At 37.8% G+C, this 115,343-nt stretch carries 117 protein-coding genes and 1 pseudogene (2 of these 118 running past the window's edge); 26 read left to right on the forward strand and 92 right to left on the reverse strand.

The window, feature by feature from the left end; genetic code table 11:
• The 8 genes from mraY to QNJ52_RS01180 form a co-directional block, all read right to left on the reverse strand.
• Nucleotides 1-683, reverse strand: the 5' portion of a protein-coding gene (gene mraY, locus QNJ52_RS01145) for a phospho-N-acetylmuramoyl-pentapeptide-transferase (RefSeq protein ID WP_283721652.1). It extends 286 nt beyond the left edge of the window; only the first 683 of its 969 coding nucleotides appear in the window; the start codon lies at nucleotides 681-683; the stop codon falls past the left edge of the window.
• Nucleotides 684-719: 36 nt separating this feature from the next.
• Complete coding sequence (locus QNJ52_RS01150) at nucleotides 720-2,969, reverse strand: penicillin-binding protein (protein ID WP_423245805.1); 2,250 nt, start codon at nucleotides 2,967-2,969, stop codon at nucleotides 720-722.
• Entirely contained in the window at nucleotides 2,956-3,324 is a 369-nt protein-coding gene (gene ftsL / locus QNJ52_RS01155; protein ID WP_086042285.1) for a cell division protein FtsL, read from the reverse strand. Before ftsL ends, QNJ52_RS01150 begins: the two co-directional genes overlap by 14 nt.
• Nucleotides 3,325-3,336: 12 nt before the next feature.
• Nucleotides 3,337-4,269 carry a 16S rRNA (cytosine(1402)-N(4))-methyltransferase RsmH gene (rsmH, locus tag QNJ52_RS01160; RefSeq protein WP_219494499.1) on the reverse strand — a complete coding sequence of 311 codons (933 nt, stop codon included), beginning with the start codon at nucleotides 4,267-4,269 and terminating at the stop codon, nucleotides 3,337-3,339.
• Nucleotides 4,270-4,278: 9 nt separating this feature from the next.
• Nucleotides 4,279-4,710 carry a division/cell wall cluster transcriptional repressor MraZ gene (gene mraZ, locus QNJ52_RS01165; protein ID WP_012656658.1) on the reverse strand — a complete coding sequence of 144 codons (432 nt, stop codon included), beginning with the start codon at nucleotides 4,708-4,710 and terminating at the stop codon, nucleotides 4,279-4,281.
• A gap of 138 nt (nucleotides 4,711-4,848) precedes the next feature.
• Complete coding sequence (bshC, locus tag QNJ52_RS01170) at nucleotides 4,849-6,438, reverse strand: bacillithiol biosynthesis cysteine-adding enzyme BshC (RefSeq protein ID WP_283721653.1); 1,590 nt, start codon at nucleotides 6,436-6,438, stop codon at nucleotides 4,849-4,851.
• Nucleotides 6,439-6,582: 144 nt separating this feature from the next.
• Nucleotides 6,583-6,756 (reverse strand): 50S ribosomal protein L32, encoded by a 174-nt coding sequence (gene rpmF / locus QNJ52_RS01175; protein ID WP_041635879.1) that lies wholly within the window; start codon nucleotides 6,754-6,756, stop codon nucleotides 6,583-6,585.
• Nucleotides 6,757-6,775: 19 nt separating this feature from the next.
• Entirely contained in the window at nucleotides 6,776-7,291 is a 516-nt protein-coding gene (locus tag QNJ52_RS01180) for a YceD family protein (RefSeq protein WP_219494495.1), read from the reverse strand.
• 124 nt (nucleotides 7,292-7,415) lie between these two features.
• On the opposite strand from QNJ52_RS01180, the gene QNJ52_RS01185 reads away from it, so the two are divergent.
• A complete protein-coding gene (locus QNJ52_RS01185) occupies nucleotides 7,416-8,489 on the forward strand; it encodes a tRNA(Met) cytidine acetate ligase (protein WP_283721654.1) in 1,074 nt (357 codons plus the stop codon).
• A gap of 1 nt (nucleotide 8,490) precedes the next feature.
• Here QNJ52_RS01185 and coaD read toward each other — a convergent pair whose 3' ends face one another.
• On the reverse strand, nucleotides 8,491-8,988 hold the full coding sequence (gene coaD / locus QNJ52_RS01190; protein WP_219494491.1) for a pantetheine-phosphate adenylyltransferase: 498 nt from the start codon (nucleotides 8,986-8,988) through the stop codon (nucleotides 8,491-8,493).
• Complete coding sequence (rsmD, locus tag QNJ52_RS01195; RefSeq protein ID WP_283721655.1) at nucleotides 8,985-9,521, reverse strand: 16S rRNA (guanine(966)-N(2))-methyltransferase RsmD; 537 nt, start codon at nucleotides 9,519-9,521, stop codon at nucleotides 8,985-8,987. The genes coaD and rsmD overlap by 4 nt, the downstream gene beginning before the upstream one ends.
• 71 nt (nucleotides 9,522-9,592) lie before the next feature.
• Between rsmD and QNJ52_RS01200 the strand changes: the two genes are divergently transcribed.
• Nucleotides 9,593-9,979 (forward strand): DUF7147 family protein, encoded by a 387-nt coding sequence (locus QNJ52_RS01200; protein ID WP_219494487.1) that lies wholly within the window; start codon nucleotides 9,593-9,595, stop codon nucleotides 9,977-9,979.
• Here the strand turns inward: QNJ52_RS01200 and QNJ52_RS01205 are convergent.
• Complete coding sequence (locus QNJ52_RS01205; protein ID WP_481817284.1) at nucleotides 9,960-10,208, reverse strand: DUF2129 domain-containing protein; 249 nt, start codon at nucleotides 10,206-10,208, stop codon at nucleotides 9,960-9,962. The two genes, QNJ52_RS01200 and QNJ52_RS01205, sit on opposite strands and share 20 nt — an antisense overlap.
• An 82-nt stretch (nucleotides 10,209-10,290) precedes the next feature.
• Here QNJ52_RS01205 and QNJ52_RS01210 point away from each other — a divergent pair, with 82 nt between their 5' ends.
• Nucleotides 10,291-11,202, forward strand: coding sequence for a glycerophosphodiester phosphodiesterase family protein (locus QNJ52_RS01210; protein ID WP_283721656.1), 912 nt, complete (start codon nucleotides 10,291-10,293; stop codon nucleotides 11,200-11,202).
• Nucleotides 11,203-11,245: 43 nt separating this feature from the next.
• Here QNJ52_RS01210 and QNJ52_RS01215 read toward each other — a convergent pair whose 3' ends face one another.
• Genes QNJ52_RS01215 through QNJ52_RS01225 form a run of 3 tightly spaced genes read right to left on the reverse strand, consistent with a single transcriptional unit; the run spans nucleotide 11,246 to nucleotide 13,322 of the window.
• Nucleotides 11,246-11,809 (reverse strand): class I SAM-dependent methyltransferase, encoded by a 564-nt coding sequence (locus QNJ52_RS01215; protein ID WP_283721657.1) that lies wholly within the window; start codon nucleotides 11,807-11,809, stop codon nucleotides 11,246-11,248.
• An 8-nt stretch (nucleotides 11,810-11,817) separates the two neighbouring features.
• Nucleotides 11,818-12,240, reverse strand: a complete 423-nt coding sequence (locus QNJ52_RS01220; protein WP_283721658.1) for a YlbF/YmcA family competence regulator — start codon at nucleotides 12,238-12,240, stop codon at nucleotides 11,818-11,820.
• A gap of 11 nt (nucleotides 12,241-12,251) precedes the next feature.
• A complete protein-coding gene (locus QNJ52_RS01225) occupies nucleotides 12,252-13,322 on the reverse strand; it encodes a CAP-associated domain-containing protein (RefSeq protein ID WP_219494482.1) in 1,071 nt (356 codons plus the stop codon).
• 140 nt (nucleotides 13,323-13,462) lie between these two features.
• Here QNJ52_RS01225 and QNJ52_RS01230 point away from each other — a divergent pair, with 140 nt between their 5' ends.
• Nucleotides 13,463-13,822 carry a YugN family protein gene (locus tag QNJ52_RS01230; RefSeq protein ID WP_099482113.1) on the forward strand — a complete coding sequence of 120 codons (360 nt, stop codon included), beginning with the start codon at nucleotides 13,463-13,465 and terminating at the stop codon, nucleotides 13,820-13,822.
• Nucleotides 13,823-13,892: 70 nt separating this feature from the next.
• Entirely contained in the window at nucleotides 13,893-14,942 is a 1,050-nt protein-coding gene (gene ytvI / locus QNJ52_RS01235; RefSeq protein ID WP_283721659.1) for a sporulation integral membrane protein YtvI, read from the forward strand.
• A gap of 60 nt (nucleotides 14,943-15,002) precedes the next feature.
• Here the strand turns inward: ytvI and QNJ52_RS01240 are convergent, their stop codons facing one another.
• From QNJ52_RS01240 to cyoE, 7 genes are all read right to left on the reverse strand, one after another.
• Nucleotides 15,003-15,464 (reverse strand): DUF420 domain-containing protein, encoded by a 462-nt coding sequence (locus QNJ52_RS01240; RefSeq protein WP_219494478.1) that lies wholly within the window; start codon nucleotides 15,462-15,464, stop codon nucleotides 15,003-15,005.
• A 9-nt stretch (nucleotides 15,465-15,473) separates the two neighbouring features.
• The gene (ctaG, locus tag QNJ52_RS01245) at nucleotides 15,474-16,427 is read right to left on the reverse strand and encodes a cytochrome c oxidase assembly factor CtaG (protein WP_219494476.1); all 954 of its coding nucleotides are present in this window, start codon (nucleotides 16,425-16,427) and stop codon (nucleotides 15,474-15,476) included.
• Nucleotides 16,428-16,550: 123 nt separating this feature from the next.
• Complete coding sequence (locus QNJ52_RS01250; RefSeq protein ID WP_219494474.1) at nucleotides 16,551-16,898, reverse strand: cytochrome C oxidase subunit IV family protein; 348 nt, start codon at nucleotides 16,896-16,898, stop codon at nucleotides 16,551-16,553.
• On the reverse strand, nucleotides 16,898-17,527 hold the full coding sequence (locus tag QNJ52_RS01255; RefSeq protein WP_283721660.1) for a cytochrome c oxidase subunit 3: 630 nt from the start codon (nucleotides 17,525-17,527) through the stop codon (nucleotides 16,898-16,900). The genes QNJ52_RS01250 and QNJ52_RS01255 overlap by 1 nt, the downstream gene beginning before the upstream one ends.
• A complete protein-coding gene (locus tag QNJ52_RS01260; protein WP_283721862.1) occupies nucleotides 17,527-19,389 on the reverse strand; it encodes a cytochrome c oxidase subunit I in 1,863 nt (620 codons plus the stop codon). Before QNJ52_RS01260 ends, QNJ52_RS01255 begins: the two co-directional genes overlap by 1 nt.
• A gap of 52 nt (nucleotides 19,390-19,441) precedes the next feature.
• Nucleotides 19,442-20,503 (reverse strand): cytochrome c oxidase subunit II, encoded by a 1,062-nt coding sequence (gene coxB / locus QNJ52_RS01265; RefSeq protein ID WP_219494472.1) that lies wholly within the window; start codon nucleotides 20,501-20,503, stop codon nucleotides 19,442-19,444.
• A gap of 31 nt (nucleotides 20,504-20,534) precedes the next feature.
• Nucleotides 20,535-21,455: a heme o synthase gene (cyoE, locus tag QNJ52_RS01270; RefSeq protein ID WP_283721661.1), complete on the reverse strand. Its 921-nt coding sequence runs from the start codon at nucleotides 21,453-21,455 to the stop codon at nucleotides 20,535-20,537.
• A gap of 249 nt (nucleotides 21,456-21,704) precedes the next feature.
• On the opposite strand from cyoE, the gene QNJ52_RS01275 reads away from it, so the two are divergent.
• Nucleotides 21,705-22,607, forward strand: a complete 903-nt coding sequence (locus tag QNJ52_RS01275; RefSeq protein ID WP_283721662.1) for a COX15/CtaA family protein — start codon at nucleotides 21,705-21,707, stop codon at nucleotides 22,605-22,607.
• A 58-nt stretch (nucleotides 22,608-22,665) separates the two neighbouring features.
• Here the strand turns inward: QNJ52_RS01275 and QNJ52_RS01280 are convergent, their stop codons facing one another.
• The 3 genes from QNJ52_RS01280 to QNJ52_RS01290 form a co-directional block, all read right to left on the reverse strand.
• Complete coding sequence (locus tag QNJ52_RS01280; RefSeq protein WP_283721663.1) at nucleotides 22,666-26,088, reverse strand: pyruvate carboxylase; 3,423 nt, start codon at nucleotides 26,086-26,088, stop codon at nucleotides 22,666-22,668.
• Between the two features lie 166 nt (nucleotides 26,089-26,254).
• Nucleotides 26,255-27,454: an FtsW/RodA/SpoVE family cell cycle protein gene (locus QNJ52_RS01285; protein ID WP_219494466.1), complete on the reverse strand. Its 1,200-nt coding sequence runs from the start codon at nucleotides 27,452-27,454 to the stop codon at nucleotides 26,255-26,257.
• Between the two features lie 47 nt (nucleotides 27,455-27,501).
• A complete protein-coding gene (locus QNJ52_RS01290) occupies nucleotides 27,502-27,777 on the reverse strand; it encodes an Fpa/YlaN family protein (RefSeq protein WP_133420356.1) in 276 nt (91 codons plus the stop codon).
• Nucleotides 27,778-27,897: 120 nt separating this feature from the next.
• On the opposite strand from QNJ52_RS01290, the gene QNJ52_RS01295 reads away from it, so the two are divergent.
• A complete protein-coding gene (locus tag QNJ52_RS01295; RefSeq protein WP_241427508.1) occupies nucleotides 27,898-28,374 on the forward strand; it encodes a hypothetical protein in 477 nt (158 codons plus the stop codon).
• A gap of 27 nt (nucleotides 28,375-28,401) precedes the next feature.
• Here the strand turns inward: QNJ52_RS01295 and QNJ52_RS01300 are convergent, their stop codons facing one another.
• The gene (locus QNJ52_RS01300; protein WP_219494461.1) at nucleotides 28,402-28,746 is read right to left on the reverse strand and encodes a YlaH-like family protein; all 345 of its coding nucleotides are present in this window, start codon (nucleotides 28,744-28,746) and stop codon (nucleotides 28,402-28,404) included.
• 10 nt (nucleotides 28,747-28,756) lie between these two features.
• A complete protein-coding gene (gene typA / locus QNJ52_RS01305) occupies nucleotides 28,757-30,601 on the reverse strand; it encodes a translational GTPase TypA (RefSeq protein ID WP_219494460.1) in 1,845 nt (614 codons plus the stop codon).
• A 115-nt stretch (nucleotides 30,602-30,716) separates the two neighbouring features.
• Here typA and QNJ52_RS01310 point away from each other — a divergent pair, with 115 nt between their 5' ends.
• Both QNJ52_RS01310 and QNJ52_RS01315 read left to right on the forward strand, forming a co-directional pair.
• Nucleotides 30,717-30,902, forward strand: a complete 186-nt coding sequence (locus tag QNJ52_RS01310; RefSeq protein ID WP_283721664.1) for a DUF5325 family protein — start codon at nucleotides 30,717-30,719, stop codon at nucleotides 30,900-30,902.
• Nucleotides 30,903-31,090: 188 nt separating this feature from the next.
• On the forward strand, nucleotides 31,091-31,969 hold the full coding sequence (locus tag QNJ52_RS01315) for a hypothetical protein (protein WP_283721665.1): 879 nt from the start codon (nucleotides 31,091-31,093) through the stop codon (nucleotides 31,967-31,969).
• On the opposite strand, the gene QNJ52_RS01320 is transcribed toward QNJ52_RS01315, so the two are convergent.
• Complete coding sequence (locus tag QNJ52_RS01320; protein ID WP_283721666.1) at nucleotides 31,966-32,787, reverse strand: inositol monophosphatase family protein; 822 nt, start codon at nucleotides 32,785-32,787, stop codon at nucleotides 31,966-31,968. The genes QNJ52_RS01315 and QNJ52_RS01320 overlap by 4 nt on opposite strands.
• Before the next feature lie 103 nt (nucleotides 32,788-32,890).
• On the opposite strand from QNJ52_RS01320, the gene QNJ52_RS01325 reads away from it, so the two are divergent.
• The 3 genes from QNJ52_RS01325 (at nucleotide 32,891) to QNJ52_RS01335 (ending at nucleotide 37,316) form a co-directional block, all read left to right on the forward strand.
• Nucleotides 32,891-33,502, forward strand: coding sequence for a YktB family protein (locus QNJ52_RS01325; RefSeq protein ID WP_283721667.1), 612 nt, complete (start codon nucleotides 32,891-32,893; stop codon nucleotides 33,500-33,502).
• Nucleotides 33,503-33,681: 179 nt separating this feature from the next.
• Nucleotides 33,682-36,648: a formate dehydrogenase subunit alpha gene (gene fdhF / locus QNJ52_RS01330; RefSeq protein WP_283721668.1), complete on the forward strand. Its 2,967-nt coding sequence runs from the start codon at nucleotides 33,682-33,684 to the stop codon at nucleotides 36,646-36,648.
• Nucleotides 36,648-37,316, forward strand: coding sequence for a helical membrane plugin domain-containing protein (locus tag QNJ52_RS01335; RefSeq protein WP_283721669.1), 669 nt, complete (start codon nucleotides 36,648-36,650; stop codon nucleotides 37,314-37,316). Before fdhF ends, QNJ52_RS01335 begins: the two co-directional genes overlap by 1 nt.
• 77 nt (nucleotides 37,317-37,393) lie before the next feature.
• On the opposite strand, the gene QNJ52_RS01340 is transcribed toward QNJ52_RS01335, so the two are convergent.
• From QNJ52_RS01340 to QNJ52_RS01395, 12 genes are all read right to left on the reverse strand, one after another.
• Nucleotides 37,394-38,161, reverse strand: a complete 768-nt coding sequence (locus QNJ52_RS01340) for a DUF4064 domain-containing protein (protein ID WP_219494445.1) — start codon at nucleotides 38,159-38,161, stop codon at nucleotides 37,394-37,396.
• 92 nt (nucleotides 38,162-38,253) lie between these two features.
• Entirely contained in the window at nucleotides 38,254-39,327 is a 1,074-nt protein-coding gene (locus QNJ52_RS01345; RefSeq protein WP_283721670.1) for an ABC transporter substrate-binding protein, read from the reverse strand.
• Nucleotides 39,324-40,133, reverse strand: a complete 810-nt coding sequence (locus tag QNJ52_RS01350) for an ABC transporter permease (protein WP_219494441.1) — start codon at nucleotides 40,131-40,133, stop codon at nucleotides 39,324-39,326. Before QNJ52_RS01350 ends, QNJ52_RS01345 begins: the two co-directional genes overlap by 4 nt.
• Nucleotides 40,130-40,936 (reverse strand): ABC transporter permease, encoded by an 807-nt coding sequence (locus QNJ52_RS01355; protein ID WP_219494439.1) that lies wholly within the window; start codon nucleotides 40,934-40,936, stop codon nucleotides 40,130-40,132. The genes QNJ52_RS01350 and QNJ52_RS01355 overlap by 4 nt, the downstream gene beginning before the upstream one ends.
• 1 nt (nucleotide 40,937) lies before the next feature.
• A complete protein-coding gene (locus QNJ52_RS01360) occupies nucleotides 40,938-42,020 on the reverse strand; it encodes an ABC transporter ATP-binding protein (RefSeq protein WP_219494438.1) in 1,083 nt (360 codons plus the stop codon).
• 9 nt (nucleotides 42,021-42,029) lie between these two features.
• Entirely contained in the window at nucleotides 42,030-42,572 is a 543-nt protein-coding gene (locus QNJ52_RS01365; protein WP_099482090.1) for a helix-turn-helix domain-containing protein, read from the reverse strand.
• 95 nt (nucleotides 42,573-42,667) lie between these two features.
• Nucleotides 42,668-42,946, reverse strand: a complete 279-nt coding sequence (locus QNJ52_RS01370) for a UPF0223 family protein (RefSeq protein WP_219494436.1) — start codon at nucleotides 42,944-42,946, stop codon at nucleotides 42,668-42,670.
• Nucleotides 42,947-43,013: 67 nt separating this feature from the next.
• Nucleotides 43,014-44,420 (reverse strand): dihydrolipoyl dehydrogenase, encoded by a 1,407-nt coding sequence (gene lpdA / locus QNJ52_RS01375; RefSeq protein ID WP_219494434.1) that lies wholly within the window; start codon nucleotides 44,418-44,420, stop codon nucleotides 43,014-43,016.
• Nucleotides 44,421-44,424: 4 nt separating this feature from the next.
• Nucleotides 44,425-45,711, reverse strand: coding sequence for a dihydrolipoamide acetyltransferase family protein (locus QNJ52_RS01380; protein WP_283721671.1), 1,287 nt, complete (start codon nucleotides 45,709-45,711; stop codon nucleotides 44,425-44,427).
• Nucleotides 45,712-45,804: 93 nt separating this feature from the next.
• The gene (locus QNJ52_RS01385) at nucleotides 45,805-46,782 is read right to left on the reverse strand and encodes an alpha-ketoacid dehydrogenase subunit beta (protein WP_219494430.1); all 978 of its coding nucleotides are present in this window, start codon (nucleotides 46,780-46,782) and stop codon (nucleotides 45,805-45,807) included.
• 3 nt (nucleotides 46,783-46,785) lie between these two features.
• Nucleotides 46,786-47,901: a pyruvate dehydrogenase (acetyl-transferring) E1 component subunit alpha gene (pdhA, locus tag QNJ52_RS01390; protein WP_012656618.1), complete on the reverse strand. Its 1,116-nt coding sequence runs from the start codon at nucleotides 47,899-47,901 to the stop codon at nucleotides 46,786-46,788.
• Between the two features lie 175 nt (nucleotides 47,902-48,076).
• Complete coding sequence (locus QNJ52_RS01395; RefSeq protein ID WP_283721672.1) at nucleotides 48,077-48,709, reverse strand: YkyA family protein; 633 nt, start codon at nucleotides 48,707-48,709, stop codon at nucleotides 48,077-48,079.
• A gap of 109 nt (nucleotides 48,710-48,818) precedes the next feature.
• On the opposite strand from QNJ52_RS01395, the gene def reads away from it, so the two are divergent.
• A complete protein-coding gene (def, locus tag QNJ52_RS01400) occupies nucleotides 48,819-49,373 on the forward strand; it encodes a peptide deformylase (RefSeq protein ID WP_283721673.1) in 555 nt (184 codons plus the stop codon).
• A gap of 26 nt (nucleotides 49,374-49,399) precedes the next feature.
• On the opposite strand, the gene QNJ52_RS01405 is transcribed toward def, so the two are convergent.
• On the reverse strand, nucleotides 49,400-49,657 hold the full coding sequence (locus tag QNJ52_RS01405) for a hypothetical protein (protein WP_219494425.1): 258 nt from the start codon (nucleotides 49,655-49,657) through the stop codon (nucleotides 49,400-49,402).
• 5 nt (nucleotides 49,658-49,662) lie between these two features.
• The gene (locus tag QNJ52_RS01410) at nucleotides 49,663-50,442 is read right to left on the reverse strand and encodes a Cof-type HAD-IIB family hydrolase (RefSeq protein ID WP_283721674.1); all 780 of its coding nucleotides are present in this window, start codon (nucleotides 50,440-50,442) and stop codon (nucleotides 49,663-49,665) included.
• A 207-nt stretch (nucleotides 50,443-50,649) separates the two neighbouring features.
• Here QNJ52_RS01410 and QNJ52_RS01415 point away from each other — a divergent pair, with 207 nt between their 5' ends.
• Together QNJ52_RS01415 and rnjA are read left to right on the forward strand one after the other, a co-directional pair.
• Entirely contained in the window at nucleotides 50,650-50,862 is a 213-nt protein-coding gene (locus QNJ52_RS01415) for a DNA-dependent RNA polymerase subunit epsilon (protein ID WP_219494421.1), read from the forward strand.
• Nucleotides 50,862-52,550 carry a ribonuclease J1 gene (gene rnjA / locus QNJ52_RS01420; protein ID WP_219494419.1) on the forward strand — a complete coding sequence of 563 codons (1,689 nt, stop codon included), beginning with the start codon at nucleotides 50,862-50,864 and terminating at the stop codon, nucleotides 52,548-52,550. Before QNJ52_RS01415 ends, rnjA begins: the two co-directional genes overlap by 1 nt.
• A gap of 72 nt (nucleotides 52,551-52,622) precedes the next feature.
• Here rnjA and QNJ52_RS01425 read toward each other — a convergent pair whose 3' ends face one another.
• From QNJ52_RS01425 to QNJ52_RS01435, 3 genes are read right to left on the reverse strand one after another with little or no spacing between them, the layout of a single operon-like run.
• Nucleotides 52,623-53,285 (reverse strand): potassium channel family protein, encoded by a 663-nt coding sequence (locus tag QNJ52_RS01425; RefSeq protein ID WP_219494417.1) that lies wholly within the window; start codon nucleotides 53,283-53,285, stop codon nucleotides 52,623-52,625.
• Nucleotides 53,286-53,300: 15 nt separating this feature from the next.
• Complete coding sequence (locus tag QNJ52_RS01430) at nucleotides 53,301-54,320, reverse strand: cytochrome d ubiquinol oxidase subunit II (protein ID WP_219494415.1); 1,020 nt, start codon at nucleotides 54,318-54,320, stop codon at nucleotides 53,301-53,303.
• Nucleotides 54,320-55,672: a cytochrome ubiquinol oxidase subunit I gene (locus QNJ52_RS01435; RefSeq protein WP_219494413.1), complete on the reverse strand. Its 1,353-nt coding sequence runs from the start codon at nucleotides 55,670-55,672 to the stop codon at nucleotides 54,320-54,322. The genes QNJ52_RS01430 and QNJ52_RS01435 overlap by 1 nt, the downstream gene beginning before the upstream one ends.
• Nucleotides 55,673-55,811: 139 nt before the next feature.
• On the opposite strand from QNJ52_RS01435, the gene QNJ52_RS01440 reads away from it, so the two are divergent.
• Nucleotides 55,812-56,036: a glutaredoxin family protein gene (locus tag QNJ52_RS01440; protein WP_283721675.1), complete on the forward strand. Its 225-nt coding sequence runs from the start codon at nucleotides 55,812-55,814 to the stop codon at nucleotides 56,034-56,036.
• Nucleotides 56,029-56,856, forward strand: coding sequence for a metallophosphoesterase (locus tag QNJ52_RS01445; protein WP_219494409.1), 828 nt, complete (start codon nucleotides 56,029-56,031; stop codon nucleotides 56,854-56,856). Before QNJ52_RS01440 ends, QNJ52_RS01445 begins: the two co-directional genes overlap by 8 nt.
• 88 nt (nucleotides 56,857-56,944) lie before the next feature.
• Here the strand turns inward: QNJ52_RS01445 and ptsP are convergent, their stop codons facing one another.
• The 5 genes from ptsP to auxA form a co-directional block, all read right to left on the reverse strand.
• Nucleotides 56,945-58,654: a phosphoenolpyruvate--protein phosphotransferase gene (gene ptsP / locus QNJ52_RS01450; protein ID WP_413474379.1), complete on the reverse strand. Its 1,710-nt coding sequence runs from the start codon at nucleotides 58,652-58,654 to the stop codon at nucleotides 56,945-56,947.
• Nucleotides 58,654-58,920: a phosphocarrier protein HPr gene (locus QNJ52_RS01455; RefSeq protein ID WP_099482422.1), complete on the reverse strand. Its 267-nt coding sequence runs from the start codon at nucleotides 58,918-58,920 to the stop codon at nucleotides 58,654-58,656. The genes ptsP and QNJ52_RS01455 overlap by 1 nt, the downstream gene beginning before the upstream one ends.
• Before the next feature lie 156 nt (nucleotides 58,921-59,076).
• Nucleotides 59,077-59,604: a DUF697 domain-containing protein gene (locus QNJ52_RS01460; protein WP_283721676.1), complete on the reverse strand. Its 528-nt coding sequence runs from the start codon at nucleotides 59,602-59,604 to the stop codon at nucleotides 59,077-59,079.
• A gap of 59 nt (nucleotides 59,605-59,663) precedes the next feature.
• Nucleotides 59,664-60,830, reverse strand: a complete 1,167-nt coding sequence (locus QNJ52_RS01465; RefSeq protein WP_219494406.1) for a class I SAM-dependent rRNA methyltransferase — start codon at nucleotides 60,828-60,830, stop codon at nucleotides 59,664-59,666.
• A 191-nt stretch (nucleotides 60,831-61,021) separates the two neighbouring features.
• Complete coding sequence (auxA, locus tag QNJ52_RS01470; RefSeq protein ID WP_219494404.1) at nucleotides 61,022-62,284, reverse strand: lipoteichoic acid stability factor AuxA; 1,263 nt, start codon at nucleotides 62,282-62,284, stop codon at nucleotides 61,022-61,024.
• A 139-nt stretch (nucleotides 62,285-62,423) separates the two neighbouring features.
• Between auxA and QNJ52_RS01475 the strand changes: the two genes are divergently transcribed.
• Nucleotides 62,424-62,552 (forward strand): hypothetical protein, encoded by a 129-nt coding sequence (locus QNJ52_RS01475; RefSeq protein ID WP_256447899.1) that lies wholly within the window; start codon nucleotides 62,424-62,426, stop codon nucleotides 62,550-62,552.
• Between the two features lie 78 nt (nucleotides 62,553-62,630).
• On the opposite strand, the gene purD is transcribed toward QNJ52_RS01475, so the two are convergent.
• From purD to purE, 11 genes are read right to left on the reverse strand one after another with little or no spacing between them, the layout of a single operon-like run.
• A complete protein-coding gene (gene purD / locus QNJ52_RS01480) occupies nucleotides 62,631-63,866 on the reverse strand; it encodes a phosphoribosylamine--glycine ligase (protein ID WP_283721677.1) in 1,236 nt (411 codons plus the stop codon).
• A 9-nt stretch (nucleotides 63,867-63,875) separates the two neighbouring features.
• Nucleotides 63,876-65,354 (reverse strand): bifunctional phosphoribosylaminoimidazolecarboxamide formyltransferase/IMP cyclohydrolase, encoded by a 1,479-nt coding sequence (gene purH, locus QNJ52_RS01485; protein WP_283721678.1) that lies wholly within the window; start codon nucleotides 65,352-65,354, stop codon nucleotides 63,876-63,878.
• Nucleotides 65,355-65,365: 11 nt separating this feature from the next.
• On the reverse strand, nucleotides 65,366-65,932 hold the full coding sequence (purN, locus tag QNJ52_RS01490) for a phosphoribosylglycinamide formyltransferase (protein WP_283721679.1): 567 nt from the start codon (nucleotides 65,930-65,932) through the stop codon (nucleotides 65,366-65,368).
• Entirely contained in the window at nucleotides 65,925-66,956 is a 1,032-nt protein-coding gene (gene purM / locus QNJ52_RS01495; protein WP_283721680.1) for a phosphoribosylformylglycinamidine cyclo-ligase, read from the reverse strand. The genes purN and purM overlap by 8 nt, the downstream gene beginning before the upstream one ends.
• Nucleotides 66,957-66,958: 2 nt before the next feature.
• Nucleotides 66,959-68,377 (reverse strand): amidophosphoribosyltransferase, encoded by a 1,419-nt coding sequence (purF, locus tag QNJ52_RS01500; protein WP_283721681.1) that lies wholly within the window; start codon nucleotides 68,375-68,377, stop codon nucleotides 66,959-66,961.
• Entirely contained in the window at nucleotides 68,356-70,542 is a 2,187-nt protein-coding gene (purL, locus tag QNJ52_RS01505; protein ID WP_283721682.1) for a phosphoribosylformylglycinamidine synthase subunit PurL, read from the reverse strand. Before purL ends, purF begins: the two co-directional genes overlap by 22 nt.
• 2 nt (nucleotides 70,543-70,544) lie before the next feature.
• Nucleotides 70,545-71,207, reverse strand: coding sequence for a phosphoribosylformylglycinamidine synthase subunit PurQ (gene purQ / locus QNJ52_RS01510; RefSeq protein ID WP_133421616.1), 663 nt, complete (start codon nucleotides 71,205-71,207; stop codon nucleotides 70,545-70,547).
• Nucleotides 71,207-71,467, reverse strand: a complete 261-nt coding sequence (gene purS / locus QNJ52_RS01515; RefSeq protein ID WP_120786440.1) for a phosphoribosylformylglycinamidine synthase subunit PurS — start codon at nucleotides 71,465-71,467, stop codon at nucleotides 71,207-71,209. The genes purQ and purS overlap by 1 nt, the downstream gene beginning before the upstream one ends.
• 1 nt (nucleotide 71,468) lies before the next feature.
• Nucleotides 71,469-72,170, reverse strand: coding sequence for a phosphoribosylaminoimidazolesuccinocarboxamide synthase (gene purC, locus QNJ52_RS01520; protein ID WP_283721683.1), 702 nt, complete (start codon nucleotides 72,168-72,170; stop codon nucleotides 71,469-71,471).
• A complete protein-coding gene (purK, locus tag QNJ52_RS01525; protein ID WP_283721684.1) occupies nucleotides 72,167-73,285 on the reverse strand; it encodes a 5-(carboxyamino)imidazole ribonucleotide synthase in 1,119 nt (372 codons plus the stop codon). Before purK ends, purC begins: the two co-directional genes overlap by 4 nt.
• Nucleotides 73,272-73,754: a 5-(carboxyamino)imidazole ribonucleotide mutase gene (gene purE / locus QNJ52_RS01530; RefSeq protein ID WP_283721685.1), complete on the reverse strand. Its 483-nt coding sequence runs from the start codon at nucleotides 73,752-73,754 to the stop codon at nucleotides 73,272-73,274. The genes purK and purE overlap by 14 nt, the downstream gene beginning before the upstream one ends.
• A gap of 203 nt (nucleotides 73,755-73,957) precedes the next feature.
• On the opposite strand from purE, the gene folD reads away from it, so the two are divergent.
• Nucleotides 73,958-74,806: a bifunctional methylenetetrahydrofolate dehydrogenase/methenyltetrahydrofolate cyclohydrolase FolD gene (gene folD / locus QNJ52_RS01535; RefSeq protein WP_283721686.1), complete on the forward strand. Its 849-nt coding sequence runs from the start codon at nucleotides 73,958-73,960 to the stop codon at nucleotides 74,804-74,806.
• A 180-nt stretch (nucleotides 74,807-74,986) separates the two neighbouring features.
• On the opposite strand, the gene QNJ52_RS01540 is transcribed toward folD, so the two are convergent.
• Together QNJ52_RS01540 and QNJ52_RS01545 are read right to left on the reverse strand one after the other, a co-directional pair.
• On the reverse strand, nucleotides 74,987-75,877 hold the full coding sequence (locus tag QNJ52_RS01540; RefSeq protein ID WP_283721687.1) for a nuclease-related domain-containing protein: 891 nt from the start codon (nucleotides 75,875-75,877) through the stop codon (nucleotides 74,987-74,989).
• Nucleotides 75,878-76,088: 211 nt separating this feature from the next.
• Nucleotides 76,089-77,231, reverse strand: a complete 1,143-nt coding sequence (locus QNJ52_RS01545) for a globin domain-containing protein (RefSeq protein ID WP_283721688.1) — start codon at nucleotides 77,229-77,231, stop codon at nucleotides 76,089-76,091.
• A 142-nt stretch (nucleotides 77,232-77,373) separates the two neighbouring features.
• Between QNJ52_RS01545 and QNJ52_RS01550 the strand changes: the two genes are divergently transcribed.
• Entirely contained in the window at nucleotides 77,374-77,790 is a 417-nt protein-coding gene (locus QNJ52_RS01550; RefSeq protein WP_283721689.1) for an RrF2 family transcriptional regulator, read from the forward strand.
• A 9-nt stretch (nucleotides 77,791-77,799) separates the two neighbouring features.
• Here QNJ52_RS01550 and QNJ52_RS01555 read toward each other — a convergent pair whose 3' ends face one another.
• Genes QNJ52_RS01555 through pgaC form a run of 4 tightly spaced genes read right to left on the reverse strand, consistent with a single transcriptional unit; the run spans nucleotide 77,800 to nucleotide 81,151 of the window.
• Complete coding sequence (locus QNJ52_RS01555) at nucleotides 77,800-78,831, reverse strand: acyltransferase family protein (protein ID WP_283721690.1); 1,032 nt, start codon at nucleotides 78,829-78,831, stop codon at nucleotides 77,800-77,802.
• A gap of 1 nt (nucleotide 78,832) precedes the next feature.
• Nucleotides 78,833-79,645, reverse strand: coding sequence for an intercellular adhesin biosynthesis polysaccharide N-deacetylase (gene icaB / locus QNJ52_RS01560; RefSeq protein ID WP_283721691.1), 813 nt, complete (start codon nucleotides 79,643-79,645; stop codon nucleotides 78,833-78,835).
• A complete protein-coding gene (gene icaD / locus QNJ52_RS01565) occupies nucleotides 79,632-79,943 on the reverse strand; it encodes an intracellular adhesion protein IcaD (protein WP_283721692.1) in 312 nt (103 codons plus the stop codon). Before icaD ends, icaB begins: the two co-directional genes overlap by 14 nt.
• Nucleotides 79,907-81,151 (reverse strand): poly-beta-1,6-N-acetyl-D-glucosamine synthase, encoded by a 1,245-nt coding sequence (gene pgaC / locus QNJ52_RS01570; RefSeq protein ID WP_481817285.1) that lies wholly within the window; start codon nucleotides 81,149-81,151, stop codon nucleotides 79,907-79,909. Before pgaC ends, icaD begins: the two co-directional genes overlap by 37 nt.
• 501 nt (nucleotides 81,152-81,652) lie before the next feature.
• Here pgaC and QNJ52_RS01575 point away from each other — a divergent pair.
• The 4 genes and pseudogenes from QNJ52_RS01575 to QNJ52_RS11545 all read left to right on the forward strand — a co-directional run.
• Nucleotides 81,653-82,612, forward strand: a complete 960-nt coding sequence (locus QNJ52_RS01575) for an IS30 family transposase (RefSeq protein WP_283721693.1) — start codon at nucleotides 81,653-81,655, stop codon at nucleotides 82,610-82,612.
• A 75-nt stretch (nucleotides 82,613-82,687) separates the two neighbouring features.
• Nucleotides 82,688-83,497, forward strand: coding sequence for a glycosyltransferase (locus QNJ52_RS01580; protein ID WP_283721694.1), 810 nt, complete (start codon nucleotides 82,688-82,690; stop codon nucleotides 83,495-83,497).
• Nucleotides 83,497-83,961: a glycosyltransferase gene (locus QNJ52_RS01585; RefSeq protein ID WP_283721865.1), complete on the forward strand. Its 465-nt coding sequence runs from the start codon at nucleotides 83,497-83,499 to the stop codon at nucleotides 83,959-83,961. Before QNJ52_RS01580 ends, QNJ52_RS01585 begins: the two co-directional genes overlap by 1 nt.
• Nucleotides 83,962-84,311: 350 nt before the next feature.
• Nucleotides 84,312-84,383 (forward strand): annotated as a pseudogene (locus tag QNJ52_RS11545) (IS3 family transposase); the annotation flags it as partial.
• Nucleotides 84,384-84,563: 180 nt separating this feature from the next.
• Here QNJ52_RS11545 and galE read toward each other — a convergent pair.
• The 22 genes from galE to QNJ52_RS01695 all read right to left on the reverse strand — a co-directional run bounded on the left by galE (nucleotide 84,564) and on the right by QNJ52_RS01695 (nucleotide 108,972).
• Nucleotides 84,564-85,577 (reverse strand): UDP-glucose 4-epimerase GalE, encoded by a 1,014-nt coding sequence (gene galE / locus QNJ52_RS01590; RefSeq protein WP_283721695.1) that lies wholly within the window; start codon nucleotides 85,575-85,577, stop codon nucleotides 84,564-84,566.
• Between the two features lie 4 nt (nucleotides 85,578-85,581).
• Complete coding sequence (locus QNJ52_RS01595; RefSeq protein ID WP_283721696.1) at nucleotides 85,582-87,090, reverse strand: lipopolysaccharide biosynthesis protein; 1,509 nt, start codon at nucleotides 87,088-87,090, stop codon at nucleotides 85,582-85,584.
• Nucleotides 87,077-88,504, reverse strand: a complete 1,428-nt coding sequence (locus QNJ52_RS01600) for an O-antigen polysaccharide polymerase Wzy family protein (RefSeq protein ID WP_283721697.1) — start codon at nucleotides 88,502-88,504, stop codon at nucleotides 87,077-87,079. Before QNJ52_RS01600 ends, QNJ52_RS01595 begins: the two co-directional genes overlap by 14 nt.
• Nucleotides 88,494-89,744, reverse strand: coding sequence for a glycosyltransferase (locus QNJ52_RS01605; protein ID WP_283721698.1), 1,251 nt, complete (start codon nucleotides 89,742-89,744; stop codon nucleotides 88,494-88,496). Before QNJ52_RS01605 ends, QNJ52_RS01600 begins: the two co-directional genes overlap by 11 nt.
• An 8-nt stretch (nucleotides 89,745-89,752) precedes the next feature.
• Complete coding sequence (locus QNJ52_RS01610) at nucleotides 89,753-90,337, reverse strand: sugar transferase (RefSeq protein WP_283721699.1); 585 nt, start codon at nucleotides 90,335-90,337, stop codon at nucleotides 89,753-89,755.
• Nucleotides 90,318-91,205 carry an NAD-dependent epimerase/dehydratase family protein gene (locus QNJ52_RS01615; protein WP_283721700.1) on the reverse strand — a complete coding sequence of 296 codons (888 nt, stop codon included), beginning with the start codon at nucleotides 91,203-91,205 and terminating at the stop codon, nucleotides 90,318-90,320. The genes QNJ52_RS01610 and QNJ52_RS01615 overlap by 20 nt, the downstream gene beginning before the upstream one ends.
• 1 nt (nucleotide 91,206) lies before the next feature.
• Nucleotides 91,207-92,310 carry an ATP-grasp domain-containing protein gene (locus QNJ52_RS01620; protein WP_283721701.1) on the reverse strand — a complete coding sequence of 368 codons (1,104 nt, stop codon included), beginning with the start codon at nucleotides 92,308-92,310 and terminating at the stop codon, nucleotides 91,207-91,209.
• Entirely contained in the window at nucleotides 92,303-93,508 is a 1,206-nt protein-coding gene (locus QNJ52_RS01625) for a DegT/DnrJ/EryC1/StrS family aminotransferase (RefSeq protein WP_283721702.1), read from the reverse strand. The genes QNJ52_RS01620 and QNJ52_RS01625 overlap by 8 nt, the downstream gene beginning before the upstream one ends.
• Nucleotides 93,501-95,312 (reverse strand): polysaccharide biosynthesis protein, encoded by a 1,812-nt coding sequence (locus QNJ52_RS01630; RefSeq protein ID WP_283721703.1) that lies wholly within the window; start codon nucleotides 95,310-95,312, stop codon nucleotides 93,501-93,503. The genes QNJ52_RS01625 and QNJ52_RS01630 overlap by 8 nt, the downstream gene beginning before the upstream one ends.
• A 17-nt stretch (nucleotides 95,313-95,329) precedes the next feature.
• Nucleotides 95,330-96,052 carry a CpsD/CapB family tyrosine-protein kinase gene (locus QNJ52_RS01635; protein WP_481817286.1) on the reverse strand — a complete coding sequence of 241 codons (723 nt, stop codon included), beginning with the start codon at nucleotides 96,050-96,052 and terminating at the stop codon, nucleotides 95,330-95,332.
• Nucleotides 96,053-96,060: 8 nt separating this feature from the next.
• On the reverse strand, nucleotides 96,061-96,738 hold the full coding sequence (locus tag QNJ52_RS01640) for a Wzz/FepE/Etk N-terminal domain-containing protein (protein WP_283721705.1): 678 nt from the start codon (nucleotides 96,736-96,738) through the stop codon (nucleotides 96,061-96,063).
• 144 nt (nucleotides 96,739-96,882) lie between these two features.
• A complete protein-coding gene (locus QNJ52_RS01645) occupies nucleotides 96,883-99,003 on the reverse strand; it encodes a glycosyltransferase (protein ID WP_283721706.1) in 2,121 nt (706 codons plus the stop codon).
• A complete protein-coding gene (locus QNJ52_RS01650; protein ID WP_101152469.1) occupies nucleotides 99,004-99,207 on the reverse strand; it encodes a hypothetical protein in 204 nt (67 codons plus the stop codon).
• Nucleotides 99,207-100,376: a glycosyltransferase gene (locus tag QNJ52_RS01655; protein WP_283721707.1), complete on the reverse strand. Its 1,170-nt coding sequence runs from the start codon at nucleotides 100,374-100,376 to the stop codon at nucleotides 99,207-99,209. The genes QNJ52_RS01650 and QNJ52_RS01655 overlap by 1 nt, the downstream gene beginning before the upstream one ends.
• Before the next feature lie 2 nt (nucleotides 100,377-100,378).
• Complete coding sequence (locus QNJ52_RS01660; RefSeq protein WP_283721708.1) at nucleotides 100,379-101,332, reverse strand: ABC transporter ATP-binding protein; 954 nt, start codon at nucleotides 101,330-101,332, stop codon at nucleotides 100,379-100,381.
• Nucleotides 101,304-103,484 (reverse strand): hypothetical protein, encoded by a 2,181-nt coding sequence (locus QNJ52_RS01665; RefSeq protein ID WP_283721709.1) that lies wholly within the window; start codon nucleotides 103,482-103,484, stop codon nucleotides 101,304-101,306. The genes QNJ52_RS01660 and QNJ52_RS01665 overlap by 29 nt, the downstream gene beginning before the upstream one ends.
• A gap of 9 nt (nucleotides 103,485-103,493) precedes the next feature.
• On the reverse strand, nucleotides 103,494-104,132 hold the full coding sequence (locus QNJ52_RS01670; RefSeq protein ID WP_283721710.1) for a TrbJ/VirB5 family protein: 639 nt from the start codon (nucleotides 104,130-104,132) through the stop codon (nucleotides 103,494-103,496).
• A 10-nt stretch (nucleotides 104,133-104,142) separates the two neighbouring features.
• Nucleotides 104,143-104,502: a hypothetical protein gene (locus QNJ52_RS01675; protein ID WP_101041764.1), complete on the reverse strand. Its 360-nt coding sequence runs from the start codon at nucleotides 104,500-104,502 to the stop codon at nucleotides 104,143-104,145.
• Complete coding sequence (locus QNJ52_RS01680) at nucleotides 104,499-105,632, reverse strand: glycosyltransferase family 4 protein (protein ID WP_283721711.1); 1,134 nt, start codon at nucleotides 105,630-105,632, stop codon at nucleotides 104,499-104,501. The genes QNJ52_RS01675 and QNJ52_RS01680 overlap by 4 nt, the downstream gene beginning before the upstream one ends.
• 13 nt (nucleotides 105,633-105,645) lie before the next feature.
• Nucleotides 105,646-106,452: an ABC transporter permease gene (locus tag QNJ52_RS01685; RefSeq protein WP_283721712.1), complete on the reverse strand. Its 807-nt coding sequence runs from the start codon at nucleotides 106,450-106,452 to the stop codon at nucleotides 105,646-105,648.
• Between the two features lie 22 nt (nucleotides 106,453-106,474).
• The gene (locus tag QNJ52_RS01690; protein ID WP_283721713.1) at nucleotides 106,475-107,662 is read right to left on the reverse strand and encodes a glycosyltransferase family 4 protein; all 1,188 of its coding nucleotides are present in this window, start codon (nucleotides 107,660-107,662) and stop codon (nucleotides 106,475-106,477) included.
• Between the two features lie 53 nt (nucleotides 107,663-107,715).
• Nucleotides 107,716-108,972: a nucleotide sugar dehydrogenase gene (locus QNJ52_RS01695; RefSeq protein WP_283721714.1), complete on the reverse strand. Its 1,257-nt coding sequence runs from the start codon at nucleotides 108,970-108,972 to the stop codon at nucleotides 107,716-107,718.
• 295 nt (nucleotides 108,973-109,267) lie between these two features.
• Between QNJ52_RS01695 and QNJ52_RS01700 the strand changes: the two genes are divergently transcribed.
• Nucleotides 109,268-110,302, forward strand: coding sequence for an LCP family glycopolymer transferase (locus tag QNJ52_RS01700; protein WP_283721715.1), 1,035 nt, complete (start codon nucleotides 109,268-109,270; stop codon nucleotides 110,300-110,302).
• A 228-nt stretch (nucleotides 110,303-110,530) separates the two neighbouring features.
• On the opposite strand, the gene QNJ52_RS11550 is transcribed toward QNJ52_RS01700, so the two are convergent.
• The 4 genes from QNJ52_RS11550 to QNJ52_RS01715 form a co-directional block, all read right to left on the reverse strand.
• Nucleotides 110,531-110,686, reverse strand: a complete 156-nt coding sequence (locus QNJ52_RS11550) for a glycerophosphodiester phosphodiesterase family protein (protein ID WP_481817288.1) — start codon at nucleotides 110,684-110,686, stop codon at nucleotides 110,531-110,533.
• Complete coding sequence (locus tag QNJ52_RS01705) at nucleotides 110,686-111,336, reverse strand: glycerophosphodiester phosphodiesterase family protein (RefSeq protein ID WP_283721716.1); 651 nt, start codon at nucleotides 111,334-111,336, stop codon at nucleotides 110,686-110,688. The genes QNJ52_RS11550 and QNJ52_RS01705 overlap by 1 nt, the downstream gene beginning before the upstream one ends.
• 138 nt (nucleotides 111,337-111,474) lie before the next feature.
• Complete coding sequence (gene galU / locus QNJ52_RS01710; RefSeq protein ID WP_283721717.1) at nucleotides 111,475-112,341, reverse strand: UTP--glucose-1-phosphate uridylyltransferase GalU; 867 nt, start codon at nucleotides 112,339-112,341, stop codon at nucleotides 111,475-111,477.
• Nucleotides 112,342-112,353: 12 nt separating this feature from the next.
• Nucleotides 112,354-115,116, reverse strand: a complete 2,763-nt coding sequence (locus QNJ52_RS01715) for a CDP-glycerol glycerophosphotransferase family protein (RefSeq protein WP_283721718.1) — start codon at nucleotides 115,114-115,116, stop codon at nucleotides 112,354-112,356.
• A gap of 109 nt (nucleotides 115,117-115,225) precedes the next feature.
• Between QNJ52_RS01715 and tagD the strand changes: the two genes are divergently transcribed.
• Nucleotides 115,226-115,343: the start of a glycerol-3-phosphate cytidylyltransferase gene (gene tagD, locus QNJ52_RS01720; RefSeq protein WP_101044191.1), read on the forward strand. It continues 272 nt past the right edge of the window; 118 of the gene's 390 nt are visible here — the first part of the coding sequence; its start codon is at nucleotides 115,226-115,228; its stop codon lies beyond the right edge, outside the window.

A 115,343-nucleotide genomic window follows, 5' to 3' on the forward strand; every position in this document is an offset into this window, starting at 1 on the left:
ATAAACAGCTTCGCCTTGTTCTTATTATAGATCAAGAACCCACACAGACTCCCGATTAAGATTGCTGAGAAATAAGCTATTGCTGTAGCACCCTGCACGATTGCAAGATAAAAATAACAGCTGAATGCAATGATTGATAACCCTGTTGCCAGTCCGTCAAGACCATCCGTTAAATTGACTGCATTTGAGAAGCCTACCTGCCAGAAGATGATGAAGATGACATAGAATATAGATAATGGAATCCCGATATCCGTAAATGGAATATTAATTTCGTTGCTGAGTGATAGTAATCCAAGAACATTACTTACGACATAGAAAAGAATTGCAATAATGATCTGGAATAAAAGTTTCTGTTTCGATGTCAAACCTTGATTGTTCTTTTTTACAACGATAATATAATCATCGACAAATCCAATAAGTCCGAACCCTACTGTAACAAGTATCAATAGTATCAACGGTCCATTGTCTTCAACGAAGAAGCAGGCGATCGCACTTAGTAAGATCGTACTGATTAAAAACGTCAATCCTCCCATTGTCGGTGTGCCGCTCTTTACCATATGACTTTTCGGCCCTTCTTCACGAATAGACTGACCAAACTTCATTCTTTTTAATAGAGGGATAAACAAAGGGACAAGTATTGCGGTAAGTATAAATGTAATGACTCCAAAATAAATTTCATGCATAAGTTTCACATATCAGAATTACTGATTTCCTTTCTTTTAATTGGAATTTTTTAGTTTTTTATCTTTTATCTGTTCTTTTAACACTTCTTTTTCCTGCTGCAGCTGTGCTTTAATAACATCGTTGTAGACTGGAGACTGTTTTAGAGGATCTAATGAATCAAGTTCAACTGTCAGCTTATCACCTTGCTTTATAGGATTATTTGCATCAATAGACTGGCTGATGGCATAACCGTTACCTTTAAACTGTATCTCTACTCCGGTCAACGTACTGAACATCAGAAGATCGCGTCTACTCCATCCAGTGATATCCGGCATCACTTTTGTACCTTCAGTCAGAATAAATACTTTATTATCGGCTATTAACTTCGTGTCCTTAGCAGGTAACTGGTTCATCACAGTACTGCCGCTTCCAATCTGAACAGGTTGAAGCGAAGCACTTTCAATCTCAGTAGATGCCTTATCAGGCTTACTTCCAATGACATCCGGCGTATTAAATATAAGCTTTGCATTATCCTTGTTAGGTGATCCTACATTCAAATATTTCAATGTATTTTCCATAAGGGGTGTATACCCTTTTGAAACCCCCTGTGCATATGCTTCAGCATCATTCTTCTGTGCAAGACTCATACCGTAGTAGATGATAACTTTAGGGTCTTTGGCTGGTGCATACCCCATAAAGCTGACCATATATGGATTAGCCCCTTGGACGTAGCCACCTTTTTCCGTATCCGGCACTTGTGCTGTACCGGTCTTACCAGCAACTTTATAATCTTTTAGACCATAGTTAAATGCATGCATCTCCTTACCATTTACAACATCATAGAGCTGCTGCATCGTTTTTTGTGCTGTCGATTTTGAAATCGGCTGTCCAATGATATCTTTCTGACCAGTGTAAATATCATTATTATCTTTACTCGTAATGGACTTCACAAAATAGGGCTTCAGCATCTTACCTTCATTGACGATTGCACTTTCAGCCTGTAACATCTGAGCCGGAGTTACGGTTGTAGACTGCCCGAATGAGCTTACTTTTTGACTCAGTTCATCATTCCACGAAATATGCCCGGTAGCTTCTGAATCGAAAAGGGATTGCGTCGATCTGCCAAAACCAAACTTTTCATAATATGTCTTCATCTTATCGGTGCCTACTTTGTCCTGCAGTTTCATCATCAGCACATTTGAAGACAATTGGAATCCTTTGCTCATAGTGATTGTTCCCCACCCAACGTCATTCCAGTCAGAAATCGTTATGCCATCTATTTCTCGTTCACCTGATTCGTACTTCGCTTTCGGGTCATACTGATCTTCTTCAATTGCTGCTGCAAGACCGTAAGTCTTAAAAGTAGAACCTGGCTCATACGTATTCTGATACAGATCGTTCGCCCATTTTTCTCCAAATCCTTCTCTTGTCTGAGGATTAAACGTTGGTCGCTGACTACTTCCTAATATTTCTCCCGTCTTTGCATCCATTACAACAGCAAAGATGTCTTTCGGGTTATAGCGTTTGACCATCATATCGAGTGAGTCTTCCACAAAAATCTGAATGTTCTTATCAATCGTCAGCTTAACATCATCCCCATCCTGTGCCGGCACGACATTGCCTGACTTAGGCAGTACATAGTTCCATATATCCTGTTTAAAGGTCGTTTTACCTGGTTTTCCCGATAGATAAGAATCGAATATCTTCTCACTACCAAGCATTCCGGTCATCACATTTGTATCTCCATTTTTTTCTGCAAAACCAATTAAATGAGAAGCGAAATTCCCATTTGGATAAAATCTTTTCTTCTCAGAGAAGAATGTGAGTCCAGGCATCTTCAAGTTCTGTATCTTCTGTTTCTGATCAAACGTCAGGTCTTTACCCGCCTTACCAAATTCGACCTGAAATGCTTTTTTATTGCTCAGCACTTTATAGATGTCCTTTTCTTTCATGTCGATGATGTCAGCTAAAGCTTTAGCTGTCTTCTTCTTATTAACGACATGTCGCGGTTGCTTACTTCCTTCTGAAAACCGTTTATCGAGGATTGCGACAAGCTTATAGGATTCAATATCCTCTGCAAGCACCTGTCCATTGCGATCTAGAATCTTACCACGTTCAGGCTGATTGACGATATTCCGAACATATTTCTCGCTCGCACGCATTTCAAGATCCTGGCCGCTGGACTTTCCTGTAAGCATGATCATGCTATATTTAAAAATCAATGAAAAAAAGAGCAGTCCGAATAGCATGATCAAGAGGACTGCTCCTATTTTGTTTTTCTTTAGTTTTAGTTTACTTCGTGACATCTTTTTGCACTACCTTTACGTTATCGTTTTTCAAGCTTAATCCATATGATTTCGCTTTACTATAGACACGTTCGTATGAAGACTGTTTCATCACTTCAGAATTCAGTTCTCCGTTGACACTTTGCTGGTGTACAATCTTTCCTTCGATTGCTGCAATTTGAGTGTTCGTCTGATACGCATCATATTTCAAAGATAGCATATAGATGCTTACAAACGCAATCAATGACACTAATGTTAAATAAATTAATTTTTCAAGCTTTGAAAGGGAAACAACATGTGTTTTTGAAACAGATTTAACTTTAACTTGTTCATTGACCTGATTGTAATAGTTCGGATTGATGTACTCTACTGCCATGTTGTCACCTCTTTATTTTAATATTTCTACGACTCTAAGCTTTGCGCTTCTCGCTCTATTATTATGTTCGAGCTCTTCATTTGAGGATATAATTGGTTTTCTAGTGATTTTCTTTAGTTTCGGCTGGTATTCAGGGGGAACGACCGGTAACCCACGAGGGATGTCTGGCCCTTTACTGTACTCCTGAAAGACTTGCTTACATAATCGATCCTCAAGAGAATGAAATGTAATGACTGAAATTCTTCCACCCGGCTTAACACTATCAATCGCTTGTTCTATAGAAGATTCAAAGGCACCTAATTCGTCATTGACAGCAATTCGTATCGCCTGAAAGACACGCTTAGCTGGATGCCCTCCAGTTCTTCTTGCGGGTGCCGGAATTGCTGCTTTAATAATTTCAACTAGTTCAGTCGTTGTTTCAATTGGCTGTAACTCACGTTCAGCTTCAATCTTTCTTGCAATTTGTTTAGAAAATTTCTCTTCACCATAACGGAAGAATATAGAAACAAGCTTCTCGTATGGCCAGGTATTGACCACTTCATAAGCTGATAGTGCCTGTGTCTGGTCCATACGCATATCAAGCTTAGCTTCTTGATGATAGCTGAAACCACGCTCTCCTACATCAAGCTGCGGGCTTGATACTCCTAGATCATATAAAATCCCGTCAACCTTCTGAATACCAAGCTGTGTGAGGATATCAGAAAGATTGCGAAAATTATCCTTAACAAACGTTACCTTATCGAGATAATCTTTCAGTATGATGTGCGCATTATCAATCGCAGTCTGATCCTGATCAATCGATATGAGGTGCCCTTCCTGCAATTGCTTCACAAGATATAGACTGTGTCCTGCTCCACCTAATGTACAGTCGACGTATATCCCATTTGGATCAATATTCAGCTGATCGACCGTTTCTTCTAATAATACTGTTACATGATGGAACATAGAATCCTCCTAAAAATCAAAATCAATTAATTCTTCTGCAATTGTCTCAAATTCTTCTTCTGTCTCTTCATAGAAATCAGACCATAACTTACGATCCCAAATTTCTATGCGACTAGATACACCGATAACTGTAGCTTCTTTAGATAGACCCGCATATTCCATCAGATGTTTCGGAATATTGATACGTCCTTGCTTATCCATCTCGACTTCCACCGCTCCGGAGAAGAACATACGCATAAATTTTCTAGCGTCTCTTCTTGTGAGTGGTAATGCTTTTAGTTTTTCTTCAATAGCTGCCCACTCGGTTAATGTATAACCAAAGAGACATTTGTCAAGGCCACGTGTAATCACGAAATGTTCAGTTAATTCTTCGCGAAATTTAGCAGGCACAATCATTCGGCCTTTCGCGTCAAGCTGATGCTGAAATTCACCCATAAACATTTCGATTCACCTCGCCTTAAATATAATTTACCACACCCCCCCACTTTCCTCCACTATTTATGCAATTTTTTTTATAATTAATTGTTTAAAACAGAAAAAGCCTGTTACATTGTTAAGATCAATGTAACAGGCTTCGTCTTATTCATTTGTTTTAATTATTAAATGTTTGAACTGATACGTTTCAAACGTATCGATAACATCAGAGAATACATCCAGGCCATAACGGTTCAATAATTGCGCGGGGTGCATGATACGCTCTTGCAGTCCCCCAGGTGTCAGCTCATTGCGCAGCTTGTTGAAATGCTTCATCTCAGTATTATGTCTGCGTTTAATCTGCTTGCGATATGTCTCTAAAAAATAGTTGAACTGCATATGATGGTGTTGAAGATTCTTTTGTGCCAGTTTTGCTAGCTCTACATCACTATCTAGCTGGTGAATCGCTTTAAAAGATGCATCCAGCTGCTGCTGCATCGCATTAATCTCTTGTTCAACTAGATAGTTTTCTTTTGACTTTAAGAAGTTTTGCTCAAAATATTCTATACCTTCTTGAAACAGTCCATCTATTGATATATCGTAACGCGCCATAATCTTTAAATGTTCCGGAGTAATATACGTAATACGCATACGCGGCACAACAACTGGCATGTTAATATTCGCAAGATTGAATACTTGTGTCAGTTCTCCCCAATACTTAATTTCTGAAGGTCCACCGATAAAAGCGAGCGTATTAAATACAAGTTCCTGCATCAGCGGCCTTGTCACGACATTATTTGAGAATATTTCTGGTGACGCGGCAATCATCTGCAAGATTTCTTCTTTAGTAAATGAGACCTCTGACTTTGGTAACACATACTTCCCCGCTTCATACTTCAGCAACTGACGGATACCATCATACTGCATGAACATATGAACATTCGTATCCGTAACAATCTGACGTTCACCTATAGTTTCAGCAAGTTTGTCCTGACCCTCACGGAAAGCACGATCGATCTCAAGATGGTGCTCAAACTGCCAAGTTAACAGTTCTCGCTCTAATTCCCTCAATTGACTATAATGGCTGTCAATAAACAGAACACCATAAGCCTTAAATAGCTCGTGTACAATCTTATGGAAGTGTTCCGTCCAGTTATCTGGAAGTTGAGAGAGCATTGCAAAAAGCGGTTTTGTATGTTCAGTTTCATCCAGCAATGAAATCAGTTTGTTTAACGCTGCATGGAAGGCTTCTGTTTCCATCTGAACGTGACTGACAGAATCCGTTACCTCTTGTTTTGGATAATACTTCACACGATGAATAATGCTTTCGTTGTCATAAATATTTGCGTGATTCACTTCATCAAAATCATGATCTTCTCCTGCAATCCAGAATACCGGTACGATATGCTTTCCAAGTCGCTTTGATTGTTCCTTCGCCATAACAACAATAGAGATAATCTTATGGATTGTATACATCGGGCTGACAAAGAGTCCTGCCTGCTGTCCACCGATAACGACTTGGTGACCTTCTCTTATTGCTGCAATGTTAGTGCGCTGAGCATGTGAGATGTCATCGCCCATATATTGTGCAATCACATCGCTCAGTTCTCGTTCTCTTCCATTAGGACGTACGTCACTTCTTGCCGCTAGTCCCGCCTCGCTTACTGCATAATGATAGAACGCACTCAATTCCGTATGTATGTATCGATCAATAAATGACCCTGATGACTCTTCTAAAAATTTATAATGTTCCACTATCTACACCTCGCATATAATCACTACTTAGTATAATGATTATCATCTTAAAAAACAATTTAACGGCTTATAAATAAGTAGCCTTAGTCAGCAATGACACAATAAAAGAGACCGGAATTTGTTTCCGGCCTCTTGCAATCACTATTATTTAGATACTACTTCTTTACCATTGTATGACCCACATGATGGACATACGCGGTGAGATAACTTCATTTCTCCGCATGATGGACATTCAACCATACCAGGCACTGATAATTTGAAGTGTGTACGACGTTTTCTTTTCGCTGTTTTAGATGTTCTTCTAAATGGAACTGCCATTGTTTTTGCCTCCTATCACTTATTGTTCAGACATACTGTCTTTTAAAGCTTGAAGTTTCGCTAACCTAGGATCAACCTTAGGTAATTCCTCTTCTAATTGACTTTCATCAATAACTTCCCAACCGTTACCTTTCGTTAATGTCAGATCAACATCATCCTTTACCACACGTGCAGGTTTGTTGAGCACGACTAACTCCTGGATAACAGGTTTAAGGTCAATCACACCATTTTCTAATGGATGTCTGTTATCTTCATAGTCAACTTCAAATTCACTATCATCAAAATACTCAATCGATTGGATATCAAACGGAACAACTACATCTTCAAGCGACCTTGCACACGTCATTACATAATGACCCGTAAGATGTAAGTCAGCGATAACTTCGTTAGACTTCGGTGTCAGCTTACCTTCAACATGTATCAGAGATAAATCGACTAAGTCCAGGCTTTTGATTAATTCATTTAAGTTGATTTCTGAATCAACTGACAAAGCATTATCACGATGCTTTCTTAATTCAGTTAATGACCATTTCATATGGTTTCACCTCTTACAAACACAAAATTTATTTTACACTTTATATATGTACTTTGTCAAGATATTTTCTTAACAGATAAATCTGTTACAATGTCATTATAAACGCTGAAAAGGAGAAATACTAGTGAAGGCAATAGCGATCATCGCAGAATATAACCCATTTCATAACGGACACCTATTTCATATCAACAAAATAAAAGCAGCATTTCCTGAGCATGTTATCATCGCGATTATGAGCGGGCAATTTACGCAGCGCGGTGAGCCTGCATTCGTCAGTAAATTTCAGCGTGCACAGATGGCCATTCATCATTGTGATCTTGTCGTTGAATTACCGCAATTCTATGCGATGAGCTATGCAGATGATTTCGCATATGGCGGCGTATCAGTAGCACACATGTTACAAGCTGATACATTATCATTCGGGAGCGAAAGCAATAATCTGCAAGCACTCACTCACGAAGCGATGCGACTTAATAATATAAAACCGACACGCAGAGATATCGGATACGCAGAACTTATGTCAAACGGCCTAAAGAGTAATGATATCCTTGCAGTACAATATATAAGACAAGGTGCACATACCGGACTATCGTTCTTTCCCGTACAAAGGGTCAGCAATGCGTATCTTGATGAATCATTGACCGGAGAAATTTCAAGCGCAACAGCAATCCGTAAAGCCTATTATAACGCAGCACGCTTCCAGCATGCGCTGCCTCAGTCTTCATTACAGTATATCGCACATCCGTTAAATAAAGACATGCTCTTTCAGCTGTTAAAATACCGCATCGTTTCGAGCGACTTAAGTACACTGCGCACAATATACACGATGTATGAAGGTCTGGAATATCGCATCAAGAAGTATATTCATGAGGCTCAAAGCTATGATCACCTTATAGAATGCTTAAGTACTAAGCGTTATACGAAAGCACGGATTCGAAGACTACTCACCTATATCCTGCTCAACGTACCGGAATCAAAGCCTCAGATTGAAGCAATCCGTGTACTTGCTATGAATGAACAAGGAAGAAATTATATTAAACAAGTGAAGACTCTCTGTCCTGTTCCAATTATAACGAATATTAACAAACAGAATGTGCATTATTTCTCGCTGGAAGTTAAAGCTACTGATGTATACAACATACTGACGGGTCAATCACAGACAGAATTCAACAACCCAGTAATCTACAGAAGACCTTAAACTAAGGTCTTCTGTTTATTTCTGCATATTTTTGTTTTAAAGCAAGTTCAACATTTGGGGGTACGATACTTGAAACGTCTCCACCGTACTTTGCAACATCTTTCGTCATACTTGATGAAATAAATGAATACTGATTATTCGTCATCATATATAATGTTTCAAGATCATCATTAAGCTTCTTATTCATACTTGTCAGCTGCATCTCATATTCAAAATCACTGACTGCACGTAGACCACGCACAATTTGTTTTGCACCTACTTTGTTGCAGTAGTCCACAAGTAGTCCTTGAAAATACTCAACTTCAACATTCGGAATATCTTTAACCGCTTCACTAATCATTTCGATACGTTCTTCAATCGTAAAGAACCCTTGTTTACTTGCATTGTTCAGCACTGATACATGAACCACATCGAAGAGCCCTGCACTGCGTTTAATGATATCAAGATGCCCTAAAGTAATCGGATCGAAACTGCCAGGTATAACTGCTATATTCTTCATTCTATCCCTCTTAATAAGATTAGTTTTGTAATGCCATAATTCTCATGTTTCAGCACTTCATAATCTAACGTATCGATTGTTTCGTGCTTTTCACATTCTATCATAATTAAGCCGCCTGGTTTAAGTAACTTGTTTGCGCGAATGAACGGCAGTGCATCATCAATAATCCCCTTATCATATGGAGGGTCTAAGAAGATGATATCGAACTGCATCTCTCGCTTAACAAGAGCCTTGAGCGCTCGTTTATAATCGTTCTTATAGACTTCAACCTGTTCATCAAGCTTTGAAACATTCTTCTTGATGACCTGGACCGCCTGGAAGCTGCCATCTACAAATACAACATGCGTTAGTCCCCTACTTATCCCTTCTATTCCAAGAGCACCGCTGCCAGCAAACAGATCAAGCCCGCTTCCTTCCAGTGACCCAATGATATTGAACATCGTCTCTTTTATTTTATCTGTCGTCGGACGACTTGTGACACCTTTTAACGCTTCTAAAGGAAAGCGCTTATATTTACCACCGATAACTCTCATAATACTCCCCCATATTCCATTCCATAAAAAATTTAGTATACTTAATTTATCACCTAAAAAGGAGTCGAACGATGAAACAGACATTTATACCTCTAGGAACAGGATTAAGCGACCTGTTTGAATTCGAACAGCTGATGAAATATAATCACGAACGCGTCCACTGTCTATTATTTCTGCATACGACACTTGAAGCTGAGCCGAAGACGTCCTGTATTCTGATTATGCATCCGGCACAGGATAAGTTTCAGGCAATGTACAGCATATTTGAATGCATCAAATATCCATATCATGGTCAAAGCAAGAAATATGATATGCTCAAGAATTGGGCCGATCAATATAATATCAAAGTGATAGAACACGAGATAAAAAGCAAGCAGCATTTTTATGAAGATGAACTCTACTATCAATATTTAACAGGTGTCTTACGTCTACAGCGTATTATTCCACCGATGTATTAGAATAATCTTTCTTCAGTAATTTGTATGAAGAACTTACGACGTTTGTAACAAACTTAAGTTTTTCAAGCTGTTCAAGCGTCCATTCTAGTTTATCGTTATTTATGTACATTGATAACCATTTTTCACTACGATTAATATGCACGATATGTCCGAATTTGCGTAGCTGTCTTTCGTGTTTCGGACTCTTTATATAAATTATGAGTTGTGTTCTCTCAACGATGGACATCATCATATTCCTCTCTTTCATTTCTTTAATAGTACCATGTGTTCTGTTAAAATTAAATTATCAAAATTATTCGGAGGTCAAACAGTTGAATAAATATATGAAACTACTTGCCATAGGTGGTGCTTTCTACACCGTTAGTACGGCGCTTATCAGCAGACGAAAAGCGCCAGCAGCCAAAAATGTTAAACCATACTTTAAAGGTCATGCACCTTATATATTTGCACACCGTGGCGGGCTGCAGTTACGTCCTGAACATACAATGCTTGCGTTTAAGCATGCTCAGACACTTGATGTAGATGGCTTTGAGATTGATATTCGCTTAACGCGTGATAATGAGGTCGTTGTGCTGCATGATGCTACGGTTGACCGCGTGAGTAATGGATCAGGACTTGTATATTATCACACGTTAGCAGAGTTACAGATGCTTGACTTTGGATACCGATTTACAGATATTAATGGTGAGCAGCCATTTCGTGCCCATCCAGATGCAAAGATTGTAACATTATCAGACCTTATCCGCATATTTCCAGATATTCGTATTAATATTGATATTAAAGATGGACCGGATACAGCTGCTGGCAAACGTATCATCGACGCATTATATGCAGTCATTGAAGATGCTCAAGCTTTCAATCAAGTATTAATCACAAGTTTCTATGATGAGCAGATCAGACGCTTCCGTAACCGATGTGATAAAGAGATCGCATATGGTGCCGGAGAAAAAGAAGTCGCACGTACTTTTCTGCTTTATAGTACCAACTATAAAAATATGGCTCATGTACAGGCAGATACGTTTCAGATTCCTACGCATTTTTATGGCATTTCATTGGCACAACCTCAGTTTATACAATTTCTGCAATCTCAAAATATCGCCCCCGGTTATTGGGTTATCAATAGTATCGATCAGATGAAACAATTGTTAAAGGCTGGTGCCCATACAATCGTCACCGATCGACCAGACATTGCGATGAGACTTAAACGAAATATTAGTCAATAATATGATAATAAGAAACATCGTGCGTACGCACGATGTTTCTTATTTATTTTCTTTTAAGCTCATAAATCAGCATATTTTTATATGCAGTTTCTTGTGTCACCGTTAATATAGTATTTTGTAACAATGGCTCAAGATTCAACTTTGGATGTAAAATACCTTTACGCTGAAACAGGATGATGCGCCCTTTTTTCTTTGTAACACGCTGCAGTTCTTGAATGAGCGCCTCATGTTCATAGAAACTGTCAAAAGGCTGATTGATAATCACTTTATGAAACTTACGTTCTTTAAAGGGAAGATGCTCATCAGAAATATCATAGTTGAAATGCGGATAAAGATGCATGGCATACTGGAGTTGACGTACGGACTGATCGAGTATATATCCTTTGATATTCACCGTTCTATCGATATCACTAACCCACTTTCCACCATGACAACCGATACATAGCACCTTATCATGATAGTTAAAATGAATATATTTAAGTACATAGGCACTCATCCACTGTGTGTAGAGTAAATCTGTACTTCGACTACGATAAAGCATTTCATCCGGCCGATTCAAAAATGCCTTCTTTCTTATCCATTTTTGAATCAACTTATCCTCTTTCATATATCCTCCTAACTACAGCCACACCCCGAACTGCAAACATGATCTACAAAAAACGGATTCCCTCTTTCAACCTTTACTTCATTTGAAATCGCATGTGCCACGATGGTAATAATCTCATCTAGTAACTGCTGCAATTGCGTTTCCTTCTGTTTAAACAGGACTACAAGTGGATGCATATCATATGCCTTCTTACGCTTTCTTGTCTCCATCATAATCTTCGTATAGTCTGGATGATACCTGCCAAATCGTTGAACTTCCTCATATTGTATTTTTATTTTCAGAAAATCACGTTTCAGCTGCTGCACCTCTTTATTTTTTGCAATTTCTATATAGCTATCACGGTATTCATGATAGGCGCTACTGTGCTTTAACATCGTATTGATGTGTTCAGCACTTTCAATACATTCAAATATTTCTTCTGTATATAACAAGACTTCACTTCCTAATCTTCTTTCAATGATAAATCCTCTAAAAATATAAGTGAGTTATAGCTCCCTGAAATGCCTCCACCCATCGCGTTGATGTTTTTATTCAATAGATTGTTACGATGTTCCACTGAATTCATCCAGCTATTGATAACACCTGGTACATCTTCAAAGTTATAGGCGATGTTTTGAGACAGATGATGATAATCGATTCCTTCGGCACTGAGTTTAGAGCCGATCTCGTCTTCTACCGATGTGACCTGCTGCTTCTCATTGCTGAGCTTAGCTACTTGAAACTGAGCAGTATGATTGATAATTTCATTCGTATCTAGAGGTTCAAGTGCATTCAGTTCACGCATTGTGTTTGTCAGTTCAAACATCGTCAGGACCTCATTACTGTTAATAGCAATTTCTTCTATTCGATGCACTTCATCCTTGAGCTTCTTCTCTATCGTCTTTCCATTATAACTCATTGCATAGGGCTGCATTTCTACTAAAGTATCCGGAGAAAGATATCTCACCGCCATTATTTTACCTGTAAACCTATCGATAAAGACCTGCATAAAGAGCCCTTCATATTCCACTAGTGCCTGCGTCTTTATATCAGCCTCAGATAACTGGAACTGATAATCTCCATCCTGCGTAGAAATAATAGGTTCTGATACGATATTGCTACCATCGAACATTTTGCCGGAAGGACTTAATATTTCATACGGTGCAACATCTGCATCCTTACCTGTCGCATAGATCATCTTGATGCGGTTGTCTTTCACTCCAACAATATAATAGGCATCCTTCAATTTATAAACAAAATTTCTGTAACTGAAGTTCGAACTATAGATACGATTCGGATAACCAAATTTATTCGTCATTACATCGATAGGTTTACCGATATACTGACCGATCCCCTCAGTTAAAGCAGGTTGCTTTACTGAATGCGTTATTTTTTTTTCAATTTGTTTATGCGAAACTTTATCCTTTGCTGGATTTTCTAATATATCAAACTTGCTCGACGGCGAATAGAACAGATAAAATAAAAATATCGAGCCAAGTAATATAAATAATAACTTTATCAATATACTTTTCAAAAATACACCTCAATTCCTGACAATCTTCCTTTATTCTATAACTATTTTAACATTATTTAAAATCAAATGAATATTCGATTGCAGAAAGTATGATTTTATCATAAAATTAAAAGTAGAATGACTTAGGGAGGAACTATAATATGGTATTCGCAAATTCAGGCATTGAATCAATCGTTGCTGATCAATCATTAATCCAGCACGTAATGAATAAGCATGGCTTTGTTCTTGGCGGGCATTGGGATTACGAACGTGTAACCTACGACTTAAAATACGAACTTGATGAAGGAATCTACTACCTACGTATTCCTGGTTACGCAGTTGAAGGGGATGTTGGAGCACGTGATGCCAAACTTCAGATGATGGACCCTTATTTAGGTAAACATTATTATCCAACAGGTATTGAATACGGAGAAGATGAATACTTCTCAGATAAGCTTGTGGACCATTGCAAACGAACAATCAATAAAGTATTTAATGATATCGTAGCAATTCAAAAATAATATTAAGTATAGCCGAGTGATGCATAATTTTCTATGTTTCATTCGGTTGTTTATTATATGAGGTGATGCAATGTTCAAACGACTAATAACAAAAAGAAATATCGCATTCTTAGCAGTTGCGGTCATCGCACTGCTCTTCTTCTACTTTATCGTTCCGATATCCATTCCGCTTATCGTCGCACTTATTCTGGCGCTTATGATAGAGCCCTTTGTAAAGTTGCTGGAGCAAAAGGTGAGGAGCCGAAAATGGAGCGTAACGATTGTTTATACTTCTATCCTGTCGTTTATCCTATTATTTATGTATTTATTCTTAACGAAGCTTATCCAGCATATTATTCAGTTTTCAAAAGACTTGCCAGACAAGATGAACAATATATTAGATGCATGGACACAATTTGAAGCACGACTTGCTAAGATGATTCCAGAAAGTGTTTCCAATGCATTATTTGATGAAACTCAGAAATTTCTATTTAATCTAAGAGATGCAATATTAAACTATTTTAACGCTGAACGTATCACTAATTTAGTTGCAAGCTTACCAGAAACTTTTATTTCTGGACTTGTGTTTTTAGTCGCCTTATTTTTATTTATGCTGGAAATACCGAATATGCATGCCTTTATCAGAAAGCATACGTACGATAAAACTTATGAAAAAGCGATGTATATATGGAAAAGAGTATCCTCATCCGTATTTGGTATGCTGCGTGCGGCTTTTATATTATCCGGAATCACCTGGTTCTTCACCTTTATCGGACTGTTATTTATCACACCAAAAAATGCACTCGTATTAAGCTTTATCATTTGCCTCGTCGATTTGCTGCCCATACTCGGTGCTACAGGTGTGACTATTCCATGGGCGCTCTATGCATATATAACTGGAGACTCATCACTCGCTGTCAAACTCGTTCTATTATCGGTCTTCCTGCTCATTCAAAGAAAAGTATTAGAACCGAAAGTGATGGGCAAAGGCGTTGGACTCAGTCCACTCCCTACGCTTATTGCGATGTTTATCGGATTAAAGCTTATGGGCTTTGTCGGTTTCTTCATCGGGCCGATTGTATTGATCATCATACTCATCATATTAGAGTCAGGTGCCTTTAATTTAAACTTTAAAGTGTAATCCTTTAAACCTTTATGCATATAAAAAACGATCAGACATAGTGTCTGATCGTTTTTTTATTTAGCCACCTATAATCGCTTTAATAACCGATGTTGTCTCTCCACCTTTATAAAATACATAAAGCAGTAGATAAACAGCTACACCTGTAATTGCTGTGAAGAACCAGATAATTGAGGCAATCGGTCCTATTCTACGGTGAATCTTTAAATTATTTTTAAGACCCGTAATAATATTGATTAATCCTAGCACCCCACCGGTCGTTGCAAGTGTAATATGAAAAATCAGAAAAATCGTATAGTACGGTTTGATACTATCAGGTCCGCCAAATGCTGTATTCCCAATAAAGATTGTTCTTGTAGCATAAATAATAAAGAATGTCAAGGCCGCTGCACCTGCTAGTAGCATCGTCTTCTTATGTCCTTCAATATCACGTCGTGCGATTTTAAACCATCCGATTGCTACCAGTATGGCACTGATAACGATAAATGTCGTACTGATTGTAGGTAAAATTGGTAAATTCATATTCTTCTCCTATCTGTATTGATTAAAATAAGCATCTTGCTGTAACTTTTCATCCAAACTTCTCTGTGTTATTTCCTCAGAACTCATTCTCTCTTCCCTTGACCATCTAAAGAAAACGTGGAACAGCATGAAGCCAAAGAATATTTCCTGTAGCACCTTCATGATTACGCCACCGGTCTGCTGATCTTCTTTTGGTGTCATATTTGTGAAATACTGCGGGCCACTAATACTCGAATTTTGAACGATATCCTGTAATGTCCCTGTAGGCACACAAAGGGTCATGGCACTCATCCATGCCGCTGGATCTGTATATGTCTTATACATGGCATGACTGGCAAAGATAATCAGCCCGCACGCCGGCGTCAAAAGTACGCCGATTGCGAAGATATAGCCAATCTTCACAAGACCTGACAGCTGCTTACGCTCAAGAGCTGTCCTGTTAAATATTGGATACCACATAAAAAATGCAGTAATAAACAAAAGAATTGTAAACAATGAGTGTAATGTCGCATTCTGCTTTAAACCATCCAGTATGGCTGGAATATGATAGATTGAGAACAGTCCATTAAACGTAATCAGCGCTATAATCGGACGCGTCAGAAAATTAAAGACACGTTCAATAATAGGCAGTTTAATACAATAATCAATTAGATATTCCGGTATCGCAAAGAATAACAGTGGCACGATAAGTAAGTAAAGGATGGCCATCTGTAACATATGGAAGCTAAAGATAATATGACTAAGTAGATCCACTGGCGCACCTTTCATTGCATACAGTAAAAACATACATATAATAAAAATAACTGCTTCTGAACGTTTCAACGGTCGATTGCCAGGAATTTCATGGCGCCATCTCCCTGTTATCAAGAAAAACACGATAGTCGTGAAAATAATGGCAACTAAAAAGAAAGGACTCCAGTTCGCTAAAAATCCGAATATCCTGATAGAACTAATACTACCCATAAAATCACTCCAAAAATTTATACTTCAATCATTTCTATTATAGCGTACAATTTGAAGAATAAAGCACAATATTTCAACTAATTTGTGGCAAAAATAAAAACCCGGATTACTCCGGGTTCACTCTTATTTTAATGGGTCACCTAACCAAGTTAAGTAAAGCGCCATAAAAACAAAACTACCTGCAATAAACAATCCAGTTAACATAAATAACTGAGCTGTTCCATGCCCTTTATGTTTCATATGCATAAAGTAATAGAATTGAAGAATAACTTGAATGAGTGCGAGTAATAAGACTGCTGGGATAACAAATTCTTTGCTTAGTCCAGCTGCAACCATTGCAAAAGAAACAAATGTTAAGAAGATCATAATTGCAAAAGTTGTTACCTGCATTCTCATTTCTTCTGTTCTTGAACGTTTCTCAAATTCATAGCGTTCTTGATTAAAATTCGTATGATTTAATTCATTTGACATTATCCTAACACCCCTAACAAGTAAACTACTGTAAAGATGAATACCCAGATTACGTCGATAAAGTGCCAATATAATGCTGCTGTATTAAATTTCGCTGCATTATATACGCTTAAACCACGCTTCATATTACGTACGATTAACAGAATAATCCAAGTTAATCCAATAATAACGTGGAATCCGTGTGTTCCTACTAAGAAGTAGAAAGCTGAACCAAAAGCACTTGAACGGAATGTATGACCTTTATGAACATATTCAACAAACTCATAAATTTCTAGACCTAAGAATCCTAAGCCGAGAAGTACTGTGATAATTAACCATGTAATCATCTTTTTGAAATCATAGTTCTTCATGTGATACAGTGCATACACACTTGTAAGAGACGAAGTTAAAAGTAACATCGTCATTACAAATGCAAGTGGTAAATGAAACAAATCTTTCGCTAAAAGATGATCTTCACTAGGAACATGGTCCTTAAGTGCTAAATAAGTTGCAAACAATGATGCAAATAGTGCTGTTTCTCCACCCAGGAAAATCCAGAATCCTAATAATTTGTTCTTACCTTCTAATGAAGCTGTCTCAGGATGACTTGGCCATCTCTCGACTGTCATCTGTTCTTCATGATGTGCCATTATTTAACACCTCTTTCGTACTCGATAAGCTCTTCTTTAGTAATATGATAACCGTGATCATCAACTACAGAACGTGCGATCATTGCTCCTGCTGTAATCGCTAAACCTAAAACTAATACAAATGGAGCCCATGGTTGAACCGGTAAATCTTTAACTGCATCAAGTGCCCATTTTTGTCCATCTGCTAAGTATAAAGCACCAAATGCTGCAACGAATAATCCTAATGACTGAACGAATGGTAAGATTGAGTTATTTGGCATATGAACATCACCTAATGACTCAGCTGGTAAGATTTCACCATTACCTTGTTTCTTCTCAAGATCAAATGCATCTAATCCACGCACAAGTGGTGTTTGTGCAAAGTTATAAAATGGTACTGGGATTGGTAATGACCATTCTAACGTACGGCCATCGCCCCAAGCGTCACGTCCTACTTTAGGACCTTTCACTGTAGTTAAGATAATATTTATCAATAAAATAATGACTGCTACGGCCATCGTTAAAGCACCGATAGTAGAGATTAAGTTAAATGTGTCATAACCTTGACCAGGTAAGTAAGTGAATACACGACGTGGCATACCCATTAATCCTAAGAAATGTTGTAGGAAGAATGTTAGATGGAAACCGATAAAGAATAGTGCGAAGGAAACTTTACCTAATTTCTCACTTAACATCTTACCGAACATTAATGGCCAGTAGAAATGCAAGCCTGCAAGTAACGCGAATACTACCCCACCAACGATTACGTAGTGGAAATGCGCTACGATAAAGTATGAATCATGGTACTGATAGTCAGCTGGTGCTGATGCCTGCATTACACCAGTAACACCACCCATTACGAATGTAGGGATGAACGCTAATGCATATAACATCGGCGTCGTAAATTCGATACTACCACCCCAGATAGTAAGCAACCAGTTGAAGATCTTCACACCAGTTGGTACGGCGATTGCCATTGTCGCTACTGCGAAAATCGCGTTCGCTGTTGGACCTAGACCTACAGTGAACATGTGGTGTGCCCAAACCATGAAGCCTAAGAAACCGATTAATACTGTTGCAAATACCATTGCAGAATAACCGAACAAACGTTTTCTAGAGAATGTTGCAAATATTTCAGAGAAAATACCGAATGCTGGTAATACTAAAATGTATACTTCAGGGTGACCGAAAATCCAGAATAAGTGTTCCCAGATAATTGTGTTACCCCCTTGTGATACTACAAAGAATCCTGTTCCAAACATTCTATCGAAAATAAGCAAGAATAATCCGATAGTCAGTGGAGGGAATGCGAATACGATTAAAGCTGAAGCAACTAATGTTGTCCAAGTCATTAATGGCATACGCATAAATGTCATACCAGGAGCACGCATATTAATAATGGTAACAAGGAAGTTAATCCCTGCAATTAAAGTACCAGCACCTGAAATTTGTAAACCTAATGCATAGAAGTCAATCCCATGCCCTTCTGATGCAAGTGACAATGAAGCATATGAAGTCCACCCTGCATCTGGTGCGCCACCTAAAATCCAAGATAAGTTTAAGAATACACCTCCGAAGAAGAATAACCAGAACCCTAATGCATTTAGGAATGGGAATGCAACGTCACGTGCACCAATTTGTAACGGTACTGTTGCGTTCATATATGCAAACAGTAATGGCATTGCTGCCAAGAAAATCATTGTAGTACCGTGCATCGTAATCATTTCATTGAATAATCCCGCAGAGACGAAATCATTTTCAGGAACTGCAAGCTGAATACGAATGATCATCGCTTCGATACCACCCATGGCGAAGAACAATCCACCCATGATTAAATAAAGAATTGCAATTTTTTTATGGTCTACTGTCGTTAAGTACTCCATTAGTAAACCACGCTTTTTTTGTGTAGCCAAATGTGTAACCTCCCTTTATTTACTACTTTTCAACTTTACGTTCCATTAAGTATTTAGCTAGCGCATCAATTTCACTATCTGAAACTTTGTAAGCACCTGTCATTTTGTTACCAGGTTTTACTGATTCAGGATCTTTGATCCATTTTTTAAGGTTTTCTTCATTATGATCCATAACACCAGCAACGCGGTTACGGTCACCAAATGTTGTTAAGTTTGGACCTTTAGCACCTTTACCAGTTGGTGTTACAGCATGACAACCTTGACAAGACTGCTTGAATACTTTTTCGCCCTCTTTAGCATCTGTTGTTGCTACAGGGTTTTTGATAGCTTTCATATCAGATACCCAAGTTTTGAACTGGTCTTTATCCATTGTCTTAACTTTGAAGTCCATCAATGCGTGAGACGGTCCGCATAATTCCGCACATTTTCCGTAGAACATGTTTTTCGCGTCTTGCGCTTTCTTATCATCAAACACTAAGTAGAATTTATTGATGTTTTCAACGTTTGTATCCATCTTACCACCCACTGCCGGAATCCAGAATGAGTGTTTTACGTCAGCTGAATGCAGACGGAAGTAAACTTTTGTATCTGTAGGAACAACAAGTTCCTGACTTGTTACGATACCTTCGTTAGGGTACTCAAATTCCCACCAGTACAGATTTGCAGTTACATCAACAATCATTTCTTTATTCTTACCTTTAGCATCAACCTTATCCATTGCTTTCGTATCTGCTAGTTTAAATGTTAACATAACAGTTGGTATCGCTAAGATGATAAGTAAGATGATTGGAATCGTTGTCCAGATCACTTCTAACTTATGGTTCCCATGAACATCTTTCGGTACAAAGTCTTCACCGACTTTGCCGCGACGGAATTTAAATACAGCTAAAATAAAGATAACTACAACTACAATAATAACGAAAACCATAATACCTACCGCAAGCATCATTAAATTAAATTGATCCTTTGCAACTTCCCCTGCAGGACGTAAAGCAGACAGTTCATTTTTACCACAACCCGCTAAGGTCATTAACAATAATGAAAATAAACCGATCAGCTTTACATTTTTTAAATTGTTCTTCATTAAATTCTAACCCCTCTTTCACCATTCATAATCAAATCGTTTGAATTAATGTAACTACTACTATCATAACAAAAAATATCATCAAATAGTTTAAAGAATAAACAAACATTGTCATTGCCCATTTATTTTCTTTAACATTTGATTTAAATCCAGAAATCGCTAATAACAGCCATCCTAGATTTAGTACCGAAGCAAGTACGATAAATACCGTGCCGAGTTCCTGCATAAAAAATGGTGTCGGTAACAAAAGCAGCACCCAAAACAACATGGAAAGCCTTGTACGTTTAAACCCTTTAACTGAAGGTAGCATCGGTATGCTAGCAAGTGCATATTCTTCACTACGTTTAATCGCAAGCGCATAGAAATGTGCAGGCTGCCATATAAACATAATGATGAAAAGCATCCACGCTGTGCTGCTAAGAGATGGTTCAATCGCTGCATAGCCAACAAGCGGCGGAATCGCACCTGGAAAACTTCCTATTACTGTGTTGGACACAAGATGTCGTTTAGACCAGACTGAATATAAGACAACATAGCCAAAGATGCCAAGAAATCCGATGATTCCTGTCTCGATGTTAATCATGAACAAAAGTATTTCTCCGACGACCATAAGCACAAGACTGAGCTGTAGAATCGAAGCTGTAGAAACTTTACCGGTTACAGATGGTCGATTTTGCTTACTTGGCATAATACTGTCAATATCCTGGTCATAAAAGTTATTCAGTGCACAACTTCCTGCCATAATTAGTGTAGTGCCGAAAAGCATCGTTAAAAGTTCAGGTATACTACTTAAAAATGAACGACCGCTTAACATAATTGCAATAAACGCACCTGCAAACGCCGGTATTAAATTGCCTTGTACGAGTCCAAGCTTCACAATCGCTTTTACATCTTTAAAAGTCAGACGCCGTTCAACTGGTTTAACACCTTTTAAAATGTGTTCATTCTGCATTTTCACCCTCCTTTTACAATACTAACGCATATAATAACAATAATATATGAAAACTGTCACATTTTCTATACATTTTCGAAATTAAATTGTGACATTTTTCTTTTTTACAAGTAATTTCAATTGTTCACGAATGTGACACATTTACTTATCCCTATGATTGATATACTATAACTTAAGTATATACTATTTAGAAATGAGATAAAATGACATTATTTATAGATGTTAAGAATATAGATAGAGGTGTTTTTGTTGTTAAAAGAAAAGAATTTAAAATGGTTATCATTGTTTACGACCGTGCTCATGCTATTTGTTCAGATTGGTGGTGCACTCGTAACAAAGACAGGATCTGCAGATGGCTGTGGTAGTAGCTGGCCACTTTGTCACGGAAAGTTTGTTCCGACTCATATTCCGAAAGAGACATTGATTGAACTTGCACACCGTGGCGTCTCAGGTCTCGCATTATTATCTGTGACATGGCTTGTAATACTCAGCATAAAATATATTGGACATAAGAAAGAAACAAAGTTCCTTTGCTATATGAGCATCGGATTTATCTTTGCACAGGCTTTGATCGGTGCGGCGGCAGTGATGTGGCAGCAGAATGGTTTTGTACTTGCGCTTCACTTCGGAATATCACTGATTAGCTTCAGTGCTGTATTTCTACTTACACTGCTTATCTTTGAAGTCGACCAGAAATTTGATGCAACTACACTCACATTACAGCCGAAGCTTAGACGTCATACGATCGGGCTCACAAGCTTTATCTATTTTGTTATCTATAGTGGTGCGCTCGTACGCCATGAGAAAGCAAGCCTCGCCTGCTCCAGCTGGCCGCTCTGTCGTAAGGGTGCGTTTACACTGCCTCAGAATTTCTATGAATGGGTGCAGATGAGCCATAGAACGCTTGCTTTCATTCTATTTATATGGCTGACTTATGTTGCCTTTCATGCTATGCAGAACTACGCGCAGTACCGTGTTATTAAATACGGTTATATGATTGCTTTCATATTAATCTGTTTACAAGTAACAACTGGTGCATTAACGATATTTACAGCAGTTAATCTCTACATCGCGCTACTCCACGCCTTGTTTATAACATTGCTATTTGGACTGTTATGTTACTTTATCCTACTTATTAGCAGAGCAAAATAAATGATTTCACATAAAAACAAGCGTCGGCAATGTAATCATTGCCGACGCTTATTTTATTTTATTCAAACTCGACTAACAAATCGCCTGTCTGGATAGCTGTTCCAGTTGCTACATGGATGTGTTTCACCACTGCATCTACAGGTGCCTGTACACTTGTCTCCATCTTCATCGCTTCAGTAATCATCAATGTTTGACCCGCACGAACGTGCGCTCCTGCTGACACTTTAATTTCTCCAACCGTACCTGGCATCTGCGCTCCAATATGCTTGTTATTCTTAGCATCTGCTTTAAGTAATGTATTGACACTTACTTCAGCCGCATTATCTTTCACACGTACTTGTCTTGGCATCCCGTTAAGTTCAAAATATAACGTACGATATCCATCTTCATGCACATGTCCAATGCTCAGTAGTTTCACAATCAGCGTTTTGCCGGCATCGATATCTATTTCTACAGTTTCATTTTTGCGCATACCATAGAAGAATGTCGGGGTGTCGAGCAATGAAATATTGCCATATCGCGCTTCTGTCTCTTTATATACTTCAAATACTTTCGGATATAGTGCATAACTGAGGACATCTTCCTCAGCGACATCTTGAAAACGTTCTGTAAGCGTCTGCTGCAGTTCATTGAAATCTACATGTGCTAATGCTTCCCCAGGTCGTACAGTAAGCGGTTCTTTTCCCTTTAATACGACGTTTTGCAATCTTTCAGGAAAGCCATTTGACGGTTGTCCAATCTCTCCTTTAAAGAAGGATACGACGGAATCCGGGAAGTCAAGGCTTTCTCCGCGTTCTATAACTGTCTGTTCATCAAGGTTGTTCTGCACCATGTATAATGCCATGTCCCCGACGACTTTGGAAGATGGTGTAACTTTAACAATATCACCGAACATCATATTCACTCTTTTATACATATCTTTAACCGCTTCAAACTGATCGCCAAGACCTAAGCTTTTCGCCTGCTGTTCAATGTTCGAGTATTGTCCTCCTGGCATTTCATGCTGGTATATTTCAGTGTTTGGTGACTGTATATCACTTTCGAAGTTATGATAGAACTTGCGCACCACTGACCAGTAATGTGAAAGTGCTTCAAGTCCTTCTATATCTGCACGTACCTGTCTGTCTTTTCCTTCTAAACTGTAATAGAGACTGTTCAACGAAGGCTGACTTGTCAGTCCACTCATACTGGAAATCGCTGTATCAATAATATCAACACCCGCATCGATTGCTCTATTGTACGTCATAATACCATTACCACTCGTATCGTGTGTATGCAGATGAATTGGTAATGATACTTCTGCTTTTAATGCCTGAATTAATATATAAGCTACTTCAGGTTTCAACAGGCCAGCCATATCTTTTATCGCTAGGATATGGAATCCTTCTCGTTCCATCGCTTTAGCCATCTTTAAATAATAGTCTAGCGTATAGACATCTGAACGCTTTGGATTTAATATATCGCCGGTATAACAGATGGTCCCTTCAGAAATTTTACCTGCATTCAGTACCGCTTCATTGGCTACTTTCATCTGATCGAGCCAGTTAAGCGAATCAAATATTCTAAAGACATCGATACCATTATCACTTGCCGCTCGGATGAACTGCTGCACAACGTTATCTGGATAGTTCTTATAACCGACAGCATTCGATGCTCTTAAGAGCATTTGAAATAGTATGTTTGGTACAGCCGTTCGTAACTTTCTGAGCCTCTCCCACGGATCTTCTTTCAGAAAGTTATATGCTACATCAAATGTTGCACCACCCCACATTTCTAATGAGAAGCTATCAATTAGGTGATGATTAGTCTGTGATGCGATCGCAAGCATATCTTTAGTACGCACACGCGTCGCCAGCAATGACTGATGCGCATCTCGAAATGTTGTATCAGTAATCAGTACTTCTTGTTGCGCTTTGATCCAGTCGCTGACATAAGATGGCCCATGCTCATCCAGCAGCTGCTTCGTTCCTGATAAACCAGTGGCTTTAAAGGTCTTGGTAAGCGGAAGTTCAAAGTCAGGTTTCTCGGTCTTTTTAATACCCGGAAAACCATTCACAGTAATATCAGCGATATATGCTAACGTCTTCGTTCCTCTATCTTTAGGGGCTTCTATGTCAAATAATTCAGGATAAAGTTCCAGGAAACGCGTATTGTAATTACCTGCAGTAAACATAGGGTGCTGAACTACATTCAGAAGGAACTGTAAGTTTGTCTTAATACCGCGGATCCTCATTTCTTTTAATGAACGTACCATCTTTTCTTCAGCCTGCTTGAAGGTAAGTGCATGCGTAGACAATTTAACGAGTAGTGAATCATAGTAAGGAGAGATTTCAGCGCCCTGGAAGCCATCACCTGCGTCAAGACGCACACCAAACCCGCCACTTGAGCGATACGCTGTGATACGTCCTGTGTCCGGTAAAAAGTTATTAGCAGGATCTTCTGTCGTAATTCGACATTGAATCGCATAGCCGTGTGTCACAATCTCGTGCTGCTGTGGAATAGCGATGCGTTCATCACTTAACTTTGTCCCATCAGCTATCAGTAGTTGTGCTTTAACGATATCTATACCTGTGACCATCTCTGTAATCGTATGTTCTACTTGAACACGCGGGTTTACTTCTATAAAATAAAAATTCTCTCCCTGAACTAAAAATTCTACCGTTCCGGCGTTGACATATGAAATCTGCTGCATCAGATCAACCGCAGCATTGCAGATGTTCATTCTTACGGTATCACTTAATCCGACTGATGGCGCAACTTCAACTACTTTCTGGTGTCGACGTTGTACTGAACAATCTCGTTCAAAGAGATGAACAATATTGCCGAACTTATCTCCAATGATCTGAACTTCAATATGCTTCGGCGCATCTATGTACTGTTCAATATAAATTTCGCTGCTTCCAAAGGATTTCATTGCCTCTGATTGTGCGCGTGAAATGGCTTCTTCCAGTTCTTCAGCATTGCGCACGATACGCATGCCCTTTCCACCGCCACCAGACAGTGCTTTTATCATAACCGGATACTTATCATGTGCAAACTGCACCGCTTCATCTAAACCTTTAATTGCATCCTTTGTTCCGGGTATCACCGGAAGTCCAGCCTGGATTGCTGTATTACGTGCTTTTATCTTGTCACCAAACATATCGAGATGACGGACTTCCGGACCGATGAAGATGATATTCTCTTGTGCACAGCGCACTGCAAACTGCTGATTTTCACTTAAGAAACCATACCCCGGATGAATTGCATTTGCACCACATGATTTTGCAGTCTCTATAATCGCTTCAATGTCAAGATAGCAATCAGACGGACTTGCGCCTTCAATGATATAAGCCTCATCTGCCTTATATCGGTGAAGTGCACCTTTGTCTTCTTTAGAATAGATTGCAACAGTCGGAATATGTAGTTCTGTAGCAGCCCTAAAAATACGTATTGCAATTTCACCACGGTTAGCGACAAGTAATTTCTTAATCGTTTTCATATACAGCCTCCACTCAGTTCATTTCATTTCTTATACATTATATTATAATTGTTAAGAACATTCTGCTTTTAGCCATAATTGACACGAACTCGTCATATTGTTACCGTTTTCACATGGTGGTAGAAAAAAAGAGAAAGGCATTAATCATCCAGTCTCTAATTTATTTCTATACTTTTCTTCGTTCATTATCTCGCTTAATATCCTTCGATGTCATAAGCAGTAATCCGATTGCAATAGATAAACTCATCAAACTCGATCCACCATAACTTAAAAATGGTAACGGCACTCCAGTTAAAGGAATTAATCCGGAGATCCCACCGAGATTAATAAATGTCTGGATTCCGATATAGCTGGATACGCCGACACAGATCAGCTTATGAAACATTGTACGCGCGCTTGCTGCATAGACAAACCCTTTAAAAACAATATAAAAGAGCAGACTGATGATGACAATCACACCGAGCAGCCCCAGTTCTTCAGCAATCACGGCAAAGATGAAATCGGTATGCGGCTCAGGCAGATACCCAAGCTTCATCACCCCGTTACCTAATCCTTTACCGAAGAATCCCCCATTACCGATAGCAAGCAGTGAGTTGGATAGGTGATATCCTGCCCCACTTTCATCTTTGAAGGGATTTGCAAGTACTTCAAAACGCTGTTTCTGATGGGCACCGAGAAAGTTTGTAAGGCCCGTGCCTAGAGAAAATAATGTAACGGTCGCTAGACTCACAGCGACTAATGCCCCCATCTTAAGTACCGTCTTAATAGCAATACCTGAATATAAGAAGATACTGCCAACAATCATCAGGATCAGTGCTGTGGAGCCGAAATCATTCTGCATCAGTACTAAACCAGAACAAAGTCCTACGAGAATTAATGGTGCGATGATATCCGTACTCAGTTTATCAAGATTACGTTTCTTGTTATAGATATATGCCAGGTAGATGATCACCACAATCTTCAGCAGCTCAGAAGTCTGTAGCTGCATAAATCCTAAGTTCAGCCAGCTCTTCGCACCATTGACCTCACGTCCGAAAATTCGGGTGAGAATAAGCAGCGCCATGACACCAAAGATTGCAAACTGCTGTAATCTCTTGTTGTACAACAGATTAATCGACATAAAATAAGTCATTACAAAAACGATACCGAAGCTAAGGATAATTGCAAACAACTGTCTAACATAGAAATAGTTTGCATTGACAGGTATACCACCGGTCAATGTCCCACGTGTCGCCGCAACCATACTCGCACTGTAGATCATCACAAGCCCTGTAAGCGTAAGTACAACATATGTAATCAGCAACGGAAAATCCACATATTTAGTATTGTGCTTAACATAATCAAAAAATTCTTTCAAGTAATTCATCAAATCCGCTCATTTCTAAAAAATAGTCTAAAGCATGCGCTTTAGACTTAAATATTGGTAAACGCATCATGGAGCTTAGATAATTCTTTCTCAAGCGTCACAAGTAATGCTTTCCCTTCATCGGCGTCCACAAGTCCTATCTTCACTGCAAAATCAACTTCACGGCTTAACCCGAACATCTGTGTATCTAAAACTTCCTCATAAAGTGGACATTGAGGCATCGTTAAGTTATCCATCTGGACTTTAATCAGCTGCAGAATCTTGTCTGCATCTTGATTAAGCTGGTCATATGCCTTTTGTTTGTAATCATTATTCCCCTGCATAGCATACTCCCTCATTTCATATTCTATACTTTAAAATTCTATAGCACGAGCCTTTAAAAATCAAGCATTTACTAATCGACCAATGTATATCATAATATGATTGAAAGGGTGATTGTGATGATAATTCAAATTAAGGGAAAAGTAAATTTTAATATTACACTGGATCCTTCAACTTTTATCTTTGATGATCGTAAAGTTGAGATGGATACAATCAAGAAAACGATTAAACTTGATGATGATACCATTTCATTTCAGGATAATTATGAATGGAATCGAGAGATATTAGAAGGCGGTTCAAAGCCTCCGACACTTGTTTCAGAAAAGAAATACAAGAAGCAGCAACTGCTTGAAGGGACATTCTTAATGAACCTCGAACCATTTATTAGGAATGCCGAGCCTCATCAGGATGCTACACGTATAAGGCTGACTAACGAAACTGAAAGTGCTGAGATTCAATTAGATGCGTTACCGAATTTTTATGTTCAGTTTTCTAAAGATGGTAAACGTCTATATGATGACGGGATGGTCGATGCCTATTTACTGGAAGATACACTAAATTTGAAACTTGCCCATGTAACGGGAATTGAAATTATATAGACATAAAAACAGAGATCAGGCTGCTGCCTAATCTCTGTTTTCTATTTTCTGATTACGTTCTTTATGCAGTCGATAGCGATATAATCCTAAAACGATGGCTGCGATGATCAGGCTTTCCCCTACCGGTAGAAATACCGCAAGGAAGTTAAGTATGATGCATCCTAAAAATAGCATGATATAGATCACTACATTCTGCCATAGCTTTAACTTACGTGCAAAGCCTAGATTATAGACGATTGCACTTAGTATAAAGATTGCGATAAGTAAATACCACATGCCAGCTTCTGGATTTTTATCTACTGCAAACAGTTTTGCGAGAAATGACATTCTTTGTTCAGGATCCGTGCTTACGTTCCCTATAAGAAAGTTCATTTAATCACTCCTATTCTTCTTCCTGTAATGCAGCTTTAGCTTTCTTCTGTTCTCTTTCACGTTGCGATTTATCTAATGTTTTCTTTCTTAGACGAATAGATTCTGGTGTAACTTCCACTAACTCATCATCGTTTAAGTATTCTAACGCTTCTTCAAGTGTTAAGATTCTCGGTTTCTTCATCGTTGTTGTCTGTTCTTTTGTCGCAGAACGAATGTTGTTTGCTGCTTTCACTTTCGTAATGTTAACCGTTAAGTCATTATCACGTGAGTTTTCACCAACGATCATGCCTTCATATACTTCAGTTCCTGGTTCCATGAAGTTTACACCACGGTCTTCCAGCGCTAAGATGGCATACGTACTTGCTACCCCTTTATCGATAGACACAAGAACACCGTTACGACGGCCACCGATACGTCCTTTAAGTAATGGACGATATTCATCAAAGGTATGGTTTAAAATACCGTAACCACGTGTCATCGACATAAATTCCGTACGGTATCCGATTAGTCCACGTGCAGGCACGTTAAAGATAAGACGTGTATGGCCATTACCACCATTAACCATATCCACCATTTCACCTTTACGTACTCCAAGAGATTCTATAACAGAACCTGTATGTTCTTCCGGTACATCAATTTGTACACGCTCATACGGCTCATATTTCTTACCGTCGATTTCTTTTACGATAACTTCAGGCTTTGATACTTGAAGTTCGAAACCTTCACGACGCATATTCTCGATTAAGATGGATAAATGCAGTTCCCCACGACCAGATACAGTCCAGCTATCCGGACCTACAGATTCAACGCGTAATGATACGTCTGTTTCAAGCTGTGATTCAAGACGGTCTTGAATATTACGTGCTGTAACGAATTTCCCTTCCTTACCTGCAAATGGTGAGTTATTTACAGAGAATGTCATCTGTAAAGTCGGCTCATCGATGCGTAGAACAGGTAACGCTTCAGGATTGTCAACTGGCGCCACAGTTTCTCCTACGTTAATATCTTCCATACCAGAGACTGCGATTAAGTCTCCTGCATATGCTTTTTCGATTTCAACACGTTTTAATCCGAAGAAACCGAAGATCTTCGTCACACGGAAATTCTTGATTGTACCATCTAATTTAATCAATGATACTTGTTGACCCACTTCCATCGTTCCACGGAATACGCGACCGATACCAATACGACCAACATAGTCATTGTAATCAAGTAATGCAACCTGGAACTGCAGATCCTCATCACGGTTATCAATCGGTGCAGGGACGTAATCGATAATTGTTTCGTATAAGCTCTGCATGTTCTCATCTTGTGTCGCTGCATCTAAACTTGCAGTTCCATTGATTGCTGAAGCATACACTACAGGGAAATCGAGCTGCTCATCATTTGCTTCTAATTCAATAAATAAATCATATACTTCGTCTAAAACTTCTTCAGGTCTTGCTGAAGGTTTATCTATTTTATTTACTACAACAACTGGCTTTAAGTTTTGTTCTAACGCTTTCTTTAATACGAAACGCGTCTGTGGCATTGTTCCTTCGTATGCATCAACAACAAGAATAACACCATCTACCATTTTCATGATACGTTCCACTTCTCCACCGAAATCGGCGTGTCCTGGTGTGTCCAGAATGTTGATACGCGTTCCTTTATAGTCTATCGCTGTATTCTTTGCTAAAATCGTGATACCACGTTCTCTTTCGATATCATTTGAATCCATTGCACGTTCATCAACCTGCTCGTTCTCACGGAATGTTCCCGATTGCTTTAATAATTCATCTACTAAAGTCGTTTTCCCATGGTCGACGTGGGCTATAATTGCAATATTACGTACATCTTCTCTTAATTTAGTCATGTGGTCTTTCCCTTCTTAATCAACTTACAGTTTTTATGTAACTGTGATATTATATCATATAATACGATATTAATATATCATGGAATTTATAGAAAGCAAAAAGGAGTAAATTTATATGAAGAAAAGTACAATTATACAATTCGCACTTGCTTGTTTCGCAGTACTGATGCTTATCCTCTTTAGTATCGGGCTTGCTGAAGGTAACTTATTACTTATGGGTATAGCAGTGATATTATTTATCGCCACTTTTGGCGTAGGCTTCACTTTCAAGAAGAAGTTTCGTGAAAATGGTGAACTTTAAAAAAATTTATCAATTTACCGCTTTTTAAATTTGAGACACTATTTTTTAATCTTTCATACTATTTTTAATTAATCACACTAAAATTTTTAAATTTTAGTGTGATTTTTTTGTAATTTTTTAAATATAGCAATTTGAATATCTCCAATTGAGTCGCTATATTAAAATCATCAACGTAAAGGAGAACTGATATGCACGTTAAACCATTAAGCAAACCTCATACATTAACTGCACTGGAATCGCTTGTCCATCGTACATCCAATACGCACTGCGCCGCACAGCTACATGAGCTGAATAAACGTTATCAGCTTGAGCATGCCTTTATGGCGCTTTTAAATCAGATTGACCATACACACTTTGAGTGCATATGGCAGTATCAGACGCATCACAATATCTATATCAACCTGATTATTATCACTGATAATGCAGTACATTTATTTAAGTTCAACGATTATAGCGGCTTACATCATATTGACGGTGACGGTATGCTTATAAATAGCACAACTTATACCACACACGCCGATATTTCCGAACTGCATTGTATGAAGTATTCTGTTATCAATGTGATGCCTGAAACTTCAACGCAACTGCCCGTGTATACAAAATGTGTGATGTTCAATGAGACCTTCATGCTTGATATCCATAGTCACCCGGGCGATATTCTGCTAAAGGATCAGATTTTACCCTATCTTGAGCGCATGAGTATTTGCTCAAAAAAAAAAAAAAAAAACAGCACCATTAGCACTGTCTTAGTCGATACTTCTGTAATACATGAAATCCATCTCCCCGACTACAAAAAGGGTGTCAGCTGTCCTGACTGCTTAGCGCTGAATACACTCAACCGCTTCAAATCTCTGAATTACTGCACACATTGTAATGCAATCATCGATTCAGAAAGCTTGTTCAATCATAATATTTCACAGTTTAAAGCGATATTATCCGAACAAAGACTGACGAGACGTAATTTCGCTGAATTTACAGCGCATTACTTCCCACCTTTTATACTCACGAAACTGCTGAATAAACACTTCCAGAAGTTCGGCACAACTAAAGGTGCCTATTATATTTAACGGCGATGGAACCTCTCTTGATGGATGCTATCAAGAGCAGCTGAATGTGGTTTCAAATACTGTGTATAAATTTCATCGTGGAGCGCTTTGTTTGCCACCATAATTGAATTCGCATGGAGCATATCCAGCGGTTCATTCAGCTGGTTCGTAACGACTGCCCCCACTTCCTCAGCGATGATGGCGCCACCGGCAAAGTCCCATGGATGGAGCCTGAGCGTAATATAAGCATCCACTTTGCCTGTTGCAACATAGGCGAAATCTAACGCTGCTGAACCATAGCTTCTTGCACTTCTTGCTTTGATGACGATGTCACTATAGATGTCTTTCGTATAATCTTTCGTTAACCAGTTCGGGTTCATCGAGATGATAGATTGATGCAGTTCGCTATCAATAAGTGGTGCTATCGGCTCTTCATTCTTGTATGCCCCGTGTCCTGCACGTGCGCTATACATCGTGTCACGCATGACGTCATAGATGACACCAGCATACTTCTTCCCATCAACAAATACACCGATAGAAATCGCAAAGTTTTCCTGCTGATGTACAAAGTTCAAAGTACCATCAATCGGATCGATAATCCATACCGTACCTTCCATAGAGGTAATATCTGTACCGCTTCCTTCTTCACCGATAATATGGTGCATTGGGTAAGCTTGCATTATTGCATCATACAGCAGCTGTTCGGTTTCTTTATCCATATTCGTGACAAGATCATTTGGATTTGATTTCGTTTCTATTAATAACGGCTGATTAAGTTGAGCTCTAATATTACTGCCAGCCTGATAAACAATCTGTTTCATAAATTCAAATAATTCCATAGCATCTCCTCCTAGGATCATTATACAATATCTTAAACATAAGCAAAATTGTTTCAACTTTATGTATATAATAGTATATATAAAAGAAAAAGGTGAGTGAACTATGGCAAAATATCATTTTACTTCAAAAGATTTCAATGTCTTTAACGTGGAAGGCTTAGAGCCGCGTATGGCAGCATTGATCGAAACAACGCGTCCGAAGCTAGAAGCACTTGGTGAATATTTTAGCAGCTATTTATCTCAGCATACAGATGAAACATTCTATCCACATGTAGCGAAACATCTGCGTCGAAAAACGAATCCACCGAACGATACATGGGTTGCATTTTCAACAAACAAACGCGGTTACAAGATGCTGCCCCACTTCCAGATTGGACTCTTCGATGACCACGCTTTCGTACTCTTTGGTATTATCTATGAATCCCCTGAAAAAGAGCGCATGGCGGCAAAGTGGCAGCAGCAAGTTAATGACATATTAGCACTTGATCGTGATTTTATCATTAAGGGCGATCATATGAAAAAGACATATGAAGCAGTTCATTCACTAGACGAAGATGCGCTGAAACGTTATATCGATCGTCTCATCAATGTAAAAAAAGGAGAACTATTATTCGGCAAAGTATTCTTACCTGATGATGATGCATTGATGTCAGATAAAAAGTTTTTAGCAGCGGTAGAAGATACGTTTTTTAAATTACTTCCTTTATATATTTAATACGTATGAGATGAGGGCAGATGATTACGCATCATTTGTTCTCGTCTCATATTTTTATCTGTTTTATTTCTATTCATTACTGAAATCAATTCAATAATAAAATTGCAATAATACACAGATAATTTATAATTAGGTTAGGGCATATATTTTTTAAAATAAATATGAAGTGGGGTAATTTTATGAATGATGTAACATCACAAACGGTCAGTATTACGCTGAACGGCAAACCGATGGAAGTTCCGAACAATGTAAGCATTCTCGACTACTTAAGGTTTAAGGGCATTGATGTTCCAGCACTATGCTATCACCCGGATCTTGGTGCAATCGAAACATGTGATGCATGTATCGTTGAAGTCAATGGTGAGCTCGTACGTTCATGTAGTACACAGCTTAAAGACGGGGACATTGTCAAGACAGGATCAAGTGAAGCATTTGAAGCACAGATGATTGCGATGGACAGAATATTACGTAATCATGAACTTTATTGTACAGTATGTGATTTTAACAATGGAAACTGTACAGTACATAATACCGTTAAGAATTTAAAGATAGATCATCAGGCTACTGCCCAGTCTCCTAAAGGTGCACCAAAGAATATCGGTAAGTTCTACCGTTATGATCCAGATCAATGTATACTTTGTGGTCGCTGTGTGCAAGCCTGTCAGAATGTACAGGTCAATGAAACATTGATGATTGACTGGGAATTAGAACGCCCACGTGTCATCTGGGATGGGAATACGGACTTAAATATCGATGATTCCTCTTGTGTCAACTGTGGTCACTGCTCTACCGTATGCCCATGTAATGCAATGATGGAAGTTGGCATGGTTGGTGAAGCTGGTTTCTTAACTGGTATGCTTAAGGACGCATTCCGTCCGGCTGTAGAAGTTACGAAAGCAGTAGAAACAGGGTACACACCGCTCATGGCCATCTCAGACGTTGAGGCAGAGATGCGTAAGGATAGAATCAAAAAGACTAAGACAGTTTGTACGTACTGTGGTGTCGGATGTTCTTTCGAAGTATGGACGAAAGGTCGCGAAGTGCTGAAAGTAGAACCAAGCCCTGAAGCACCGGCGAACCAGATTTCTACATGTGTTAAAGGTAAATTCGGCTGGGATTTCGTAAATTCAGGTGAACGTCTAACGAAGCCATTAATTCGTGAAGCGGATGGCTTTAGAGAAGCGACCTGGGAAGAAGCACTCGACTTAATCTCTTCTAAATTTAAAGAGACGATTGATACGCGTGGTCCTGAAAGATTAGCGTTCATCACTTCTTCTAAGTGTACAAATGAAGAATCGTACTTAATGCAGAAACTTGCCCGTCAAGTCGTAGGTACGAACAACGTAGATAACTGTTCACGTTACTGTCAGTCTCCTGCAACGATGGGATTATGGCGTACGGTTGGTTACGGAGGAGACTCAGGTTCGATTACAGATATCGCACGTGCAGAACTGATTATTGGACTCGGAACAAACACAGCTGAAGCACATCCTGTTATCGCAACGCGCGTAAAGAGTGCTCAGAAATTACACGGCTCTAAATTACTTGTAGCAGATATCCGTAAACATGAGCTGGCAGAACGTGCTGATATGTTCGTGCGTCCGAATCCAGGTAGTGACTTAGTGTGGTTAAATGCAGTAACGAAATATATTATCGACAATAACTGGCAGGACCAGGCATTCATCGATAAGCATGTGAACAACTACACTGCCCTCGTTGAAGGACTACAGAAATACACAATCGATTATGCTGCAGAACATACTGGCATGTCGAAAGAAGAAATTATCAAGATTGCAGAAATGATCCATGAAGCAAAAACGACAGCCGTTATGTGGGCGATGGGTGTGACTCAGCAACGTGGGGGTAGTGATACTTCTACTGCGATCTCTAACCTATTGCTAGTAACAGGTAACTATATGAAACCAGGTGCAGGATCTTATCCATTACGTGGTCACAACAATGTTCAAGGGGCTTCAGATATGGGAAGCATGCCAACACATCTTCCTGGTTACCAAAAGATTGCAGACAAAGCGGTGCTTGAAAAATTCAGCAAAGCATGGGGTGTAGCATTAAACCCTAATGTCGGTCAGAATAACCACCAGATGGTAGATGCAATGCATGCGGATGAGCTTGATGTATTATACTTAAAAGGTGAAGATATGGGTATCGTTGATTCGAACATCAACTACGTCCGCGAAGGATTTGAAAAGCTGAAATTCTTCGTTGTACAAGACATCTTCTTCTCAAAAACTGCTGAATATGCAGATGTTATTCTACCTGCAGCACCAAGTTTCGAAAAAGAAGGAACATTCTCGAATACAGAGCGTCGTATTCAGCGTCTCTATCAAGTAATGGAACCTTTAGAAGGTACGAAACCAGACTGGAAGATTATTCAGGAGATTACACAGCATATGGGCGCAGACTGGGATTATGCGCATCCAGGTGACGTAATGGATGAAATCGCGTCATTAACACCAATATACTCAGGTGTATCTTATGACCGACTAGAAGGGTTCAATAGCTTACAATGGCCAGTTAAAGAAGACGGCACAGATTCTCCGTTATTATTTACAGAAGGCTTCCCATTTGATGATAAGAAAGCGAACTTCTTCCCTGTTGACTGGACAGAGCCGACTGAATATGAAGCACAATATGATATTCATGTTAACAACGGACGATTGCTTGAGCATTTCCATGAAGGTAATATGACATATCGAGTTAAAGGTCTTGCAATGGAAACACCGGATGCATTCTTAGAAATTTCTCAGGAACTTGCAGACGAACGTGGTATTCAAACAGGTAACCTCGTACGCTTACAGTCACCCTACGGCAAGGTTGATGTACGCGCATTAATTACTGACCGTGTATTCGGCAAAGAAGTTTACTTACCGATGAACGATAATGGCGATGCAGCGATTAACCTGCTCTCAAGCTCTATCGCAGATAAAGACACATCAACACCAGCTTACAAAGAAACAAAGGCAAAGCTTATCATCTTAGATAAAGGCAACAAATCACCATTACCAGAAAATAACTTCCGCTTCGGGAACCGTGTACCACAAATGGGCGTTAACGTTGAAGCGAAATGGAGACGAGATGACTATGTGTATCCAGGCGATATCGTTAAAATGAGAGGTGATAGATAATGGCACAACCAACACGTGTAATTAAACCGACTGAAGTAGATATTGAAGCACTCCGACAAAAGGAATTACGTGAATTAGAAGATCAGCTGATCCAGCATAAAGATACGTTACTTAAATTATTCCGTTTACTCGAACAGCTCGATGAGCATGAAGCATTAAATGCAGCCAATGCTGCGCTCTCTCAAAGCGATCCGATATTAACGCGTGTGTTAAAGGCCATCAATGAAACTGAAAGTGACCAGGCGATTCGTAACGCACTCTTACTCGTCCAAGGATTAGGTAAGTTTAACTTCAATGATATCGAACCGATGATCTTGAAGTTCAATAAAGGTCTGAAATTATCGACTGAATATAATCAAAGCACACCACTTGGGTGGACCGGATTACTTAAAGTATTAACAAATAAAGATTTCGTTGAAGGTTCTATCGTACTGACAAAGTTTGTTAAGGGTTTCGGTACATCCTTCCAGCAGCTGAAACAGGAGCAGGGCATCGTTGACCCTGTACATACAAATACGGGTGATGTAGCGCATGCACATCACACAGAACTTCCGAGTAAATCTAAGCGTGATGAAGTGCGACACGGCACTTCAAATTCAAAGTACGTTGGGATTGCAGCGCTTGGTGGCGCAGCACTTTCAATCGGTTCATTACTCTTAAAAAAATAAAAGGACAGGTAATCCTGTCCTCATAGTAAAAACCAGAAACAATCGTTTCTGGTTTTTATATTGGTCTTAAGTTTTACTTATCTTCTATTGTTATAGTTGTCTCGACGTTCATCGACTGCATCTTTTGTTTTATCAACGTAAGTTACACGATCTGAATCACTATCGATATTGTTATCGAAATGTGTATCTACTCTGTCTTCACGAACTGTAGAACGTTCTACATCATCTACCACGACATCGTCATGCTTGTCGTCTGCATCATAAGTGAAATCCTTTTCTTCTTCGATACGAGCATCGCGTTCAACATGTGATGGTGCAGCGTGCTGTTCACGCTCAACATGTGCAGGGTCTTCATAATAGTCATTATTCTTAATTACTTTATCTTTACGCGCAAATAAAAGTATTGCTGAAATAAAGAAGAATAATGGAATAAATCCTAAGATGAATGTAAAGAAGAATGGTGTTGTAAACAATCCAGCAAGCAATAACATTATTCCTGCAAAGATTCTCTTCTTCATCTTAAGTAATCCGATTAACCCTAAAATAATTGGGATTAAAGAATAAGCTAAGAAATACCAGAAACTCTTAACAAATAATGGTACAGCTTCTTCAACTGTTAATCCCATTTGGTTAAAGGCATCTGCCATTTGGTTATTTTTCTGCATCTCTTCATTCAATCCATCTTTCATTGCCTGAATGAATTCTGGGTTGTTCCCGTTAACTAGTAATTGATAAAGACCAAATAATGAAAGTGCTAATAGTGGTAACCATGCTAACCACCCAAAGATTTTTTCAGGAACTCGACTTACGGGTTGTACTGTTTGAGTATATTCTCTACGACTCATATATCCATCTCCTTCAAACATATTTCTTATATAGTACCCTCACAAATAAATTTTATGCATAAATATTGAAATTGGCTGAAATCAACATACGCTTATCTCAAAGACATCTTAAATTTAAGGAAGAGTTCGTTATATCTTTTTATATTTTCATAACCAAGGTCCTCATATACTTCCAGCTTCTCCTGCACTGCTTTATTTGGATAGAATCGTTCATCTTCTCGTGTTTCTTTATCCAGTAATCTTAAAGCCGCATTATTTGGTGTCGCATATCCGACCCACTCCGTATTCTTTTTTGCATTTTGTGCATCAAGCAGAAAGTTAATAAATTCATGTGCCCCTTCAATATTTTGTGCCGTTTTTGGGATGACGATATTATCGAACCATAGATTCGATCCTTCTTTTGGTACAACAAAGTCCAGATTTTCATTTTCTGTCATGATATCAGCACCCATGCCACTCCATACAACCGCAACATCCGCTTCTTTTTGTACCATCATCGTATTAATTTCATCTGCTACAACACCTTTTACATTCGGTGCAAGTTTCTCAAGCTTCTGCTCAGCCTTAAGTAATTTATCAGGGTCAGTCTCATTTAAAGATTCCCCCATACTATTCAGCGCTAATCCAAGTGCTTCACGGGCACCGTCAACAATAAGAACGTCGTCTTTCAGGCGCTTATCCCATAAACTATCCCAGCTCGAAAAATCAATGTCTTTCGTTGTGTCCGGATTGTATAGAATGCCTACAGTACCCCAGAAATATGGGATAGAGTATTCATTTTTCTTATCAAAAGGGAGATCCATAAAATCTTTATTAATATTTTTTAGATTTGGTATTTTATTATGATCGATGGGCAGCAATAACTTTTCATTTTTCATCTTCTGAATCGCATATTCACTAGGGACAGCAATATCATAGCTTGTCCCCCCATTCTTAATCTTTGCGAGCATCGCTTCATTGGAATCAAACGTCTCTAGTACGACACGAATCCCTTTTTCCTTCTCAAACTTTTTAAGCAGATCAGGATCGATATATTCGCCCCAGTTATATACATAGAGGACATTCCCTTTTCCACCTGATGGCGGTGGATTGATAAAGCGGCTTGAGAATAATAATAATACGGCAACTGCAAGTGAGATGAAGATTAGCTGCATCAGTTGTTTCATGATTTTGCACCTGCCTTTAACTTCTTCTTATCTGCATTTGTTGTTACTACGTAGTAAATTGCAATGATTGTCATCACGACTAAGAACATTAATGTGCTGATCGCATTGATTTCCATTGAAATGCCTTTACGTGCCATCGAGTAGATTTCAACAGATAATACGCTAAAGCCATTTCCAGTGACGAAGAAACTGACCGTAAAGTCATCCAGACTATAAGTCAGTGCCATAAAGAATCCAGCAAGTGCACCAGGGAGTATATGCGGGATAATGACATTTTTGATCGTCTGCCATGTGCTCGCACCTAAGTCATAGCTCGCATTAATAAGAGATGTATTTAAATCATATAGTTTTGGTAATACGAGCAGCACCACGATGGGCACACAGAATGCGATATGTGATATAAGTACAGACCAGAATCCAAGCCCAAGCCCTGTAAAGTGACCAATCGCAGTAAATAAGATTAAAAACGAAGAGCCGATCACTACATCAGAACTTACCATCAATATATTGTTTAATGTCAATAGTCCGATTTTGATTTTCTTATTGCGCATATAGTGTATCGCAATAGCGCCACAGATACCAATCACTGTAGAGATGCTTGCTGCAATAAGTGCCACAGCAAGTGTATTCACGATAATAACGAGTAGGCGCTTATTCTCAAACACTGCCTTGTAATGATCTAACGTAAAGGATTCAAAATGATTCATATTGCCAGCAGAATTAAAGGAATAAAACATTAAATAGAAGATCGGGAAATATAAAATGAAAAGTGCGACCGCTAAAAATAATTTACCTCTTAGTTTCATTTTATATCCTCGCTTTCGTTTTTAGATTTCGTGATGATCATCACAAATGCCATCGCTAAAATTAAGAATACGGCAATCGTCGAACCCATTCCGTAGTTCTGTGTCACTAAAAACTGTTCTTCAATTGCTGTCCCTAAGTTGACAACCTTATTCCCTGCAATCAGACGGGTAATCATGAACAAGCTTAAAGCCGGGATAAATGTAACTTGTATCCCTGTTTTCACCCCTTCAAGCGATAAGGGCATGATGATCTTTCGAAAGGTCATCCACTCGGATGCACCGAGATCGCGTGATGCCTGGATTAAATTGTCCGGAATTTCATTCATACTATTAAAGATCGGCAGTATCATAAATGGTATATAGATATAGATAGATACAAAGATAAATGCTGTATCTGTAAACAGTAGATTTGCTGCAGGTAGATGTAAGAAGTGCAGCACATCATTGATAGTGCCTTGTTTACTGAATATACCGATGAACGCATACGTCTTTAATAACAGATTGATCCAAGTCGGTAAGATAATAATCAGCAACCATAGCTGCTTATGTTTCGCCTGCTTTAAGACGAGCGCAATCGGGTATGCAATAATTAAGCAAAATAAGGTAATAATCGATGCATAAATAAAGGAAGATAGTGTCATCTTTAAATATGTCGGCGTCAAAAAAGACTGGTAGTTCTCAAATGTAAACTGCCCATCGTGATTCGTAAACGACGTATAAAATATCATAACGAGCGGCATTACGATAAACAGAATAATCCAGAGCATGTAAGGGACTAAGAAAAAGTTTTTCGCTCTTTGCATACTACACCTCGTATGATTCAATACGACGATCGAATTCTTCTTCTGTCTCACCAGGCAGCATAATATGTATTGCTTCCTCGGTAAATGTAAGTCCTACACGTTCACCCGGTGTCGCTGGTTTCGTCGACTGAATAATCCATTCATTCCCTGCTTCGTCAATACAGCAGATTTCGTAATGCACACCACGGAACAGTGTAGAGTCAACAAGCGCATGAATTTTACCCATTTCAGGTGCAGTGATTTCGATATCTTCTGGACGTATTACAATGTCCACCTTTGCATCTGGTTTAAATCCTTTATCGACACATGCAAAGCGCTTGCCGTACATCTCAACGACGTAATCTTTGACCATGATACCGTCTACAATGTTTGATTCTCCGATAAAATCCGCCACATAACGGTTCACAGGTTCATCATAGATATCCAGTGGTGTACCACTTTGTTCAATTTTACCCTTATTCATTACAAAGATATAATCGCTCATTGCAAGCGCCTCTTCCTGGTCATGTGTAACAAAGATAAAGGTTTTACCGAGACGATTTTGAATTTCTCGCAGTTCATACTGCATCTCTGTTCTGAGTTTTAAGTCAAGGGCACTTAACGGTTCATCAAGTAATATCACTTCCGGGTCATTAACGATGGCACGTGCAATCGCGACACGCTGACGTTGTCCACCACTCATATCCTTAATATCACGGTTTTCAAAATCTGCAAGTTTTACGAGCTGTAGCGCCTCTCGGACCTTCGTTTTAATGCTGTCTTCATTTTCTTTCTTGATACGTAGACCATACGCCACATTTTCAAACACATTTAAATGCGGAAATAAGGCGTAGTCCTGAAAGACGGTATTCACTTTACGTTTATTCGGCGGTACATCATTGATACGCGCTTCATCAAAGTATATATCGCCACTTGATGCCTTCTCAAAGCCGGCAATCAGACGTAATATCGTCGTCTTCCCACAACCCGATGGTCCAAGCAGCGTATAAAACTTACCCTTTTCAATTTCAAAGCTGATATCATTAAGAATCGTATTATCTCCATATGCCTTTGTCACATGGTTAAACTGAATAAATTGTTTCATTGTTCACCTCTATAAGTAAGACTCTGTCGCCACAATCAGTACGCGTGCCACTTTGTCTGTTCGATTAAATAATTGATGGGATTCGTTCGCCTTAAAATAGAACGATTCCCCACATTGCGCATGATAATCTCTTCTACCGATATGAATACTCGCTTCACCCTGTAACACATAGATAAAACTATCTGACATGCTTGGTAAAAACTTTTTATACTTCTTACCGGGTTCAATCGTTATAATGACCGGTTCCATATCAAATTCATTAGAATCTGGAACGAGCCAGTTAATCATGTATCCATCATCATACTCATCATAGATTGTCTGTTCTGACTTTGGATAATGAATACGCTGCTCATATTGCTGTTCACTGAAGAAATCTTTTGGCTTAGAGCCTAGGACCTCCAAAATATTAAAGAATGTTTCCATTGAAGGGGAACATAGATTGCGTTCCAGCTGTGAAATATATCCTTTTGAGAGATCTGTACGTTCGCCAAGCTCTTCTTGTGTCAAATTCTTCTGGCGCCTTAAATCTTTTATCTTTTTTCCGATATCCATACATTCACACCTTAGTTTAATAATTATAAACAAATAGTTTAATAATGTATTAAATGTATCAAAAATCGATGTACATTTCAATATTCATTAAAAATTTACTTCATTGAAAATACTTTTTCGTTATTTTCTTTCGCTTGTTGTGCACGCTTAACAGTATGATAGCCAGAATACGTCGATACTTGTTCAAATGACTTTAAGATACGATTCTCCTCTGACTTCATCGGTGCCACTTGTTTAAAAGCGCGATAAAGCGTAAGAAAATCTTCAGTATTCACACTACGTTCATACGCATCTTCAATCAAGCTCAAAAAATTAACAACATCTATAATCTCATCTTGTGACCATTCTGTATCGATTGGATAACTATAGTTCATATACATTCCTCCATAAAAAAAGTACTATTCATATAATATGAATAGTACTTTGAAATTGTAAAGTTTATTACATTGTGTGAATTGGGTGACCCATTGCAACTTCTGCTGCTTCCATCGTAATTTCACCTAATGTTGGGTGAGCGTGGATTGTTAATGCAATATCTTCTGCAGTCATGCCCGTTTCAATTGCTAAACCAAGTTCCGCGATGAGGTCAGATGCACCAGCACCGGCAACTTGCGCACCGATTAATAATCCGTCTTCTTTAAGTGTGATGAGTTTTAAGAAACCATCAGTCTCACCGATTGATAATGCACGGCCATTTGCAGCGTAAGGGAATTTAGACGCTTTAAAGTCTAATCCTTCTTCTTTAGCCATTGCTTCAGTGTAACCAACTGTCGCTAATTCAGGTTCAGTGAAACATACAGCAGGAATACCTAAGTAATCTACTTCTGATTTTTCACCTGAAATAGCTTCAGCTGCAACTTTACCTTCATAAGAAGCTTTGTGTGCAAGTGGTGGTCCAGCAACGATGTCACCGATTGCGTAGATGTTCTCAACTGAAGTACGGCTTTGAGCGTCAACTTCAATGATACCACGATCAGTCATTTTAATGCCTAAACCTTCTAGACCTAACTCATCTGTATTTGGACGACGTCCTACAGTTACTAAACAGTAGTCCGCTTCGATTGTATGTGTTTCGCCTTTAGCTTCATAAGTGACTTTAACACCGTTTTCTGATTCTTCAGCTGACTTCGCCATTGCTTCAGTAACGATTTCAACACCTTTAGCTTTAAGACCTTTTTTAACAACTTGTGTCATTTGTTTTTCGAATCCGCCTAAGATATCTTTAGCGCCTTCTAAAATTGTAACTTTTGAACCGAAGTTAGCGTAAGCTGTTCCTAATTCAGAACCAATATATCCGCCACCTACAACAACTAAGTGTTCTGGTACTTCAGGAAGTGCTAATGCACCTGTTGAATCGATAACACGTTTGTTGAATTTGAAGTTTGGAATTTCGATTGGACGTGAACCTGTTGCGATAATCGCATTCTTGAATGTGTAAGTCTGAGAAGCTTTTTCAGTCATCACTTTCAAGTTGTTTTGGTCTACGAAGTAAGCTTCACCTTGAACGATTTCAACTTTGCGGCCTTTAAGTAAAGAACCAACGCCACCAGTTAAACGATTAACAACACTGTTTTTGAATTCTTGAACTTTAGAGAAATCTAAAGTTACGTTTTCAGCTTTAATTCCATATTCTTCAGAATGTTTCGCTGTTTCGTATTTATGAGAAGCTGAAAGCATTGCTTTTGAAGGAATACACCCTACGTTTAAACAAACGCCCCCTAAGTTTCCTTTTTCTACGATTGTTACTTTTTGTCCTAATTGTGCTGCACGAATTGCTGCAACATATCCACCAGGACCTGCTCCAATTACAATAGTATCTGTTTCAATAGGAAAATCTCCAACTACCATCTGTTTACCCCTCCATTAATAATAATTCTGGATTATTTAACAAGCGTTTAATATGGTTCATTGCACTTTGTCCAGTTGCGCCATCGATTTGACGGTGGTCGAAACTTAATGATAATGCAAGAACTGGTGCTGCAACAATTTCTCCATCTTTAACGATTGGTTTTTGCGCGATACGACCAATACCTAAAATTGCAACTTCAGGATGGTTAATAACTGGAGTGAACCATTGTCCACCAGCTGAACCGATATTACTTATTGTACATGAAGCACCCTTCATTTCGCTAGGAGAAAGTTTGCCATCACGTGCTTTAACTGCTAATTCATTGATTTCATCAGAAATCGCGAAGATTGATTTACGATCTGCATTTTTTACAACAGGTACTAATAGACCGCGTTCAGTATCAGCAGCGATACCAATGTTGTAATAATGTTTGTGTACAATTTCTTCAGTCGCATCATCTAATGAAGTGTTTAAAGCAGGATATGCTTTAAGTGCTGAAACTAATGCTTTTACAACGTATGGTAAGAATGTTAATTTCGTACCTTGTTCAGCTGCAACTTCTTTAAATTTCTTACGGTGATCCCATAATGCCTGTACTTCTACTTCATCCATTAATGTTACGTGTGGTGCAGTATGTTTAGAGTTCACCATTGCTTTTGCAATTGCACGACGCATTGCCGGAATTTTCTCGCGTGTTTCTGGGAAGTCACCTTCTGGTGCTGCAACTGGTTGAGGTGCTGCTTGTGCTGGTGTTTCTTGAGCTGGTGCTTCAGGTGTACTTGCAGTTGTTTGTCCACCTTCAGCATACGCTAGAACGTCGTCTTTTAAGACACGACCGTTTTTACCAGTACCTTGAACAGCTTTAATGTTAACCCCTTTATCACGGGCTAATTTACGTACTGAAGGCATTGCGATAACACGGCGATTTTCGTCAACTTCAACGTCTTGTGCAGGTGCTTGTGCTTCTGCTTTAGGCGCTTCCGTAGTTTCAGCTTGTGCTTCCTCTTTTGGTTCTTCTTTTGATTCTGAAGCATCATTTTGTGCGTGTGCGTCATCAGAATCGATTGTTACGATAACCTCACCTAGATTTGCTACTGTTCCTTCTTCAGCCACGATCGTATTGATCTTTCCTGTTACTGGAGATGGAATTTCTACTACAGATTTATCACTTTGTACTTCTAACAAAATATCGTCTTCTTGTACTTCGTCGCCAGACTTAACGAACCACTTTACGATTTCACCTTCAAATATCCCTTCACCAAGGGCAGGTAACTTAAATTCAAATGCCACAATAAATTCCTCCTAAAGAATTAAGAATTAAAATAAATGAATGAAAAGTAACATCATGATGTCACTTTTCATTTTACACGTTTATCTTCTAGATTAGAATTCTAACGTCTTTTTCGCTACTGCGATAATGTCTTCTTTGTTTGGTAACCAAACGTTTTCTGCTTGAGTAAATGGATAAGCAGTATCAGGGGCTGATACACGTCCAATAGGTGCTTCCAGGCTTAAAATCGCACGCTCTGAAATTTCAGATACGACATTCGCACCAACACCCGCTTGTCTTTGCGCTTCTTGAACAACAACAACGCGACCAGTCTTCTCAACTGAAGCAACGATTGTTTCAATATCAAGTGGTTGAACAGTACGTAAGTCGATGACCTCTACTGAATGTCCATCTTTCGCTAACGTTTCTGCTGCTTTCATAGATTCTTGAACCATTGCACCATAAGTAATGATTGATAAATCAGTACCCTCTTGTTTCACTGCTGCTTTACCGATTTCAACCGTATACTCTTCTTCAGGTACTTCTTCACGGAATGAACGGTATAATTTCATATGCTCTAAGTAAACAACAGGATCGTTATCACGAATTGCTGAAATTAATAATCCTTTAGCATCATATGGGTTTGATGGGATAACAACTTTAACACCAGGTGTTTGCGCCATTAGACCTTCTAAGTTATCTGCATGAAGTTCTGGTGTATGTACCCCACCACCAAATGGTGAACGGATAACAACTGGTGCAGTTTTTGTTCCACCTGAACGGAAGTGTTGACGAGATAATTGTGCTGCAATTGAATCGAATACTTCGAATACGAATCCGAAGAACTGAATTTCCATTACTGGACGGAAACCAGTTAATGATAAACCTACCGCTAAACCACCGATACCAGACTCAGCAAGTGGTGTATCGAATACACGATCTTCACCGAATTCTTTTTGAAGTCCTTCAGTCGCACGGAATACCCCACCGTTGACACCAACGTCTTCTCCGAAAACTAATACGTTTTCGTCATTTTTTAGTTCTGTTTGAAGCGCATTTGTAATCGCTTGAATCATTGTCATTTGTGCCATGACTTATTTCGACTCCTTCTCTTTATAAATTTCCATCTGTTCCTTAATATTTTGAGGAACGTTATCAGAGTACATAATCTCCATTAATTGCGTCACAGTTTGTTTTGGTGTCGCATCCGCTTCTTTAATCGCGTTTTTAATGTCTTCTTTCGCTCTGTCCATTACTTCATTTTCTTTCTCTTCAGACCATAATCCTTTTGCTTCTAAGAATTTACGGAAACGTACTAACGGATCTTTTTTCACCCACTCGTCATCTTCATCTGAAGTTCTGTAACGTGTAGGATCATCACCGGCCATCGTATGTGGACCATAACGGTAAGTGATTGTTTCGATTAATGTTGGACCTTCACCAGCAACTGCACGGTCACGCGCTTCTTTCGTTGCTTGATATACTGCTAAAGCATCCATACCATCAACAACGATACCAGGGATACCGACCGCTACTGCTTTTTGTGCTAATGTTTTCGCAGCTGTTTGTTTGCTACGTGGTGTTGAGATTGCATAGTTATTATTTTGGATAACGAAGATTGCAGGTGCTTTAAATGCTGATGCGAAGTTGATACCTTCATAGAAGTCACCTTGTGAAGAACCACCGTCACCTGTATAAGTAATTGCTACTGCATCTTGACCACGTTTCTTAAGACCAAGTGCTACCCCTGCAGTCTGAACATATTGTGCACCGATGATGATTTGTGGTGCTAAAGCGTTCATTCCTTCAGGCATTTGAGACCCAACAAAGTGTCCACGTGACCATAAGAAAGCTTTTGTAAGTGGTAAACCGTGCCAGATTAATTGTGGTACGTCACGGTAACCCGGTAAAATGTAATCTTGTTTCTCTAAAGCATAATGAGAAGCTAATTGAGAAGCTTCCTGACCCGCAGTCGGCGCATAGAATCCTAAACGTCCTTGGCGGTTAAGAGAGATAGAACGTTGATCTAATACACGCGTCCAGACCATTCTCTCCATTAATTCAACCAATTGTTCATCCGTTAAGTCAGGCATAAAGTCTTTATTAACGACATTGCCATCTAAATCTAATACTTGTACTACTTCAAATTTTGATTCGATCTCTTGTAGAGTCGAAACTGCATCGAATGGAGCTTGCTTTTTCGGAGCCATTCAATTCACCAAACCTTTCTAGTTTTTATACGTTACAAGTTCATAATATCACAAAATTGTATTACTGTTAAAGAAAAAGTTTGTGACAATATAAAGAGCATGAAATAAGGATTATTTCACGCTGTGTTATAGTAAACGATGAACCTGTTATATATCAAAAATGTAATAGCAGCACTTATTTACCGTTCAAGATATCTGTCATTTTCGTCTTCTCTTGTTCGACTGCTCTTAACATGTTGGCATAGGCCGTAGTATCTTTGTTGAACTGTTCATACTTCTTAGTAACATTTTCAATCTTGGCATTGACCACCTTAGATTTTGGCTGTGGCTGTTTCAAATATGTAAATACATCTTTCTCTGTTTTAAGGATGTCTTTATAGCTATTCATAAGCTGCTGGTGCTGCGTGTACTTTTTATCATTCACCTCTATAAATGATGCGACCTGCTTTTTCTGTGTTTCATCTTTGATATCTTTCGTCATCGCTTTTGCATCTTCATAAATTCCTTTTGATTTGTCCATTGCCTTTATTTCTTCTTCAATGGCGTCTCTTCTGTCGTCAGCATTTTTAAGCAGCTGGTCAGCGTAGCCTTTAATTTCACCTTGCTTCGCTTTATTGATCTGATTAAAGATTTTCACTTTATCATTCTCTAGTTTCTGTAGTTTTTCACCTGTTGTCTTAACAGGTTCTTCCGCTTTTACAGAAGTGTCGATCTGTGTGGCAAAATTGCCGAGCGCTTCTGTCTTACCTTGACAGGCAGCTAATAACAGAACCATTAACAAAGCAAATATTAATTTACTTATCTTCATATTGAACCTCCTTAATTTATGGCTTTATGTTATATCTTTTCAAAATCATTTTCAAACGATAGCACATATCTTAATAATCTGATATATTTTACTCTGAGGAGTGAAGACAATGCTAACAATGAAAGACATTATTCGGGACGGACATCCTACATTAAGAGCGAAAGCTGAGGAAGTTCCCCTCCCCCTATCAACAGAAGACAGACAGCTGATCGATGATATGCTTGAGTTTCTTAAGATGAGCCAGGATGAAGAACAAAGCAGGAAGTATCAACTAAGAAGTGGTGTCGGCATCGCCGCTCCACAGCTGAACTATAAGAAACGCATGCTCGTCATCCATTTCTACGACGAAAAAAAGGGCGATTATGTGACGCATCAGCTCATCAATCCGAAGATTATCAGCCATAGTGTCGAGAAATCCTATCTACCGACCGGTGAAGGCTGCCTGAGTGTAGATGAAGCTGTACCGGGCATCGTACATCGCTATGCGCGTATCACCGTCAAGGCGTATACCCCAGATGGCGAAGCAGTGAAGCTTAGATTGAAGGACTTCAGTGCAATCGTCGCTCAGCATGAAATCGATCATCTGAACGGTGTCATGTTCTATGATCATATCGATAAAGCAGATCCAATGAAAGTACAAAAGGATGCCATTGCAGTTGAATAAAAACCGAAGCTTAAGCTTCGGTTTTTTTAAATAAATTCATCGTTTCTAACTTGGTATGCAATCCCTTTTTCACCCAGCACCTGTGTGACTTCATCAAGCTCATCAACATGCAGAAACATCGGATCTTTCGGTCTCGGCGCCAAATGTACATCTTCTGCTTCAAACAGGTCTTCGTACAAGAATGTAGCTACGACATCATTTCCTCTGACATTAAATTCTATCATTTTAAGATGAATCGCTTTATTTTCTGACTCTCTTAACATTTCTTGTGCATGTGTATTCATTGTCATCATCCTTCAATTAAATTTAATGCTTTAACTGCATACATTATACCATCTTCATCAACTGCTTTTGTAATGAAATCTGCATACTGTTTCAACTCATCAACACCGTTGCCCATCACAACGCCAATGCCAGCACCTTGGATCATCTCGATATCATTTAATCCATCACCAAACGCAATCGTATCTTCAATATTAAATCCAAGCGAGGCTGCAAGGTGCGTTATCCCCCTCATCTTGGAGCCGTTAGCAGGCACGACATCACGACTCAGTTCATGCCATCGTATAAACTTCAGATGTTCAAATTGCCCATCATAGATTCCATCCTCACTTTGCTGATGAAATATCAGCGCCTGATAGATTTTGTGCTGCATATAGAAAGTATCAGCTTTACGTGGATGCGCCATATGCATCGTATCCAGACTTGTCTTGATATACTCGTGGAAATCAATATTCGCTACAAGGTCATCATGTGTTAAGAAGACCACGGGATGATCATGTCCATGTGCAACATGTTCAAGTGCTTTAAGGCTTTCAGTATCGAGTGGGTTTTCATAGATGACATTACCATTCGCATAGACATACTGACCATTAAATGACACATAGTTCTTAACACCTGTCTCTTCCAGAACTGGCTGCACCAAAAATGTCGCACGTCCTGTCGCAATCGCGACAGTATGCCCTTGTGTCTGCAACGCCTTTATCGCAGCCATCGTTGAATTTGGAATGTTTTTGTCGTAATCATAAAGCGTACCGTCAATATCAAATAATATTAATTTATGTTCCATCATTGTCCTCCTACTATATTTATTTATAAACTATCAGTTTTCAGTACATTTTCATATAAATATGATTATTCGCTTCATAAGGCTTTACACTTATATTAAGAATCATGTAATATAGTAGTACTCATACATTTTTAATAATGTCTTGTACGGTTATTAAGCCCTAGACTTCTAGGGCATTCTTTATGTAAATTATAGGAGGCAATAAACATGGCAATTTTTAAAGTATTATATCAAGAAGACAAAGCAGAAGTAATCATTCGTGAAAACACACAGGTTAAATTTTTCGACGCAGTGAGCGAAGAACAAGTGAGAAGATATTTAATCGATCGTCCTTACAACATCGAATTTGTTCAGAAACTTGAAGGTGCACACCTTGAGTATGAACAAAAAGCTGAAAATTACAGCGTGGAGAAAATTTAATGAAACAATTAAGCAAAAATGAAGTAGGTGTCTTCGCGCTTGGAGGTATGGGCGAAATCGGTAAGAACACCTACGCAATAGAGTATCAGGATGAGATTGTCGTCATTGATGCAGGTATTAAGTTTCCAGAGGACGAGTTACTTGGTATCGATTATGTCATTCCTGACTACACGTATCTCATTGAGAACAAAGAGAGAATTAAAGGCTTATTTATAACCCATGGACACGAAGACCATATTGGTGGCGTGCCTTTCTTACTGAAACAGCTGAATGTTCCAATTTACGGCGGACCATTAGCATTAGGCCTTATTCGTAATAAATTAGAAGAGCATGGCTTGCTTAGGACCGCAAGTTTAAATCCAATAACTGAAGACAGTATCTTTGAATTTAAACACTTGAAGGTGTCCTTCTATTTAACGACACACTCTATACCTGAAGCATACGGTGTCATTGTAGATACACCTGAAGGTAAGATTGTGCATACCGGCGACTTTAAGTTCGACTTTACACCTGTTGGTGAACCTGCCAACATCGCTAAGATGGCACGTCTTGGCGAAGAAGGTGTGCTGTGCCTATTATCAGATTCAACAAACGCTGAAATTCCGAACTTTACGATCAGTGAACGTGAGGTGGGACAGAACGTCGAACAAATTTTCCGTAAGTGTACAGGTCGTATTATCTTTGCGACGTTCGCTTCAAACATCTATCGTGTGCAGCAAGCAATTGAGGCAGCCGTGAAGTTCGACCGCAAGATTGTCATATTCGGACGCTCTATGGAGAACAATATTAAGATTGGTACAGAACTAGGCTATATTAAAGTACCCCCTGAAACATTTATCGAAGCGAATAAGATCAATACAGTACCGAAACATAAATTACTGATTCTATGTACCGGCTCTCAAGGGGAACCGATGGCAGCACTGTCACGTATCGCCAATGGCACGCATCGTCAGATTTCTATTATTCCTGAAGATACAGTAATCTTCAGTTCTTCCCCTATTCCAGGGAATACATTAAGCGTAAACCGTACGATCAACGCCCTTTACAAAGCAGGCGCTGATGTTATCCACGGTAAATTATCAAATATCCATACATCTGGACACGGTTCTCAAGAAGAACAGAAATTGATGCTGCGCCTTATGAAACCGAAGTATTTTATGCCGATTCATGGGGAGTATCGTATGCAGAGCCTGCACGGACAGCTCGGTGTCGACTGTGGTGTGAACCCAGATAATGTATTTATTCACGAAAATGGTGACGTACTGGCATTAACACATGACTCAGCACGTCATGCAGGTCGTGTACAAGCTGGGAATGTACTTGTTGATGGTAGTGGTATCGGCGATATCGGCAACGTTGTTATCAAAGACCGTAAGATGCTGTCAGAAGAAGGCTTAGTCATCGTAGTTGTCAGCGTGGATTTCGAAAAGAATCAGCTGCTTAGTGGTCCTGACATCATCTCTCGCGGCTTTGTATATATGCGCGAATCTGGACATATGATCTATGAAGCGAGCAGACTACTTAAAAAACGCGTTATCGAGAAATTAAATTCTGGCGAAGAACTTGAATGGCATCATATTAAGAATGTCATCAGCGAAACGCTTGCACCATACCTTTACGAAAAGACGAAACGTAAACCAATGATCCTTCCAATGATCATGGATGTTAATAAAGATAAGAAAGAATAATATACACCCTCGTCACTGTATATTTAAATAACAATAACCCCGAATGATTCTAGAATCATTCGGGGTTATCTTCTATTCTTTCATAATCTTCTTCTCAAAACGGTTTAGATCATTATCATGACCGATCATTATAAGAATGTCTCCATTCTCAATCGCGACAGCCGGATCAGGTGACACGATAATCTCTCTGCCACGCTTAACCGCGATAATATTGATACCATAATTTGCACGGATATCCAGGTCAAGAATAGTATGTCCCTGCAATGTTTCACCTGCACGGATCTCAACAATCGAGTGCTGATCAGAAAGTTCAAGATAATCCAGTACAGAGGAGCTCGCAACATTGTGCGCAATGCGTCGGCCCATATCTCGTTCTGGATGTACCACTGTGTCTGCACCGATTTTGTTCAGTACTTTCGCATGATAATCATTCTGCGCCTTCGCTGTAACCTTCTTAACACCAAGATCCTTTAAGATTAATGTCGTCAAGATGCTTGCCTGTATATTATCCCCAATCGCGACAATGACATGATCGAAGTTACGGATACCCAGGCTTTTCAGTACATTCTCATCCGTCGTATCTGCAATCACTGCGTGCGTCGCAATATCAGCATACTCATTGACACGCGCTTCATCTGAGTCAATCGCCATAACGTCCATATCAAGGGCACTTAATTCTTTTACGATACTACCACCAAACCGGCCAAGCCCAATGACAACAAATTCTTTTTCCATAATGACTACCCCTTATTATTTCTTTTTCCCTTTGACATAATCTGCATCAAAGATAAACAATCTCATTAATAAATATAATGAAGGGAGCAGTAAAAGTAAACCTAAAATAAATGCGACGACTAAATAAAAGGCCATCGTCTCATTCACGACTGCTTTATCCATATTCACATATGGGTATAGGATATATGGTAATTTACTGATGCCGTAACCATAGAATGCTGTCGCAAACTGCAGCACGACAAAGATAAATGCGATATCAAGTGATTTCTCTAAGTAATACAGCACCAGTGCAATTAAGAAGCATACGATACTGAGTCCGAAGAGCCACCAGTAATCACCTACTGCTGTGTTAAAGTGCAGTGCGTTCTGCTGTCTTAAACTTAAGAATGTGAACTGACAGATGACAAGCATCGGCAATGCCCATATTAAATACCATTTTCTTAAGATTCCATACGCCTTCATATCATTTGCACGCTTTGCATAGACCGTCAAGAATGCTGCAGAGATAAACAGCACGGAAATGATGCATAGAAACACTACGCTCCATGAAAATGGGCTCATCAGGAGTTCAAGCCAGTCGAGTGCGATTCCCTTCTTCGTTTCATGAATAAATCCACCTTCAGAAATCGTCAGAACTGTCGAAAATGATGCCGGAATCAGCAATCCACTGATACCATATAATGCAACCCATGCAAGTTTAGAGTCCTTACCGTATGTCTCAAACGCATAGAACGAACCTCGTATCGTCAGCAACAGGAGTGCAATACTTACAGGTATCAGTAATGTCGTTCCAAAATAGTAGGCAGTGTCCGGGAAGAATCCGACAATTCCTACAAAGAAGAACACTAAGAAGACATTCGTTACTTCCCATACCGGGTTCAAATAACGTTTGATGACGTCTCTTAAATCGTTCTCCTGATGTGTCAGCTTGGCATACAGTATAAAGAATCCTGCACCAAAATCAATGGCACCGAGAATAATATAACCGAATAAGAACGTCCACAGTACGAGTATTCCAATATGTTGATAGTCCATTATGCTCTACCCCCATTATACGTTGATTCATATGTTTCAATATCTTGTGCTGCAGACTTATCCTTGAACATTCTGATGAGTACATAACTACAGCTGAATCCGATTATGAGATAAAGTAACCCAAAGCCTACAAGCACTAAGCTGACACCTTCTGCATGCGTCACGCCTTGAGCGACTTTCATATATCCTCTGAGTAACCATGGTTGTCTGCCCATCTCAGCTAAGAACCAGCCGAACTCTATCGCAAGCATACATAACGGACCTGTAAGTGCCATTAAATAAAGCATAAAGTTGCTCGTACTCACCTTTGTACGTACTTTCTTCAAGATGACATAAAGGACACTCACAGCAAACGAGAACATCCCGAAAAATACCATCAGATCAAAGAAATAATGAATAATTAACGGCGGACGTTCATCTGCTTTAAACTCATTCAATCCTTTAACTTCTGTATTAAAGCTGTTATCTGCCAGAAAACTTAAGACACCAGGAATCTTGATCGCACCTTTAACTTCATGTGTCTTTTCATCTAGCACACCGAAGAGTACAAGATCTGCTTGCTTCTCAGATTCGAAATGCCATTCCATCGCTGCAAGCTTCTCAGGCTGTTCATTATGCAGGAACTTCGCAGAAAGGTCACCTGCAAGAATGGTCAATAAACTGAAGATTAGACCGACAATCATCGCCATATTGAGTGCTGACTTATGATACTGTCTATCTTCAGCAAACTTATTCTTCAGTAATTTCACTGCCGCGACACTTGCCACACAGAAAGCAATCGTCATCCCACCTGTTGTCACTACATGGAATGCACGTACGAAGAATGAAGGATTGAGCATCGCTGCAATCGGATCGATATTCACCAGCACCCCGTCTTTCAGATCGAAACCTTGTGGTGTATTCATAAACGAGTTCACACTTGTGATAAATAGTGCACTTAGCGTTGAACCGATGATGATCGGAATATTTAATATCCAATGTATCCATTTATTTTTGAAACGGTCCCACGTATAAAGGTAGATACTTAAAAATATTGCTTCAAAGAAAAACGCAAAAGTTTCCATAAATAATGGTAATGCAATCACCTGGCCTCCAAGCTTCATAAATGACGGCCAAAGTAACGATAATTGTAATCCGATAATTGTACCGGTTACAACGCCGACTGCGACAGTAATTGTAAATGCTTTCGCCATACGACGTGCAAGTGCAATATATTTCATATTCCCTGTCTTAATACCGATACCTTCAGCAATCATGATCATCAGTGGCATACCCACGCCAATCGTTGCGAAGATAATATGAAAACCTAAAGTCATCGCAGTTAAAATTCTACTCATAACGAGTCCATCCATTAATAAAATCCTCCTTTTGTGATAATACTCACATAACATTTATTGTATATTACTCTGTTCCTTTTTTAAAGTAATTGAACCACTTATTTATGACAAATCTGTGTTATAATCATGTCATTATAAAAAAAGGAGCACTGTTATGAATATTGAAATCTATACACAGGACGATTGTCCGCCATGTACATTTATAAAACAATATTTCACTAATAAAGGTTATACATTTACCGAAAAAAATATTTCACATATGCCCTATAAGATCGAGATGATAGACTACGATGCGATGAGCACGCCGCTTATCAAGATTGACGACGCGCTCTTCTATCAGCCGGATATCGACAAGATTGAAGCGTATCTTCATGCTTAAACAATTGATGTATGCCTTTATCGACCATTTCGGTGAGCGACTGATTCCGATGATGCCCAATCCCGTCAATCAATTGAAGCTCAGCCACATCAAACTTAAGGGACTCCATAAGAAGCATGAAAGACCCTTACGGATTGTCCATCTTTCAGATATGCATATCGGTTTTCAGTTTGATTATGAAGATCTTATCCATGTAATCAAACAGGTGAATCAGCAGAAACCTGATATCGTCTGTATCACAGGAGATGTATTTGATAACCTGGACCGTTTCAAAGAAAATTCTGACCGCTATATACCGCTCTTTAAGACGATACAGGCGCGTCACAAGTTCTTCGTATATGGCAATCACGATCAGCGCGCACATCGCACACATGACCTGGAACGCGTGATGCAGCATGCAGAAATTGAGATCCTGAACAACTACGGAAAGTATATTACATATGATAATGAATCGATCTATATGTGCGGGACTGACGATATCATCAATAGCGGCGGTAACATCGATCAGATGCTTTACAACAAGACACATGATGCCTATACCATTGCACTCATCCACGAACCTGACTTTGCACGTTTCACGAAACGGTTCGATGTCGATCTGCAGCTCTCCGGACATTCACATGGCGGACAGATCGCCCTGCCAATACTCGGTGCACCAGTGAGACCGATGCTTGGTAGAAAGTATTACCGCGGACTCTATACATTAAAGTACAGGCAGCATAAGATGCAGCTCCATACCTCAACCGGGCTCGGAACGACCCATTTTCCAGTACGCATCGGTGCGCGACCGGAGATCACCCTGATCGAGATTAATAAATAACTATACAAATAACCCGAATAATAGAGAAAATGAATTACATTTTCCCTATTATTCGGGTTTTATTGATTCAACTTAAATTTAATTCAGATTATAGATATGCATCTACGAGCTGCACAACTTCTTCTTGTGTCGCACAGTTTAAAGCCTGCTCAGCTACTTTCGCCATCTCTGGCTGACTTAAGTTCTTAATCTGGCGACGTGCACCTAAGATACTTGTCGCACTCATACTGAACTCATCAAGACCTAGACCTAGCAATAACGGAATCGCTGTCGTATCTCCTGCCATTTCTCCACACATTCCTGTCCATTTACCTTCTTTATGACTGGCATCAATGACTTGCTTGATCAGTCTTAAGATTGCTGGATTGTAAGGTTGGTAAAGATAAGAGACACGTTCGCTCATACGGTCTGCTGCCATCGTATATTGAATAAGATCATTCGTACCGATACTAAAGAAGTCAACCTCTTTCGCAAAGATATCGGCCATTGCTGCTGTAGAAGGAATCTCTACCATGATTCCAAGCTCGATATCGTCAGCAACTTTAACTTTATCTGCAGTTAAACTCGCTTTCTCTTCTTCTAAGATTGCTTTCGCCTCACGGAATTCGTTAATTGTCGCAATCATCGGGAACATGATGCTCAGTTTACCGTGGATGGATGCACGCAGTAACGCACGAAGCTGCGTTCTAAAGATATCCTGCTGATCCAGACAAAGTCGAATCGCACGGTATCCAAGGAACGGGTTCATCTCTTTCGGTAAGTTTAAGTACGGAAGCTCTTTATCTCCACCGATATCTAATGTACGCACAACAACACGTTTACCATCCATCTCAGATAGCACCTTCTTGTATGCTTCAAACTGTTCGTCTTCAGAAGGCATAGTATCGCGTCCCATATAAAGGAACTCTGTACGATAGAGTCCGATACCTTCTGCACCATTATTCTTAACGCCTTCAAGATCATTCGGTGTACCGATGTTCGCAGCAAGCTCTACGTGCTTACCTTCTTTAGTGACCGTCTTATCGTTAACCAGCTGCTTTAATTCTTCTTTCTCTTGCAAGAAAGCAGATTGTCGTGCTTTATACCCCGTAATCGTCTGCTCATCTGGATTGATGATGACTTCTCCTGAAATACCGTCAACAATTACAAAATCTCCTTGCTGCACAGCACCGGTAATATTTTTAGTACCAACAACCGCTGGAATTTCTAATGAACGGCTCATAATCGCTGAATGGCTTGTACGCCCACCGATATTTGTCGCAAATCCTTGAACAAACTTCTTGTTCAGCTGCGCCGTATCAGAAGGTGTTAAGTCTTCTGCAATGATGACAACAGGCTCATCAATCATCGTTGGATTTGGTAGTGACACACCAAGAATATGCGACAATACGCGTTTAGATACATCTTTAATATCTGCTGCACGTTCTTTCATATATTCATTATCCATCGATTCAAATATTGTGATAAAGTTCGTTGAAACTTCAGAGAGGCTTGTTGCTGCATTCATCTGATTATTTCGAATGTTATCTTCAATCGGATTAATAAGTTCAGGGTCTTCAAGTACAAGCAGATGTGCATCAAAGATTGCTGCCTTATCTGGCCCAAGCGCTACTTCTGCATTGTTACGAATCTGTGTCAACTCTACCTTTGATTGATTGATAGCAGCTTTGAATTTCTCAACTTCTGCATCTACATCTGTTACTTTTTCATTGTTAAAGGACAGATCAGGTTCAACCAGAAGGTATGCTTTGGCAATTGCAATGCCATCTGATGCACCGATACCTTTTAAAGTTGTCATTATTTGCTTAAACCTTCTTTAACTAATACTTCACTGATTGCATCGATTGCTTCTTTCTCATCGCTACCTTCAGCATAGATTGTAATTTCTGCGTCTTTACCCACACCTAGACTCATAACACCCATGATTGATTTTAAGTTTACTTTCTTCGCATTATATTCTAATTGAATATCAGATTCAAATTTACTTGCAGTTTGAACTAACATTGTTGCTGGACGTGCATGGATTCCTGTTTCGTCAATAATTACATAAGATTTTTGTTCCATAATAATAATCTCCTTTTGGCTGCATTATGCATTAATTTAATATATAAACTACTTGTCTATACGCTTTCAATATACCAAATTTTTTGACGAAACTCAATCATTTGGATACAGAGCAACAAGCTGTAAAATATTTCTGTTAAAATGTTCACAAAGCATTTAAACGATAAGGTCACGTGCGACACGTTCGCATTTGTCGATATGCTGCTCACCGAGCTTCTTCATCATATAATAGCTGATTGTACCGCTGACCGCCTGGCCGATAACTGGCACCCATTTTGACTGTTTCAGTGCTTCACGACGTAGCATCATCTTGAATACCACAGCAACAAAGCCTTTTGTAACTTTCTTGCCGATGAAGTCACTTCCAGACTTCGCAGCTGAAAAGACGATCTTCTGTTTAATATGATCTGCATAACCGCTAACCTGCTTATGACTTAAGCCATACTCTTTATTGATGTTCTCGATAATATCAGTCATCAGCTTTAAATCTGCTGTCACATCAAGCCCTGGTATTGGCACGACGGCTGCAGCAGACGACATAAGTGATTTATTGTGTAGCATACTTTCTGCGCGTTTACGGCGTTCTATAATATCCGCTTCACTTTGCGGTAAGCTGAGGGTCTTCACTTCTTTATTCTTAAATTGTTTTGCCGCCATATTAATGGCAGTATCTAATAATCCCATAATAGATTCCTCCTAAAATAAATATCTAAAGCTTTATTCCCAGAATAGCTATTGTTTAATCATCCTTTAATCTTTACAAACACGACCTTCAAATATTTAGATGCCTTATACTTGTCTGTCGTCTTGAAGTCTTTTGGTAGACCCATGATCTGCTCAATCTCATAATCGGCACGGTCTGTCAGCGTCTCTTCTATCATTGCTCTGAACTGTTTGAGTGATACATTCGACGCATTTGTCGACAGTACCAGATATCCGCCGTAATTGACGAGCGGCAGCGCCTGTGTAATCAGTTCATGATAGTTATCCTTAACTGTAAATACCTTCTTCTTATGACGTGAGAAGCTCGGCGGGTCGATTACGATGATATCAAATGTCTTTAGGTGACGTGTAAAATAAGCGAGCGCATCAAATGCGTCCATCGTGATAAATGTCTGGTCATCCAGATTCATCTCGTTTAATGCAAAGTTCTGCTGCATCAGTTCAATCGAACGTTTCGCAATATCTACATTGGTTGTCTTGTAGCCATTACTGCCCACTGCTACAGAGAAACCACCTGAGTACGCAAACAGATTGAGCATATCACGATGCTTCGTATCCATATGGAGCAGCTTCTTTCTTACATCGCGCTGATCTAAGAACAGACCGGTCATCGCACCGTCCGTCAGATCGATCATATAATGCAGATTGTTCTCTTTAATTATGATTGGAAATTCCGTACCTTCATCGCTTACCTGATTGGTCGGCACATTCTTATCATAGCGTAGCTTCTCATAGATTGTCTTATACTGAAATACAGCTTTCACCGCTTCAATTATGTCCTGCTTAAAATGATAGATACCCTTTGAATACCACGTGATCAACAGGTGTCCATCGTATGAATCAATCGTAAAGCCCCCAAGTCCGTCGCCTTCACCATTATACAATCTGAAGGCGTTCGTATCTGTACTATTATATAGAGAGGCACGTTCTGCATTCGCGGTTTCAAAGAGGTTAATAAAATATGAAGCATCGATAAACTGTAAATATGCATCACTTACCTTCCATCCAAGACCTTTATGCTGCAACCCTGAATAGAATGTACCGATAAGTTCACCTTGCTCTGTCTTAACAGTGAACAGCTCCCCTTCTTCAATCTGGTCTGTCTGATACACATCATCTGTCTCCAGCAGGACATAACCATGGGTAAATTTCTGCTGCTTACTACGTTTAATCGTTACATTTTTCATACATTTCTCCTTAAAATTTAATACATTAACTATACCATAAAAAATAGACATCTCTATCAGATGTCTATTCCACGTTCATTATTTGATTCACGGAAATTTCTCCCATCCCCATGGTAACGTTTCCATAACGATTATATCGTGAATCCCAGTTTTCCACAATAGAATTTCAGAAAAACATTCAGTTGAAATTATCAGTACCTTTTCTGCAAATGGATTATATACAGCGGTAACTGTATTAACAGCAGTAATATAAGTATCGGAGGGATGAATAGGGATAAGTTGATTCCTTTAAATAGCATCAAGTAGAAACTAACAATCACTTTAATCATTAAAAATGAGATTGTAAATAACTGCCCGAAGTAACCGCGAGATCTAAAATGAATCATCAATGTAAAATAGATGTACATAATTATGATTAAAAGCATTCCGAATAAATTAATCCATTCGTAGAAATACTGCATCTTCACAACATTGAACTTCGTCGCTTCAAACAGCATGTTGCGGTTATTCAGTTCGATTACTGTAATGATAAACAGCAGACTACTCAGTAGCAGTTCGATATGAAATGCTTTGATCCAGCGCGGATACTTAAACCACGACGGGATATCCTCATCCTGTAGGTTGATGAGCTTTCTTAGAGAGCATCTCTGCATCATAAGGACGACCTTTTCATCTAATTTCAGCGACTCTTCAGATAACCTATTGATCGTCATGTTCGTATTCTCACGGATCATTCGGCTGATCTTAGAATCCCGCTTCTTCTCAGTACGTTTCATGTGATCGGATGCTTTAACGAGCGTACGCTTCAAGAATACATAGTTAACAAGACATAATGTTGCTAAAAGCACAAGCAGGATAAAGAAGAAGTTGAGGGTCATCACATCGAGCGGTGTCACCTTCTCTTCATTCAAATTATCATAGACCGCAAGCTGTGTCATAAAATATGCAAGCGCATAGATGAATATAAGAATATTGATATGCAGCTTTCTAAAATGCGTATTCAGACGCTTTCTGTTCAAAGTATAGTAGACGACGCTGATGAAGAAAAGCAGATATAACAGTGCGTAGAAGCCATACATCTCAAAAATAAGAATCGATGTGATGATATACAGTAATCCACCGAACAAAAGGTAGACTTGAGCAATCACCTTATCATAAAGTGTCGTCTGTCTGAGCTTACGTGATACATAGAAGAATGCACCTCCAATGACAATAAATAGCACACCAGATAAGAGTGTAAACTGATTAATATAATGACTCAGCAGCTTGATCAGCTCAAACGAATAAATATTGATAAAATCAAAGAAACTATACATATGCATCTTATTGATATCGACATCTTTAAAATGTGAAATCTGTTTGTGATTCACAATGACAAATATTCCAAGAATCATATTCATGGTACCTAATAGATATCCAATCAGAATCTCGAAATGTTTTTTAATCCAGTTCATAATTCCACCTCATTCCATATTATAATGTGTTTTATGAGAAATGTCCTAGCATTTCAATAAAATCATGCTTAAGACTGAGATGTTTAATGATCGAGAAGAGGGGTAAACTAAACTATAACAACTTTTAGGAGGAATTATCATGACAGAAAAATACGAAGAGTTAAAGAATAATGCAGAAGAAGCTAAAGAACAAGAAGAGAAAAAACAAGATAGTAATTCAGAAGGTCAGGAACAGACTAAAGAAGACGTACAAAAAACATTTGAATAAATAGAGGCTGGGACAAAAGTGTTCCGCCGTTTAATACAATAGAGGCTGGGACAAATGTCCCAGCCTCTATTGTGTATTTTATTTCAGACCCTTATTTCCAATATCTGTTCTGTAGAATAGACCGTCACTCTTAATTTTCTTAACATTTTCATATGCTGCTTGCTGTGCCTGTTGAAGATTATCACCTTCACCCAATGCAAGCATCACACGTCCTCCACTCGTTACCCACGTGTCATCAACGCGTTTCAACGCACTCACAATATAGTCATCCTGATAATCATAGCCTTCTACGACTGCACCTTTATCGTAACTGCCCGGATAACCATTCGATGCCAGCACGACACCACATATCGCCTTGTTACGCCATACTAAGTCCAGTTCAGTCTTATTATGAGCAGCTTCAATCAACGCTACGAGATCTGTCTCTAAACGTCTTAATAGCACTTGCGCTTCTGGATCCCCGAAACGTGCGTTAAATTCAATAACTTTCGGTCCCTCATCTGTAAGGATTGCACCGACATAGAGTACGCCGAAGTAGTTCAGCCCTTCTTCATGCATTCCGCGCACTGTCGGATAGACGATTGTATCATATGTTGTCTTAAGGACATCTTGAGAGATATGATTTACTGGACAATATGCACCCATACCACCAGTGTTCGGACCTTCATCATTGTCAAAAGCACGTTTATGGTCTTGTGCGATCGTATCAAACGGGATACAGAAATCATCATTAACGATTACCATAAGTGAATATTCTTCCCCTTCAAGATACTCTTCAAAGACCACTTTAGCCCCTGCTTCAGCATAGAAATCATTGATGGCATCAACCGCCATATCACGGTTCATTGCAACGACGACACCTTTACCAGCAGCAAGCCCGTCGTATTTAATGACGATCGGTGTCCCTTTCTCATCTAAGTATTTTAGTGCATCTGCTTTATTATCAATCGTTTCATAGCTTGCAGTCGGGATGTCGTATTTTTTCATCAATGCTTTCGCAAAGTCTTTAGAGCCTTCCACCTGGGCAGCCTTCTTGTTCGGACCAAACACTTTAATGCCTGCTTCACTTAATCGATCGCTTAAGCCATCGATCAATGGTTGCTCTGGGCCGACAACGACAAGTTCAACCGTGTTATCTTGCGCAAACTGTACGATAGCACCATGATCATCTTCAGCGATATCCACAAGCGTTGCCACGCGGGCCATCGCATCATTGCCTTTAATAACGAACACTTCCGTGACACGTGGTGACTGTGCGAGCTTTCTCGCCAATGCATGCTCACGACCCCCACTACCGATTACTAATATATTCATAGCTGCCTCCTAATGTTTAAAGTGTCTGACATCTGTCATCACCATTGCGATGCCGCATTCATTCGCTTTGTCGATTGAATCCTGATCCTTAATAGAGCCCCCTGGCTGAACGATACATTTAATACCTGCGGCATATGCAGTTTCAACCGTATCAGACATCGGGAAGAAGCCATCACTTGCAAGGATGACATCATCATTCATTTCAATGGCACGTTCGATGGCAATCTTCGCTGCACCGACACGATTCATCTGACCTGCACCGATTCCTACTGTCTGCTTATCGTTTGCAAGGACGATGGCGTTACTCTTCACGCTTTTAACGACTTTCCAGCCAAGCTCAATTGCTTTCCATTGTGCTTCTGTCGGTTCTGTCTCTGTTACGACACGCATATCCTCACGCGTTACGTTCAGCAGATCTTTATCCTGAACGAGATAGCCCCCAGAAACAGATACGAACTCTTCTTCATCTTTATCTGTATCCATATCAATTTCAAGCAGTCGAATGTTTTTCTTCGCCGTCAAGATTTCAAGTGCCTCGTCGCTGAACTTCGGCGCGATGATCACTTCCAGGAAGATGGCGTGCATCTTTTCAGCTGTTGCTTTATCCACTTCACGGTTTAATGCGACGATTCCTCCGAAGATACTCTGGCTGTCAGCATCATATGCATTCTGGAATGCTTCGCTGACGACTTCGCCTGTTCCGACACCACAAGGATTCATATGCTTCACAGCAACTGCAGCAGGCATATCAAACTGCTTCACTAAGAACAGTGTTGCATCTGCATCTTTAATATTGTTAAAGCTCAGCGGCTTGCCGTGCAGAATGCGTGCACCAGCTAAAGTGTTCGGTTTTGTATCTGTCTTGATGAAACGCGCCTTCTGATGCGGATTTTCACCGTAACGCAGCGTTGATGTATTATCGCTGAAGAAGTTAACAATTGCTGAATCGTATTTATTTGTGTGTGTGAACACCTTGATCATCAGCTGTTTACGGAATGTCTCGTCTAAAGTATCGGCTTTTAATTTTTCGATGACTTCCTCGTAATCTGCCGGGTCTACAACAGTGATGACATGCTTGAAGTTCTTTGCTGATGAACGTAACATTGTCGGCCCACCGATATCGATATTCTCGATGGCATCCATTTCAGTAACGTCTGGATTTGCAACTGTCGCTTCAAACGGATAGAGATTCACGACCACTAAATCTAACGGCTGAATACCGTGAGTCTCCATTGCTTTTACGTGCTCAGGGTTGCTGCGGTCCGCTAATATCCCACCGTGAATGTTCGGGTGTAATGTCTTCACACGTCCGTCCATAATTTCAGGAAAGTTTGTTAGTTCACTGACTGACTTTACCGCAATATTGTTATCTTCTAATGCCTTTTTCGTACCACCCGTTGAATAAAGTTCAAAGTTAAGTTCTGTTAACTGCTGTGCAAATGGAATGATCCCCGTTTTATCTGACACACTTAGTAATGCTTTTCTCATAAGTAGACTCCTTATCGAATAATTTTCTTGATGACGCGTGGATAGAGTTCGTACTCTAGATTCTGAATACGTAATTGCAATGTCTCCTCTGTATCTTCTTCGTAGATCGGACAGCTCATCTGGTCGATGATCTTACCTGTATCCATACCGCTATCAACGTAATGGACAGTAGCGCCACTGACACGGCAGCCATAATCCAGCGCCTGTCCGACAGCGTTAACACCAGGAAAGCTCGGTAATATCGATGGATGGATGTTGATCATCTTTCCTTCATATGCATCAAGTAACGTACTGCCAACAAGCTTCATATAGCCGGCAAGAATGACCCATTCCACACCATCACGCTTTAGCTGTTCCAGTATCGCTGTCTCATATGCCGCTTTATCGTCGAATGCTCTCAGTTCATAGACATGTACAGGCGTATCAAAACGACGTGCGCGCTCAATTGCGAACGCGCTACGTTTATCTGTATAGAGGCCTGTCACTTCAATATGATCCAGGAATCCTGCCTGAATATGCTCCATAATCTTCTCGTAATTCGAACCATTACCTGAAGCAAAGATCGCGACCTTAGTCATATTCCACACCTTTGATGTCGATTGCTTTATCCCCACGTACGGCGCGTCCGATTTCAAACACTTCTTCGTTAACGGCTGCACGCACATTCTCTACCTCTTCTCTCGGTACGATAAAGATAAAACCGATACCCATATTGAAGATATTGTACATCTCCATCTTGTCGATGCTGCCTTTTTCCTGTAATAAGTCAAAGATCTTCTGACGTGGAATGTTTGTAACATCGATCTCCGGATATAGTCCTTCAGTCACAAAGATACGCGGAACGTTCTCAATAAAGCCACCACCGGTCACGTGACACATACCGTGTACGTCCGCTGCATCCAATATTGCCTTTGCATGCTTGACATAGAGACGTGTCGGTTCTAACACGACATCCAGTAACGTCTTACCATTATCAAATTCAGCATCTAGATCGAGATTGTTATCTTTAATGATCTTACGTACTAAGCTGTAACCGTTTGAGTGAATACCGCTTGAAGCAAGTCCTAATATCACGTCACCTTCAGCGATACGTTCACCTGTAATATATGCATCCTTCTCAACAGCACCGACAGCAAATCCAGCGATATCATAATCACCTGTATGATACATATCGCCCATCTCTGCAGTTTCTCCGCCGATCAGTGCACATTCACTTTCAGCACAGCCCTCAGCAACACCTTTAACGATCTGTTCGACGATTACAGGGTCTACTTTATTTAATGCTAAGTAATCAAGGAAGTATAACGGCATCGCACCTGTCGTTAAAATATCGTTCACACACATTGCCACTGCATCGATTCCAATTGTGTCATGACGATCACTATCGATTGCAAGACGTAATTTCGTACCTACCCCATCAGTACCTGAAACGAGAACAGGTGCTTTCATGTTCAGCTGTGATAAGTCGAATGCCGCACCGAAACTGCCGAGCCCTCCAAGCACTTCTTTACGCATCGTCTTATTCACATGCTTTTTCATGCGTTCAACCGCTTCATATCCTGCATGGATATCAACGCCTGATTGTTTATAACTTTCAGCCATAATTATACTCCCTTCTTCTTCTTCTCTTTTTCTTCCGGTAATACATGATCCACGATTTCAATCGGGTAGTTCCCTGTAAAGCAGGCATTACATTCACCTTTTGAGTCAAATGAACGGAATACTTCGTGCATACCATCCACCGATAAATACGTAAGTGAATCTACTTCCAGCTCTGCTTCGATTTCAGCAATGCTCTTATTTGCCGCGATGAGTTCTGCGTGCGTTGATACGTCGATACCGTAATAACACGGATGAATGAGCGGTGGACTAGAAATTGCCATATGCACTTCTTTCGCACCTGCCTGCTTCAATGTCTTCACGATAAACTTGCTCGTCGTACCACGTACGATCGAATCATCGATAACGACGACACGTTTACCTTCAATGACGTCACGAATCGGTGAATGTTTCATACGGACCGCACGTTCGCGCATCTTCTGATCCGGCGAGATAAATGTTCTGCCGATGTAGCGGTTCTTGAGCAGACCTTGTTCGTTCGGAATCCCACTTGCAAGAGAGAAACCTTTCGCTGCCTGTAATGAAGAGTCCGGAACACCGATTACAACGTCCGCTGCGATATTCATCTCCTCATAGAGTTTACGCCCTAAAGCTTTACGTATTTCATATAATGAATGCTTACGGAATTCTGAATCCGGACGTGCGAAGTAGACATATTCCATAGAACACATATTGGACTGTGTATTCATCGTATAGGCATCTTCTGCCAGACCCTCATGGGATAGGGTAAGCACTTCACCAGGTTCGATATCACGAATATATTCTGCACCGACCGCTGTAAACGCACACGTTTCACTTGCCACACAGTATGCACCGTCAACCTTACCGAGCATCAGCGGACGTACACCGTGTGCATCACGTGCTACGAAGAGCTTTTCAGGATGTAACACGAGAAATGAGAATGCACCTTTAATCTGATTTAATGATGCTTTCAAGTTATTCAGCTTATTATCTGATTTCGCCTTTAACAGCAGATGTCCTAACACTTCTGAGTCGCTGGACGTCTGGAAGATTGCACCTTCAGATTCCAGTGCAAGCCTAATCTGCTCAGCGTTCGTCAAATTTCCGTTATGTGCAAGACCAATGTCGCCCTTAGAATGCTTGAAGATAAATGGCTGAACGTTAGACAGTTCAGATGCACCCGTCGTTGCATAGCGTACATGACCGATTGCGTGATGAAAGTGGCTTAATGACTCGAGTTTCACCTCACTGATCGCTTCAGGTAATAATCCCATGCCGCGCGCACCATAAATATTCTTCTCGTCAGAACATACGATACCTGCACCTTCCTGACCACGATGCTGTAATGAATGCAGTGCCATATAAGTGAGTTCCGCGGCATTTGGGTGACCCCAGATACCGAATACACCGCACTCTTCGTTTAGACCTCTGATGTCATACATGCGTGAACTGCCCCTTTCCAAGCCTCCGTCATACGATTCACGTCTAATGTAACTTCCCCTTGGTTCGTAGATAATTTAAATGATTCTGTACCGAATGTACCGACTGCTTGCGCACCGTCAATATTAATTTCCATACCTTGTTTCGCAATAATAATGTAGTTCCCCTGTGTTTCAGCAAACAGTTCTGCATCATTCACATCAAGCTGCGCTTCAAGACCTGTATTGAAGTATGCTGCAATCTGTGCAAGTTTCACACCGACCCCACCTTTACCGACCGCTTGAACATGACCAAGCTTACCGTCGATAATATGCTGACGAATCGCTTCACCGCGTGCTACTTCCTGCTCGAGGTCGATCGTTACATCAGTATGTGCGACTTCATTGAATAATAGCTTCTCTATCTGGCTGCCACCGAAGTCTGCCTTAATATCACCAACGAAATAGATTGTATCTCCTTTAGAAGGTTTGAAATCTACTAGGTAATCAACATCTTCAATCAATCCAACCATACCCACTACTGGTGTCGGGAAGATTGCGTCACCTTTCGTTTCATTGTATAGGCTGACGTTACCTGAAACAACAGGTGTATTCAGTGCACCACACGCTTCAGCCATACCACGTGTAGAGTCTGCTAACTGCTGATAGATTTCAGGTTTTTCAGGGTTACCGTAGTTTAAGCAGTCCGTCATCGCAAGGGGTAAACTGCCGACAGCTACTAGGTTACGGTATGCTTCTGCAACGACCATCTTACCGCCTTCGTACGGGTTGTTATATACGTAACGTGCTTCACCGTCTAAGGTTGCAGCGATGGCTTTTTTCGTACCTTCAACACGTGTTACACCGGCTGATAGTCCTGGTTTAATGATTGTGTTTGCACCGACCTGCTGATCGTACTGTGAATATGCCCAGTTCTTAGAAGCCATCGTCGGGTGAGATAATAACTTCATCAATGTATCCTGTGCATCGATATTAGAGTAGTCGTGATGAACATCATCAAACTGCGCTGCACGACCTTCTAGTACGTACACCGGCGCTTCGTCAGATAATGGCTGAACCGGAATATCTGCAAATACTTCACCTTCATACGTCAATACGAAGCGATCTGTATTTGTTACTTCACCGATCACTGCATTATCCAATTCGTAATGGTCGAATAACTCTAAGAATTTCTGTTCCGTCCCTCTTTCAACAACAAGTAGCATGCGTTCCTGTGTTTCAGATAACATCATCTCATATGGTGAGATACCCGCTTCACGCGTTGGTACTTTCTCGAGTTCAAGATGGATACCGCTGCCACCTTTCGCCGCCATTTCAGAACTTGATGATGTCAGACCTGCCGCACCCATATCCTGGATACCGACTAATTCAGGGAAGGTGATGGCTTTAAGTGTCGCTTCCATCAGCTTCTTACCGACAAACGGGTCGCCGATCTGCACTGATGGACGTTTAGATTCGCTTTCTTCACTTAACTCCTCAGAAGCGAATGTTGCACCGTGAATCCCGTCACGACCCGTCTTAAGTCCCACGTAGATAACAGGATTGCCTTCGCCTTTCGCTGTTCCCTTTTGGATCTTGTCATGGTCGATAATACCGACGCACATCGCATTGACAAGGGGGTTGCCTTCGTACTGACGGTCAAACTCGATTTCACCTGCAACTGTCGGAATACCGATACAGTTACCGTAGCCGCCGATACCTGCAACGACCCCTTTGAATAGACGCTGGTTCTGCTTCTCTGTTAGTTCACCGAAACGTAAGCTGTTAAGTAACTGGATTGGACGTGCACCGATGGATACGATATCACGGACGATACCGCCGACACCTGTCGCTGCACCTTGGTACGGTTCAATGGCAGACGGATGGTTATGGGATTCAACCTTGAATACAACGGCCTGGTTATCACCGATATCCACGACACCTGCGCCTTCACCCGGTCCCATCAATACACGTTCACCTGTCGTCGGGAACTGCTTTAAGAAAGGTTTAGAATGTTTGTATGAACAGTGTTCACTCCACATTACTGAGAAGATTCCGATTTCAGTATAGTTTGGCATACGTCCTAGAATATCGACAACTTTGTCATACTCTTTATCTGAAAGCCCCATATCCTGGTATAATTTATTCTCTTTAATTTCATTTGCAGTTGGTTCTAGAAACTTGACCATGATTATTTCCCCCAGCTTTCTAAAATGGATTCGAATAATTTCACACCGTCATCCGTACCAAGCAATGCTTCCATCGCACGTTCCGGGTGAGGCATCATACCACATACGTTGCCTGCTTGATTCACGATTCCTGCGATATCTTCGATCGAGCCGTTCGGATTGTCATGATACGTTAAGATAATCTGATTGTTTGCTTTCAGTTCAGCTAACGTTTCATCTGAGCAGTAGTAATTTCCTTCGCCGTGCGCAATCGGATAGATCACTGTTTCATCTTTATCATACTTATGTGTAAACTTCGTGTCGTTATTGACGATCTTAAGTGGCGCATTCTGACAGATAAACTGATGCTTCGTATTATGCATTAGCGCACCTGGTAATAACCCGATCTCCGTCAGGATCTGGAATCCATTACATACACCAAGCACCGGCTTACCTTCAGCAGCTAAACGCTTTACTTCAGGAACGATTGGCGCAACACGTGCCATCGCACCACAGCGCAAGTAGTCACCAAATGAGAATCCTCCTGGAATTAACACACCATCAAAACCTTCAAGTGACGTCTTACGATAATCTACATATTCCGCTTCAAAGCCAGTATTCAAAGCTGCATTGAACATATCGCGATCACAGTTTGAACCTGGAAATTCAATCACAGCAAACTTCATTATTTCGTCTCCTCATCTTCAACAATTTTGTAGCTGTATTCTTCGATTACAGTATTCGCAAATAATTTCTCACTTAATGTATTGACTATGTTCGCAACGGCCTGTTCGCTCGCTTCGTCAACCGTCATATATAGCACTTTACCTACGCGAATATCGTTGACTTGAGTGTAGCCCAGGTCATGTACCGCACGTGTTAACGTTTGTCCTTGTGTGTCTAATACCTGTGGTTGTAATGTGATGTATAGTTCGATTTTAGTCATTTTATAACGCCTCCAGTTTATTATAGAATTGAGTATAAGTATCAATCAGTGAACCTGTGTCTTCTCTGTATACGTCTTTATCAAAGTTTTCTTTCGTGTCCTTATCCCAGATGCGGCAAGTATCCGGTGAAATTTCGTCTGCAAGCAGGATATTACCGTCCTGATCCTTACCAAACTCAATCTTGAAATCAATGAGCTGTAAGTTCATCTCATCCATCATCTTAACGAGCATGTCATTGATGATTAACGCCTGATGTTTCAGTTCAGCGATGTCTTGATCATCTGCGATACCCAGTAACTTCACATGGTCATCTGTAATAATCGGATCATTCAGTGCATCTTCTTTATAATAGAACTCAACAAGCGGTGATTTGAACTGCGTGCCTTTATCAAAGCCGAGACGCCTAACAATTGAACCTGCAGCATAGTTTCTGACAACAACTTCAAGCGGAATAATCGTAACTGCTTTAACCAGCTGTTCAGTGTCGCTTAACTTCTTGATAAAGTGAGACTCCAGCCCTTCTCGTGCAAGGCGCTCGAAGAAATAGCTTGTAATCAAGTTGTTCAGCCGACCTTTACCAGCCATACTATCTTTCTTTGCACCGTTCCCCGCTGTTACTTCATCTTTATATTCGATGCGGAACACATGGTCCTCATCCGTACTGTATACACGCTTTGCTTTTCCTTCATAAACTAAAGTCATTTCATCAGCTCCTTATATATAGGATAATAAGTATCCGTATCATCGCCTAACAATAGGGTAATATGTCCCATCTTCCTATTTTCTTTCCTTGTCTCTTTACCATATACATGGACATGCCATTCTGGATGTTCTGGGAAGAGATGTTCCATCAAGTCCAGATCCTGGCCGAGCAGATTATACATCACAGCAGAACTGTGGAGCTTGATTTCCTTCGGTAATCTGTAGCCAAGCACCGACAGAATATGCGTATCAAATTGCGAATAATCACACGCTTCAATAGAGTAATGTCCGGAGTTATGAGGACGCGGTGCGATCTCGTTGACATAGAGCTTACCCTCTTTATCAATAAAGAATTCCACAGTAAACGTACCCACGAAATGAATCTTATGAATGATCTTCTCCACTTCAGCAATCGCAGCTTCTGTATACTCATGCGCATGCTTCACCGTCGTACTGAACAGGATCTGGTTACGATGGACATTCTCCTGTACAGGGAAGTAGACGACCTCTCCCTGAAGATTACGTGACGCTGTAATCGATATCTCACGGTCCAGCGCAATACGCTTCTCTGCAACGAGAATAGTACCATCAGCCATGTTATATGCTTCTTCTAGCTGTGCTTTCTCCGCTACAACAAGCTGTCCTTTCCCATCATAACCGCCGAACACAGTCTTCAGTACGAGTGGCAGACCGATTTCACGCACAGCATCATCGACATCCGCTGGACCTTCGATACGCTTATATGGAACAACCGTAGCGCCACTTCTTGCGATGGCTTCCTTTTCACTGAGACGATTCTGCAGTATGTTTACCGTCTCAAAACCTTGAGGTACATGATTTTCTTTCGCAATGACTTCTAGTGCCTCTGCATTAATATTCTCAAATTCATATGTGATGACGTCGCTATAGCGGCTTAACGTTTTCAATCCTGCAATATCATTGTACGGTGCATGCACGAAATGATGTGCCACGAAGCGTGCAGGACAGCGCTCATCAGGATCAAGCACAGCAACTTTAAATCCCATACGCTGTGCAGACTGTGCCATCATCTTACCTAGCTGACCCCCGCCAATGATACCAATCGTGTCACCGAGCGCAAATTTATTTAAGGTCATGCTGCATCGCCTCCACCTTCTTGACTAAAGATGCTTCATAATCATCCAGCTGTGCTACTAATGCAGTATCTTTCAGACTGAGCATACGTGCAGCAAGTATACCGGCATTCTTAGCACCCGCCTTACCGATAGCAGTCGTAGCTACCGGAATTCCACCAGGCATCTGTACAATTGATAATAAGGAATCCATCCCCTTCAAAGCCTTCGATTCAATCGGTACACCGATCACCGGAAGTGTCGTCATCGAAGCGACCATTCCCGGTAAGTGCGCCGCACCACCAGCACCCGCGATAATAATCTCAATGCCCTTACTACGAGCAGACTTCGCAAAATCAATCATCGCGAGCGGTGTACGATGCGCAGATACAACACTCGCCTCGTAGTCGATGCCGAAAGCTTCAAGCATTGTAACCGCTTCTTTCATCGTCTCCCAGTCAGAAGAAGACCCCATTATTACTGCTACTGTCACAACTATCACCCTTTATAATTATTTGAAAACCGTCTTCATTTATGTGTATATTACTTATATAGCATAACAATGACACGTACAGATTTCAACGTAAAAACGAACAATTATTGTTTTTTTTATTAATTTTTATTTTTTTGTTCGTATTTTTAGATTGTTTACTGCTATAATGATATTAAATGTTCGAATAAATGGAGGGAATTGGAATGTCAGCAAAAGTATTAGACGGAAAGAAAATTGCAGCGGATTATCGTGCGAACCTTGCACAGGAAGTCGAACAGTTAAAGGCACAAGGGGTTACGCCAAATCTAACTGTGATCCTCGTAGGAAATGACGGTGCAAGCCAGAGCTATGTGAACAATAAGAAGAAATCTGCTGAGAAGATCGGTATGAGCTCAAGTATCATCCATCTTGATGAAAGTACGACTGAAGCGGCATTATTAGAAGAAATCGACAATTTGAATAAGGATGATAATGTACATGGAATCCTTGTACAAGTCCCACTACCGAAACAAATCGATGAAACGAAAGTGCTAGAGAAGATTGCACCAGAAAAAGACGTTGACGGCTTCAATCCGATCAACATCGGCCGACTCTATGCAGGGGTTGAAACATATATCCCTTGTACACCACTGGGCATCATGGAAATCTTAAAGCATGCAGATATAGACCTGGAAGGAAAGGATGTTGCGGTCATCGGGAGAAGCCATATCGTAGGACAACCCGTTGCGAAACTATTAACAGATGCGAATGCAACGGTAACATTACTGCACTCTCGCAGTAAAGATATGGATGCAGTATTAAAACGCTCTGATGTTATCGTATCTGCTGTAGGTAAACCAGGATTAGTGACGAAGGATGTCGTGAAACAAGGCGCAGTAATCGTAGACGTAGGAAATACAGTCGTTGACGGAAAGTTAACAGGAGACGTTGTATATGATGAAGTTTCTGAAGTTGCAGGCGCAATCACGCCCGTACCAGGAGGCGTAGGACCTTTAACGATTACAATGGTATTAAATAATACATTACTTGCAGCGAAACGTGCGCAGAAATAATAGGTGAGACACTCAACTGTAGTTGGGTGTCTTTTTTGTGCGTGCAGGTACATTATCGGGCCAATATTTAATATGCTATTATTTTGGTACATTTTTGAGTGCCAATATTTCTTAAATAACCTGATTTGGCGCTGAAAATGGCACTCAAATCATTTTTCAGCGCCATTTTCAGTGCCATTTTTACTTCTTTTCATAGTAAATACCTCGATTAATCCCTTTTTTTATATAATGTTTGCTCAAAATTCTCTGTAATGTACGGTTCGGCATTTCTAGGTGACGATTCAGATCACATTTACGAATCTTATCCACGCGAAACAGCTCTAACATACGGTACACGATATCGACCGCTTCACGATTACTCACCCTATGCCCGCATCGACATTGATACTTATGACCCTTAACATCTCGAATCATACCAACACGACGACACTTCGGACATCGTATACCTGGCTTTATATCATCCATATCATAATCATCAGTATTATAAAACTTGGAGTCATCCCCGTGATGGGCGATCAGCGCCTCACTCAGCCTCATCATATCCTCACAGATGTCAGCGTTCCCCTTTAAATAGTCCACGACACGTCCAAGATCATAATAAAACAAAATATATTTATCTGTATCCCCGATTAATTGAAACGATTCGTTCATAAATACAACACGACTTGTCACTTTGTAATGAAAGCCGTGCTTCAGTAAAAACTGCTTTAGCCCTGCTTCACTAGCAGTAAGCTGCATCATCAAACGCTTATTCACACGACCATTCGCACTTTTAAACAACCCATCCCTATACGCATAAACCCCACTATAATGCTTAACGTCAAAATGGAACACATACTGTCCAGCTAACACTAAAAAATCAAACTGCACACTATAATCCTCCAGATAAATATCCCAGAGGATCACAACACCATCGATTTCACCCATAACATCCAGAAACTTGCGTTCACCCTCAAGTCCAGACAAATAACGCCTCAATAAATCATAGTCTGATTTAGATAAATCTAATCGACCATATAACTCGTGAAGCAGCAATAATTTATCATTCGTTTCATGAAGTTTCGCTATCATATGTCACCTCACAAAAAACATACCCGTAACCACCAAATCTGTCAAAAACCTATTTTTCAAAAAATACACATCAAAATAACCTTAAGTAAGGCAAAAAATAAAAAATTTCAAGAAATCATTAAAAAACTGCTTAAAATTCATGCAGAAATTAAAATATCATAATAAAAAAGCACAGCTAGCGCTGTGCTTTAATAATTCTATTAACCAGATATTATACTGTAATACTCATCTTCGGACCAAATGGCTCGAAGTGTACGCGGCTTCTATCGATGCCCATATCACTGAAGATCTCAAGCATGCCTTCCATAAATCCAACGGAACCACACATATAGATTTCTTCGTTACCGTTCATAATTCGTGATAGCTTCTCTTTCGTTAAGCGCCCCGCACTTTCTGAATAGTTAAAGTAGAACGCAACATTGCTGTTATTATGAAGCTTCGTAATCTCATCTTTAAATGGAACAGCATCACGGTTATAAGCTGAATGAATAAATTTAATGCTGCGTTTATCCACCTCATCCTCTAACATACTCATGAGCGGCGTCATACCTACGCCCCCACTTATAAACACGAGGTCCTTATTATCAGTCTCAACTAGGAACTCACCCGCCGGCGCAGATAACAGAATCTCATCTCCTACTTTCACATGATCATGTAGATAGTTAGAGACCATCCCTCTCTCTTCGCCTGCAACGTCACGCTTAACCGCAAACTTAAGTCCACGAGATGTATCAACAGAACAGATTGAATAATGACGTAATGCATCATTTGCTTCATCTTCAGGATGCACCTTCACTGTAATATACTGACCCGCTTTCACAGGTTTCAATTGAACCGCATCACTCTGCACCGTGAATGACTTAATTTCAGGAGACTCCTCCTTAACCGCTACAACCTTGAACGGTACAAATCCTTGCCAGTCCGCTTCATCATACAGTGCTGCCTCCATCTGAATAAATACATCAGCAATCACTCCATATGTCTCTGTCCAGGCCTCCACAATCTCAGGCGTCGCCGCATCACCTAGTACATGCTGAATCGCCCAGATCAAATTCTCACCCACAATCGGATAATGCTCCGGTTTAATCTCTAGCGCTCTATGCTTATGCGCGATTTGGTTGACATTCGGAACAATCGCCTCCAGACGATCAATATGCTTCGCCGCAGCGATAACTGTCTGTGCTAATGCTGTCTGCTGACGCCCTAACTTCTGGTTCGTCTTATTGAAGACATTGAGTAACTCAGGATGCGCTTCAAACATATGCTGATAGAATGCTGAAGTAATCTCCGTACCATGCTCCTCCAGTACCGGAATCGTCGCTTTGATGATATTCTTAGTTTCTTCTGTTAACACATTAACTCCCCCTATTTAAAGATATATTATAAATACATCTTTAATATACACTTCATCCACACAAATTACAATCATTTATATAATATATGAACAAAAAATTCACAGTCTAATGCTATAATATGGATGATAAGGAGAGATGACCATGAAACTAACACTTTACTCAGATTACTCATTACGTGTGCTGATGTATATCGCACGTCAGGAGCACCGTGTTCAAATAGATGAAATTGCAAATTTTTACGGGATTTCTAAGAATCACCTGACGAAGGTTGTGAATAACCTCGCTACGCTCGGTTATATTGAAACGACGCGCGGACGCGGTGGCGGCATACGCATCAAGATGGCACCTGAAGAAATTAATATCGGTGCTTTAATAAGAAAGACCGAGGAACATTTCAACTTAGTCGAATGTTTTGATCGTGAGACAAACACATGCCCGATTGCAGGAATATGTGGGCTGCAAGGTGTACTCGGTGAAGCGCTAGTCGCTTATCTTGCGGTACTGGACGGCTATACACTTAATGATATACTGCATAACAAAGGGACTCAAAATGCTTGAGTCCCTTTGTTATCTATAAGGTTGTGTCCCCATCACGTACTTGAATATGTTGAACGTTCTCAGCAGAATACCGACACCGATGCATGCGCCGAACGTCAGCAGTACAGAGAACAGCATGAACAGCAGCGTGCTCCCTTCAAAGCGTTCTGTGTAGGCATACACATACTGCAGTATTATCGGATGGAACAGGTAGATAAAGAACGAATACGTACTGATAAGCGTCACGGCTTCCAGCAGCATCCCCTGAACCTTGATACTGAAGTGGATGATGTAGAAGAATGCACTGATACAATACAGCATGATGTATTCGTTATTGCTCGTCACATCGGTAAAGTTATGGTCTCCTGTCATCACGAACAGGATAAACGCAAGCACAGTGATACCGATAAAGAATAATCCGTAATCTTCAAAGTAAGCTTTCAATCGCTCATAATGACTGCCAAGATATGAACCGACGAAATAATAGCCGATCCAGCCGAACAGCACCGTGTTTGCTTCAAAGAAATATGAATTATCGATCCAGTCGCCCACCATAGCATTATGATGATAGGCATACAGATAGACGATATTGATGAGGATGGCGATAACGACTGCAGTACGCGATGAAAGCAGCTTCGGCCACAGTTTCATAATCACTACGTTCAGGATGAAGAACTTCAGGATGATCAGGATAAAGTAGCCGTACCACTGTCCTCTCAATACGTTCTGGACAAACTGCGTGATAAACGGCGTGCGCAGATACACAGACTCACTATAGCTGTAGAAGGCTCCCATCACGATATACGGGATGAAGACATATTGCAGACGGCGTCTCAAGTAGTTGTCTGGTAAGCCTTGCAGGTTCAAGGTGAATATAAGCTGCGTAAGCATCAGAAACCCTGGTGTTCCGAAGATGACCAGCATCCTGATCCAGTACAGCGTCTCAAGCTGTGCCGCATTGTTAATATGGGCGTTCGTGTACTCCGTCAGGACATGTGTGACGACGATCATCACGCACAGGAGCACCCTTACATAGTTCAGTTCCAGTCTATATTTTTTCATATCAATTAAAACCTTTCCAGTTTTTTACGACTTTCTCAAATGAATCTCTGCTCACCAGGATACGTGGCAGCGTGTAATCATCATCATCGACATGGATCGGCGTCTCCTTCAGCACATAGGCATGACGGATTGCCGAGTGCTCCAACGTATCGATGACTGCATCGTCATACTGCCCGTATGGATAGGCAAGAGAAGTGGCCTTCTTATTAAAGTGCTGATCGAGATACTTGACGCTCCTGTCGATATCCGCACCGGCCTTGCTGGAATGCTTCACTAGATCTGACGTCGAACGCTTCAAGTTATGTAGATCATGTGTATGTGAATTGAACTGCCATATACCGGATGCTTCCATCTCCTTAAGCCCCTTCAGATCGATCATGTTAAGGTTATGGAACGAGGTATCACCGACGTGACCCGTAATCACGAAACCTGTGGCCGGAATCCCACGTTCCTCGAGGATTGGATGTGCCAGTTTTAGAGCTGACTGATCCATATCGTCGAAGTTCACCCATACACAGCGCTCTGGAAACTTACCGCGCTGCTTGTCCTGAATCAACGTCTCTTCTGTAACAAAAGTCGCGTCATGTGTAATCAGCCAGTCCATCTGTGCCTCAAACTCACTATCCTTAATAGAATAGAAGTTCAGCTCCTTATTCGAAGTGAGCAGACTGATGACATTGGTAAACAGATCATCTTTGATCAGACGGTGATAGTTAAGCGCAAGACACTGCTTTGACACATCACTGCCCTTCGCCTCTGCCGGCTGTCCATTCAGCAATAGCAAAGCAATGAGCAACAGACTAATCCATCTCATAACGGCGCTTCCTCCACTTCGATAGACTGAACGTACTCAGCAGATAGATGTTGATGACACTAACCGCTACCAAAAGACCTATCATCGTACGCACTAGCTCACGCTTCTCCAGATTGAAGATGATTCTGAAGAACTGAGCCATCTCAAAATCCTGTAATGAGAACAAAGCAAACAGGATGAACACAGATACCAGACAATATAACCATAACGTGCCTGAGAGTATAAAGAGTACACACTCATTGAAGAAGTTCAATGTAGACTTTACCGTTGGATGTTGCCTCTGTCCGGACTTGACCATGTCGCAAACTCTCCTTTCTTACGGCGCAGCGCTTTAGGAAAGGCAAACACTGCAACACACGCATTAATCAGCCAGTAGAAGGTCGGATACCAGCATAAGAAGAACAGATAGACGATGTTCTTGCGCTCATATCTGCTATCTATCACAAGCGACACCGTAAACTGAATGACGTTCACCGTCGTCAGAATGATAGACGCAAGGATCAGCAAATTCACATTGTAAGCATAGAAGTAATAATCCAGAACGTCGATGTTGATGATAGTAAAAACCAGTAGGAATAAGACGGAGTAGACCCAAATGATAGAAATAAGCTGTTCCAGATATAATAACCATAACGGCAGGTTCGGTTGCTTGAGCATCGATTTAAACTCTCTCAGTACAACCTCGTGTCCCCCTTGCGCCCATCTCAAACGCTGTTTCCATATGCCAGTGAACGTCTCAGGAACGAGCATCCAGCATAACGCACGGGGTTCATAGCGGATTTCATAGTGATGCATGTGGAATTTCCAGGACACCGCAATATCTTCTGTGATCATATCCTCATCCCAGTACCCTACCGCTTCAAGGGCTGACTTTCTGAACAGCGTGAACACACCTGAAATCGTATTGACGTAGCCATTCAACGTCTGTGCACGCTTGATACTCCCGATGATACTTGCATATTCAACTGTCTGGATCTTACCTAGGATAGACGACTTGTTTCTGATGCGCGGATTGCCAGTCACAGCACCGAGATTTGGCGCATGTCTAAAGTTGTCTATCATGAAGTAAGGCGCGGCATCGTCAATAATCGTATCTGCATCGATACCCATGACGAAATCATACTGTGCATGTTTCACCGCTGTATTCAGCGCATTCGCCTTACCTCTGTTTTGTTGTAAATCGATGAATCTGAAGTCGTAATGAGCCTTGAGCGCGTTAATTTTCTCTGCTGTATTATCGCTACTCCCATCATTTATCAAGATAATCTCTTTCTTCGGATAAGAGAGCTTTAGCACGTTGACCAACGTTTCTTCTACTGTATCCGCCTCGTTATAACAAGGAATAAGAAAGGAAATCCCTTCATACTCATCCCTCTCTGGTGGTGTCTGCTTCAGTCTTCGCTCTATGAGTATGAAATAGAGCACTGCACCAATAATCCATACTAAGGACATCAGTACAGGGTAGACGATCAGAAATCCACCAAAGAAGTTGATCAAGCCTTTCATACCTTCACTTCCTTTTATAAATATTGTGTCATACTTTGTTATTATGATTTAAATAAAAATATATAATAAAAGCACACAACATAGTTTACCACAATATTCTTTAATCACACGCTAATCAAACTCTAGAGTGTAAAAAAGACCCTATTTTCTATGAGAATGAAGTATCATAAGAACAAAAAGAGCAGCAACAAAATTATTACAATCTTGAATATATAACGCAAAAAAATCACCCCTGATATATATATCGAGGGGTGACACTAAAGATGCTATATAATATTTAACACAGCCAACTCATCTACAATTCTTTGTGTATTATTATTATCAGTAAATTCATTTATTTTAAGGTATTTATTTTTATAAATTTCTTCAAGTTTAAAATTATTATTGATAGCATTTTTATAATATTTGGTTTGTCAAAATAAGCTAGACAACTAAAAAAGTCTTCTGTGCTAAACTCAATATGTATTTCCGACCAAAGAAAACATAAGGAGTTAGTACAGAATGGCCTATAAACATCTTAACACGGATGAACTCACGTTCATAGAATCCTATTATAATCAAAATCTTTCGGTAAAAGAAATCGCAAAGAGATTGAAACGATCAAGACAGACAATTTATAACGTAATAAATGCACTTAAGACAGGTATAACTGCACTGGAATATTATCAAGAGTATAAGCAAAGAAAATCAAATTGTGGCAGACATAGAATAGTACTTCCAGAAAATCAGTCAGCTTATATTCGAGAAAAAGTAGCCGATGGCTGGACACCTGACACCATTATTGGCAGAGGTGAACACCCGATTGATTGTTCTGTAAAAACTCTTTATAGAATGTTTAAGGAAAACGTCTTTTCGGTACAATCCTTACCTATGAAAGGTAAAAGGAAGCCAAATGGTCATTGTGAAAAAAGAGGTAGACAGGCTTTCAAAAGACACATTTCTGAAAGAATAGATGAGTTTCCTTTCTTCTTTCAAGAATTTGGTCATCTTGAAGGTGACACTATCATTGGCCGTAATCATGGGAGTGCTGTCATAACCTTAGTAGAAAGAATCTCTAAGATGATTATCACTATACGACCTCAAGGTCGCAAGGCAGATGATATTGAAGATGCTCTTCACTCTATGTTTTCAGCTTTACCTTCTCATATATTTAAATCGATTACTTTTGATTGTGGTAAGGAGTTCTCCAACTGGAAAACAATCTGTAACCGACACGATATCTCAATTTTCTTTGCTGACCCCGGCACTCCGTCGCAACGTGGATTGAATGAACATTCTAACGGGATACTTAGACGCAGTGGATTAGATAAAGAATTAGACTTTAATTCAGTCACTGATGATCATATCATTAGTGTTGCTCAAAATATTAATCATCTTCCCAGAAAATCGCTGGGCTATAAAACACCATTGGAAGTATTTATGAGTTTCATCGAAGATGAGAAATTGTCTAGCTTATTTTGACAAACGAAAGATAAAAAAATTTTAAAAGAAAATATAAAAATTATTAATCTCTATGAATGGCTATCTGGCTTTCACTTGCTTGCTAAACCATCCAAATCATTTCTCTTTATAAATAAAAGTAATAATAAAATACAAAATATAAAACTATCAAACTATATCATAGAAAAAGATTCAGATAACAATTGTGAAAGATATTATGATAAAGATACAGGGAAATATCTGTTGTATAGAAAGTTTTATTCGGATTCAAATGTAGTTAAATTTGAAGATTATTTTGTCCAAGGAGTAAAACATAAAGTTGAGCGTTGGGAATATAACGAAGAAGGATATTTACATAGAATAACTAATTATTCAAGAAAATTAAATAAGAAATTAGCAGAATTTTTTTACGATTTAAAAGAACTACTATACCGTAAAAAGTATTACGAAGAAACAAATGATAATAAATTAATTGGTATCTTTATTTATTCTAATGGCACTTTAGTTGAAAGCTTTAATAATGAAAAAGAGTTATTCGCATACTTTTTTGATTTTAATTTTTCAGATCAAGATATTATTTTTAACGATGCAAGATTATTAGACAAATCGTTGATAAATTCTACTAAAAAGATAAAACCTATATTAGTTTTTCATAGTTCTCATTTTGAAGGAGATGAAATCAAAGATTCATATAAACTTGCGCTTAATAATCCTTATAAAATAGCTAAATATTATGTTCTTACCAATCATCAAAAAGAAGATATTCAAAATGATTTCAATATACCAGATGAAAAATTCAAAGTAATTCCCCATTTCATAAACGCTCCTAAAGATATTATTAATGACAAAAAAGATCAATTTGTATTTATGGGACGTTTCAGTGAAGAAAACAAATATCTCATATAATAGAAAGCTATAAACTATATAAAGAAAAAGGATATAAAACTAAATTTGTTTTATATGGTGGTGTTAAAGGAGAAGAACGTACAAAAATTGAGAATCTAATAGAGAAATATAATTTAAAAAACGAAGTTACTATTCAAGAATTTACCAATAATCCAGCTCAAGTTTTCAGAGAATTTAAGGCTTCTCTTTTAACTAGTAAATTTGAAGGTTTCCCATTAAGTATCATGGAAAGTATAAATGAAGGGTGTCCTGTAATCGCCTATGATATCAGATATGGACCAAGAGAAATTATAGTGAATGGAGAAAATTGTTACTTAATTGAACCTAACAATATTGAGCAATTTGCAGAAGCAATGATTTCAATAAACGAAAATCCATTAGAAAATGTCAAAACAAAAGAAGGTATTACTTATCAAGCTGCAATTAATAATTTTGATTCTCTAATAAAAACTGTTACATCATAACCACTACAGTCTTTTGGGATAAGTCACGAATCTTGAAATGTTAAGATTTATGACTTTTTTATTGCCTATATCAAATCACCCCTGATATATATCGAGGGGTGATAATAAAAATGCTATATCATATTCAAAAGAAGTAAGTGATTTAACATATGTAAAAGTAGCATGAAAATGGAATTACATATGTTTATTTATTGAGCTCTTCAATTGATAGATGAAGTACTAGAAACATTTAAAATTAAACATTCGTTAAATACCATAGGTTATCCTTACAACAATGCAATTGCAGAAGCAACGATGAGAGCACTGAAATCGAATTTGCAAAACAGATGAAATTTGAAAACTTAGAATAGTTAGAAACAGAATTATTTGATTATTTAAATTGGTACAACAATTTTAGATCACATCTTCATTACAGTATTTAACGCCAATGGCGTTTAAAGATCTACACATGAAAATGTCTAAAAAACTGTTGACATTCAAGGGTTACACACATTCTATAATAAATAATTAATAACTCATTATGTTTTCTTTGAGGGAATACGTATTAAGTCTAGCATAGATGGATATTTCAGTTGTCTAGCTTAATCTTACTATTAGGATAATTAATAAATTGTATTCTTTCTTTTATTTTGGTTTTTGTAATAATTCCAGCTATCTTTACACATATCTGCTAATGTATAGGATGGGCTCCAATATAACTCAGTTTTAATTTTTGTAGAATCTGCAAAACTAGAAATTATATCTCCCTCTCTATTTTTACCGAAATTAATATTTAACTTAGTATTATTTACATCTTGAAAAGTTTGTAATAGCTCCAATATTGTATAACCGGATCCCGTACCAACATTATATATATTTAATCCAGCTTTATTGTTATTAAGTGCTTTTGCATGAGCATTTGCTAAATCTACTACGTGTATAAAATCACGTATAGTAGTGCCGTCTTTAGTATCATAATTATTTCCATTAATTATTAAAAAATCTTTTTTACCATCTGCCACCAAAAGGATATTAGGCATAATATTAGATGAATAGTCTGTTATTTTTTCACCTATTAAACCCGACTTGTGAGCTCCAATAGGATTAAAATATCTCAAAATAGTAATTGATGTACTTATAATTTCTTTTTGGCTCATTCTAATTAATTCTTCACAAATATACTTAGAATATCCATAAGGATTTAATGGTTTTTCAATTTTAATATTTTCTTTTAAAGGAGGATTACTTTTACCATAAACTGTTGCCGATGAACTAAAGACTAAGTTTTTTATTTTAAATTTTTTGCAAACCTCAATGATGTTTATCGTGCCATTTATATTCACGTCAATATATTCTATGGGGTTAATAAATGATTCTTCAACATATTTTAATCCCGCAAAATGAACTATTGACTCTATTTTATATTTTTCAAACAAACTTTGAAGCTTTCGTTTATCTCTAATATCACAATGTTCAAATATTATGCTTTCATTCGTCAATGTTTCGAGATTTTCTAAATTTGATAAATCACTATTACTTAAATTATCAAGAATAATAACCTTTTTACCTTCTTTGATTAATTCAACAACAGTATGAGATCCTATATATCCAAGACCACCCGTGACAAGTACGTACATTTGTTTACCTCCTCCTTAATTTATCAATAATACGTTTTTTATCGTTTTGACCTAAGAATAAGAGCCAACAAATAATCAAATAAATTATTGTATAAATTATTATATTAATAATTAAATATAAATATATATTGTTGAAACTTTTAATATTATGATTATACAACATAAAATATGCTAAAGTAACAATAGTAATTGGCATTATTACTTTAATCATTTCTTTCCAGTATACTAACATATTTAATTTAATATAATAATGGAAATATACATTAATAATTATTGAATACAATAAATAACTTATAAATGCAATAGACAGTGCAACACCTAGTGCTCCATATATATGTGAGCTGTAAATGGCAACCAATATCATAATAATTGTTATTGCCAATATAAGTCCGGTTCTAAAGGTTTGTTTATTCATAGCTTGAATAATACTAAGTCCAGTATTCTGAATTAAAGGAATTGTAATGGCTGCCATAATTATAACTGTCAATAAGTATGAACTTTCAAAGTCTGGGCCAGCCCAGATAATTAAAAATCTTCTACCAAATATTATAAATCCACTCAAAATAAATAGTAAAATAATCAATTGATGTCTACTTATTTTTATCATATATTCTAATATAACTTTATTATCCATTTTATTAGCAATTAGTTTTTGAAAGCTTGGAAAAGTTACATTATATATTGAAGATGCAAATTGCTGATAAATTCTGGCAAATTGAATTGCAATTACAAAAGTTGCTACTGCCTCTGTACCACTAGTTGAACCTAAAATTATTTGTCCAGAATTTAAGGTAAATTGTTCTACGGATACAGAAAGCATAACAAATATACAATACATTAGTATTTCCTTGTTATTTTTCAATCCTGTTTTATGAAATTTTAATTTTAAATTAATTTTATTTTTTGCCAAGATCATCCCAACAATCAAAAGAAAAAAACCTACTAAACAATTGATTAAAATTGCTGTTACTGCACCATGCCCTCTCAATAAAAAAGGTACGGATATTATTGCAGGTAATAAAACTCGCGCAACTAGTATTGATTTCGTTATAGTAAAGTATTCATATGCTTGTAATAGCCCATTATACATCCCTGGATAATATGAAATAATAAAATTAATAGTTAAAATGATTAATATCAGTTTCAATGATTCGATCTCGGGTGCTGTTAAATTTGAACTAAAAATATTATCTACATTAAAATAAATAATAATAAAAATGGTTAATGCAGCTAGAGTGGTGTATGTATATAATTTAAAAATATATGCATATATTTTTTCCTCATCTAGTTTAGATCCTTTTATTCTATTTTGTGAAATAAACTTTGCAATTGTATTTCCAATTGCTAAATCCATTATACTAATATATCCAACAAATGAAATTCCAAGAGAATATAATCCAAACTCTGAATTACCAAGTATCCTTATAAAAAAAGGTGTATAAAAAATTGCCACCAATATATTACAAAGTATTGAAAGATAAGATATAATTATACCCATTTTAATTTGATTCATATTTATTCCCTACTAATGCTTTTATTGTAAATGCTAAAGAGAATATTACAATTACACCAACTATGTTTTCGATAATAAATGTATTGATTATAAAATAAACAGTACTAGCTCGCGGAACAAATAAAATTGCTCGCGTCATCATCAACACAATTAAAACAATAAATATACTCTTATTATTAAACTCTAAAGTAAACTTCCCTATAATCATACCAAAAATCATTCCACCAATAATCAAACCTATCCATCCAAAGTCATGAAATAATTCAGCCATATAACTTGAACCATAACCTACACCACGAATATATAAATCAGGCATTATTAAATATGACATAGTATGTGAGTATTGATATCCTTCTAAAGCACGCTCTACAGATTGACCTTCTAAAAATTTTACATCTTGAAATTTTGATAAAATATTATATCTAAAATATTCAATGAATGGTCCAAATGAATAAATCTTATCAGGAATGCTTCTCTCAAGTAATTTTGTATATCCTATAATATTAACACTTACACCCTGACTATAAAAAAATTCAAAAATAGTGTCTATACTTGATGAAATTCCTTTTGAATATTTATTTCTAGCTTCACCAATAAACGTCATAACAATCATCAGTACTGGAATAAGTATAAGAACCATCATCTTTTCCATTTTTCCAAACCAATTTTCATTACTAGTTGCTGTTCTAAGTCCAAAATAAATGATAATTATTAACACATTAAGCATAAAATTTGATCTGGAACCTGTAAATAAAGATAAAGCACTTACAGTTAAATAAATAGCTATAACTGGTAATACTCGCTTTTTTATAGGCTTTGTAGACAAATAGGTATAAAATGATATTGCATTAAACTTACTTAATAGTACAACCATTGATGGCAAAGATGATTTAAATGTTGAGAAATACTCAAAATACCCTTGCGATGAAGCAACTTGAACAGCTTCATAATCAACCATGACTTTAAAAATAATTGTTATATAAAAGACAACTAACGAAGTAATTCTTAAATAAGGATTAAATTTTACATGATGAGAGTTTTGAAAATTTTCTTCAATTTTTCTATCATAAATCCTAAAACCTATATATAAAGTAATTAATCCTGTATAAATAATCTTTAATATAAAAACTATTAAAGAAGCTTCATAAAAATTTGTGCCTAAAATCCCTGAAATATCCGATTTATATCCAAAGAAATAACTTACAAATAATCTTCCAAACAAGAATATAAATATCGACACATTAAAGCACAAAAATATAATTCTGTTATATATATTAATCAATGAATACCAAAAATTATGGATAAATTGTAGCATTACTGACCAGAACAATATGTGCAAGTTATCGCTAAATAATCCCAGTAGAAATAAGAGAAAAGTAAAAATGATAAAAACCAAGCGAAAACTATTGTTCATAATTTTTTAGTTCCTTTGCAAAATTATTATAAAGCTTTTCCGCATTCCAATCTTTATCCCAACTCTTATATGCATTTTCACGCATCACTTTATACTCATTTTTATCCATACTTAAAAACTCATGAATTTTATTAGTAACTTCAAGTACATCATCAAATCTTCGTAGTAAAAATCCATTATAACCATCAATCAGTAATTCATTTGTCCCACCGACATCTGAAGCAATAACTGGAATACTGAAAGATAATGCTTCCATTATAGAAACTGGGACCCCTTCAGATGATGAAGTATTGATAAATAATAAGGGCTTATTTTCACGATAAAAACTTTTTATTTCATTATTTGGTATATTACCAATGAATTTGAAAGAAGAAGACTGTAATGACTCTTCCGCTTTTCTTTTTATCTCTTCAAATTGTGGACCATCCCCAATATGAATCCATCTTAAGTTATATTTTTTCATATCAATATTTTTTAAAGCATCTATAATAATATCAATTCTCTTTAATGTTCTCACAGTTGAACAACTTACAATAAGTTTTTCATTATTTTCCTCTATGAATTCACCATCAAGTGCGCCTAATCTTCTAGTTTCAATTTTATCTTTATATAAAGGATATTTATTTTTGATTTTATCTCTACTATTATTAGAAACAGTATATAAATAATCAATATTGGCAAGCATATAGTTTCTAAATGGTAAATAATTAAATGGTTTGAGATGTTCATTTACATCATAGCCGTGACCACGAGATATTATTTTAGCATCTAATCTATTAAACTCTTTTTTCAATCCTACACTTACCATACATGTTAAATAAAACCAATAAGAGTAGATTACTGTATTGGTATTCCTTGTCATAAAACGAATAATATCCTCATTAGCGGTTAATCTGGCTAATATATCTCGAGCCCTTGACTGTACGTACATATTGTACATAATCTTATATGGATTCAAATTAGAAGAATCTATAATCATTTTTTTATCCAAAAATAACATTTTCGGAATGTATTTTAAAAATGTCTTTAATCGATTAAATTTATTTTGAGAAAACCTATAACTTATGACTTTGCAATTATTAGGTACTATTCTAGTTCTCTGCATAGAATTACTAACCATTGTAGGAATAATTAATATTTGATCAAATTCTTTTGATAAAAATTTAATTTCACTTTCTAAATATTCTTCACCCTTATGAAAAGGAAAATAATTTGTTATTAATATGAGCTGCTCGGTCAAACTTTCACCTACTTATTAATATTTTTTTGCTGAAGGACTGATACAATTGTTTTAACGATAATATAGGCGTCTAAAGTAAATGATACATTATTTGCATAAAAGTAATCATTTTTCATACGTTCCTCCATTGTTGCACTATTTCTCAAAATTGCTTGATTATATCCAGTTATCCCCGGTTTTACATTGAATTTTTGCTTATAAAATTCAGGATATTTATCCGTATTCCCTAAAGGACTAGGTCTCGGACCAACAAAGCTCATATCTCCTTTAAGTACGTTCATCACTTGTGGAACTTCATCAAGACTTGTTTTTCTCAGTATTCTACCTACGTTTGTAACCCTTGGATCATTATCAGAGTTGAATGTACTACCATCACTATTTCTTATATCAGGAGCATTTTCCTTCATAGTTCTAAATTTCAGCATCTTAAATTCTCTAAATTGTTGGCCTAATCTAGAACCGTTAAAAAAAACACTTCCTTTATCTTCCATCTTGATTAAGATTGCAACTGGTATAAATATAATAAGCATGATTGGAAGTAAAATTAATGACATTAATATATCCAAAATTCTTTTAATATATTTCTGGTACATATTCTAACTTCTCCATTTCAATTTTAATTTCATTTATAGATTCTATAAATGTAAATTTCGGTTCAAATTTTAATTTTTCTAAAGCTAATTTACCATCCATATATGAAGGCTGAATATCATCAACCATCTTTTCATTGCATCTGACTATATGTGAATTCGAATTCATGCCTAATATAATTTTTTCGGCAACTTCTAAATTAGACATCATTTCTTTCCCAACGATATTAAAAGTTCCACTAACTTCAGAGTTAATTGCACATAATATAGCATTTGCTGCATCTTTAGCATACAAGAACTCTCTTTTTACAATACATTCATTATGAACTTCTATATCTAAATCTTTGAATGCTTTTCTCATAAATATGTTAATCATATAATTATTTTTTTCATTAGCACCATATAAATGTGAAAGTCTTAAATTAATAACTTCAATATTGTACTTCTGACCATATAATTCACTTACTTTTTCAGTTGTCATTTTATTAATTCCATAAAAGTTTTTAGGAGAATGGACTTGAGTTTCCTTCCATGGTAGCTTTTCTACATCGGAATATACTGAAATAGATGAAGCAATGATTATCTTTTTTATATTTGTTTCATTTGATGCCTCGAAAATATTAGATAGTATTTGCTGCTCATTATTATAATCTAAAAAGGAATTTGCTTGTATTCTACTTCCAGCAAGATGTACTACGGTGCTTATATTGTTTTCATTCATGATATCCTTTAAAGAATTTATTGAGTAATCAGTATAAATTGTATCTTCATTTTTCTGTCTACTAAGAAGAGTTAAATTATATTGTTCCCCAATTACTTCATTTACATATCTTCCTAATAAACCAGTAGCACCTGTTATAATAATATTCATTTTAATCACCCTTTTTTGAATATATGTAATATCCAACCTTATCATATACTCCATTAACAGGACGAATAATCTCACCATTTTTATAATAGTTATATTCTTCGATTATATCCTCATTAATTTTGAATTTACTGTAATCTACTTTATTATTTGGTATTTCGCATTTAAATTCTAAAGTGACTGGCATTATAATATTATCTGTAAAGTTTGGTTGTATGCCATTTAATAGATGCTTGATAGACATATCTAGTAAATCATTACCAGTGTGGTACTTTATTACTTTATGCATATGGCATCCATCAAATCGAGGAGTTATTTCGATCATATATGGGACATTATTCTCTACTTTAAGTTGAGCATAAACTGGTCCATTTTCTATTCCAATAGCTTTACAATGTTGAATCGTTACCTCTTCTATTTCTTTTGTCGGATATGAAATGCTGTCATCTGCTATATGTTTATGAATTAGTCCAGTATATTCTTTCCATGTTTCTCTACCAGATACAAGCATGAAGCTCATTTTGCCATTAATCAAATAGCCGTTTACAGAAACTTCATATCCAGCCTTATATTCTTCAACAACAACAAGTTTATTTCTACTAAAATCAATTGAATGTTTAATTGCTGAATTGAGATTTTCATAATTATGTACTAAATTTATCCCTCTTTGACCTTGACCATCGGAAGGCTTTACTATTAAAGGATATCTTAAATTTACATCTTCATTTACTGGTCCATCCAATATTAAAGTTTTAATAGATCCTTTGCAGTTCTTTGTAATTTCTCTCATTAAATTTTTATTATTACAAATCTTTGCTGCTGCTTCTGATGTAAAGTATGGTAAGTTAAATTTTTCAGATAAATAACCTACTATTGGCATAGCAATATCTGATCCTACAGAATATACTGCATCAATTTTATTATCAACAATATATTTTTCAAGGCTTTCTTTATCCAAAATATTTATTTCTTCAAAGTAATTAGCACTTTCTGCACCGGGACCATCATTTCTCATTGCAACAGCATGAGTCTCTATATTATTTTCATTTAAGTATTCAATTAAATCTGCTTGAACACTTGCAACTCCAAGAACCAAAAACTTAATCATGTATTTCACCAACTATCTGATTAAATTGTTCTATAATATATTGAACTTCATCATCGGTTAATTGTGGGTAAATTGGTAATGAAACTTCATTTTTATACGCTTTATATGCATTAGGATAATCCGTAATAGAAAAGCCTAATTTTTTATACGCAGTTAATAAAGGTAAAGGCTTATAATGAACATTTGTTGCAATTCCTTTTTCAGCCATTTTTTCTATTATCGTATTTCTTTCTAGTTCTGATATCCCTTTAATCCATGTTAAATATAAATGACAGCTTGATTCAAATTCTTTATCAATGTGCTTTAAAAATGAGATATTTTTTTGTAAATTTTCATCATATTTATTTACGATTTCTTTTCTTCTTTTTAAACTTTCTTCGTATGTCTTTAATTGACTAATCCCTATTGATGCAGATATATCAGTCATATTCGTTTTATATCCTAGAACTTCTATATCATATTCCCAATTACCTTTTTTCATTTTTGAAAATGCGTCTTTAGTTTGACCATGTAAACCATACATCTTGAATATTCTATATAACTCTTCATCATCAATGTCTAGTGATTTATTCCAAGTAATAGCTCCGCCTTCAGAAGTAGTTAGGTTTTTAACAGCATGAAATGAATAACATGTAAAGTCTGCAAAGTTACCACTTTCTATACCATCTCTTGTAGCACCAAAAGAATGTGCGCCGTCAGCTACGACGGCAATTCTGCCAATCTTTTTGTGTAAATCATTATTTGTTTTGAAAATATCATTATGCTTTTCGATTTTCTTATAAATTGTTTTGTAATCACAAATTTTCCCAGCGATATCTACAGCAATAATTGCTTTCGTATTCTTATTTATTTTTTGTTCTAAATTATCATAGTCCATTTCTAAACTATCTTTTTGTGTATCAACTAAGACAATTTTTGCCCCAACATGATTAATTACACTCGCACTTGCAGTATATGTATATGCTGATGTAATAACTTCATCTCCAGGTCCTATTCCCAATACTCTTAGTACAAGTTCCATTGCTGCTGTTGCCGAATTTGTAGTTACTACCTTGTTATTACCAATATAATTAGCAAGTCTTTCTTCGAATAATTGAGTTTTAGGACCTGTTGTAATCCATCCAGATTTCAAAGTATCGATAACTTCATTTATTGTATCTTGTGAAATATCTGGCGGGCTAAAAGGTATATTATACATTACTTACATCTCCTTTATTATTTACAAATTTAACTAACTCTTCTTTAATATCCTGATTATTTAGTAAGTATTCAATAAAATTGTTTATCTTACTTTCCTCAATTTGAGTTGCCTTACCTATATAAATTTTCGGATAAATTTGCTCTGGATGTATTTCTTCTTCATTAAGTAATTCTTCATACATCTTTTCGCCTGGGCGAATACCTGTAAATTCAATTTTAATGTCTTCTATTGAATATCCACTAAGTTTTATCATGTTCCTAGCTAGGTCAACTATCTTTACTGGTTCACCCATATCTAACACAAATATTTCTCCACCTTTTGCAAGTGTACCCGCTTGTATAACTAAGCGTGAGGCTTCTGGAATAGTCATAAAATATCGAGTCATGTCTGGATGAGTAACTGTGACTGGTCCACCAGATTCTATTTGCTCTTTAAATTTTGGTATTACTGAACCCCTTGATCCAAGTACATTTCCAAATCTAACAGCAACAAATCTCGTAGTGTCGCTATTCTTATCTAAAGCTTGTATAATCAACTCTGCCATCCGCTTAGTAGCTCCCATAACATTTGGAGGATTAACAGCTTTATCAGTTGAAACAAGCACAAAAACTGGTACTTTTGCATTTAATGATGCCTCAGCTGTATTTTTTGTTCCTATGATATTATTCTTCACAGCTTCTGTTGGATTATATTCCATTAATGGAACATGTTTATGAGCAGCGGCATGATAGACAATATCAGGTTTGTATTTCATCATCTGTTCAAACATACGCTCTCTATCCTGCACATCTGCAATTATCGGAATAATTTCTATAGAACCCAGTAATTTATTTTTTAACTCTTCATTAATTAGATAAATTGAATTTTCTCCATGTCCTAATAAGACAATTCTTTTCGGCTTAAATTTAACTATTTGTCTACATATTTCAGAACCTATAGATCCACCAGCACCTGTTACCAAAATGGTTTTATTTTCAACTTGTTCTAAAATTCCTTTATCATCTAATTGAATTGGAGCTCTCCCTAACAAGTCTTCTACTTCTACTTTTTTCAATTGAGAAACTTCTAATCGACCTGCCATAATATCGTCAATATTCGGCATAATTAACACTTCCGATCCGGTCTCAGTTGCAGCTTTATGTATGTCATTTAACTTTTGCTTATCTAAACTTGGAATAGCAATTACGATACGTTTGATATCGTACTTAGTTACTAAATTATGTATATCTGAGGTTGTGCCTCTCACTTTAATTCCGTCTGTTAATTCTATATTCTTCTTATTTGGATCATCATCGACCGCTACTATTGGTTTCATTCCCATAGTTAGTGTCGATAACATCTGATGAATCAATAAGTTTCCACCTCGACCTGCCCCTACTATTAAAGTCGGAATCAATTCGATATCTTCATCTAAAATGTATCGTCTTACCACGCGCCAGCTTATTCTTGATCCACCAATTAATATGAGATGCATCATCCATGTAATAAATATTAAGCGGATGAACACCTGTCCATTAATGATAAATGCTAGAACTGAAGTTAATAAGATACTTGCAGTAACGCCTTTGACGATTGCTAACAGTTCGTTGATACTCGCATATTCCCATGCACGGTGATACAGGTTAAATATATATGCAAATAGATGATGACTTAGCAGAAGAAGTACTGAATATACTAATAAGTCATTGAGCTGATCATCTTTAAAAAATGGAAAAATAATTGAATAACAGAAAAAGACAGAAAGTGAAACGATGATTGAATCTAAAATAATTAAGAACATTAACCTTTTTTTAGCTGTCATGATGTTGTTCCTTTCTGTTAATTTGATTTGCCGTAGTATTCATAATAGTAGTAGTCATCTTTTGATGATTTCTCTACATTATTTAATACGATTCCCAGTATGTTTGCATCAGATTTCTGTAGCACTTCTTTCGCTTTAACCAAATGATGCTTATTATTTGTCTCTACGTTGGTAACTAGTATCGTGCCATCAACCACATTAGACATGATTACCGCATCTGTCACTGCTAAAACGGGCGGTGTATCAATGATGATCATATCAAAGTGCTCTTCGAAATTTGAGATCAATTCTTTAAAGCGCTTAGAAGCTAACAGTTCACTAGGATTCGGTGGGATTGGTCCTGAAGTCATAATCGATAAGTTTTCAACTTGTGTGTTTTGCACTGCTTGTTCCAATCCTATCTGATCTGTAATTAAGTTAGATAACCCAAACACATTCTTTGTTTCAAATGTATATTGAACAGTTGGTTTTCTTAAATCGCCGTCAATCAGCAAGACTTTCTTTCCTGCTTGTGCATAAGCTACAGCAATATTAGCAGCCGTTGTCGATTTACCAGCTGAAGGTGCTGCAGAGGTTACAACGAGCTTCGTAATTTCATGATCAATCCCTGAGAACATAATGTTCGAACGAATCATTCGATATTGCTCACTGATTGTTGATTTAGGGTACAAATGTGTTATTAACTTTCTTTCTTTAGGAAGTTGTGTTAAATTACTTTTTCTTTTAAACAATATATTCACCAATCTTTCTATTTTAAAGTTTTTTCATCGAAGTGCGGAATCATTCCAATTACAGGGATACCTAAGATTTCTTGAACTTCTTCTTCTGTTTTTACACGTTTGTCTAATATGTTATTCAAAAGGGTTATCGCTAATGCCAATAATAATCCTAATAGTAATCCAATTAATGTGTTAATTAATGGCTTTGGTTTCACTGGAGAAGCCTTTAAATCTTCATCCGCTTTCGTAAGGACAGTAACATTATCTGTCTTCATGATCTTTCCAACTTCTTTAGAGAAAACACGTGCAGTTTCGTTAACAATCTTAGCTGCATCTTTATAATTCTTTGCGTTTGTGCTGATTGTGATTACTTTAGATTGTGTTGAGTTCGATACACTGATCTTTGGAGCTAAGTCATCTGAAACTTTGAGATTGTCCGCTACCTCGTCTAAGATGACAGGTGATTTAATAATCTCATTATATGTATTAATTAACTGTAAATCTGTTTGGTTAGCTTGTAATTCGAATTGTGTTTTATTATCTTTAGAGTTCACCAGAATTTGAGTCGACGCTGAATATGTCGGCTTAATTAAAAAGAAACTTATTGCAGCAGCTAGCAATGCACCAAGCAAAGATAAACTCACAATAAACTTCCAATTCCTTTTCAATAAATTCAAAACCTTCGAAATATCAATTACTTCTTCCATGTCTTCCTCCTAAAAATCCTATTTAATTTCTATTTTCAATAATATCATAATATTTAATAATTTAGATTTAAAATTTCAAATTCTTACTGTTTTTATACAACAATTTACAAATTGTTGTTAAGATTTACAAAAAAAGATGACGCATTACACATCATCTTCTTTAATTCTAATCTTAATCCCTTGAATCGTTTCCATCTCATCCATCGGACTTCCCTCTTCACAGTATGCAATTACAGGAACGCCGCTTCCTTTATAATCACTTAACTTACTCGGCAAATATGGATTTTCTTCTTTAATCCCCTTCGTGTGTGCATCCATAACAATAAGCGAGTCGAATTGCTTCGTCGCATTTAGAAATTCAAAGTATGGTAATGCTTCATGTACATTTACTTGAGTCATTTCATAGAGACTGATCATCTGCCTGACATTGATAGGACTACTTGTAAAGATGTGAAATGCTAATGGTAACTTCGATGGATTAAGTGCTTCAATAAGTTCTGGATGATCTATCAGTTCCTGAATTTCTTTAAGGCCACGCGTTTCATAGAAATCACCGAAATAACCGATATTGAATGTTGCTTTATCGACTGTGATCAGTGCGTGTTGTTTCTCATAGTACTGTGCACATAGTGTTGGATGTGGTCTGATAACGGATTTCTTGATAATTGCCTGCTGTATGTCTTCTGTAAATCTCTTTATCATCTGTGTTCTCTGTTTATTATTTGTAAATACGATTTCATCTGCAAATATAAAGGGGAGCAGTTCTACGATATTGTACAGGTTATCATCGATGTATGGATGATATTCTTCTGGTGCCTGTCTTTTTATTTTATTGACATAGGTAAATGACACTTTACTGTGTCGCTCTTTATTCTTAATATCATATAGTACAGGGTCAGAGAACTCAGCAATCCATTTTGTATTATTTGTCTTTAGTTTCCATGCTAATAGATGACTCGCAGGCCAGAGTACTCTGGAATAGATTTCTTTATATGTATTATTTCTTAGCTTCTTAGCGCCTTGCTGCACGAATACATTCATCAGCTGATAGTTACTGAATGAGGATTTACTGTTAATGCCATAATGTTTCGCGATATATGGGTCTGATAGTTCGTTTAATGTGTAATCTGTTGTTCTCACATCGCTCATATTATTGGAGATCACATCAGCAGGTACTTTGCGTTCGGCGATACGTTTTCCCAGGATAACACCGCTTGTATCATTATACGGTGCAAAGCAATATCCGATGTATAGTGTCTGTGCGAGTCCTTTGTTTACAGTTTGATACGGAAGGTATTCAGCATGTATGCGCTGTAAATCCTGGATCACCTGCTGATAAGCTGTCACATCATGATGCAGATATCTATTGATAAATCCTGCCTGAGCATCCATGCGATTCATAATGAACTGTCTTATTGATGTATCGTCTTCCGCGTCGAGTAACTGTGCGAGTGCCTGTATAACACTGATTCTATCTGTAACGTTAAATGCATAGCTCATCGACTGCCTGCTTACCGAGTGCTCGGTCATATGTCTATAATAGACACATACTGTACTGTCAATGACATTGATGATCGGTCTGAAGCGTGCTAAGATGTGCGTCATCAGTACGACATCTTCTCCTGATGTCAGTGTTTCATCAAACCTTATGGTCTTTAAGTAATGTGTCGGAATCAGCTTCGCGCCGTTCATGGATAATATTTTAGTCAGTTTCATATAGTCAGATGTCAGTTGTCCTTTTAGCTGATTCTTTTCTTTTTCTATGATATTATCCTGTTCTATCTCTTCATTATGAACATTATAGAGATGAAATACAGAAATATTTGCGAAATCGAGATGCTTACTTAGCTCAAATAATGTGTGTGGATGAAGTGTATCATCTGCATCCAGGAACAGCGTATGAGAATATTGAGCAATTTCAATTCCTTTATTGCGGGCGATCGATGCGCCATGACCTGATTCAATGATGTGATACTTGAATTCTTTTGTAAGTGAATTCAAGGTCTCTTTGTCTTCCTCAACAGAGCCTTCATCTCCATTCAACACAAAGATCACTTCAAACGTCGTTGTTTTGAAGGTGTTAATATTCTCTACTAATTGGTGCAAATACTTTCGGCTCTTATATAAGGGGACGATGACGGATATGCCTTTATGCTTTATCGGCTGCTCAATTGCTTCTACTGCATCTTCAATAGATAGAGGTGCATTTTGTTCAATTCTTGATAGCAGCGCGTCGATCTCCTGAATTCTCTTTCTTATACGCATTTACTTCAGCCCCTTTACATAGCGCATTGCACTGCGTAATACTTTCACTGGCAGAAGATTCATTAATTTATGCCATCTATGTTCATATAGACTGAGCTTCTTCTTTAGCAGTGCGATTTCCATGTCCTTATATTTAAGCTGGTTTAAGGCATATCTTTCATTATTTAAACTCTCCACAAGTATCTTCTTCTCTTGCTCTGTCATCAGCTCACCTCAAGATCTTGATATAGATTCAGCAGCTTCTGCTTTTCCTTCTCCCAGTTATACTGTTCTTTACTAACTTTCATTCGTTCTTTCATCGCATTTCTCATTGCTTCATCTTCAAACATCTTACGAATAGCTGCTGTAAGTTCTTCTTCTGAATCATGCTTTATGATAAGCCCTACCCCTTCTTTTTCCACCACCCTTTTTATTTCAGGAAGATCTGTGGCGATCACAGGAATATGGGCCATCATATACTCATAAAGTTTATTGCTCGATGCAGAATAATGATTGAAATTCACATTTTCTAGTATCTGGAACCCTGCATATGCAATCTTTGTATACGAACGTAACGACTCATAAGGAACACGACCGGTAAAGGTCACCTTGTCCTGTAAGTTGAGCGAGCGCGTTAATGCTTCAAGCTGAGGACGAATCTTTCCGTCGCCCACCATCAGTAGATTTGCAGGGATATCCGCCCGCCAGAACGCACGAAGCAGTCGTTCTAAACCACGTCCTTCCTGTAGTCCACCTTGATAAATAAAGGTTTTATCATACTTAAGAGGAAGGTCTACCGCTTCAACTTCGTCTATATCATAGTATTCCGAGTAGTTATAGAGCGACATCGGTCGATATCCATAGAGTAACTCATGATAGGTTGCACGTGTCTCATTCTCTACTATTGTACGATCCGTAAATCGAATAAGAAACTTTTCTATTGTCCCGACTAGACCTGCCTTATAGTTTGTACGGCTTGTGTTCACTTCATGAGCATCAAAGATAAGTATACGTTTATCTGTTCTCAATTTTGCACAGACAGCCCCTTGAATTAACGTATTCAGATCATGGCTGTGATAAATATCTGCATCTTGCCTGTAGCCTTCCTGGATCATCTTCATCATCAAGAAAGCATTCGGCATGTGCTTTAAAAGTATGGTCTTTAATTTGTTATTATAAATACGATCCGCTATAAATTTCGGTAGTTCTGTCTTATGTTTGCGTACAGCAGTATATCCTTCCTTATAACTTTGTTTAAGCGGGATATGACGTTCATTATTTTCACGTTTAGCGATGACAGTGACATCATAATCAGACTGAAGTGTCTTCGCTTCTCTTGTCACCCTTGCGTCATTGGTAAAGTTGTTCCAGACAAACATGGTCACCTTTTTCACGGTTAAAACATCCCTTTTAACATATTTAGATAATGTGATAGTGGTATGACATTTAATTGAGACAGCATACTGAATATAAATAATGCTGTAACACCGATCAAGCCGAATAATGTATTTTTAGATACATTTTCTTTATTTACTTCTATTTCGTTGATCGATCCTATTTGATTTTGAAGTTGTTCTTCTTTGTATGCAAGCTGCTGTTCTTTATCAAACTGATTATATCTTCTGATAAACCTGCCATATAAACCGACCGTCGGAATACAATCTCCTTGAGCTTCAATTTTGCCGTAATGAATCCATATCGCTTTATTGCACATCTTCTGGATCTGACCGATAGAATGACTGACAAAGAAGATGGTCTTCCCTTCTTCTTGAAACTCTTTCATACGTTCGATACATTTATTAGAGAATGTGTCATCCCCTACAGACAGCGCCTCATCCACAATGAGTACGTCTGGATCTGTATGGACAGCGATCGCAAAACCAAGGCGTGATTTCATCCCGCTGGAATACGTCTTAATCGGCTTCTTAATGAAGTCTCCGAGTTCAGAGAAGTCGATGATATCATTAAAACGGTCATTAATCTGTTCTTCAGTCAGACCATGCATCAGACATTTCATACGGATATTCTCTTCCCCTGATAATTCATTATTTAATCCTGCAGATATAGCGATCAGTGAGCTTCGGCCGTTTATTTCAATCGTCCCTGCAGTAGGTGAGATGACTTCTCCCAAGAGGTTTGAGAGCGTTGATTTACCGGCACCATTTAATCCAAAGAGTCCAACACTGTCCCCAGCATTCACTTCGAAGCTGATATCTTTCAGCGCATAATACACATCGTCATGCGTCTTATGCTGCCAGAACTTAAGGATATCCAGTATTTTCTGACTTTTACTCTGATTGACCGGATATGCTTTAGATACGTTATTGACCTTTACTTTCACTGCCTCCATAAGACACCTCCTCTTTCAATGTTAACGCTTTATTAAGGTGTTTGTTTATTTCACGAACAGTTGCTCCGTATGCAGAAAAATGGTTCATATCTACTTTGTACAGCTTTTCATTCACTTGTTCAGATAATATACTGTCTTCTTCGATAAATGCTAACGTGTAAGCCGAGCTTCCGAGATAATCACTAAGCTTAGATGGCAAATATGGATTAACTTCTTTAATCCCTTTCGTATGCGCATCATAAATCATCAGAATATCCATCTGTTCAGTTAAATTTAAGAACTCGAAGTAATCTAAGTAGGGATTCAATCTAATATAATCTTTAAAATCGCTGTTGTTATAGAATCCATTCGTCTTCGCATTTATATTTGTGAAGACATTAACCTTGAAGTTTGTAATTCCATCTAAAATCAAGTATTTACACATTAACTCGATTTCTCTGAATCCGCGTGTATCATAGAAATTACCGAAGTATGCAAAGTTGAGCTGTGCCTCATCATATTCATAGTTCGCCTGCTCCATATGATAGAATGACTGTGGCAACGTCGGATGTGCAGAAATGATTGCACGCTTACGAATCGATTCCTGTATATCACTGTCAAAGCGTTTGATAATGTATTCTAGCTGTAATTTATTCGTGAATATAAGTTCATCTGCATAGGCGAGTGGTAAGATTTCACATACATTAAATACATTGTCATCGACTAGAGACTGATAGGCTTCAGGTAGCGTCTCTCTTAAATGTTCAATGTATTCATTAGACTTAATCGGTGAAAATCTTTTCTCAGATTTCACATCTGTTAATAACGGATCAGAGAATTCTGCGCGCCAGTATATCTCAGGTTTACTCAGTTTAATCTCATACGCCAGGAAATGGGACGCCGGGAACATTGCACGGCTATATAGTTTATTATATTTATCTTTGAATGTGCTGAATATCTCCATGCCTAGATGCGTAAACGTTTCGATACTTTCATAGCTGCTGAATGCCTGTTTGGCATCAACGATAAACTTTGTATCGATCAGTCCTTTTGCAATGCCTTCCAATGAATAATCCTTCTTACGGATCCTATCCATATTATTTGAGATAATATCTACTTTATTCCCTTCCATATAGATACGCTTTGCCATGACATTGCCAGAAGTATCATTGTATGGCGGGAAGCAGTAAGCGATGACCAGCTCCTCTGCACGCCCTTTATTCAGAATTTCAAGGTTGATCGTTTTAAATGCTTTCAGTTTATCCAGTTCTATCTCAAGCTTTGTTTCACCTTTATCAATCTTATTACCAATTCTGAGTAACAAGATATCCGCCACATGCTGAATAAATGAATTGACACTCGTAGTATTACGATACAGTGCCACTTCGTTAAGATAATTTAAAGAAGGCATCGTCTCTAAGTCTTTAGTGTGTAGAAGGTTGCGCACTTCAGCAACATACTGAATGTCAGCAAGCGGTGTAATCACAAACGCATGATGACATATCATTTCCGTGATAGCTTCGAAACGGTTATCGGTAATTGACGCTTTCAAACGATGGGTCTCTAGAAATTGTTTAGGTATGATAATCCCGTAAAACTCATAGAGCTTAGTAAGCAGATGATTCATAGGGTATTCTACAGCACCGTCCTGTAGTTCATAGTCGTTTAGAGATTCAATATCGACATGAATCTTTACGACATTAGGATGAACTACTTTAGACGTTTGCTTTTCCGTATCGATCTGTGCAAGCGCTATCTCTTCATCTTCTTTTGTCTCTTCATCTTTCAGTACATGGTTCAACTCGCTATTCATAAAGCGTTGCGCAATATAGATATGATTCGACCTGAAATGTACAGGTTCATCAGAACATATAAGATCTTTAATATCTTTTACAAACGTTAGATGTGAAGTTCGTACATATTTCAGAACTTCTTTAATATCAAGTTGTTTCGCAGGTGATAGTACCAATACATTGTCGTATTGATGATTGTGAATAAGTTCATCATATACCGCCTTATCCTGAGGGATAACAATATAGGATAAGTGTGATTGTATGTGACCATAGTCCAGTGTTTCAGTAATGATCGTCAGCCCTTCCATTATCGTACCGATTTTCTTTCGTACACGTATCAGATCATCATATCTTAGCTTTGCATCATGCTGATAGTTCAATCTCTTCACCTATCCTTTTAAATCCCAATATTTAATCTGTAATTTACCGAGTCTTGAATTACGCAGATTATTTAATCGTTTTAAAGTTTCTTTATACTTATTCATTAACTCATTATATTTCGCCGCTTCATCTTCACGAATACCTGCCTGAACCTTTGACTCATAGCGTTCAATCTTAGCATTTGCCCATCCAAGTTGACTTCGGTACTGTTTCATCTCTTTATATATCGTGCGGTTCACCGTTCCCTCTATATACGCTTCCATATTTTCATACTGCTGAATTTGATACCACTTGATCATGTTGCTGTTATTGATAGATGATAACGTTCTATTTTTTAAATTATATGTAATGAACACATGAGCAGCATTATTACCTATCTCTGTTAATTCATATTCAATGTTGATACTGTCTTTACATGTATCAAACAAGGAGACAGGAATGCGCAACGTTAATCTCTTAGCATGAGTTGCATGCACTAAATCTCCGAGGTCTCTTGTACCTTCTTCAATAGGAAGACTTTCAGACAGTAATATATCGATATCATCTACTTGCTGAGTGATATGCTTCAATATACTTGCATCAATTCCTGCACTTACTTTGAGTGTTGTCGTTGCTTTAGGATAGCGCGTAATCAGTTCGTAAGTCATAATATCCTCCTTACACAGTAAATGAAATCGTATCGATTTCTTTCTGACCCGTCATGCGATTTTTTACGAAGAGACGTGCAAAGTACTTCCCTTTCGGTAGTTGAAATACGAACGTGTTGCTATATTGATACTTTGTCTTGACCAGCTCTTTCTTTGACCTTTGATGATAGAGATAGCATGCATACATCATCGTATCACCAGAAGCGTCGACAATTAATGAAGAGAACGTCTCATCTTTATCTACGACAATCTTATTGATCTTTAGTTTGACAGGATTATCTACCAGTAACTGTCTCGTATCTTCCATCATAAATTCAATCTGAGACTTTAAATCATTATATGCAGCTTCCCAGTTCACTTCATTTGTCATCCTTCAATCACCTCAAGTTCTTTTCTCGTTATCATTTCTTCTCCAGTCAGTCGCCTTATCGCTTGCGCTGCATTGTGACTGAGACGCAGAAACACATCAGGATGGTTCACCAGAAAATCAATAAGCTCGATCATTCCTGCAACATCATCCCTATCTGAAACAAGTCCAGTTTCATTATCTAATATAAATTCCTTAATCGCACCGATATCATTGGAGATAGGCACAAGGCCGCTGCTCATCGCTTCACACAGCGATACACCTTGCGAATCATGTCTAGTAGGTCCAAGGTAGATGCCGTTTCTTGCGTGAATTTCATGAATCTCATGTTGTTGCACAAATGCTTTATTTAATTTGACATTACTGAATTTTTGAAGCGGTTTCGTTATATCATCAAATAAAGGTCCGTCACCATGCAGTTCGAAAGTCAGCTCATCAAAATATTTCTTCTTGCTTAAACCGATAATGACATCTCTTGTAATATCGTTCGCATAGTTCTTAGCTGTATAAGGTCTGATATTGCAAATGTTAAATCTATGTTCCGGTTTTTTCTGACGATACGGAAATAGAGACTCATTAATCGGGTTATGGATAATATGATATTGATCAGGTACTTTCCCGAGATATGGATCGACATATTTTTCTTTATAGCTTTTTGAGACATAGATAAACGTCGCATCATACAGGTCCTTATCCATCAATGCAAGAAACATCTCTTTAACTTCTTCGTAATAACTATCTTTTCTTTCCATTACATCTAAAAATGACTGCTTGCTCGATAAAAAGTTGTAATACCTTGAAAACCAAGGTTCAGCTTCAAATCCATGCATCCATATAATTACTGGAGGTACTGTGTGCATCATCTTTAGCGCCTGGAACATCTTCAGATTCATAAAATGAATCAGCAGCTTATGGAACGGATGACCATTGACATAATCAGCGAGCTGGAATTCATCGAGAAACTTTACAGTGACCCCGTCATAGACAGCATCAAATCTTACTTTCGTCGTCATAACGACAACTTCAATATCCAGACCTGCCTGCTGGTATGCTTTTACTCTTCTATGGATGAATGCATTCGAATAAATCTTATCTTCACTTGGGTAAGCGTTTGTAATTAACAAATATTTCATTTTGCACCTCAATTTATAAATAATCTACTAAACGATTCTTGAATCGATAATGAATATGTCCGCCGATATACAGCAATAAAAGTGTAAACGTCCAGAAATAAAGATGATCTGTGATATTCCCATAGAGCATCCCTTCACCTTCAATGAATGCATTGCGATATATTCCTATGAGATAAGCAAATGGATTGAGCATCGTGATTACCTTTAGTACAGGTGAAACCGTATTTACATCCCAGAATATTGGTGTGACAAAGAAACACATACGCAGCACGTTCTGTAGCATCTGCTTCGTATCTCTGATAAGAATGACCAATGTACTCATAATAAGATTAAATGCAAAGATCAGCATATAGGATGCAAATATAAAATACAGAAATTCAAAATAGTGACCAAACGATACAAAGTGATTAAAGTATGAAATTAAAAATATGATCAGTGTCGTAAATACCAAATTAATAAAGTTAATGACGTATGAAATAGACAATAGTACAGAAGAAGGGAATTTCATCTTAGTTACTAGACCTAACTGTGCATGTATCGTATTAGAACCTGCGTTAATTGCCTGGGAAATAAAGATCCATGGAAATAATCCTGTAATCAGATGGAGCAAATAGTTCATATCCCCGCTATGTGCATTCCCTCTTAACCCCATCCCAAAGACAATGTAATAAATAACGACCTGCATAAGGGGTTGTAGTATATTCCAGAATGCCCCAAGATAATGATTCGAATATTCACTTTTAAGATTATAGCGTGATAACTTCCAAATAAGATTTAAGTTGCGTATCTGCTCTTCTAACAATTCGATAATAATTTTCATAATTACAGCCTCTTCAATTTATTTAACTGATAAAATCCATTAGTTTATGAATATTTGTCTCCCATCTAAAAACTTCAGAACGAATTTTCTTTGTGTTCTCTGTATGACGCCTTAGCATGAATGGATCATCTTTGTATGTTAAGATGGCTTCCACCAGTTTTTCAGTTGAAGCGGATTCAATATTAATACCCACTTCATAATCCTGTATCAGCGCTTGAGTGAAGCCCCCTAAGTTGGTTACAACGGGCACCTCCATGCATATCGCGTCAATCACCTTGCCGGGAAGTACGTTCATAAATACTTCAGATTGCTTAAGAATGGAGAGTGCCACATGGTGTTCACTCGTAAATGAAAGACATTCAGACTTTGGCAGTGTTTCAAACACGTTAACATATTCGAGTTGCTGTTCATCTACAAATCGTCTGAAGTCATTGGCATGTATACCATAGACAATCGCATTAAATGGAATTTTATTCTTATTAAGTGCTACAGCGATCTCCTCCAGCTGTTTGTTATCCTGTGCAAAGCCTAGATTTCCAGTATATACGACGCTGAATGTTGCTTTTTTCGGTCGAAAGTTAAGTTCTTCATCGTTAATCGCATTCGGCAAGAATAGAAAGTCCTTATTTTTTACATATTTCTGAATGTGTGGAATGAACGACATATTATTCACTACAATTTTCTTTGCATTTCTATACATCCGTTTTTCCATCAATCTTAACATCGGCATAAATACGTCGATATTAATCTTATCGAGGGCAGACACACTGTCCGGCCATAAATCTCGAATTTCGAGTATCGTCTTGTTTGTAGTGATGTCACGCTGTAGAAATAATGTCCCCCATGGTGCAAATATATTAGGACTTGTAACATAGATGAGATCGAAATATTTTTCCGTATGCTTTACGAAGTAATGCACTTTCAGCATAAATTCAATATAATAATAAAACCTTGATGACATACTTTTCTTTTGTTTTTCATGACGCATCGCTAGTCGGATTACCCTATTATCAGCTACGTTATTTAACCGTTCATCATTCCAGTATTTTTCATCTTTATACATCTTCTCGTTCGGGTAAGAGGGCTGCGTCGTTAAGATATAGACATCATACCCATGATCCACGAGATGATTGAATATATTTTTCATACGGTTTGCTGCAGATCCGATTTCAGGATAGAAATTTTGTGAGATGAGCAATATGCTTTTCATAGAAACTCCTTATTAAAAAACAAACAGAATACGAACGTATTCTGTTGTTGTAGTTATAAATTGTATAAATTCCCGAAGTTATAGTATTTAACTTCTTTAAATTCATCCTTAGTCTTAACAACGTTCTTAGTATCAAGAATATATTTATTTCTCATTCCATCAAAATCACCATCAGTGAGCTGCTTAAATTCAGAATGATCACTCAATATCAATACTAAATCGCTGTCTTTAACCGCTGTTTCCATATCTTTTTCAACAAACTCCTGCTTCACATGAGGATCATATGCGACAACTTCATATTGAGATGCAGTTAACATTTCATAAATATCAAATGCAGGGGATTCACGAATATCATCCACATCCCCTTTATATGTCAAACCAAATACAGTGACTTTGTTGCCACCGAGCCTAGATAAGATGTCCTTCGTACGGTGTACAACATATTCAGGCATAGACACATTGATGTCACGTGCAAGTTTGATCAACAGCGCTTGCTCAGGGGCCTCTGCGATAATGAAATATGGATCAACCGCTAAACAGTGACCACCGACACCAGGACCTGGTTTATGTAAATTAACTCGAGGATGTTTATTTGCCATCTCAATCACATCATTAACATTAATCTCTAAATCGTTACAGATTTTAGCGAGTTCATTCGCTAGCGCGATATTTACATCACGATATGTGTTCTCCATTAATTTCGACATCTCAGCTGTCTTCGCCTGCGTCTCAATCATTTCACCTTTAACGAAGGTCCCATATACACGCTTACCCGCTTCAACACAAGCAGGGGTGATTCCGCCGATAATGCGATTGTTATATACTAATTCATGCATGATCTTACCCGGCAATACACGTTCCGGACAATGGACAAGATAGATATCTTCACCAATTATAAATCCTTCAGACTCGAGATAAGGCTTCACATGGTCATCCATGGTACGCGGTGCAATCGTCGACTCAACGATTACTATATCCCCCTTCTTAAGTAATGGGACGATACTTTCAACACCACACATCACGATCGAGATATCACATGATTTATGTTCATCGCTGTTATTTGGTGTCGGTACCGCAATAATATAAGCATCTGCCTGCTCTGGTATCGTCGAAGCTTTGAACTTACCCGAGGCCAGCACTTCCTCCAATGCTTCTTGTAACCCAGGTTCTTCTATATGAATCTGGCCGTTATTTAATTTATCTACAGCTTCTTGTTTAATATCAACCCCAACAACATCAACCCCATGTTTCGCAAACATAATTGATGTTGGTAATCCGATGTACCCTAGACCGATTGTTGTAAGTTTCAAATGAATCCATCCTTTTCTCAAGAAAACTCATATTTAATTAAGTAATATTTTTTATCTACTTCATGGGTAGTATAGCTTAAGAAAATACGGAAAAGTGAGAATTAAACAAATCTTCATAGTAGTTTTACGCTGATTATAAATTATTAATATTGAGTTAATAAACAGCTCATTTATATACTTTTTTAATATAATATGTTGATTGTAAACATAATGTAAAAGAAAAAAATTTAATATCAACGAATTTAATTTTATGTTAATATATTACAAGATATCACCAACATGACAGGAGCGACTTATGAAGAAAAGAATATGGATAATCACACTCATCATCATCTTAATAGGATTACTTGCAACTGCAGCAGTTGCTTATCAAACATTAAACACAAAGGTAGAGAAAACTGCTAAAGTAATCCATACAAATATCAGCCGAGAAAAGTCCGACCTACGCAAGGAACAAGTATCAATCAAAGATCATGATGCTATTTCAATCGCACTGTTCGGAGTTGACTCTAATACAACAAGACTCGCGACAGGAGACGCAGGACGCTCAGATACGATCATCATCATAAGTATCAACCCAACGAAAAATACAAGCGTAATGGTATCGATACCTCGAGATACATACAGTGAAATTGCCGGGCATAATACACACGAAAAGATTAATCGCGCATATAACCATGGCGGTGCTAAGATGGCAGTAGAATCTGTGGAAAAATTAATGAATGTCCCAATTGACTACTACGCCACGATCAATATGGATGGCATAGAAGAAATGATCGATACAGTCGGAGGAATCGACGTAGTAAGTAATGCAACCTTCAGCTATGAAGGTCATGATTTCGTACAAGGTGAACTGACGCACCTTAATGGGAAAGAAGCACTATCTTTCATTAGAAGCAGGAAGCAAGTAGGCGCAGGCGGAGATTTCGGAAGACAAGAACGCCAGCAATTAGTGATTCAGGCGCTGGCAGATAAACTGATTAGTATGAGTTCTGTATCTAAAATTGATTCATTATTAAAAACGATAGAAGGAAACGTCGTAACAGATGTGACATTTGATGACCTGAAAACTTTAATCAGCAATTATTCAGAATCATTAAATACGGTCGAAAGATTTCAATTAACAGGCTACGGTCAATTTCTTAACGACAATCTATGGTACTTTATTCCAAATCTAGAGGAAAAGCATCACATACAGAATACGTATCTAGAGAACTTGGGCTTAGAAGCGCAACCTTTAGAAAGTGAAACTTATGAATACCCTACTATTGAAACCCAAACAATTGAAACACAAGCAATTGAAGAGCAAACAAATGAGTTCGCTTATTAAGGAATATAATAAAAATATATTCATTTTTAGAATCAAAAGTACAAATTACTCCTAAAGATGATGTTTTATTTTTCTTGAAATATATCAGCTTTTTATAAATGTTATTATTTTAAATCTTTACTTCAATTTGGTAATAAAATACTTGAAAATGAAAGAATCAAAAAGAGAAACATGAAAAATGTTTCTCTTTTTGATTTTATATTCATCATTGAACGTTATTAAATAATATTAATCTGGAAAATTTGTGAAATAGCCATCTACATTAACACTTTTAGCGAACTCTTTATCACTTTTATTATTTATTGTATATGCATGTACTTCAAGATTATTTTCATGTAGCTTTTTAACATTATTATAGGTCAATTCTCTAAAGTCAGGTCCTATTACATCAGCATATTTTTTATTTCTTGCAAATCATCATCTGTACAATTTGTTAAGAAACCCTTATTCACAAGTTGTACAAGCTTTATATGATGATTTCTTTCTTTTATATATTTTAAATCTTCTGATGAAAATGTTTGAATGATAACTTTTTCTGCATCTATAGCGTCTTCTGAAAGAAATCCATTTAACTTCAGTTGATAAAGAAACTCATCTATTAATTTCTTCTTACCTATGTCTTTAATTTCTATATAATATTTAGTTTTATTACCGTACCTATCCAAAACCTCATTTAATGTGGGTACTTTTTCATTTTTATATTTTTTATCAAACCAGCTCCCCGCCTCTAACTGCTTTATCTCTTTTATTGTCAAATCATTAACTTTACCATGTCCATCTGTAGTACGATCAACAGTGTCATCGTGTATTGAAACTAAGTAATTATCTTTTGTTAAATGCAAGTCTAATTCTAAGTAGTCGACATTTTTGTTTTCTACAGCTATATCATATGCTTTAAATGTATGTTCTGGTGCATATCCACTTGCTCCTCTATGCGCAATAACTAGCGGTTTATTGCTTTTTTCTGTAACAACAATATATGACGTCGTTATAATAATTAAAAGCCCTATTAATATAAATAATATTTTCTTCATGCCCACCCTACCTTTAAAAATAAATACAAAAAAATATTTAAATTCCTATTAAAAACCAGTAGTTTGCAATAAAATATCGCTTACTACTGGTTTTATTTTTCATCTATTTTGAAAATCTCATATTTAAGAAAGTACTATTTATTTCAAAATAGATTTTAAGTATTCTCTTAATTTCCCTTCTAAATCTTTGTCTTTTAAAGCAAATTCAATAGTCGTTTGAATAAATCCAAATTTCTCTCCAACATCATATCTTGTTCCATCAAAGTCATACGCATAGACTTTGTCGACGTTATTAAGTTTATCTATGGCATCTGTTAGTTGAATTTCTCCCCCTGCACCTTCTGTTTGATTCTCTAGTAAATCAAATATTTCAGGAGATAAAACATAGCGACCCATTATTGCAAGTTGTGACTCAGTCGTACCCAAAGCAGGTTTTTCAATAAATCTATCTACTTCATGTAATCGCCCGTTACTATTTCTTGATTCAACTATTCCATATCGATATGTCTCTTCCTTAGGAACAGTTTGCACACCAATTACTGATTTTTCAGTTTCATCATATTTATCCATTAATTGCTTTATAGCAGGTGTATCAGATTCAACAATATCATCACCTAATAGAACAGCAAAAGGCTCATTACCTATAAACTGACGAGCCGTCCAAATAGCATGCCCTAAGCCTTTTTGCTCATTTTGTCTTACATAAAAGATATTAGCTAAATTAGTAGAAAATTGTACTTTTTCTAATAATTCGGTCTTACCACTTTTTTCTAAGTTCCATTCTAATTCTTTTTGGCTGTCAAAATGATCTTCAATCGCTCTTTTATGTTTACCAGTAACAATAATAATATCTGTAATACCAGCTTTCACAGCTTCTTCAACAATATATTGAATTGTTGGTTTATCAAGAATAGGTAACATTTCTTTTGGCATTGCTTTTGTTGCTGGTAAAAATCTTGTTCCCAACCCAGCAGCTGGGATAATAGCTTTAGTAATTTTTTTCATTTTAAATTCTCCTCAATTGATTACGTTATTAAATTCCTTGATCGATTTAATTCTATATTTTTCAAAGTTAAATGGTTTAAACGTTATATCATTATTCAAATGAGTTTCAAACCCTTTAATTAAACCTTCGACACTATTATCTACAATAATTGCATTTCCTTCTTCTAAGTATTCAATCGTTTCTTTTAAATTGACTGTAATAACAGCACGATTTAAAGCTAGCGCTTCATAGACAACTAATCCTAATCCTTCATAATTAGATGATAATACGAAAGCGTCTACTAAACCTAACAGAGGATACGGATTACTTATTCCACCTAGTATAACAATATTTTCTTTAGCAATTGATTCTCTAACCCATCCAATTGTTTCTCTTTTTAATGGGCCATGTGGACATATAAGTATTAAAAATATATTACTATTCTCCTTATAAGTCTCTTCAAATGCCTTTATCAATTTATCATGCCCTTTTTGATAGTCATATCTACCAATATTCATATAGACAGTAATATTTGGATTAAGTATCGCTTCTAGCATCTTCGTTTTAGAAACTCTAAATTCGTTATAAAGAGCGACAGAATAATTGTCTATATAAGAATCAGTATTATTCATATAATCTTGAATAAGCGAGAAATTAGACTTAAATAAATTTGGGAACTTTTCACTAAGCTCTTCTTCTAAGAGTAAATTTTTAAATGTCTGTGAAACAGAATTATTTAAAGATGATAATAATTTATTTTTCTGATCATCATTCAATTTATTTTTTAAATTATTTTTGTTTATAAATAATGATACAGAATCATCAATAAATTTTGTAAGTTCAACTTGCTCTTTATACACATTTTGTGCTTTTTTCTCAACAATTTTATCATCACTATTAACGAGATTTAATCCAATATTATCATTAAAACTATAATCAACCTTTACTTTGGCTAAACTAGCTAGTACATTTTCTTCTGCTAGATTTCTAGTACGTTTTTCACCGAGGAAATTATTTACAGTGACAATCTTATCTGATATTCCTTTAATATTTTTTGTGAGATTTTCCTTTAAATTTCTGTGTACTAAAACTATTCTGTCGGCTTTTTTATAAGCACCAAAAATTATTTTTTTACTAAAATTTCTTTTAGCTTCAAATTCAGCAAACATATCTGTATGAACCCAGATGGCCTTTTTACAATCTATATGTCTCATCATTTCTGCACTTTTTCTTTCAAAGCCTGTATAGTGAATAAACCAATCAACTTTTAAATCTCCAAATAATCTCGAAAACTCTTCACGATATATTCTCGATAATTGTTTTTCAATATTCTTAGGAGAAAATTTTTCATTCCATAAATATTGTTTTAAGAGCAATCTATCTGTAAAATTTCCGTTAATTTCACCAGTGATTGGATAGAAGTGGACATTTTCAGGTAAACTCAATAATCGAAAATAATGCTCTTTTTTCACTTTTTCTTTTTCAAAAAAACAAATATAATTTTTTTCATCGGTATCAACGTTCTCTAATGTATTAATTAAAGCCGTAGTTATTCCATTATTCCAAAACCCACCACTAACGATTAGCACTGTTTCTTTTCCGTTATGTAAATTATGTTCTTGTATACTTTCACTAACCGTTCCGTTTATCATATTTTCCAAAATATCTTTCGTGCCATCTATATAATCGAACTTATTAAACTCTTCAATCATCTTAGAATAATCAACCTTACTATCTAAATGATCGACTGAATTCATATTTTTTGTCAGATCGTCGATATTATCCACATTAATAAAAGGATACTCATTTATATTGTCATAAACGCCTCTATTATCTAAGTATTCTTCGAAATCATATGTATACAGTATTATAGGTTTCTTTAAATTTAAGTAATCATACATAATAGATGAGTAATCAGTAATTAATGCATCAGTACAAGTTAAAAATTCATAACTCTCTACAGAGTTTGGATATGGCTTAACTTTAGTAAATTCATCTGGAATAATAGTTTTATCAAACGGGTGTAACTTTACAAATAATACGATATCATCCTCTAGATGTTGTTCTAAATGAGTAATCGTTTTCATTATTTCATTATTTTTTGATACTTTACCAATTTTACCGCGCCATGTTGGCATGTAAACAATTACTCTTTTACCTTGTAAATTAAATTTCTCTTTTATTTCTTCTCTTTTATTTAGATCAAAAAGTATGCTATTTCTAGGAGATGGTCCAACTACGAATTTTCCATTATATACATTATTTAGATGATGCGTTCTTGCTAAAATATCCATAGTTTTTTTATTATTCACATAAATTTTATCCGCCATATAAAAATTTCGTTGCACATTAGATATACTCATTAAGTTTGGCAAATCTTTACCCATATATTTTAAAGGTGTCCCATGCCAAACTATAAAATATTTTTGTTCTGGTCTTTTGTTAAAGAATGGATAAAATGTTGTATCATTTATTAAATATTCAGAAGTTGCAAGACATTCATAGTATTCATGAGATAAATGACTTACAAAATTTATTCTGTTCAATAAATTAATTGGAATAAAACTTTCAATGTTATCAGTATCTCTTAAAGATACATTGATTATTGCGTTAGCACTTCTATTTGCTACTTCTTTAATCAAATAAAATATATGTCCATTAACCGTATCTCCATGAACAGCTTCAAAGAAATAAGAATTTTTTTTGATTGGTTTATTTCTTCTAGAATTTACATATATAAACTTACCTTTGTTGTTCTTGAAATTACTTACTTTCTTTTTTAACTGTGATTTCATACTGTCCCTCTTTCAATTGATTGAATTATATTCAATATACATTTACAAATTCTCAATAATATATTAACATAAATTTAACAAATATACATAGTTTATGGAGGTAATGAACTTGAAAAGAATCATTACATACGGAACATATGATTTATTACATTATGGTCATATCGAATTATTAAGAAGAGCTAAAGAAATGGGAGAATACTTAATTGTTGCACTTTCTACCGATGAAT

The organism is Macrococcus sp. S115, from assembly GCF_030067655.1.
GTDB classification, from domain to species: Bacteria; Bacillota; Bacilli; order Staphylococcales; family Staphylococcaceae; genus Macrococcoides; species Macrococcoides psychrotolerans.

What these genes read in the sequence shown, in the direction of transcription:
- QNJ52_RS01425 (WP_219494417.1), bottom strand. Translation starts at nt 53,285, where the DNA reads ATGGAAAAAGAATTTGTTGTCATTGGGCTTGGCCGGTTTGGTGGTAGT.
- QNJ52_RS01430 (WP_219494415.1), bottom strand. Translation starts at nt 54,320, where the DNA reads ATGGACTATCAACATATTGGAATACTCGTACTGTGGACGTTCTTATTC.
- QNJ52_RS01340 (WP_219494445.1), bottom strand. Translation starts at nt 38,161, where the DNA reads ATGAGTCGTAGAGAATATACTCAAACAGTACAACCCGTAAGTCGAGTT.
- purM (WP_283721680.1), bottom strand. Translation starts at nt 66,956, where the DNA reads ATGGCTGAAAGTTATAAACAATCAGGCGTTGATATCCATGCAGGATAT.
- typA (WP_219494460.1), bottom strand. Translation starts at nt 30,601, where the DNA reads ATGACTAAATTAAGAGAAGATGTACGTAATATTGCAATTATAGCCCAC.
- QNJ52_RS01625 (WP_283721702.1), bottom strand. Translation starts at nt 93,508, where the DNA reads ATGTATAATATACCTTTTAGCCCGCCAGATATTTCACAAGATACAATA.
- QNJ52_RS01230 (WP_099482113.1), top strand. Translation starts at nt 13,463, where the DNA reads ATGGTATTCGCAAATTCAGGCATTGAATCAATCGTTGCTGATCAATCA.
- QNJ52_RS01435 (WP_219494413.1), bottom strand. Translation starts at nt 55,672, where the DNA reads ATGGATGGACTCGTTATGAGTAGAATTTTAACTGCGATGACTTTAGGT.
- QNJ52_RS01575 (WP_283721693.1), top strand. Translation starts at nt 81,653, where the DNA reads ATGGCCTATAAACATCTTAACACGGATGAACTCACGTTCATAGAATCC.
- purC (WP_283721683.1), bottom strand. Translation starts at nt 72,170, where the DNA reads ATGACTTTAGTTTATGAAGGAAAAGCAAAGCGTGTATACAGTACGGAT.
- QNJ52_RS01365 (WP_099482090.1), bottom strand. Translation starts at nt 42,572, where the DNA reads ATGGATATCGGAAAAAAGATAAAAGATTTAAGGCGCCAGAAGAATTTG.
- QNJ52_RS01180 (WP_219494495.1), bottom strand. Translation starts at nt 7,291, where the DNA reads ATGAAATGGTCATTAACTGAATTAAGAAAGCATCGTGATAATGCTTTG.
- QNJ52_RS01610 (WP_283721699.1), bottom strand. Translation starts at nt 90,337, where the DNA reads ATGTACCAGAAATATATTAAAAGAATTTTGGATATATTAATGTCATTA.
- purH (WP_283721678.1), bottom strand. Translation starts at nt 65,354, where the DNA reads ATGAGAAAAGCATTACTAAGTGTGTCAGATAAAACGGGGATCATTCCA.
- QNJ52_RS01475 (WP_256447899.1), top strand. Translation starts at nt 62,424, where the DNA reads ATGACAGAAAAATACGAAGAGTTAAAGAATAATGCAGAAGAAGCTAAA.
- rpmF (WP_041635879.1), bottom strand. Translation starts at nt 6,756, where the DNA reads ATGGCAGTTCCATTTAGAAGAACATCTAAAACAGCGAAAAGAAAACGT.
- QNJ52_RS01325 (WP_283721667.1), top strand. Translation starts at nt 32,891, where the DNA reads ATGGCAAAATATCATTTTACTTCAAAAGATTTCAATGTCTTTAACGTG.
- icaB (WP_283721691.1), bottom strand. Translation starts at nt 79,645, where the DNA reads ATGAGATGGATTAGTCTGTTGCTCATTGCTTTGCTATTGCTGAATGGA.
- QNJ52_RS01685 (WP_283721712.1), bottom strand. Translation starts at nt 106,452, where the DNA reads ATGAAAATTATTATCGAATTGTTAGAAGAGCAGATACGCAACTTAAAT.
- QNJ52_RS01455 (WP_099482422.1), bottom strand. Translation starts at nt 58,920, where the DNA reads ATGGAACAAAAATCTTATGTAATTATTGACGAAACAGGAATCCATGCA.
- QNJ52_RS01150 (WP_423245805.1), bottom strand. Translation starts at nt 2,969, where the DNA reads ATGTCACGAAGTAAACTAAAACTAAAGAAAAACAAAATAGGAGCAGTC.
- QNJ52_RS01460 (WP_283721676.1), bottom strand. Translation starts at nt 59,604, where the DNA reads ATGGGATTATTAGATACTGCCATTAATATGGCGGCAAAACAATTTAAG.
- QNJ52_RS01310 (WP_283721664.1), top strand. Translation starts at nt 30,717, where the DNA reads ATGAAGAAAAGTACAATTATACAATTCGCACTTGCTTGTTTCGCAGTA.
- galE (WP_283721695.1), bottom strand. Translation starts at nt 85,577, where the DNA reads ATGTACGTACTTGTCACGGGTGGTCTTGGATATATAGGATCTCATACT.
- QNJ52_RS01415 (WP_219494421.1), top strand. Translation starts at nt 50,650, where the DNA reads ATGGCAATTTTTAAAGTATTATATCAAGAAGACAAAGCAGAAGTAATC.
- cyoE (WP_283721661.1), bottom strand. Translation starts at nt 21,455, where the DNA reads ATGCAGAATGAACACATTTTAAAAGGTGTTAAACCAGTTGAACGGCGT.
- QNJ52_RS01280 (WP_283721663.1), bottom strand. Translation starts at nt 26,088, where the DNA reads ATGAAAACGATTAAGAAATTACTTGTCGCTAACCGTGGTGAAATTGCA.
- QNJ52_RS01205 (WP_481817284.1), bottom strand. Translation starts at nt 10,208, where the DNA reads ATGATGTCCATCGTTGAGAGAACACAACTCATAATTTATATAAAGAGT.
- QNJ52_RS01360 (WP_219494438.1), bottom strand. Translation starts at nt 42,020, where the DNA reads ATGAAACAATTTATTCAGTTTAACCATGTGACAAAGGCATATGGAGAT.
- pgaC (WP_481817285.1), bottom strand. Translation starts at nt 81,151, where the DNA reads ATGAAAGGCTTGATCAACTTCTTTGGTGGATTTCTGATCGTCTACCCT.
- QNJ52_RS01675 (WP_101041764.1), bottom strand. Translation starts at nt 104,502, where the DNA reads ATGACAAATGAAGTGAACTGGGAAGCTGCATATAATGATTTAAAGTCT.
- coxB (WP_219494472.1), bottom strand. Translation starts at nt 20,503, where the DNA reads ATGAAGAACAATTTAAAAAATGTAAAGCTGATCGGTTTATTTTCATTA.
- QNJ52_RS01630 (WP_283721703.1), bottom strand. Translation starts at nt 95,312, where the DNA reads ATGACAGCTAAAAAAAGGTTAATGTTCTTAATTATTTTAGATTCAATC.
- purQ (WP_133421616.1), bottom strand. Translation starts at nt 71,207, where the DNA reads ATGAAGTTTGCTGTGATTGAATTTCCAGGTTCAAACTGTGATCGCGAT.
- QNJ52_RS01300 (WP_219494461.1), bottom strand. Translation starts at nt 28,746, where the DNA reads ATGAACTTTCTTATAGGGAACGTAAGCACGGATCCTGAACAAAGAATG.
- purK (WP_283721684.1), bottom strand. Translation starts at nt 73,285, where the DNA reads ATGACCTTAAATAAATTTGCGCTCGGTGACACGATTGGTATCATTGGC.
- QNJ52_RS01355 (WP_219494439.1), bottom strand. Translation starts at nt 40,936, where the DNA reads ATGCAAAGAGCGAAAAACTTTTTCTTAGTCCCTTACATGCTCTGGATT.
- QNJ52_RS01395 (WP_283721672.1), bottom strand. Translation starts at nt 48,709, where the DNA reads ATGAAGATAAGTAAATTAATATTTGCTTTGTTAATGGTTCTGTTATTA.
- QNJ52_RS01715 (WP_283721718.1), bottom strand. Translation starts at nt 115,116, where the DNA reads ATGAAATCACAGTTAAAAAAGAAAGTAAGTAATTTCAAGAACAACAAA.
- QNJ52_RS01645 (WP_283721706.1), bottom strand. Translation starts at nt 99,003, where the DNA reads ATGCGTATAAGAAAGAGAATTCAGGAGATCGACGCGCTGCTATCAAGA.
- galU (WP_283721717.1), bottom strand. Translation starts at nt 112,341, where the DNA reads ATGAAAAAAATTACTAAAGCTATTATCCCAGCTGCTGGGTTGGGAACA.
- QNJ52_RS01250 (WP_219494474.1), bottom strand. Translation starts at nt 16,898, where the DNA reads ATGTCAAATGAATTAAATCATACGAATTTTAATCAAGAACGCTATGAA.
- QNJ52_RS01445 (WP_219494409.1), top strand. Translation starts at nt 56,029, where the DNA reads ATGCTTAAACAATTGATGTATGCCTTTATCGACCATTTCGGTGAGCGA.
- QNJ52_RS01680 (WP_283721711.1), bottom strand. Translation starts at nt 105,632, where the DNA reads ATGAAATATTTGTTAATTACAAACGCTTACCCAAGTGAAGATAAGATT.
- QNJ52_RS01410 (WP_283721674.1), bottom strand. Translation starts at nt 50,442, where the DNA reads ATGGAACATAAATTAATATTATTTGATATTGACGGTACGCTTTATGAT.
- ptsP (WP_413474379.1), bottom strand. Translation starts at nt 58,654, where the DNA reads ATGACAACTTTAAAAGGTATCGGTGCATCAGATGGCATTGCAATTGCC.
- ytvI (WP_283721659.1), top strand. Translation starts at nt 13,893, where the DNA reads ATGTTCAAACGACTAATAACAAAAAGAAATATCGCATTCTTAGCAGTT.
- QNJ52_RS01595 (WP_283721696.1), bottom strand. Translation starts at nt 87,090, where the DNA reads ATGAATCAAATTAAAATGGGTATAATTATATCTTATCTTTCAATACTT.
- auxA (WP_219494404.1), bottom strand. Translation starts at nt 62,284, where the DNA reads ATGAACTGGATTAAAAAACATTTCGAGATTCTGATTGGATATCTATTA.
- QNJ52_RS01255 (WP_283721660.1), bottom strand. Translation starts at nt 17,527, where the DNA reads ATGGCACATCATGAAGAACAGATGACAGTCGAGAGATGGCCAAGTCAT.
- QNJ52_RS01385 (WP_219494430.1), bottom strand. Translation starts at nt 46,782, where the DNA reads ATGGCACAAATGACAATGATTCAAGCGATTACAAATGCGCTTCAAACA.
- purS (WP_120786440.1), bottom strand. Translation starts at nt 71,467, where the DNA reads ATGACTAAAATCGAACTATACATCACATTACAACCACAGGTATTAGAC.
- QNJ52_RS01335 (WP_283721669.1), top strand. Translation starts at nt 36,648, where the DNA reads ATGGCACAACCAACACGTGTAATTAAACCGACTGAAGTAGATATTGAA.
- QNJ52_RS01290 (WP_133420356.1), bottom strand. Translation starts at nt 27,777, where the DNA reads ATGCAGGGGAATAATGATTACAAACAAAAGGCATATGACCAGCTTAAT.
- QNJ52_RS01620 (WP_283721701.1), bottom strand. Translation starts at nt 92,310, where the DNA reads ATGATTAAGTTTTTGGTTCTTGGAGTTGCAAGTGTTCAAGCAGATTTA.
- pdhA (WP_012656618.1), bottom strand. Translation starts at nt 47,901, where the DNA reads ATGGCTCCGAAAAAGCAAGCTCCATTCGATGCAGTTTCGACTCTACAA.
- purD (WP_283721677.1), bottom strand. Translation starts at nt 63,866, where the DNA reads ATGAATATATTAGTAATCGGTAGTGGGGGTCGTGAGCATGCATTGGCG.
- QNJ52_RS01550 (WP_283721689.1), top strand. Translation starts at nt 77,374, where the DNA reads ATGAAACTAACACTTTACTCAGATTACTCATTACGTGTGCTGATGTAT.
- QNJ52_RS01215 (WP_283721657.1), bottom strand. Translation starts at nt 11,809, where the DNA reads ATGAAAGAGGATAAGTTGATTCAAAAATGGATAAGAAAGAAGGCATTT.
- QNJ52_RS01240 (WP_219494478.1), bottom strand. Translation starts at nt 15,464, where the DNA reads ATGAATTTACCAATTTTACCTACAATCAGTACGACATTTATCGTTATC.
- QNJ52_RS01670 (WP_283721710.1), bottom strand. Translation starts at nt 104,132, where the DNA reads ATGACTTACGAACTGATTACGCGCTATCCTAAAGCAACGACAACACTC.
- QNJ52_RS01315 (WP_283721665.1), top strand. Translation starts at nt 31,091, where the DNA reads ATGCACGTTAAACCATTAAGCAAACCTCATACATTAACTGCACTGGAA.
- QNJ52_RS01285 (WP_219494466.1), bottom strand. Translation starts at nt 27,454, where the DNA reads ATGAATTACTTGAAAGAATTTTTTGATTATGTTAAGCACAATACTAAA.
- def (WP_283721673.1), top strand. Translation starts at nt 48,819, where the DNA reads ATGCTAACAATGAAAGACATTATTCGGGACGGACATCCTACATTAAGA.
- QNJ52_RS01640 (WP_283721705.1), bottom strand. Translation starts at nt 96,738, where the DNA reads ATGGAAGAAGTAATTGATATTTCGAAGGTTTTGAATTTATTGAAAAGG.
- QNJ52_RS01600 (WP_283721697.1), bottom strand. Translation starts at nt 88,504, where the DNA reads ATGAACAATAGTTTTCGCTTGGTTTTTATCATTTTTACTTTTCTCTTA.
- rsmD (WP_283721655.1), bottom strand. Translation starts at nt 9,521, where the DNA reads ATGAGAGTTATCGGTGGTAAATATAAGCGCTTTCCTTTAGAAGCGTTA.
- purL (WP_283721682.1), bottom strand. Translation starts at nt 70,542, where the DNA reads ATGGTCAAGTTTCTAGAACCAACTGCAAATGAAATTAAAGAGAATAAA.
- QNJ52_RS01320 (WP_283721666.1), bottom strand. Translation starts at nt 32,787, where the DNA reads ATGGAATTATTTGAATTTATGAAACAGATTGTTTATCAGGCTGGCAGT.
- mraZ (WP_012656658.1), bottom strand. Translation starts at nt 4,710, where the DNA reads ATGTTTATGGGTGAATTTCAGCATCAGCTTGACGCGAAAGGCCGAATG.
- QNJ52_RS01350 (WP_219494441.1), bottom strand. Translation starts at nt 40,133, where the DNA reads ATGAAACTAAGAGGTAAATTATTTTTAGCGGTCGCACTTTTCATTTTA.
- ctaG (WP_219494476.1), bottom strand. Translation starts at nt 16,427, where the DNA reads ATGGGTAGTATTAGTTCTATCAGGATATTCGGATTTTTAGCGAACTGG.
- purN (WP_283721679.1), bottom strand. Translation starts at nt 65,932, where the DNA reads ATGACTAAGGTCGCGATCTTTGCTTCAGGTAATGGTTCGAATTACGAG.
- QNJ52_RS01615 (WP_283721700.1), bottom strand. Translation starts at nt 91,205, where the DNA reads ATGAATATTATTATAACAGGTGCTACTGGTTTATTAGGAAGATATGTA.
- rnjA (WP_219494419.1), top strand. Translation starts at nt 50,862, where the DNA reads ATGAAACAATTAAGCAAAAATGAAGTAGGTGTCTTCGCGCTTGGAGGT.
- ftsL (WP_086042285.1), bottom strand. Translation starts at nt 3,324, where the DNA reads ATGGCAGTAGAGTACATCAATCCGAACTATTACAATCAGGTCAATGAA.
- rsmH (WP_219494499.1), bottom strand. Translation starts at nt 4,269, where the DNA reads ATGTTCCATCATGTAACAGTATTATTAGAAGAAACGGTCGATCAGCTG.
- icaD (WP_283721692.1), bottom strand. Translation starts at nt 79,943, where the DNA reads ATGGTCAAGTCCGGACAGAGGCAACATCCAACGGTAAAGTCTACATTG.
- QNJ52_RS01345 (WP_283721670.1), bottom strand. Translation starts at nt 39,327, where the DNA reads ATGAAACAACTGATGCAGCTAATCTTCATCTCACTTGCAGTTGCCGTA.
- folD (WP_283721686.1), top strand. Translation starts at nt 73,958, where the DNA reads ATGTCAGCAAAAGTATTAGACGGAAAGAAAATTGCAGCGGATTATCGT.
- QNJ52_RS01405 (WP_219494425.1), bottom strand. Translation starts at nt 49,657, where the DNA reads ATGAATACACATGCACAAGAAATGTTAAGAGAGTCAGAAAATAAAGCG.
- purF (WP_283721681.1), bottom strand. Translation starts at nt 68,377, where the DNA reads ATGTATGACATCAGAGGTCTAAACGAAGAGTGCGGTGTATTCGGTATC.
- QNJ52_RS01540 (WP_283721687.1), bottom strand. Translation starts at nt 75,877, where the DNA reads ATGATAGCGAAACTTCATGAAACGAATGATAAATTATTGCTGCTTCAC.
- fdhF (WP_283721668.1), top strand. Translation starts at nt 33,682, where the DNA reads ATGAATGATGTAACATCACAAACGGTCAGTATTACGCTGAACGGCAAA.
- QNJ52_RS01650 (WP_101152469.1), bottom strand. Translation starts at nt 99,207, where the DNA reads ATGACAGAGCAAGAGAAGAAGATACTTGTGGAGAGTTTAAATAATGAA.
- QNJ52_RS01465 (WP_219494406.1), bottom strand. Translation starts at nt 60,830, where the DNA reads ATGAAAAATGTAACGATTAAACGTAGTAAGCAGCAGAAATTTACCCAT.
- QNJ52_RS01370 (WP_219494436.1), bottom strand. Translation starts at nt 42,946, where the DNA reads ATGAACTATAGTTATCCAATCGATACAGAATGGTCACAAGATGAGATT.
- QNJ52_RS01200 (WP_219494487.1), top strand. Translation starts at nt 9,593, where the DNA reads ATGAAACAGACATTTATACCTCTAGGAACAGGATTAAGCGACCTGTTT.
- coaD (WP_219494491.1), bottom strand. Translation starts at nt 8,988, where the DNA reads ATGAAGAATATAGCAGTTATACCTGGCAGTTTCGATCCGATTACTTTA.
- QNJ52_RS01555 (WP_283721690.1), bottom strand. Translation starts at nt 78,831, where the DNA reads ATGAAAAAATATAGACTGGAACTGAACTATGTAAGGGTGCTCCTGTGC.
- QNJ52_RS01660 (WP_283721708.1), bottom strand. Translation starts at nt 101,332, where the DNA reads ATGGAGGCAGTGAAAGTAAAGGTCAATAACGTATCTAAAGCATATCCG.
- lpdA (WP_219494434.1), bottom strand. Translation starts at nt 44,420, where the DNA reads ATGGTAGTTGGAGATTTTCCTATTGAAACAGATACTATTGTAATTGGA.
- QNJ52_RS01700 (WP_283721715.1), top strand. Translation starts at nt 109,268, where the DNA reads ATGAAGAAAAGAATATGGATAATCACACTCATCATCATCTTAATAGGA.
- QNJ52_RS01690 (WP_283721713.1), bottom strand. Translation starts at nt 107,662, where the DNA reads ATGAAAAGCATATTGCTCATCTCACAAAATTTCTATCCTGAAATCGGA.
- QNJ52_RS01440 (WP_283721675.1), top strand. Translation starts at nt 55,812, where the DNA reads ATGAATATTGAAATCTATACACAGGACGATTGTCCGCCATGTACATTT.
- QNJ52_RS01705 (WP_283721716.1), bottom strand. Translation starts at nt 111,336, where the DNA reads ATGAAGAAAATATTATTTATATTAATAGGGCTTTTAATTATTATAACG.
- QNJ52_RS01260 (WP_283721862.1), bottom strand. Translation starts at nt 19,389, where the DNA reads ATGGAGTACTTAACGACAGTAGACCATAAAAAAATTGCAATTCTTTAT.